89 protein-coding genes and 1 riboswitch (2 of these 90 only partly in view) are annotated in these 115,343 nt (G+C 63.1%); of the genes, 39 read left to right on the top strand and 50 right to left on the bottom strand.

Annotated features, from left to right (window positions below):
* Window positions 1–887: the final stretch of a molecular chaperone gene (locus E8E75_RS19745; RefSeq protein WP_153918114.1), read on the top strand. 940 nt of this gene lie to the left of the window's left edge; only the last 887 of its 1,827 coding nucleotides appear in the window; its start codon lies beyond the left edge, outside the window; its stop codon occupies window positions 885–887.
* 59 nt (window positions 888–946) lie between these two features.
* Window positions 947–3,016 (top strand): EAL domain-containing protein, encoded by a 2,070-nt coding sequence (locus E8E75_RS19740; protein ID WP_153918116.1) that lies wholly within the window; start codon window positions 947–949, stop codon window positions 3,014–3,016.
* Window positions 3,017–3,071: 55 nt separating this feature from the next.
* Here the strand turns inward: E8E75_RS19740 and serB are convergent, their stop codons facing one another.
* Window positions 3,072–4,286 (bottom strand): phosphoserine phosphatase SerB, encoded by a 1,215-nt coding sequence (gene serB / locus E8E75_RS19735; RefSeq protein ID WP_120654226.1) that lies wholly within the window; start codon window positions 4,284–4,286, stop codon window positions 3,072–3,074.
* A 136-nt stretch (window positions 4,287–4,422) separates the two neighbouring features.
* Here serB and E8E75_RS19730 point away from each other — a divergent pair, with 136 nt between their 5' ends.
* Window positions 4,423–5,943, top strand: coding sequence for an AhpA/YtjB family protein (locus E8E75_RS19730; protein ID WP_120654225.1), 1,521 nt, complete (start codon window positions 4,423–4,425; stop codon window positions 5,941–5,943).
* Window positions 5,944–5,964: 21 nt separating this feature from the next.
* Window positions 5,965–6,519, top strand: coding sequence for a metal-dependent hydrolase (locus E8E75_RS19725; RefSeq protein ID WP_153918118.1), 555 nt, complete (start codon window positions 5,965–5,967; stop codon window positions 6,517–6,519).
* Between the two features lie 38 nt (window positions 6,520–6,557).
* Here the strand turns inward: E8E75_RS19725 and E8E75_RS19720 are convergent, their stop codons facing one another.
* From E8E75_RS19720 to E8E75_RS19680, 9 genes are all read right to left on the bottom strand, one after another.
* Window positions 6,558–7,271 (bottom strand): ABC-type transport auxiliary lipoprotein family protein, encoded by a 714-nt coding sequence (locus E8E75_RS19720; protein WP_120655338.1) that lies wholly within the window; start codon window positions 7,269–7,271, stop codon window positions 6,558–6,560.
* Between the two features lie 140 nt (window positions 7,272–7,411).
* Complete coding sequence (parC, locus tag E8E75_RS19715; RefSeq protein ID WP_153918120.1) at window positions 7,412–9,670, bottom strand: DNA topoisomerase IV subunit A; 2,259 nt, start codon at window positions 9,668–9,670, stop codon at window positions 7,412–7,414.
* A gap of 7 nt (window positions 9,671–9,677) precedes the next feature.
* The gene (locus E8E75_RS19710; RefSeq protein ID WP_153918122.1) at window positions 9,678–10,202 is read right to left on the bottom strand and encodes a TIGR02281 family clan AA aspartic protease; all 525 of its coding nucleotides are present in this window, start codon (window positions 10,200–10,202) and stop codon (window positions 9,678–9,680) included.
* Window positions 10,199–11,182 carry an esterase-like activity of phytase family protein gene (locus E8E75_RS19705; RefSeq protein ID WP_280359652.1) on the bottom strand — a complete coding sequence of 328 codons (984 nt, stop codon included), beginning with the start codon at window positions 11,180–11,182 and terminating at the stop codon, window positions 10,199–10,201. The genes E8E75_RS19710 and E8E75_RS19705 overlap by 4 nt, the downstream gene beginning before the upstream one ends.
* Window positions 11,179–13,068 carry a DNA topoisomerase IV subunit B gene (gene parE, locus E8E75_RS19700; RefSeq protein ID WP_120654220.1) on the bottom strand — a complete coding sequence of 630 codons (1,890 nt, stop codon included), beginning with the start codon at window positions 13,066–13,068 and terminating at the stop codon, window positions 11,179–11,181. Before parE ends, E8E75_RS19705 begins: the two co-directional genes overlap by 4 nt.
* A gap of 14 nt (window positions 13,069–13,082) precedes the next feature.
* Window positions 13,083–13,700 (bottom strand): YqiA/YcfP family alpha/beta fold hydrolase, encoded by a 618-nt coding sequence (locus E8E75_RS19695; RefSeq protein ID WP_120654219.1) that lies wholly within the window; start codon window positions 13,698–13,700, stop codon window positions 13,083–13,085.
* 57 nt (window positions 13,701–13,757) lie between these two features.
* Window positions 13,758–14,573, bottom strand: a complete 816-nt coding sequence (gene cpdA / locus E8E75_RS19690) for a 3',5'-cyclic-AMP phosphodiesterase (RefSeq protein ID WP_153918124.1) — start codon at window positions 14,571–14,573, stop codon at window positions 13,758–13,760.
* Between the two features lie 185 nt (window positions 14,574–14,758).
* Complete coding sequence (locus tag E8E75_RS19685) at window positions 14,759–15,214, bottom strand: DUF1249 domain-containing protein (RefSeq protein ID WP_120654217.1); 456 nt, start codon at window positions 15,212–15,214, stop codon at window positions 14,759–14,761.
* The gene (locus tag E8E75_RS19680; protein WP_120654216.1) at window positions 15,205–15,822 is read right to left on the bottom strand and encodes an NUDIX domain-containing protein; all 618 of its coding nucleotides are present in this window, start codon (window positions 15,820–15,822) and stop codon (window positions 15,205–15,207) included. The genes E8E75_RS19685 and E8E75_RS19680 overlap by 10 nt, the downstream gene beginning before the upstream one ends.
* A 195-nt stretch (window positions 15,823–16,017) precedes the next feature.
* On the opposite strand from E8E75_RS19680, the gene E8E75_RS19675 reads away from it, so the two are divergent.
* A complete protein-coding gene (locus E8E75_RS19675; protein ID WP_120655337.1) occupies window positions 16,018–16,758 on the top strand; it encodes a DUF3298 and DUF4163 domain-containing protein in 741 nt (246 codons plus the stop codon).
* Here E8E75_RS19675 and cytX read toward each other — a convergent pair.
* Together cytX and thiC are read right to left on the bottom strand one after the other, a co-directional pair.
* The gene (gene cytX / locus E8E75_RS19670) at window positions 16,715–18,016 is read right to left on the bottom strand and encodes a putative hydroxymethylpyrimidine transporter CytX (RefSeq protein WP_280359651.1); all 1,302 of its coding nucleotides are present in this window, start codon (window positions 18,014–18,016) and stop codon (window positions 16,715–16,717) included. The genes E8E75_RS19675 and cytX overlap by 44 nt on opposite strands.
* A 124-nt stretch (window positions 18,017–18,140) precedes the next feature.
* Window positions 18,141–20,024, bottom strand: coding sequence for a phosphomethylpyrimidine synthase ThiC (gene thiC / locus E8E75_RS19665; protein ID WP_153918126.1), 1,884 nt, complete (start codon window positions 20,022–20,024; stop codon window positions 18,141–18,143).
* An 87-nt stretch (window positions 20,025–20,111) separates the two neighbouring features.
* Window positions 20,112–20,218: riboswitch (TPP riboswitch) on the bottom strand.
* Window positions 20,219–20,436: 218 nt separating this feature from the next.
* On the opposite strand from thiC, the gene E8E75_RS19660 reads away from it, so the two are divergent.
* The gene (locus E8E75_RS19660; protein ID WP_120654213.1) at window positions 20,437–21,876 is read left to right on the top strand and encodes a TolC family outer membrane protein; all 1,440 of its coding nucleotides are present in this window, start codon (window positions 20,437–20,439) and stop codon (window positions 21,874–21,876) included.
* Between the two features lie 138 nt (window positions 21,877–22,014).
* Here the strand turns inward: E8E75_RS19660 and E8E75_RS19655 are convergent, their stop codons facing one another.
* On the bottom strand, window positions 22,015–23,112 hold the full coding sequence (locus E8E75_RS19655; RefSeq protein ID WP_256660902.1) for an ABC transporter substrate-binding protein: 1,098 nt from the start codon (window positions 23,110–23,112) through the stop codon (window positions 22,015–22,017).
* A gap of 157 nt (window positions 23,113–23,269) precedes the next feature.
* Here E8E75_RS19655 and E8E75_RS19650 point away from each other — a divergent pair, with 157 nt between their 5' ends.
* Window positions 23,270–25,225: an FAD-dependent oxidoreductase gene (locus E8E75_RS19650; protein WP_153918128.1), complete on the top strand. Its 1,956-nt coding sequence runs from the start codon at window positions 23,270–23,272 to the stop codon at window positions 25,223–25,225.
* Between the two features lie 29 nt (window positions 25,226–25,254).
* A complete protein-coding gene (locus tag E8E75_RS19645) occupies window positions 25,255–25,875 on the top strand; it encodes a cupin domain-containing protein (protein ID WP_120655335.1) in 621 nt (206 codons plus the stop codon).
* Between the two features lie 86 nt (window positions 25,876–25,961).
* On the opposite strand, the gene waaA is transcribed toward E8E75_RS19645, so the two are convergent.
* Together waaA and E8E75_RS19635 are read right to left on the bottom strand one after the other, a co-directional pair.
* Window positions 25,962–27,227 (bottom strand): lipid IV(A) 3-deoxy-D-manno-octulosonic acid transferase, encoded by a 1,266-nt coding sequence (gene waaA / locus E8E75_RS19640; protein ID WP_120654211.1) that lies wholly within the window; start codon window positions 27,225–27,227, stop codon window positions 25,962–25,964.
* A 36-nt stretch (window positions 27,228–27,263) separates the two neighbouring features.
* Window positions 27,264–28,148, bottom strand: a complete 885-nt coding sequence (locus tag E8E75_RS19635; RefSeq protein ID WP_120655334.1) for a LysR family transcriptional regulator — start codon at window positions 28,146–28,148, stop codon at window positions 27,264–27,266.
* Window positions 28,149–28,239: 91 nt separating this feature from the next.
* Between E8E75_RS19635 and E8E75_RS19630 the strand changes: the two genes are divergently transcribed.
* The 4 genes from E8E75_RS19630 to E8E75_RS19615 all read left to right on the top strand — a co-directional run bounded on the left by E8E75_RS19630 (window position 28,240) and on the right by E8E75_RS19615 (window position 31,584).
* Complete coding sequence (locus E8E75_RS19630; RefSeq protein WP_120654210.1) at window positions 28,240–28,572, top strand: SMR family transporter; 333 nt, start codon at window positions 28,240–28,242, stop codon at window positions 28,570–28,572.
* A 74-nt stretch (window positions 28,573–28,646) separates the two neighbouring features.
* Window positions 28,647–29,822, top strand: a complete 1,176-nt coding sequence (locus E8E75_RS19625) for an FAD-dependent oxidoreductase (RefSeq protein ID WP_120654209.1) — start codon at window positions 28,647–28,649, stop codon at window positions 29,820–29,822.
* On the top strand, window positions 29,819–30,631 hold the full coding sequence (locus E8E75_RS19620) for an aldo/keto reductase (protein ID WP_120654208.1): 813 nt from the start codon (window positions 29,819–29,821) through the stop codon (window positions 30,629–30,631). Before E8E75_RS19625 ends, E8E75_RS19620 begins: the two co-directional genes overlap by 4 nt.
* A gap of 47 nt (window positions 30,632–30,678) precedes the next feature.
* Window positions 30,679–31,584 carry a metal ABC transporter ATPase gene (locus E8E75_RS19615; RefSeq protein WP_120654207.1) on the top strand — a complete coding sequence of 302 codons (906 nt, stop codon included), beginning with the start codon at window positions 30,679–30,681 and terminating at the stop codon, window positions 31,582–31,584.
* Between the two features lie 54 nt (window positions 31,585–31,638).
* Here the strand turns inward: E8E75_RS19615 and E8E75_RS19610 are convergent, their stop codons facing one another.
* The 4 genes from E8E75_RS19610 to msbA form a co-directional block, all read right to left on the bottom strand.
* Window positions 31,639–32,844, bottom strand: a complete 1,206-nt coding sequence (locus tag E8E75_RS19610; protein ID WP_120654206.1) for an acyl-CoA dehydrogenase family protein — start codon at window positions 32,842–32,844, stop codon at window positions 31,639–31,641.
* A gap of 10 nt (window positions 32,845–32,854) precedes the next feature.
* On the bottom strand, window positions 32,855–34,129 hold the full coding sequence (locus E8E75_RS19605; protein ID WP_153918130.1) for an acyl-CoA dehydrogenase family protein: 1,275 nt from the start codon (window positions 34,127–34,129) through the stop codon (window positions 32,855–32,857).
* Between the two features lie 111 nt (window positions 34,130–34,240).
* Window positions 34,241–35,662 carry a bifunctional D-glycero-beta-D-manno-heptose-7-phosphate kinase/D-glycero-beta-D-manno-heptose 1-phosphate adenylyltransferase HldE gene (hldE, locus tag E8E75_RS19600; protein WP_153918132.1) on the bottom strand — a complete coding sequence of 474 codons (1,422 nt, stop codon included), beginning with the start codon at window positions 35,660–35,662 and terminating at the stop codon, window positions 34,241–34,243.
* Between the two features lie 123 nt (window positions 35,663–35,785).
* A complete protein-coding gene (gene msbA / locus E8E75_RS19595; protein ID WP_153918134.1) occupies window positions 35,786–37,594 on the bottom strand; it encodes a lipid A export permease/ATP-binding protein MsbA in 1,809 nt (602 codons plus the stop codon).
* Window positions 37,595–37,670: 76 nt separating this feature from the next.
* Here msbA and E8E75_RS19590 point away from each other — a divergent pair, with 76 nt between their 5' ends.
* On the top strand, window positions 37,671–38,894 hold the full coding sequence (locus E8E75_RS19590; RefSeq protein ID WP_280359649.1) for an O-antigen ligase family protein: 1,224 nt from the start codon (window positions 37,671–37,673) through the stop codon (window positions 38,892–38,894).
* Complete coding sequence (locus E8E75_RS19585; RefSeq protein WP_256672861.1) at window positions 38,891–39,547, top strand: lipopolysaccharide kinase InaA family protein; 657 nt, start codon at window positions 38,891–38,893, stop codon at window positions 39,545–39,547. The genes E8E75_RS19590 and E8E75_RS19585 overlap by 4 nt, the downstream gene beginning before the upstream one ends.
* A 7-nt stretch (window positions 39,548–39,554) precedes the next feature.
* On the opposite strand, the gene E8E75_RS19580 is transcribed toward E8E75_RS19585, so the two are convergent.
* From E8E75_RS19580 to glnE, 13 genes are all read right to left on the bottom strand, one after another.
* The gene (locus tag E8E75_RS19580) at window positions 39,555–40,424 is read right to left on the bottom strand and encodes a glycosyltransferase (protein WP_120654202.1); all 870 of its coding nucleotides are present in this window, start codon (window positions 40,422–40,424) and stop codon (window positions 39,555–39,557) included.
* Window positions 40,417–41,559, bottom strand: a complete 1,143-nt coding sequence (locus E8E75_RS19575) for a glycosyltransferase (protein ID WP_120654201.1) — start codon at window positions 41,557–41,559, stop codon at window positions 40,417–40,419. Before E8E75_RS19575 ends, E8E75_RS19580 begins: the two co-directional genes overlap by 8 nt.
* Entirely contained in the window at window positions 41,556–42,473 is a 918-nt protein-coding gene (locus E8E75_RS19570) for a glycosyltransferase family 2 protein (RefSeq protein ID WP_153918240.1), read from the bottom strand. The genes E8E75_RS19575 and E8E75_RS19570 overlap by 4 nt, the downstream gene beginning before the upstream one ends.
* Window positions 42,463–44,220: a carbamoyltransferase gene (locus E8E75_RS19565; RefSeq protein ID WP_280359648.1), complete on the bottom strand. Its 1,758-nt coding sequence runs from the start codon at window positions 44,218–44,220 to the stop codon at window positions 42,463–42,465. Before E8E75_RS19565 ends, E8E75_RS19570 begins: the two co-directional genes overlap by 11 nt.
* 4 nt (window positions 44,221–44,224) lie before the next feature.
* The gene (locus E8E75_RS19560; RefSeq protein WP_153918136.1) at window positions 44,225–45,682 is read right to left on the bottom strand and encodes a lipopolysaccharide kinase InaA family protein; all 1,458 of its coding nucleotides are present in this window, start codon (window positions 45,680–45,682) and stop codon (window positions 44,225–44,227) included.
* Window positions 45,679–46,434, bottom strand: coding sequence for a lipopolysaccharide kinase InaA family protein (locus E8E75_RS19555; protein WP_153918138.1), 756 nt, complete (start codon window positions 46,432–46,434; stop codon window positions 45,679–45,681). The genes E8E75_RS19560 and E8E75_RS19555 overlap by 4 nt, the downstream gene beginning before the upstream one ends.
* Window positions 46,431–47,168, bottom strand: a complete 738-nt coding sequence (locus E8E75_RS19550) for a lipopolysaccharide kinase InaA family protein (protein ID WP_120654196.1) — start codon at window positions 47,166–47,168, stop codon at window positions 46,431–46,433. The genes E8E75_RS19555 and E8E75_RS19550 overlap by 4 nt, the downstream gene beginning before the upstream one ends.
* On the bottom strand, window positions 47,165–47,980 hold the full coding sequence (gene rfaP, locus E8E75_RS19545) for a lipopolysaccharide core heptose(I) kinase RfaP (protein WP_120654195.1): 816 nt from the start codon (window positions 47,978–47,980) through the stop codon (window positions 47,165–47,167). The genes E8E75_RS19550 and rfaP overlap by 4 nt, the downstream gene beginning before the upstream one ends.
* On the bottom strand, window positions 47,977–49,098 hold the full coding sequence (locus tag E8E75_RS19540; protein ID WP_153918140.1) for a glycosyltransferase family 4 protein: 1,122 nt from the start codon (window positions 49,096–49,098) through the stop codon (window positions 47,977–47,979). Before E8E75_RS19540 ends, rfaP begins: the two co-directional genes overlap by 4 nt.
* Window positions 49,098–50,159: a lipopolysaccharide heptosyltransferase I gene (gene waaC / locus E8E75_RS19535; protein ID WP_280359647.1), complete on the bottom strand. Its 1,062-nt coding sequence runs from the start codon at window positions 50,157–50,159 to the stop codon at window positions 49,098–49,100. The genes E8E75_RS19540 and waaC overlap by 1 nt, the downstream gene beginning before the upstream one ends.
* Complete coding sequence (waaF, locus tag E8E75_RS19530; protein WP_120654192.1) at window positions 50,160–51,203, bottom strand: lipopolysaccharide heptosyltransferase II; 1,044 nt, start codon at window positions 51,201–51,203, stop codon at window positions 50,160–50,162.
* A gap of 93 nt (window positions 51,204–51,296) precedes the next feature.
* A complete protein-coding gene (locus E8E75_RS19525) occupies window positions 51,297–52,220 on the bottom strand; it encodes a branched-chain amino acid transaminase (protein ID WP_120654191.1) in 924 nt (307 codons plus the stop codon).
* A 42-nt stretch (window positions 52,221–52,262) separates the two neighbouring features.
* The gene (gene glnE / locus E8E75_RS19520) at window positions 52,263–55,196 is read right to left on the bottom strand and encodes a bifunctional [glutamate--ammonia ligase]-adenylyl-L-tyrosine phosphorylase/[glutamate--ammonia-ligase] adenylyltransferase (RefSeq protein WP_120654190.1); all 2,934 of its coding nucleotides are present in this window, start codon (window positions 55,194–55,196) and stop codon (window positions 52,263–52,265) included.
* Window positions 55,197–55,476: 280 nt separating this feature from the next.
* On the opposite strand from glnE, the gene aceE reads away from it, so the two are divergent.
* The 5 genes from aceE (at window position 55,477) to E8E75_RS19495 (ending at window position 65,121) form a co-directional block, all read left to right on the top strand.
* The gene (gene aceE / locus E8E75_RS19515; protein WP_120654189.1) at window positions 55,477–58,122 is read left to right on the top strand and encodes a pyruvate dehydrogenase (acetyl-transferring), homodimeric type; all 2,646 of its coding nucleotides are present in this window, start codon (window positions 55,477–55,479) and stop codon (window positions 58,120–58,122) included.
* A gap of 11 nt (window positions 58,123–58,133) precedes the next feature.
* Window positions 58,134–60,128 (top strand): dihydrolipoyllysine-residue acetyltransferase, encoded by a 1,995-nt coding sequence (aceF, locus tag E8E75_RS19510; protein WP_280359646.1) that lies wholly within the window; start codon window positions 58,134–58,136, stop codon window positions 60,126–60,128.
* Between the two features lie 258 nt (window positions 60,129–60,386).
* Window positions 60,387–63,083 carry an EAL domain-containing protein gene (locus E8E75_RS19505; RefSeq protein ID WP_153918141.1) on the top strand — a complete coding sequence of 899 codons (2,697 nt, stop codon included), beginning with the start codon at window positions 60,387–60,389 and terminating at the stop codon, window positions 63,081–63,083.
* A gap of 69 nt (window positions 63,084–63,152) precedes the next feature.
* Window positions 63,153–63,800: a peptide-methionine (S)-S-oxide reductase MsrA gene (gene msrA, locus E8E75_RS19500; protein ID WP_153918143.1), complete on the top strand. Its 648-nt coding sequence runs from the start codon at window positions 63,153–63,155 to the stop codon at window positions 63,798–63,800.
* Window positions 63,801–63,840: 40 nt separating this feature from the next.
* A complete protein-coding gene (locus E8E75_RS19495) occupies window positions 63,841–65,121 on the top strand; it encodes an HD-GYP domain-containing protein (protein ID WP_256660899.1) in 1,281 nt (426 codons plus the stop codon).
* Between the two features lie 20 nt (window positions 65,122–65,141).
* Here the strand turns inward: E8E75_RS19495 and rlmJ are convergent, their stop codons facing one another.
* Window positions 65,142–65,981, bottom strand: coding sequence for a 23S rRNA (adenine(2030)-N(6))-methyltransferase RlmJ (gene rlmJ / locus E8E75_RS19490; RefSeq protein ID WP_153918146.1), 840 nt, complete (start codon window positions 65,979–65,981; stop codon window positions 65,142–65,144).
* A 136-nt stretch (window positions 65,982–66,117) separates the two neighbouring features.
* Here rlmJ and E8E75_RS19485 point away from each other — a divergent pair, with 136 nt between their 5' ends.
* The 4 genes from E8E75_RS19485 (at window position 66,118) to selO (ending at window position 74,989) form a co-directional block, all read left to right on the top strand.
* A complete protein-coding gene (locus E8E75_RS19485) occupies window positions 66,118–67,920 on the top strand; it encodes an acyl-CoA dehydrogenase (protein ID WP_120654184.1) in 1,803 nt (600 codons plus the stop codon).
* A 308-nt stretch (window positions 67,921–68,228) separates the two neighbouring features.
* Entirely contained in the window at window positions 68,229–69,971 is a 1,743-nt protein-coding gene (locus E8E75_RS19480; RefSeq protein WP_218569227.1) for a potassium/proton antiporter, read from the top strand.
* Window positions 69,972–70,133: 162 nt separating this feature from the next.
* A complete protein-coding gene (gene mscK, locus E8E75_RS19475; RefSeq protein WP_120654182.1) occupies window positions 70,134–73,475 on the top strand; it encodes a mechanosensitive channel MscK in 3,342 nt (1,113 codons plus the stop codon).
* A 53-nt stretch (window positions 73,476–73,528) separates the two neighbouring features.
* On the top strand, window positions 73,529–74,989 hold the full coding sequence (selO, locus tag E8E75_RS19470; RefSeq protein WP_153918148.1) for a protein adenylyltransferase SelO: 1,461 nt from the start codon (window positions 73,529–73,531) through the stop codon (window positions 74,987–74,989).
* Between the two features lie 71 nt (window positions 74,990–75,060).
* Here the strand turns inward: selO and E8E75_RS19465 are convergent, their stop codons facing one another.
* Complete coding sequence (locus E8E75_RS19465; protein ID WP_178123453.1) at window positions 75,061–75,762, bottom strand: aspartate/glutamate racemase family protein; 702 nt, start codon at window positions 75,760–75,762, stop codon at window positions 75,061–75,063.
* 250 nt (window positions 75,763–76,012) lie between these two features.
* Here E8E75_RS19465 and E8E75_RS19460 point away from each other — a divergent pair, with 250 nt between their 5' ends.
* The 5 genes from E8E75_RS19460 to E8E75_RS19440 all read left to right on the top strand — a co-directional run bounded on the left by E8E75_RS19460 (window position 76,013) and on the right by E8E75_RS19440 (window position 80,326).
* The gene (locus tag E8E75_RS19460; RefSeq protein WP_120654180.1) at window positions 76,013–76,987 is read left to right on the top strand and encodes a sulfite exporter TauE/SafE family protein; all 975 of its coding nucleotides are present in this window, start codon (window positions 76,013–76,015) and stop codon (window positions 76,985–76,987) included.
* Between the two features lie 129 nt (window positions 76,988–77,116).
* Window positions 77,117–78,394 (top strand): bifunctional O-acetylhomoserine aminocarboxypropyltransferase/cysteine synthase, encoded by a 1,278-nt coding sequence (locus E8E75_RS19455; RefSeq protein ID WP_120654179.1) that lies wholly within the window; start codon window positions 77,117–77,119, stop codon window positions 78,392–78,394.
* A gap of 67 nt (window positions 78,395–78,461) precedes the next feature.
* Window positions 78,462–78,896: a thioredoxin TrxC gene (trxC, locus tag E8E75_RS19450; RefSeq protein ID WP_153918150.1), complete on the top strand. Its 435-nt coding sequence runs from the start codon at window positions 78,462–78,464 to the stop codon at window positions 78,894–78,896.
* An 89-nt stretch (window positions 78,897–78,985) separates the two neighbouring features.
* Entirely contained in the window at window positions 78,986–79,429 is a 444-nt protein-coding gene (locus E8E75_RS19445; protein ID WP_153918152.1) for a YiiD C-terminal domain-containing protein, read from the top strand.
* Between the two features lie 72 nt (window positions 79,430–79,501).
* Window positions 79,502–80,326, top strand: coding sequence for a universal stress protein (locus E8E75_RS19440; protein WP_153918154.1), 825 nt, complete (start codon window positions 79,502–79,504; stop codon window positions 80,324–80,326).
* A 54-nt stretch (window positions 80,327–80,380) separates the two neighbouring features.
* Here the strand turns inward: E8E75_RS19440 and E8E75_RS19435 are convergent, their stop codons facing one another.
* A complete protein-coding gene (locus E8E75_RS19435; protein WP_120654175.1) occupies window positions 80,381–81,145 on the bottom strand; it encodes a ParA family protein in 765 nt (254 codons plus the stop codon).
* A 333-nt stretch (window positions 81,146–81,478) separates the two neighbouring features.
* Here E8E75_RS19435 and E8E75_RS19430 point away from each other — a divergent pair, with 333 nt between their 5' ends.
* The gene (locus E8E75_RS19430) at window positions 81,479–81,928 is read left to right on the top strand and encodes a hypothetical protein (RefSeq protein ID WP_178123455.1); all 450 of its coding nucleotides are present in this window, start codon (window positions 81,479–81,481) and stop codon (window positions 81,926–81,928) included.
* Here the strand turns inward: E8E75_RS19430 and hemE are convergent.
* The 11 genes from hemE to E8E75_RS19375 all read right to left on the bottom strand — a co-directional run bounded on the left by hemE (window position 81,841) and on the right by E8E75_RS19375 (window position 97,558).
* Window positions 81,841–82,908 carry a uroporphyrinogen decarboxylase gene (gene hemE, locus E8E75_RS19425; protein ID WP_120655331.1) on the bottom strand — a complete coding sequence of 356 codons (1,068 nt, stop codon included), beginning with the start codon at window positions 82,906–82,908 and terminating at the stop codon, window positions 81,841–81,843. The genes E8E75_RS19430 and hemE overlap by 88 nt on opposite strands.
* 133 nt (window positions 82,909–83,041) lie before the next feature.
* The gene (locus E8E75_RS19420; RefSeq protein WP_120654174.1) at window positions 83,042–84,460 is read right to left on the bottom strand and encodes an FAD-dependent oxidoreductase; all 1,419 of its coding nucleotides are present in this window, start codon (window positions 84,458–84,460) and stop codon (window positions 83,042–83,044) included.
* Window positions 84,461–84,496: 36 nt separating this feature from the next.
* Window positions 84,497–88,942 (bottom strand): glutamate synthase large subunit, encoded by a 4,446-nt coding sequence (gene gltB / locus E8E75_RS19415; RefSeq protein WP_120654173.1) that lies wholly within the window; start codon window positions 88,940–88,942, stop codon window positions 84,497–84,499.
* A gap of 253 nt (window positions 88,943–89,195) precedes the next feature.
* Complete coding sequence (locus tag E8E75_RS19410; RefSeq protein WP_120654172.1) at window positions 89,196–90,881, bottom strand: AAA family ATPase; 1,686 nt, start codon at window positions 90,879–90,881, stop codon at window positions 89,196–89,198.
* Window positions 90,882–90,890: 9 nt separating this feature from the next.
* Window positions 90,891–91,994, bottom strand: coding sequence for a 3-dehydroquinate synthase (gene aroB / locus E8E75_RS19405; protein WP_120654171.1), 1,104 nt, complete (start codon window positions 91,992–91,994; stop codon window positions 90,891–90,893).
* A 51-nt stretch (window positions 91,995–92,045) separates the two neighbouring features.
* Entirely contained in the window at window positions 92,046–92,564 is a 519-nt protein-coding gene (gene aroK / locus E8E75_RS19400; protein WP_077524753.1) for a shikimate kinase AroK, read from the bottom strand.
* Window positions 92,565–92,569: 5 nt separating this feature from the next.
* A complete protein-coding gene (gene pilQ, locus E8E75_RS19395; RefSeq protein WP_153918159.1) occupies window positions 92,570–94,672 on the bottom strand; it encodes a type IV pilus secretin PilQ in 2,103 nt (700 codons plus the stop codon).
* Between the two features lie 57 nt (window positions 94,673–94,729).
* On the bottom strand, window positions 94,730–95,263 hold the full coding sequence (pilP, locus tag E8E75_RS19390) for a type 4a pilus biogenesis lipoprotein PilP (RefSeq protein WP_120654169.1): 534 nt from the start codon (window positions 95,261–95,263) through the stop codon (window positions 94,730–94,732).
* Window positions 95,260–95,883 (bottom strand): type 4a pilus biogenesis protein PilO, encoded by a 624-nt coding sequence (gene pilO / locus E8E75_RS19385; protein WP_120654168.1) that lies wholly within the window; start codon window positions 95,881–95,883, stop codon window positions 95,260–95,262. The genes pilP and pilO overlap by 4 nt, the downstream gene beginning before the upstream one ends.
* The gene (gene pilN / locus E8E75_RS19380) at window positions 95,880–96,494 is read right to left on the bottom strand and encodes a type 4a pilus biogenesis protein PilN (RefSeq protein WP_153918161.1); all 615 of its coding nucleotides are present in this window, start codon (window positions 96,492–96,494) and stop codon (window positions 95,880–95,882) included. Before pilN ends, pilO begins: the two co-directional genes overlap by 4 nt.
* Window positions 96,494–97,558 carry a pilus assembly protein PilM gene (locus E8E75_RS19375; RefSeq protein WP_120654166.1) on the bottom strand — a complete coding sequence of 355 codons (1,065 nt, stop codon included), beginning with the start codon at window positions 97,556–97,558 and terminating at the stop codon, window positions 96,494–96,496. Before E8E75_RS19375 ends, pilN begins: the two co-directional genes overlap by 1 nt.
* Before the next feature lie 184 nt (window positions 97,559–97,742).
* Between E8E75_RS19375 and E8E75_RS19370 the strand changes: the two genes are divergently transcribed.
* Window positions 97,743–100,178 (top strand): penicillin-binding protein 1A, encoded by a 2,436-nt coding sequence (locus E8E75_RS19370; RefSeq protein ID WP_162945865.1) that lies wholly within the window; start codon window positions 97,743–97,745, stop codon window positions 100,176–100,178.
* A 56-nt stretch (window positions 100,179–100,234) separates the two neighbouring features.
* On the opposite strand, the gene E8E75_RS19365 is transcribed toward E8E75_RS19370, so the two are convergent.
* The 4 genes from E8E75_RS19365 to rpmE all read right to left on the bottom strand — a co-directional run bounded on the left by E8E75_RS19365 (window position 100,235) and on the right by rpmE (window position 104,093).
* The gene (locus E8E75_RS19365; RefSeq protein WP_120654164.1) at window positions 100,235–101,503 is read right to left on the bottom strand and encodes a malic enzyme-like NAD(P)-binding protein; all 1,269 of its coding nucleotides are present in this window, start codon (window positions 101,501–101,503) and stop codon (window positions 100,235–100,237) included.
* 99 nt (window positions 101,504–101,602) lie between these two features.
* A complete protein-coding gene (locus tag E8E75_RS19360) occupies window positions 101,603–103,057 on the bottom strand; it encodes a M48 family metalloprotease (protein WP_120654163.1) in 1,455 nt (484 codons plus the stop codon).
* Entirely contained in the window at window positions 103,054–103,854 is an 801-nt protein-coding gene (locus tag E8E75_RS19355; protein ID WP_153918163.1) for a thermonuclease family protein, read from the bottom strand. Before E8E75_RS19355 ends, E8E75_RS19360 begins: the two co-directional genes overlap by 4 nt.
* A gap of 26 nt (window positions 103,855–103,880) precedes the next feature.
* Complete coding sequence (gene rpmE, locus E8E75_RS19350; RefSeq protein WP_028629801.1) at window positions 103,881–104,093, bottom strand: 50S ribosomal protein L31; 213 nt, start codon at window positions 104,091–104,093, stop codon at window positions 103,881–103,883.
* Window positions 104,094–104,222: 129 nt separating this feature from the next.
* On the opposite strand from rpmE, the gene E8E75_RS19345 reads away from it, so the two are divergent.
* From E8E75_RS19345 to phaC (E8E75_RS19305), 9 genes are all read left to right on the top strand, one after another.
* A complete protein-coding gene (locus E8E75_RS19345; RefSeq protein WP_178123457.1) occupies window positions 104,223–106,481 on the top strand; it encodes a primosomal protein N' in 2,259 nt (752 codons plus the stop codon).
* Window positions 106,482–106,617: 136 nt separating this feature from the next.
* Window positions 106,618–108,357 (top strand): arginine--tRNA ligase, encoded by a 1,740-nt coding sequence (argS, locus tag E8E75_RS19340; RefSeq protein WP_153918166.1) that lies wholly within the window; start codon window positions 106,618–106,620, stop codon window positions 108,355–108,357.
* A gap of 6 nt (window positions 108,358–108,363) precedes the next feature.
* A complete protein-coding gene (locus E8E75_RS19335; RefSeq protein WP_120654159.1) occupies window positions 108,364–109,089 on the top strand; it encodes an SPOR domain-containing protein in 726 nt (241 codons plus the stop codon).
* A 240-nt stretch (window positions 109,090–109,329) separates the two neighbouring features.
* The gene (gene hslV, locus E8E75_RS19330; protein ID WP_069086003.1) at window positions 109,330–109,860 is read left to right on the top strand and encodes an ATP-dependent protease subunit HslV; all 531 of its coding nucleotides are present in this window, start codon (window positions 109,330–109,332) and stop codon (window positions 109,858–109,860) included.
* Window positions 109,861–109,889: 29 nt separating this feature from the next.
* Window positions 109,890–111,227, top strand: coding sequence for an HslU--HslV peptidase ATPase subunit (hslU, locus tag E8E75_RS19325; protein WP_153918167.1), 1,338 nt, complete (start codon window positions 109,890–109,892; stop codon window positions 111,225–111,227).
* Between the two features lie 58 nt (window positions 111,228–111,285).
* Window positions 111,286–111,660 carry a DUF971 domain-containing protein gene (locus E8E75_RS19320; RefSeq protein WP_153918169.1) on the top strand — a complete coding sequence of 125 codons (375 nt, stop codon included), beginning with the start codon at window positions 111,286–111,288 and terminating at the stop codon, window positions 111,658–111,660.
* A 276-nt stretch (window positions 111,661–111,936) separates the two neighbouring features.
* Window positions 111,937–113,616, top strand: coding sequence for a class II poly(R)-hydroxyalkanoic acid synthase (gene phaC, locus E8E75_RS19315; RefSeq protein ID WP_153918171.1), 1,680 nt, complete (start codon window positions 111,937–111,939; stop codon window positions 113,614–113,616).
* 153 nt (window positions 113,617–113,769) lie between these two features.
* The gene (phaZ, locus tag E8E75_RS19310) at window positions 113,770–114,627 is read left to right on the top strand and encodes a poly(3-hydroxyalkanoate) depolymerase (protein WP_120654155.1); all 858 of its coding nucleotides are present in this window, start codon (window positions 113,770–113,772) and stop codon (window positions 114,625–114,627) included.
* A 171-nt stretch (window positions 114,628–114,798) separates the two neighbouring features.
* Window positions 114,799–115,343 carry the beginning of a class II poly(R)-hydroxyalkanoic acid synthase gene (gene phaC / locus E8E75_RS19305; protein ID WP_153918174.1) on the top strand. The gene runs 1,138 nt beyond the window's last position, so only the first 545 of its 1,683 coding nucleotides appear in the window; its start codon is at window positions 114,799–114,801; its stop codon lies off the right edge, out of view.

Below are 115,343 nucleotides of genomic sequence, written 5' to 3'. Positions count from 1 at the left end.
AGCATGTGAGTTCGGCCTGGGGCGACATTTCCGAAAGAACCTTCCAGCGCAATCCCGGCCAGGGCAGCCTGACCCTGTGCATCGGCATGAGCGCCCTGCACTTCTTCCTCGCGGGTAGCCGCCCCTTCAACGAAGTGCTCAAGCTCACCCAGGAAATCAGCCAACCGGTGTTCGGCGATGCCGGCAACGCCATCGCGAAAGATGTCTGGGCCAACGCCTTCGATGCGCAGCCTACCCAGGGCTGGCAGCCGGGCATGTCACTGGAAGAAATCGAGTACACCAAGCCTGCTACCGAGAGCGGCGCCCCAGCGCCCCAGGCCAGTGCCGCGCCGGAAAGCTATCCAACATTCAATGTCGCCGTGGTCAACCACAGCCCGGGCGGCTACTGCCTGAGCTGGCCAAAGGAAGTACCCAGCCAGCTGCAGGCCGGCGAGCTGCTTGGCGTTCAGGACGCGCCTGGCCAGGGCTGGAGCATTGCCGTCGTGCGCTGGATTCGCCAGGTACGCGGTGGCGGTACGCAGATGGGCATCGAACTGGCGGCACCTCAGGCGCAATCCTGTGGCGTACTGCTGCTGCGTAAGGGCGAGCAGAACAGCCACTACCTGCGAGCCTTGCTGCTCCCAGCCATCGGTGCCATTTCCCGTCCCGCCACACTGATCACCCCGCGGCTACCCTTCCAGGAAGGCAACAAGGTGCAAATCAATCTGCATGGCAATGAGCACCGTGCCATCCTGACTCGGCGCCTCACCAGCACGGGCAGTTTCAACCAATTCGAGTACCGGACTTTCGAGCAGCCAACACCTCCACAAGGGAAACCGGCCGCAGGTTCGGGAAGCCAGCCACAGGGTGGCGAGGAAGATTTTGACTCACTATGGAAGTCACTGTAGATTCCCGGCTCACCACCATTCGTCGCCTATTCGCGCTCGTTCGGCGCTAAGCACAGGCCATGGCCATCGAAAAGAAAACGATCCGTCTGCTGATCCTGGAAGACTCGCAGAACGAAGCCGAGCGCCTGGTCAGCCTGTTCCGCAACTCCGGTCGCGCGACTCGCGTCCATCGCGTCCTTTCCGCCGACGATCTCAATGAGGTCCTGCAGCAGAGTTGGGACCTCCTGATAGCCGCGCCAAGTAGCGAACACCTGAGCCCCGGCGAAGCCCTCGGCAGCATTCGACGCCAGTCCAAGGACATCCCCTTCATCCAGCTGGTGCAGGACAACGACTCCGACCTCATAACCGAAGCACTGGCCCTGGGCGCCCAGGATGCCCTGCCCCAGGGCGAGGATGAGCGGCTGGTGCTGGTGGCCAACCGCGAGCTGGCTAACCTCGAACAACGCCGCGCTCGTCGAGCCGCCGAAGTCAGCCTGCGCGAAGCGGAGAAACGCTGCCAGTTGCTGCTGGACAGTTCGGTCGACGCCATTGCCTACGTGCACGACGGCATGCACATCTATGCCAACCGCGCCTACGTGGAGATGTTCGGCTACGACGATGGTGACGAACTCGAAGGCATGCCGATGATCGATCTGATCGCCGGCGCTGACCAGGCAGGATTCAAGGACTTCCTGAAGAACTACCGCGAAGGCGAAGGCAGCGGAGAGCTCACCTGCAACGGCTGCAAGGTCGATGGGCAGAGCTTCCAGGCACGCATGAACTTCTCTCCCGCCACCTACGATGGCGAGCCCTGTATCCAGGTGGTGATCCGCGCTGAAACCGACAGCAGCGAACTGGAAGAGAAGCTTCGTGAGATCAGTAGCCAGGACCTGGTCACCGGTCTGTTCAACCGCTCGCACTTCAATGAGATGCTCGATATCGCCGCCGAGCGGGCCGTCAAGACCAGTCAGCCATCGAGTCTCGCGTACATCCGAGTTGCTCGTTATTCCAGCCTGCTGGCTGAAATCGGCATCGCCGGAGTCGACCTGCTGCTCACTGACCTCGCCAACCTGCTACGTGCCCACTTCGCCGGCGATGCACAGCTCGCCCGCTACGGCGACGACGTTTTCAGTGTCCTGCAACACGGGATCACGCCCGAACAGGCCGTCGAAGGGCTGCAGGGCTTGCTGAAGAAGATCGACATCCACCTGTTCGACGTCAGCAGCCGAACCGTGCAGCTCAGCCTGTGCATTGGCGTTGCCGGTCTAAGCGAAACCACGCCCAGAGCCCAGGACGTGGTGGATCGCGCCCATCGCTGCGCCGACGAGATGGGCGACGAGAACGGCCTCAAGCTCTACAACCCGGCCGATGAACTCGCTGCGGCGGCCAACCGGGGCAGCCTGGTGGCAATGGTCCAGCAGGCTCTGGAGAACAACAGCTTCCGTCTACTGTTCCAGCCGATCATCAGCCTGCGCGGCGACAGCTTCGAACACTACGAAGTGCTGCTGCGCCTGCTCAGCCCGCAAGGTGAGGAAGTACCGCCGGCCGACTTCCTCGACGCTGCCAAGGACGCTGGTCTCGCCGAGAAGATCGACCGCTGGGTGATCCTCAACTCCATCAAGCTGCTTGCCGAACACCGCACCAAGGGCCACAACACTCGGCTCTTCGTCCACCTGTCAGGCGCCAGCCTGCAGGACCAGACCCTTCTGCCGTGGCTCAGCGTGGCGCTGAAGGCCGCGCGGCTGCCGTCCGACGCCCTGATTTTCCAGTTCAGCGAACCGGACGCCATTGCCTACCTCAAACAAGCCAAGGCGCTGACGCAGGGACTCGCCGAACTGCACTGCCAGGTAGCACTCAGTCAGTTCGGCTGCGCCCTCAACCCGTTCAATACTCTCAAGCACCTCGCCATCGACTTCGTGAAGGTGGACGGTTCCTTTACCCAGGACCTCAGCCGCGCGGAGAACCAGGAAGTCCTCAAGACCCTGCTGGCCAGCCTGCACGCCCAGGCCAAGCTGACCATCGTGCCCTTCGTCGAAACCGCCAGTGTGCTGGCGACCCTCTGGCAGGCCGGCGTCAACTACATCCAGGGCTATTACTTGCAGGGCCCCAGCCAGGCGATGGACTACGACTTCTCATCCGGCGACGAGTAAGCGCCAGTCACGAAGAAGCCGCCCGAAGGCGGCTTTTTCATTTCCAGCTCGACTGTCAGTCCTTGCCGTCGCGGTCGCGGAAGCCGAGCAGATAAAGGATGCCATCGAGGCCAAGGGTGGAGATGGCCTGCTTGGCCGACTGCTTGACCAGTGGTTTGGCACGGAAGGCCACGCCCAGCCCCGCCAGCCCCAGCATCGGCAGGTCGTTGGCACCATCGCCGACGGCAATGGTCTGTTCCAGCCGCAGGCCCTCTTTCTGCGCCAGCTCACGCAGCAGGTCGGCCTTGCGCTGCGCGTCGACGATTGGCTCGATGGCCACGCCGGTCAGCTTGCCATCGACGATCTGAAGTTCGTTGGCGAATACGTAGTCGATGCCCAGCTTTGCTTGCAATTGCTTGGCGAAGTAGCTGAAGCCGCCGGAGAGGATCGCAGTCTTGTAGCCCAGGCGCTTGAGCTCGGCGAAGAGGGTTTCCGCCCCTTCGGTCAACCGCAGGGAAGCGCCGATTTCTTCCAGTACATCCTCGGACAGCCCCTTGAGCAGCCCCAGGCGCTCCTTGAAGCTGGCGCGGAAGTCCAGTTCGCCACGCATCGCACGCTCGGTGATCTCGGCCACTTGATCACCCACACCGGCAGCCTTGGCCAGTTCGTCGATCACCTCGGCTTCGATCAGGGTCGAATCCATGTCGAACACTGCCAGGCGGCGGTTGCGACGGAACAACGAATCGCGCTGGAAAGCGATGTCGACATTCAGCTCCTGGGCCACGCTGAGGAACTCGGCGCGCAGGGCCACCGGGTCCGCCGGTTCACCGCGTACGGAGAACTCGATGCAGCCCTTGCCCTTATCGGCCGGTGTATCCAGCGGCATACGACCCGACAGACGGTCGATATGGTCGATGTTGAGCCCGTACTTGGCAGTTATCGAGCTCACCCGCTGCAGCTGCTCGGCGGTTACCTTGCGGGTCAACAAGGTGACGATGTAGCGGCTCTTGCCCTGGCCATCGACCCACTGCTGGTAATCCGCCTCGGGCACCGGAGTGAAACGCACCTGCTGGTCCAGCTTGTAGGCGGTGAACAGTACATCCTTGAGCACGGCGGAGGCTCCGGCATTGTCCGGAATCTCCACCAGGATTCCGAACGACAGGGTGTCGTGGATCACCGCCTGGCCGATATCCAGGATATTCACGCCGCCCTGGGCCAGAGCACCGGTAATGGCCGCGGTCAGGCCGGGGCGGTCCTCGCCAGTGATGTTGATCAGGACTATTTCGCGCAAGGCGCACCTCACTCAGCGCATGAAAAGGCGCACATTCTACCCACTTTCGCAGCACTCGCAGCATGCCCGGCGCTTTGCCCTGCAAGGGTCGCTCGCTATACTGCGCCACAATTTCGTCCGAGAAGAGCCGCGCTCTGTGAACCGGCCCACGCCTGTCAAACCCGACAACTTCTTCCTGCTGATCTTCCACGCCCTGCGCCAGCGCCGCGTGCCGATCGCCTTGCGCATCGCCAGCCATAGCCTGCTCCTGGTAGCGCTGGCGCTGGTGATCTACGCCTGGGTCATGGGCATGCAGTTCAAGCAGGCCATGCAGCAGCAGGCCGACGCACTGGGCCAGAGCCTGACGGCGCAAACCGCCGCATCTGCCACAGAGCTGTTGGTGTCCAACGACATCCTCAGCCTCAACGTGCTGCTCAGTAACCTGGTGAAGAATCCACTGGTTGCCCACGCGGCCATCTACAGCGTGGATAACCGCATCCTCGCCGAGGCCGGCTCGCGCCCCAAACAGGGCCTGCTGGGAGAAACCGAGGGCCTGTACTCCACGCCCATCACCTTCCAGGAAGTGATCGCCGGCCACCTGCGTCTGAGCCTGGACATGGAGCAGTTCCAGCAGCCCATGACCATCAGCCTGCAGAGCATGGGGCTGCTCAGCCTGATCCTGCTGGCGTTGACCCTGTCCCTGAGCCTGCGCCTCGGCCGCCATATCTCCACGCCGCTGCTGCAACTGCGCGTGTGGCTGCGCGACCCCGACGACCCTGCCCCAGGTGCCGGTCGCCAGGACGAGATCGGTGATCTCGCCCGCCAGTTGCAAGCCCGCCTAGTACCGGAGAAACCGGAGCCCGAGCCGGAGCTGGATCCAATCCCTGAAGAGGACTTCGCCGAAGCAGACGAAGACTATCCGGACGAAGAACAGAACGACGAGGATCAGTTCGAAGTCCGCGACCTACGTGATGACAGCTTCGATGGCGAGGACGAAACGCCGAGCAAGCTGTTCACCCCGGACGACGAGGATCCCTTCGCCGACCTGCGTGAGGAGTTGGCCGAACCGGCCCCGACTCCCGCCCCGGTCATCCAGCAGGAGCCTCAGCACAGTGCAGTCCTGGCCATCCAGCTGGGTGCCCAGGACCAACTGCGCCGCCTGCCGCGCTCGCGATTGATGGACCTGCTACAGCGCTATCGTGACTGCCTCGACCATGCGGCCCGCCTTTATCACGGTCAGTTGCTGACCCTGAACGATGGCAGCAGCCTGATGCTTTTCCACAGCCAGGACGGCGGCGAGGATTACCTCACCCATGCCCTCTGCTGCGGCGAGCTCATGCGTGCCCTGGGTCACGCCCTGCAAATCGAAGTCGCCGACAGCGGCATCACCCTGCAACTGCAACTCGGTCTAACCCTGGGTGATGACCTTTCCGGCCTCGGCCAAGGCGACCTTCTGCTCAACGACACTACCCAAAACGCCCTGGCGCTGAGCCAGCACAGCCGCAACCTGCTGCTGGTGGAGCGCGCCATCGCCGACGACGAACTGGTCCGTCAGCGTGCGCGCATCCGCTCCATCACCAGCCCGGAAGGCGCCTGCTGCGTCGAACGCCTGCTGGAACCCTATCCGTCGCTGCTGGAGCGCCAGTTGGCGCGCATGCACGAAACAGCACGGCACTGACGATCCGGCCAAGGACAGGCCATGACCACGCTGATTACTCATCCCCTGCCCGTGCTGGCCGTTGGCCTTGCCTTGGGCAGACGGATCATTCCGCCCCGGCTACTGATAGCCGGGCTGATCTTCGCCTGCGTCCCGGATGCTGACGTGCTGGCCTTCAAGTTGGGCATCGCCTACGCAGACGCCTTCGGACATCGCGGTTTCAGTCATTCCTTGCTGTTCGCTTCTCTTTGCGGGCTATTCGCCGCAGTCATTTTCCGTGGACTGCAATGCGGGCCAGCCAAGGCAGCACTGTTCATCTTCTTCGCCACCTTCAGCCACAGCCTGCTGGATGCATTGACCGATGGCGGGCTGGGCGTCGCCTGGCTCTGGCCGTGGGACCTGGAGCGTTACTTCCTGCCGTGGCGCCCCATCGAGGTTTCTCCCTTTATCGCTGGCTTCGTTTCCCGGCGAGGGCTCGATGTACTGCAATCCGAGGCTCTTTGGGTGTGGTTACCCTGCGGCGCTCTGGCTATCAGTGGTTTAGCGGTGCGCGGCCTGGTCACGAAATACGGCAAAAAAACTGGCGAACGCCCATGAAAAAGCCCGCATCAACGGGCTTTTTCATAATCCTGAAATCAGAAGCGGAAGACTTCCACGTCCGTGCGCACTGGCGCCGCCATGGGAATCTTCGGCGGCTGCGGTTCCTTGGCCTTGGCCGGGGCCGCTGGGGCTGCGGGCTTGCGCGGCGCCTCGACGACAACCGGCTGGCCTTCAAGGGGTTTCACCGCGGCAGCAAGCTGCTCTGCAAGTTGCTGCAGCAACTTGCTCTGCGCGCGCACCTGATCGGCAGCGGTACCGGCATGGGCCTCTTCGAGGCGCACCAGGCGGCTATCACGCAGTTGACCTGCACGATCCAGCAGGCGCCATTGGGCCTCCAGCACAGCCGGGCGTTGCGGGCCCGAGTCCAGGCGGCTGATGGTCAGCAGAACCTGCACTTCAGGCGTAAAGCCAGGATTGCCGGGCGCCAGCACCAGGCGCTGGCTATCCAGACGCCAGGACAGCTGACGTAGCAGCACCTGATCGATATCCGCTGCCAGGCTGCCGGCCCAGCGGCCATCCGGCGCCGCGGTCAGGCTGCCATCGGGCTGGCGCTGCAGAAGCGTTTCGCGCTGAAGGTAATCGGCCACGGTTACCGGGCCGAGCAGTACTTGCATCCCAGCCTTCTTTGAGGGCACCTCCGGGGTGCCCGCGTCCAGCTGAAACATCGGAATGGAGGGGCTATGCACACAACCAGCAAGGCCAAGGAGGCTCACCAGCATCAAAGCCAGGGGAAAACGCACGGTCATCAATCTCACCCACGGCCGCCTTGTGGGCAGCCTGCAGTCGAATTCATTCGTCCTCGCCACCACCACTGAATGGCGAGGGGACATATCATCCGTCAATGTGACGCAGGACTCCATAGCAACACGTCAATTCGCCGCCGTCAGCGTCAGGCCAGCGGTTCCACCTGCAGCGCATCGACTCGCTGGAAACCACGCGGCAGCTTGTTGCCACGACGTCCGCGCTCACCCTTGTAGTGCTCAAGGTCGTCAGCTTTGAGCGAAAGGGTGCGTTTGCCGGCCTGCAGGACCAGGGTCGCACCAGACGGCAGGACTGCCAGGTCGGTCAGGTACTCCTCGCGGCTGGCGACACGATCTCCCGGGATACCAATGATCTTGTTGCCCTTACCCTTGGCCAGTTGCGGCAGGTCGGCCACCTTGAACAGCAGCAGCCGACCTTCGGTAGTCACCGCTGCCAGCCAGTCATCCTCGACACTCTGTACTGGCCGCGGAGCCACCACCTTGGCGCCATTGGGCAGACTCAGAAGGGCCTTGCCGGCCTTGTTCTTGGCCTGCAGGTCCGCCCCTTTGACCACGAATCCGTAGCCGGCATCCGAGGCGATGACATAGGTGGCGTCGTCCTCTGGGAGCAACACGCAGTCGAAGCTGGCGCCCGGAGGCGGCGTCAGACGACCGGTGAGCGGCTCGCCCTGACCTCGGGCCGAAGGCAGTGAATGGGCCGCCAGCGAGTAGCTGCGCCCGGTGGAGTCGATAAACACCGCGTACTGGTTCGAGCGACCGGGCGCTGCCGCCTTGAAGCCATCACCCGCCTTGTAGGACAGGCCAGTTGCATCGATATCGTGGCCTTTGGCGCAGCGCACCCAGCCCTTTTCGGACAACACGACGGTTACCGGCTCGGTGGGCATCAGCTCGGTTTCAGACAAAGCACGGGCTTCGGCACGGGCGACTATCGGCGAACGACGGTCGTCGCCATAGGTTTCGGCATCCTTGATCAGCTCGTCACGCACCAGTTTCTTCAGCTTGGTATCACTGCCCAGCAGTGCCAGCAGCTTCTTCTGTTCCTTAAGCAGCTCGTCCTGCTCGCCACGGATCTTCATCTCCTCGAGGCGCGCTAGCTGACGCAGACGAGTGTCGAGGATGTAGTCCGCCTGGATTTCGCTGAGTTCGAAACGCGCCATCAGGACCGGCTTGGGCTGGTCCTCGGTACGGATGATGTGAATCACTTCGTCCAGGTTGAGGAAAGCGACCAGCAAGCCGTCCAACAGGTGCAGGCGCTTCTCTACCTTGTCCAGGCGGAACTGCAGGCGGCGACGAACGGTACCGATTCGGTAAGTCAGCCATTCGCTGAGCAGGGTGCGCAGGTCCTTGACCTGGGGCTTGCCGTCCAGACCGATGACGTTGGTGTTGACCCGGTAGCTGGACTCCAGGTCGGTGGTGGCAAACAGATGCTGCATCAGCTCGTCGGCATCCACGCGATTGGAGCGCGGGATGATGACGATGCGGGTGGGGTTCTCGTGATCCGATTCGTCACGCAGGTCGGCCACCATCGGCAGCTTCTTGGCCTGCATCTGGCCGGCGATCTGCTCCAGCACCTTGGAACCGGAGACCTGGTGCGGCAGAGCGGTGACGACGATGTCGCCGTCCTCAACACGGTATACGGCACGCATGCGCACCGAGCCGCGACCTGACTCGTAGATCTTCAGCAGTTCGGCGCGCGGGGTGATGACTTCGGCTTCGGTGGGGAAGTCCGGACCGAGGATGTGTTCGCAGAGCTGCTCCACGGTGGCGTTCGGCTCATCCAGCAGGCGCACGCAGGCAGCGGCCACTTCCCGCAGGTTGTGCGGCGGTACGTCGGTAGCCATGCCCACGGCGATGCCGGTGGTGCCGTTCAGCAGCAAGTTGGGCAGGCGCGCCGGCAGGGTCGCCGGCTCGTTCAGGGTACCGTCGAAGTTCGGTACCCAGTCCACAGTGCCCTGGCCCAGCTCGGTCAACAACACTTCCGAGTAGCGCGACAGGCGCGCCTCGGTGTAACGCATGGCAGCGAATGACTTGGGATCGTCCGGCGCACCCCAGTTGCCCTGGCCGTCGACCAGGGTGTAGCGGTAGCTGAAAGGCTGGGCCATCAGCACCATGGCCTCGTAGCAGGCGGAGTCGCCATGGGGGTGGAACTTGCCGAGCACGTCGCCGACGGTACGCGCCGACTTCTTGTGCTTGGAGTCGGCGTCCAGGCCCAACTCGCTCATGGCGTAGATGATGCGACGCTGTACGGGCTTCAGACCGTCGCCAATATGCGGCAGGGCGCGGTCCATGATCACGTACATGGAGTAGTTGAGGTAGGCCTGTTCGGTGAAGTCGGCCAAGGAGCGGCGCTCAACGCCTTCCAGGCTCAGATCGAGGGATTCGCTCATGCGTGCCTCACGGAGAAGTGACTTGGCGCAGCACCAGGGTGCCGTCGCGCTGGGTGAATTCGAGTTGTTTGAGGGCGCTCATACCAAGCAGCACCTCTTCGCCGTCCATGCCCGGAACTATGATCGCGGGCACCTGGGTCAGGCGGATGTCACCCAGGCGCAGGTCCTGCAGCTGGGTGCGGTGGCCGGTGACTCGGCCGTTGGCGGTGCTCAGGGTTACCGCCGCGCCAGGCTTCAGGCCAAGGCGCTCGGCCAGCCGGGCGGGTATTGCCACCTGGGTGGCGCCAGTATCGAGCAGGAAGGTCACGCCCTGGCCGTCGATACGGCCGTCGAGCAGATAGTGCCCCTGGCGGCTGCTGGCCAGGCGCACTTCCACGTAGCAGTCGCCATGCACCGATTCGGGCGCGCGATTGGGATTGTGCTGGCGGTCCTCCCAGACACCGAAATAACGCGTAGCCAGGATCAGGCCGATGCCCCAGGCGAGCACCAGCATTACCCTTCCTGCTCGTTTGCCCGGCGTCTGTGTGGTCATTTCGCGCTCCAGCCGCCCTTGGGCGCGGTGAAGCGCCAGACAATGGGGCGACGCTCGCCGTCGGCGCGGGCCTTGCCACCGTTGTCGAGGCCGACCCAGGCTCCTTCGGCATCTATCCACAGCCCCTCGGCCACTCCGAAAGGCACACCGTATCGACGGGTATCGGCCAGTGCTTCCTCGGCAAAGGACCAGCAACGCTCGACTTCGCCATTGTTCGGCTTGCGCCGGCAGATCTGATGCGCCAGGCGCTCCAGGGTGAAGAGTTTCTCTTCATGGAAGGCAACGTCGGAGAAATCCCGTGGCATCTGCTGCTCGCTGCCGATGGGCGCTGGCGGACGCTCAGTACCCGCCTCGCTGAAGATCACGCAACCGCCGGTGCAACGCCAGGTGGACTGCTGCTTGTGAACCACCATCAGCCCCCGCCGCTCGCGCTCGGCGGCAAGCCAGAGGCGCTCGCCCTTGGGATCGACGGCAATGCCTTCAAGCAGGGCATTGAAGTGCAGCAGCATGCCACTGGCGCGGGCCTGGCGGACCAGGTTGTCCGGCAACAGCAACCAATTGGGCTCACCAGCCACCGGCAGCTGCAGCACCGCCGCATTGGCCTCGCTCACCAGGTAGCGATTGCCGACGGCATCGCAGCTGATGCCTTCAAAATCCAGGTCGTTGCCCCGCAGCATGCTGATGGCCCAGGAACGCGCACGCACGCCCCAGGGCAGGCTGCTCGGCGGTGGCGGCGGCGCATGGAAGGTCTCGGCCTCGGCCTGGAGTACGCCACCTATGGGTTTGAGCCGGTACAGCTGGCTATCTACCCGGTCGGAAACCGCCACCAGGTCGTCACCGCAGCGGGCCAGCCCGGAGAGGTTGCCCTGGGGCATGCCTTCCACCGGGTACTCGAAGGCCAGCCTCAGTTGTTCCGGATCGCCGGCGGCCCAGAGCGGTGCACAGGACAACAGACCGAGGAGGAAAAGGACTCCCCTCACACCATGACCTCGGCCAGGTTACCCTTGGACTCGAGCCAGGACTTGCGATCACCAGCGCGTTTCTTCGCAAGCAGCATGTCCATGACCTCCACCGTGCCTTCCGCGTCTTCGAGGGTCAGCTGGACGAGGCGACGAGTGTTCGGGTCCATGGTGGTTTCGCGCAGCTGCGGCGGGTTCATCTCGCCCAGGCCCTTGAATCGGGTGACCTGCGGCTTGCCACGTTTCTTTTCGGCCACCAGGCGATCGAGAATGCCGTCGCGCTCGGCCTCGTCCAGGGCGTAATAGATTTCCTTGCCCAGGTCTATACGGAACAGCGGCGGCATCGCCACATAGACGTGTCCGGCTTCTACCAACTGGCGGAAGTGGCGCACGAACAGCGCGCACAGCAGCGTGGCGATGTGCAGGCCGTCGGAGTCGGCGTCGGCAAGGATGCAGACCTTGCCATAGCGCAGCTGGCTGAGGTCGGACGCGCCAGGATCGACGCCAATGGCGACTGCGATGTCATGCACTTCCTGGGAGGCCAGCACTTCGCCGCCGTCCACTTCCCAGGTATTCAGGATCTTCCCGCGCAACGGCATGATCGCCTGGAATTCCTTGTCCCGTGCCTGCTTCGCCGAACCGCCGGCTGAGTCACCTTCCACCAGGAAGAGCTCGGATCGCATCGGGTCCTGGCCAGCACAATCCGCCAGCTTGCCGGGTAGCGCCGGCCCCTGGGTGATTTTCTTGCGCTCGACTTTCTTGCCCGCCTTGAGTCGGCGGCCGGCATTGCTGATCGCCAGTTCCGCCAGCTGCATACCCAGATCCGGGTGCTCGTTGAGCCACAGGCTGAAGGCATCCTTGACCACGCCCGAGACGAAGGCTGCCGCCTCGCGGGAGGACAGGCGCTCCTTGGTCTGGCCGGAGAACTGCGGCTCCTGCATTTTCATCGAGAGGACGAAAGCGATGCGCTCCCAGACGTCCTCGGGTGCCAGCTTGACCCCGCGCGGCAGCAGATTGCGGAACTCGCAGAACTCGCGCATGGCGTCCAGCAGGCCCTGGCGCAGGCCGTTGACATGGGTACCGCCCTGGGCGGTCGGGATCAGGTTGACGTAGCTTTCCTGAACGCTGTCGCCACCCTCGGGCAGCCAGAGCAGCGCCCAATCCACGGCTTCCTTGTTACCGGCCAGGCTGCCGCAGAAAGGTTCGTTCGGCAGTCGCTCGAATTCGCTGACGGCATCCACCAGGTAAGAACGCAGGCCATCTTCGAAATGCCATTCCACGCGCTCGCCGCTGGCCTTGTCCTCGAAGGTGACAGACAGCCCCGGGCAAAGCACGGCCTTGGCCTTGAGCACATGCTTGAGGCGGCTGACGGAGAACTTGTGGGAGTCGAAATACTTGGCATCCGGCCAGAAATGGACGCTGGTGCCAGTATTGCGCTTGCCGACGCTGCCGATGACTTCCAACTCGCTGGCCTTGAAGCCATCGGCGAAGGTCATCATGTATTCGCTGCCCTCGCGCTTGACGCGCACTTCGACGCGCGTGGACAGGGCGTTCACCACCGAGATGCCCACGCCATGGAGGCCACCGGAGAACTGGTAGTTCTTGTTCGAGAACTTGCCGCCGGCGTGCAGCTTGGTGAGGATCAGTTCGACACCGGGCACCCCTTCTTCGGGGTGGATGTCCACCGGCATGCCGCGGCCGTCGTCGATGACCTGCAGCGAGTTGTCCTCATGGAGGATCACCTGCACGCTACGGGCGTGGCCTGCCAGGGCCTCGTCCACGCTGTTGTCGATGACTTCCTGGGCCAGGTGATTGGGTCGGGAGGTGTCGGTGTACATCCCTGGACGCTTGCGCACCGGATCGAGGCCGGAGAGGACTTCGATGGCATCCGCGTTGTAAGTAGCCATGGATTCCCTTTCAGTCAGAGGTCGGAAAAGTCGATGTCACGCCACAGCTGCGCGGGAAAGCCGGCAAAAGCCAGCAAGGCGGGCAGATGGGCAGGGAAGTTCTGGAAACCGTGGTCGCCGCCCGCTTCGATACGCAAGGCACAGGCGCGGTAGTAGCGCTCCGCCTGACGGTAGTCGAGGGTTTCGTCGGCCGTCTGCAACCACACCTGGTAACGAACCGGGTCCTGTGGTGGTGGCACTTCCAGTTCGGCCAGCGCCATCACATGCTCCAGCGTCAGCTCCCAGGTTTCGTCGCTGTAGTAGTTCTTCTGTGGGCCAAGCTGGCCGTCGAACAACCGGTGCGGGGCGACCGCGGGGTTGATCAGCACGGCCTTCAGGCCGTGGCGCTCGGCCAAGTGGGTCGCATAGTAGCCGCCCAGTGAGCTGCCGACCAGCACCGGGCGCCCCAGTTCGGCGATAGCGGCCTCAAGCTGGCCGAGGGCCAGTCGGGGATGATGATGCAGGGCCGGAACCCGCAGACGCTCGATCAGGCCGAGGCCCTGCATGAGCGAGCTGAGCTGGCGCGCCTTGAGTGACGACGGCGAGCTGTTGAAGCCGTGGATATAGAGAAGGCTGGGTTGCGAACTGGCCACACGGTTTCCTGGCGATCTAGGGAAAGTTGTACTTCTTGCCGTGCCACGGCGCGAAGGTCAATAACCCTTGATGCTGTAATCCACTTCGAACGTGATCCCGATGACCCGCGAAACGCCGGTTTCGATGCTGCCATCACGGATCAGGCGCAACCAGCGGTATCCCGGCGCCTCGCTGCCCACGCAGAAGTCCTCGCTGCCTGGCGCGAACTGCACACAAGTGGATGGCGACGCCAGCAAGCGCACACCATTGCGGATCTGGTCGAACTCCTGGTGGACATGGCCCCAGAGCAGCGCCCGCACCTGTGGATAACGATCCAGGACGGCGAACAGGCTGTCGGCGTTGCGCACACCGATCGGGTCCATCCAGGTGCAACCGATGGGTACCGGATGATGATGGAAGCTGACCAGGACATGGCGCTCGCCGGCACCTTCCAGGGCGCTTTCCAGGAACGCCAGTTGCTCGTCGGGGAAATGTCCGGGGACGGCACCGGCGATGGTGGAGTCCAGCAATACCAGGCGCCAGTGGGGGAAGTCGACGATGGGTTCCAGCTCGGCAGTACCGGCGCACACATCGCGCATAACCGGGACTTCATCGTGGTTGCCGGGGAACCAGCGGGCAGCCGCGGGAATACTTGCAGTCAGATCCCGAAATGCCTCGTAGGACTCGACCGAGCCGTCCTGGGAGAGGTCGCCCGTGGCCAGTACCAGGTCGATGCGTGGCTGCTCCTGCAGTACCTGGTCGATCACCCGCCGCAAGCTGTCACGGGTCTCCATGCCCAGCAGCTTGCCGTCCGCCTCGGCGAACAGGTGGCTGTCGGAGAGCTGCACCAGCAGCACCGACTCGTCAGCGGCAGGGGGGAATGGATTGGGCAAGGCCTTCTCCTCGGGCAAGGTGTTCCGATTATGGTTGTTGCGCGCGCAATGGGTAAACCCGCGAAGCGGGAATGGTTCACAGTTAGCGGCTGCGGATCAACCTGGCCGACCAGTCGCAGGCCTTCCGGACAAAAGCGGGACCTTGCAGGAAAGACTGTCGATCACAGGTGAGTCTCGTCCAGAGACTAGAGGACGACCGGTTCCAGTTCGTGACCACAGGCCAGGCAATGGCTCAACCACTCGCCGAGGAAGAGATTGAGCTGGCTCTTCTCGTCGGGCTGGTGCATGTCAGCGTTTGGATAGGAATACACGCTGCGGAATCGCCGTGCATTCTCGGCACCGACCACTTCCGCCATTCGCGCGTCATGGTAGACGCGCACTTCCAGTTGCGGCGACGGCAGCCAGGGTAGGCTGTGCTCCTGGCGCACCTGCAGCGTGGTGGTATAGGGACAGGCTTCGACCACTTCCAGAGCCAATACACCAAGCAGGCGCTCGCCCTGGCTCAGCGCGACGCGTCGGGAACCACGAACCTCGCGCATCTGCGGGAGCAGACGCATCAGGCGCGCGTAGTTCGCCTCGCAGGCTGCTTGCAGCCCAACGAGGTCGACCCGGTAGCGATCGCGCAACAGATTCACGTCCACAACCCCCTGACTTCGGTACGGTTCAGCGCCAGCCACTGCAGGGCCAGCATACTTGCGGCATTGTCCAGCCGCCCTTCACGCATCAGGGCCAGGGCGTCTTCCAGCGACAGTACATGCACGCGGATATCTTCGCCCTCCTCCGCCAGCCCGTGTACGCCTCCCGCGCCGCTGCTGTCGCAACGTCCGAGGTACAGATGCACGCGCTCGTTGGAGCCCCCTGGTGAAGGATAGTAGGTGGTGATCGGCCACAACGAAGTCAACTGCAGATCGGCTTCTTCGACGGCTTCCCGACGGGCGACCTCTTCCGGCTCCTCGTCCTTGTCGATCAGCCCCGCCACCAATTCCAGCAGCCAGGGGCTTTCGCTCTTGCCGAAGGCGCCGACGCGGAATTGCTCGATCAGCACCACGGCATCCCGTTGCGGATCATAGGGCAGTACACAGACAGCATCATGACGGACGAAGAGTTCCCGATGGATGACCGGCCCCATGTCGCCGGAGAACAGTCGGTGGCGCAGACTCAGGCGGTCCAGGCGGTAGAAACCCTGGAAACAGGTTTCTCGTTCGACCATCTCGACAGCGTCGGGGCCCGGTTTGAAGGTTTCGGTCATGGGACGGTCTCACTGCTTCGGAAGGCTTTGATTCGCGCATCCTACGCCTTGGTCGTACAGGCTGCAGCCTCTTTGCAGACGAGGCACAGACTGGGAAGATGCGCGGCGAAAGGCTGCCCGGGGATACGCGAACTCATGGCCCCAGCGGCAGTCGAAGCCTGCACTTTTCCGGAATTGCCCCTGAAGATGAAGCCGATGCCCCTCGCCAGACTCCTCGCCGCCGCCAGCCTCGGCGCCCTCCTCAGTGCCTGCCAGATGCTACCCGGTGGCAGCGACAAACTGGAACCGCAGCGCCACGCCTGGGAACACCTGAAACCCGGCTGCCAGGGCGAGACCTGCCCGCTGGTGAACATCGACACCATCAGTTTCGCCGATGAGCCGCAGCTCAATTCGCTGATCAACCAGCGCCTGCTGCAGATGACCCAGAACAGCCCCGGCGAGCCGCTTCCGGCTTCGCTCGAATCCTACGAGAAGGACTTCCTCGCCAGCGCCGAACCGGGCTGGAGCAGCTACCTGCAAGCCAAGGTACTGGAACAGCACGACAAACTCGTGTTGGTGGAACTGTCCAGCTACCTGTTCACCGGCGGCGCCCATGGCATGCCTGGCCGCGGTTTCATCAACTACGACCGCAAACTGGAGAAGCCGCTGAGCCTCGGCGACATGCTGCTTCCAGGCCAGGAAGACGCCTTTTGGAAGGTCGCCGAAGAGGCCCACCTCCGCTGGTTGGCGGCCAACAAGTTCGACCAGGATCCAGACTTCATCAAGACCTGGCCGTTCGAGCGCACCGCCAACGTCGGCCTCGGCTACGGCGCCATGCTGCTCAAGTACGACGTGTACAGCATCGCGCCTTACTCCAGCGGGCACCCGGAGATTCGCATCCCCTACCCGCAGCTCAACGGAATACTGAAGCCCCAGTATTTCCCCGGACGCGGCTGAAGCGTCCCAGCAGCATTTGCAACCCGCCAGCGGCCAACAGCGCCGGCAGGGTTGCACCCAGCTCCGGCCAACGATTGGCCAACAGGTGATAGATCACTACGCCGCAACCCCAGGCCAGCAGCGTGTCCCAGCGCAATGCAACGCGCGGCGCCAGCTCGGCGCGGCGGCGGCTCAGAATGAAGTGATCAACCAGCACCACACCGAACAGCGGCGCAAACACCGAGCCGATCAGCAGCAGGAAGTTCTGATACTCGGCCAGCGGCGCGAACCAGGCGATCAGCGTGCAGAGCAAGCCGATGGCAAGCGCCAGCTGCTCTACCTTAAGCGGCAGCAGGATGCCGCTGGACACCGCCGCCGAGTGGATATCGGCAAAGGCCTTTTCCGACTCATCCAGCAGAATCAGCAACAGCGGGATTCCCATGCCCGCGCCGGCCAGGGTCAGCAGCAGTGCATTGGCATCGCCACCCTCGGCGAACGCCAGGGTGTAGGCCACCCCCAGCCCCATCAGCCACAGGCAACCGATGAAGAAGCCCAGTGCCGAACCGACGAATACACCGCCACCACGACGGCCGAAGCGCGAGTAGTCGGCAATCAGTGGCAACCAGGACAGCGGCATGGCGATGGCGATATCGAAGCCCAGTGCGAAAGACATGGAGCCATCGCCGGCCCGCGCCATCAGGGCCGCGAAATCAGCACGCTTGATAAGGTCCCAGGTCAGCCAGATGCAGGCTCCCAGCAGCAACCAGATGCCCCAACGGCGCAGGATGCGACGTACGAAGGCGAGCGGGCCGGCTACCGCGAGCAGAGTGACCAAGGCGCCGAACACCAGGGTCCAGAGGGTCGGTGAAGCCCACAGGCTGTCCTCGCCCAGGCCCCGCATGATCAGCAGACTGGCCGCATCGCGCATCACGATGATCTCGAAGGCGCCCCAGCCCACGAGTTGCAGCAGGTTGAGGAAGGCCGGCAAGGTCGCGCCAGCCGAGCCGAGGCTGAGCTTCATCGACGCCATGGAGGCAAGGCCGGTGTCGCTGCCAATCATCGCTGCCGCCCCGAGCAGCAGTACGCCGACTCCAGTGCCGAGGAAAATGGCTAGCAACGCGTCGCTGGTACCGAGGCCGGGCGCCAGCAGGGCGCCGGTCTGCAGCACCATCAGGCCGAGGCCGAGGGAGAACCAGAGGGAAAACAGGTCGCGCGTGCCGAGAACGCGCTGGTCGAAGGCGACCGGGATGGACGGCGAGTAGCTGGTCGGGGTGTTCACGTTGGCAGTTGCCCTGATGGACTGTAGTTATGAATTGGCCACAAACCGGAAAGCCGGGCCCGAAGCCCGGCTTTCGCCGTGGGGATGACAGATCAATACCTGTTCATCGTTCCGGAGCTGACGCTCACACTTGCTTGTAGATCACCGAGCCTTCGTCCTTGAAACGCCCGGACTGCTCGGCGAAGCCGGCCTCGATGGCCTTCTGTTCGTCGGTCAGGCCGTTTTCCTTGGCGTAGTCGCGCACTTCCTGGGTGATCTTCATCGAGCAGAACTTCGGCCCGCACATGGAGCAGAAGTGCGCAACCTTGGCCGAATCCTTCGGCAGGGTCTCGTCGTGGAAGGCACGCGCGGTGTCCGGGTCCAGACCGAGGTTGAACTGGTCCTCCCAGCGGAACTCGAAGCGCGCCTTGGAGAGGGCGTTGTCGCGGATCTGCGCGCCGGGGTGGCCCTTGGCAAGGTCGGCCGCATGGGCCGCGATCTTGTAGGTGATGATGCCGGTCTTCACGTCATCCTTGTTCGGCAGGCCCAGGTGCTCCTTCGGAGTCACGTAGCAGAGCATGGCGCAGCCGAACCAGCCGATCATCGCGGCGCCGATGCCGGAGGTGATGTGGTCGTAGCCAGGGGCGATGTCGGTGGTCAGCGGGCCGAGGGTGTAGAACGGGGCCTCGTCGCAGCATTCCAGCTGCTTGTCCATGTTCTCCTTGATCAGGTGCATCGGCACGTGGCCAGGGCCCTCGATCATGGTCTGCACATCGTGCTTCCAGGCGATCTTGGTCAGCTCGCCGAGGGTTTCCAGCTCACCGAACTGCGCGGCGTCGTTGGCATCGGCGATGGAGCCCGGACGCAGGCCGTCGCCCAGCGAGAAGCTGACGTCGTAGGCCTTCATGATTTCGCAGATTTCCTCGAAGTGGGTGTAGAGGAAATTCTCCTTGTGGTGAGCCAGGCACCACTTGGCCATGATCGAACCGCCGCGCGAGACAATGCCGGTCACGCGCTTGGCGGTCAGCGGCACGTAGCGCAGGAGTACGCCGGCATGGATGGTGAAATAGTCCACGCCCTGTTCGGCCTGCTCGATCAGGGTGTCGCGGAACAGCTCCCAGTTCAGGTCTTCGGCGATGCCACCGACCTTCTCCAGGGCCTGGTAGACCGGTACGGTGCCGATGGGTACCGGCGAGTTGCGGATGATCCACTCGCGGGTTTCATGAATGTGCTTGCCGGTGGACAGGTCCATCACGGTGTCCGAACCCCAGCGGATACCCCAGGTCAGCTTGGCCACTTCTTCCTCGATGGAGGAACCCAGGGCCGAGTTGCCGATATTGCCGTTGATCTTCACCAGGAAGTTGCGGCCGATGATCATCGGCTCCAGCTCCACATGGTTGATGTTGGCCGGGATGATGGCGCGGCCGCGGGCGATTTCCTCGCGGACGAACTCCGGGGTGATTTCCTTCGGAATGCTAGCACCGAAGCTCTGGCCCGGATGCTGCTCCTTCAGCAGACCGGCGGCGCGCGCCTCGGCCAGTTTCATGTTCTCGCGGATGGCGACGTATTCCATCTCAGGCGTGATGATGCCCTGCTTCGCGTAGTGCATCTGCGTGACGTTGCGACCAGCCTTGGCACGGCGCGGGTTGCGCACATGGGCAAAGCGCATGGCCGACAGTTCGGCATCGGCCAGGCGACGCTGGCCGAACTCGGAGGTCAGGCCCGGCAGGCGCTCGGTGTCGTTGCGGTCTTCGATCCAGGGGGAACGCACGTCGGCCAGCCCCTTGCGCACATCGATGCTGACGCTTGGGTCGGTGTAGGGGCCGGACGTGTCATAGACAGTGACCGGGACATTGATCTCGCCGCCGAAAGCGGTGGGAGTCACATCCAGGCTGATTTCGCGCATGGGCACGCGGATGTCCGGGCGGGAGCCCTGCACATAGACTTTCTGCGAACGGGGGAAAGGCTGGATGGATTGCTGGTCGACCTGGGCGCTCTCGCTCAGGTTCTTTTGTTGTTTTGCGGTCATCGGCTGGCTCCTGGGGTGATGTCGGAGCGAACCTGAAAGAGAGTGCACCGGGACTGGTGCCGAGAGGGGCCTTCCGGAGTTCGGACTGGGAAGGCACATCTTGTTCCCTACGCAGGCTTTAACCTGATCAGGTTCAACGGGATCCGGAACTCTCCGATCTCAGCCTCCGATTCGAGGCACCCCGACAAGAACCCGCGCAGTCTAAACAAGCTTCCCCAAGAAAACCAACCCAGCGGTCAGAATAACGTGACCAGCGCGTCGAGAAATGACGCAAGTAACTCAACAGAAAGGGATTGTTGCAGGCAGGCAACATAGCTTGTCGCAAACTACACTGAGGCCGCCGCTGGGGCGTCTTGACCCGCTCCCAGCGGCCCCGTAGCCTTGCCCGACACCTCAGAATCCAGGATTGATCATGCTGCGCAGACTCTCGCTGGCCATCGCCGTGGCTTCCGCCTTTGCCGGAACTGCCTGGGCCGTAGATGCCCCCCTGTCAGCCAAGACGGACCTCGTGACCGTCTACAAGGACGCCGTCGACAACAACGCCGATCTCGCCGCCTCCCGCGCCAACTACGAGGCGCAGCGCGAGGCCGTACCCCAGGCTCGCTCCGGCCTGCTGCCGCAGATTAACGGCGGCGCCACGGCCAACGACACCCGGACCAAACTGGACGAACCATCCAGCACCTTTTCGCGCAGCGGCATCGCCTACCAGGCGACCTTGAGCCAACCGATTTTCCGTGCCGACCGCTGGTTCCAGCTGAAGGCAGCGGAGTCCACCACCGAGCAGGCCGCCCTGGACTTCTCCGCGACCCAGCAGAACCTGATCCTGCAGACTGCGGAAACCTACTTCGCCGTACTGCGTGCCCAGGACAACCTGGCTTCGACCAAGGCCGAGGAAGCGGCGTTCAAGCGCCAGCTCGACCAGGCCAACGAGCGCTTCGATGTGGGTCTGTCGGACAAGACCGATGTGCTGGAAGCCCAGGCCGGTTATGACACCTCCCGCGCCAACCGGCTCATCGCCGAGCGAAACGTCGACGACGCTTTCCAGGCCCTGGTGACCCTGACCAACCGCGAGTACCCCTCCATCGAGGGCATTCGTCATACCCTTCCGGTCGTGGTGCCCGCACCCAACGACGCAAAGGCGTGGGTCGACACCGCCGCGCAGCAGAACCTCAACCTGCAGGCCGCCAACTACGCCGTCGACGCTGCTGAAGAAACCCTGCGCCAGCGCAAGGCCGGCCACGCACCGACCCTGGACGCTGTAGCCAGCTACCAGAAGGGCGACAACGACAGCCTCGGTTTCAGCAACACCACCGGCAACACCCAGACCTTCGGCAGCGATGTGGAGCAACGCAGCATTGGCCTGCAGCTGAACATCCCGATCTACAGCGGTGGCCTGACCAGCTCGCAAGTACGCGAGTCCTACCAGCGTCTGAACCAGACCGAGCAGCAGCGTGAAAGTCTGCGCCGTAACGTGGTGCAGAACACCCGCAACTTCCACCGCGCGGTGAACACCGACGTGGAGCAGGTGAAGGCACGCAAGCAGTCGATCATCTCCAACCAGAGCGCCCTGGAAGCCACCGAGATCGGCTACCAGGTGGGTACTCGCAACATCGTCGACGTGCTCGACGCCCAGCGCCAGCTGTACAGCTCGGTGCGCGACTACAACAACGCGCGCTATGACTACATCCTCGACAACCTCCGCCTGAAACAAGCCGCCGGCACCCTGAGCCCGGGCGACCTGGAAGCCCTGGCCGCATTCCTCAAGCCCGACTACGATCCGGACAAGGACTTCCTCCCGCCGGATCTGGCCAAGGCAGCAGAAGCCAGCCTGAAAGGCGACCCGGAATACTGAGTTCCGCTGCAGACGCAAAAAGCCCGGCATTCATGCCGGGCTTTTTCGTTGGTTTGTGAAAAGGTTTGTGAGAGCGATTCAATTCGCGATGCCCTGATCCAAACAGGCCGTCGGCCTGCTTGGCGAATGAACTCGCTCCTACTTTGCCGCCCAAGCATTGAAGCGCTGCTCAAGATCCTCGCCGTGGTCAGTCCAGAACTCCACATTCATGGGCAGGGCCTGCGCCATGTTCTGTGGCGCACTGGGTAGCCAGCCGGTCAGTGCCGGATCCAGGCGATCGAAGGTCTGCTGGTTGACCGGGCCGTAGGGAATCCGTTTGACATAGTCGGCCTGGTTGTCGGCCTTGTTGATGAAGGCGATCAGCTGGTGGGCGCGCTCGACGTGTTTCGAGCCCTTGATGATCGCCCAGTAATCCATGCCATAGAGGCTATCCGGCCACACCACCGCGAAATTGTTGCCGTCCTGGTGTGCCGCGGCGATACGCCCGCTGTAGACCGAGGTCATGGTCACGTCGCCGGCAGCCAGCCATTGCACGGGCTGCGCGCCCGCTTCCCACCACTGGATGTAAGGTTTGAGCTGGTCCAGCTTGGCAAATGCCCTTTCCACGCCTGCCGGTGTTCCCAGCACCTTGTAGACATCCTCGCGCTTGACGCCATCGGCCAGCAGCGCGAACTCCAGGTTGTACACGGCACGCTTGCGCAGCCCGCGCTTGCCCGGGAAGCGTTGCACATCCCAGAAATCCGCCCAGGACTTCGGCGCTTCGGCCAGTTTGCCGGCGTCATAGGCGAGCGCCACGCTCCAGACCATAGTGGCCGAACCGCATTCCTGGGCCGCATCGGCGATCAACTGGTCGGCGCCACCTATGCGCTGCCAGTCCAGGCGCTCGAACATGCCTTCCTCGCATCCACGCACCAGATCAGGCGCCTCGATCTCCACCAGGTCCCAATCGGCACTGCCGGTATCGGCCATGACCTTGATGCGGGCCATCTCGCCGTTGTACTCGCTCTCCGTCAGCGGCGCTCCGCTGGCCTTGGCGAACGGTTTGAAGAAAGCGTCGCTCAGGGCCTTCTGCCCTGCTCCGCCGTAGCCCACCACCACCATGCTGTCATCCGCCTGGGCGTTCCCCAGGCTGCAAGCGAGCGCCAATCCGGCCAGCAGGCGGGCCGCATGACTGGAACCAGGAACGGAACAGGGGTGCGATTCGTTGCCCAGGTGAGGGACGAAAGACTGCCACATGGTGCTTCTCCTCTTGTTGTTGTCGTGAAGCCTGCCCGGCTCGGGCCGATTCGAAGCTAAGTCAGAGCAAAGTAAAAAAACAAGTTGATTTTTTACTTAAGGTAAATTTTCATGACTCCACAAGAACAAGCAGGGCCGCCAGGCCTCAGGAGCCTCCATGTCCAGCGCCACCTTCCCGCACCTGTTCGAGCCCCTGGAAATCCGCGGCAAACGCCTGAAGAACCGGATCATGTCCAGTGGGCACGACACCTCGATGCCCGCCGACAACCTGGTCAACGACCAGCTTTTCGCCTACCACCGCGCTCGCGCCAAGGGCGGGGTCGGTCTGATCGTCCTGCAGGTGGCCGGAGTACATGACAGCGCGCGCTACACCTCCCATGTGCTTATGGCCACCGACGACGCCTGCATCGCAGGCTATCGGCGCCTGGCCGACGCCTGCCATGCGGAAGGCACGGTGGTGCTCTCCCAAATCTTCCATCCGGGCCGGGAAATCATGGAGTCCAGCGATGGCCTGCTGACAGTGGCTTGGTCCGCCTCGGCCTCGCCCAACGAGCGTTTCCGAGTGATGCCACGAGCCCTGGGCCAGTCGATGATCGATGAAATAGTCGCCGGCTACGGCGCCGCCGCCCGTCGACTGTGTGCAGCCGGCCTGGACGGCGTAGAGATTGTCGCCAGTCACGGCTACCTGCCCGCACAGTTTCTCAATCCACGAGTGAACCGCCGGGAGGACGGTTACAACGGCGATCTGGACGCCCGCCTGCGCTTCGTCCGCGAAGTGATACAAGCCGTGCGCGCCAACTGCCCGGACGACTTCATCGTCGGGATGCGCATCTCCGCCGACGAACGCGACCCGGAAGGCCTGACCGAAGACGAATCCCTTTCCGCCGCGCTCGCCCTGCAAGGACAACTCGACTACCTGCACCTGGTGGCGGGCACGTCCGCCTCCATCGGCGGCGCCATCCATATCGTGCCACCCATGGCCATCGAAGCTGCGTACCTGGCCTCCACCGCCTGGACCTTCAAGACACGCCTGGACATCCCGCTCTTCGTCACCGGGCGGATCAACCAGCCCCAGGAAGCCGAAACCATCCTCGCCCGCGGCCAGGCCGATGTCTGTGGCATGACCCGCGCACTGATCTGCGATCCGCAGATGCCGAACAAGGCGGCCAACGGCCGCAGTGACGATGTGCGTGCCTGCATTGCCTGCAACCAGGCCTGCATCGGCCACTTCCACCGTGGCTATCCCATCTCCTGCATCCAGCACCCGGAAACCGGTCGTGAACTGACCTACGGAACACCGAGCCCTGCCACTGTGCGCAAGCGCGTGATGGTCGTGGGCGGTGGGCCGGCAGGCATGAAGGCCGCCGCCGTGGCTGCCCAGCGTGGCCATGAGGTGGCCCTCTTCGAGGCTGGCAACCAACTCGGCGGACAGGTGCTGCTGGCTCAGTTGCTGCCTCGACGCGCGGAATTCGGTGGTGCGGCCACCAACCTGCAACGGGAGATGGAACTGGCCGGCGTGCAGGTGCAACGCAACGTCCGCGTCGACCGTGCCCTGGTGGAACGCGAGCGTCCTGACCTGGTGGTGCTCGCCACCGGGGCAAAGCCCTACTGGCCTCCCTTCGAGCGAGGCGGCGAGTTGCAGGTGGTAGATGCCTGGCAGGTGCTGCGCGAAGAGGTACAACTTGGCCGTTCAGTGCTGGTCACCGATTGGCGCGGCGACTGGGTCGCACCCGGCATCGCCGAACGCCTGGCACGCAATGGCCATCAGGTGCGCCTGGCGGTGAGCGGCACCCACTGCGGCGAGAGTCTGCCCCTTTACGTGCGCGATCAGATGGCCGGAGAGCTTCACAAGATGGGCATTCCAATCACCCCCTATGCGCGCCTCTACGGCTGCGACGACAACACCGTGTACATGACGCATTCCGCCTGTGGCGAGCCAATGCTGTTCGAGGATGTCGACACCCTCGTGCTCTGCCAGGGCCACCAGCCGGTGGACGACCTGGGCAATGAGCTGGAAGGACTGGTGGAGTTTCACCGAATCGGCGACTGCCTGGCGCCACGCACGGCGGAAGAGGCTATTTACGAGGGGCTGAAGTTGGCTTGGAGCATCTGAGTGTCGCCGGTGATCGCGGCTGCAATACAATGCCGCGATTCTGTCCCATGGAGGGAACCATGAGCCCCAGCCTGCCATCGCCGAACGCCAACGCCGAGAGCCAGTTCCTCGGCACGCGCATCCGCGCGCTGCGCAAACGTCGGGGCCTGACCCTCAGTGAGCTGGCCGAACAGAGCAAGCTCACGGCCGGCTACATCAGCCAGTTGGAACGCAACCTGGCCTATCCCTCGATTCCAGCGCTGTTCAATATCGCTCGCAGCCTGGGCGTCACGATCCAATGGTTCTTCGCCAGCGAAGCGCCCACCTCAGAAGCCGATCGCGGGTACGTCGTGCGGCGCAACGCCCGAACCAGCCTTCACTACGAAGACGGCATCACCGACGAGCTGCTCAGCCCGCAGCCCCTGCGCCAATTGGAAATGCTCCATTCGCGCTTCCCGCCCGGCTCCTACAGCGAAGAGAGTTACAGCCACGAGGGTGAAGAAGCCGGCTATGTGCTCAGCGGCGAATTCGAGCTTTGGGTCGGCGAGCGGCACTTCCGTCTGCAGGAAGGCGACAGCTTCAGCTTCTCCAGCCAGGAACCGCACCGCTATGGCAATCCCGGCGAGAAGGATGCGCTGATCCTTTGGGTCATCACCCCGCCGACATTCTGAATAGCACCGCCAGTCAGGGGCTTTTCCTGTAGGGGCGAATTCATTCGCCAAGCAGGCCGAAGGTCTGCCCTTCAAGCCCTACGGGATCACAGCAGCCGCGCAATCCCACCCAACAGCCGCTCCAGCGCGCCCTGGTTGGCCTTGAGCACACCCAGTCCCGCTTCGCGCATGGCCCCGGCACGACTGGAATCGGCCCAGAGCCCCTCCACCTGCGCCGCCAACTGTTCGGCGTCAGCCACTTCGGCCAGTGCCCCGGCATCACGCAACTGCGCGGCGATTTCGAGGAAGTTGAACAGATGCGGGCCGCTGAGCACCGGCTTGCCTAAGGCTGCCGGCTCCAGCAGGTTGTGACCGCCATTGGGCACGAGGCTGCCACCAACGAAGGCGATATCGGCCAACGCATAAAGGAACAGCAACTCGCCCATGGTGTCGCCGACCAGCACGGCGTCTGTTGCGGCAACGGGTGCGCCGGTGGATCTGCGCACGCTTGCCAGCCCTTCGCGACGACTCAGCTCGAACACCGAACCGAAGCGCTCCGGATGGCGCGGTACCAGGATCAGCAGCGCGTCTGGCCGTTGCTTCAAGAGGGCCTTGTGAGCGGCCAGGACGATTTCGTCTTCCCCGGCATGGGTGCTCGCGGCAATCCAGACTGGCCGCGACTCGGCGCCCCACTGGCGGCGCAGTTCCGCGGCGCGCTGGAGCAGCGCCGGGTCGATGCGAAGGTCGAACTTGATCGAGCCGGTCACGCCCACACAATCGGGGCGCGCACCCAGAGTGCGGAAGCGCTCGGCTTCAGCCTCGGTCTGCACGGCAATCCAGCTCAACTCGGCCAACATGGGCGCTGTCAGTTTGGCGAATCGCGCATAGCCACGAGCCGAACGCTCAGACAGCCGCGCATTGGCCAGCACCACCGGGATGCCGCGACGGGCGCACTGGTGAATATGGTTCGGCCAGAGTTCGGTCTCCATGATCACCGCCAGCTTCGGCCGCACCTTGTCAAGGAAACGGGCAGCCGCCCAGGGCAAGTCATAAGGCAGGTAACAATGCTGCACTTTGTCGCCGAACAGCGCGCGAATGCGCTCGGAGCCGGTGGGCGTCATGCAGGTGATAGTGACGGGCAGGTCCGGGTGGCGCTCCAGCAGGGCGCGGACCATGGGGGCGGCGGCAATGCTCTCGCCCACCGACACGGCATGGACCCAGATGCCGCCTGGCTTGACCACAGGCAGACCGAAAGCGAAGCGTTCGCCGATGCGCCGCGCATAAGCCGGCGCACGCCAGGCGCGCCAGGCCAGGCGCACGGCTACCAGAGGCAGACCGAGATGGAACAGCAGGGTATAGAGGGTGCGATTCATGGGCGCGGAGCTTAGCGTGACTCGCCGACGATCGCACTAACCCATGGCTTGCAGGTGTTCCGCCAGGCTATCGGCCAGCCAGAGCGCCGCCGGCCCCAGTGCCTCGTCGCGACGGCAAACCAGCTCCACCACCAACGATGGCGGCGTCCAGTCACTGCGCAGCTCCACCAGTTGTCCCTGGTAGGCCGGATACTGGGCCACATGGCGCGGCAACCAGGCCCAGCCCAGCCCACGCATCAACAGTTCAGCCATCACGTAGAAGCTGTCAGCACGCCAGACCTGCGGGCCAATCTGCTCGCCGCCAGGATAGTGGCTGTCCTGCGGCGACATGAGGATCTGTCGGTGCCGCGCCAGTTCGCTGCGCTCGGCATAATTCCTGTTGGCCAGGGGGTGGCCGGCGCCGCAGACCGTGACCATCTCGATGGTGCCGAGCCGCTGGCGCTCCAGCGCATCGGGCATTTGCTCGTGGTGGAACAGCAGGCCGAGGTCGGCACGTCGCTCCAGCAGCTTGCGCGCCACTTCGCCTTGCGCACTGGCAGCCAGCTGCACCTCCAGCAGAGGGAACGCCGTGCCCAGCGCCTCCAGGCTGGCCAGGACAGGTTGATAGGGCATCGCCTCGTCCTGGGCCAATCGCAGGCGGGCTTCCTCACCCTTGGCCAACCCCTGCGCCTTGCCTTCCAGTCGCTGGCATTGGCGCAGCACTTCGCGTGCCTCCTCCAGCAAGGCAACGCCCGCCGCCGTCAAACGTGGCTGGCGGCCGCTGCTGCGTTCGAATAGCTGCACACCAAGATCATCCTCCAGCGCGGCGATACCGCTACTGACGGCAGACTGGGCGCGCCGCAGCTTTCGCGCTACGGCAGAAAAGGACTGGCCTTCGGCAACCCCGACGAACAGGCGGATCTGCTCAAGATTCCATTGCATGACCATCAACCTATCTTCCAACCAGATGGGTAATGACTTTATCCCATCATCCGGAAGTCTAGAATCCGCCCATCGCACAGGAGGTCCGACCATGACCGGCTACATCTATCTCGCTATCGCCATTGCCGCCGAAGTGATCGCCACTACCTCTATGAAGGCCATCGATGGCTTCAACAAACCACTGCCCCTGATCCTGGTGATCGGCGGCTATGCCATCGCCTTCTGGATGCTGACCCTGGTGGTGCGCAGTATTCCCGTGGGCATCGCCTACGCCATCTGGGCCGGTCTCGGCATCGTGCTGGTGAGCGTCGCCGCGCTGGTGCTCTATCAGCAGAAACTGGACACCCCAGCCGTGCTGGGCATGGGCCTGATCGTATCCGGCGTGGTGGTGATCCAGCTGTTCTCCAACAGCACGGGGCACTGAATCGCCTCTTCCCGCAGCTTCACGAACAGGGGCGCTATACTGCGCCCCTGTTTTTTTCGAGGCGCCTGCGACCCATGGCCGAATCCCTTTCCACTGATGTGCTAATCCTCGGCGGCGGCATCGCCGGCCTCTGGCTCAACGCCCGTCTGCGCCAGCAGGGCTTCGCCACGCTACTGGTAGAAAAGGCCAGCCTTGGCGGCGAACAGAGCGTCAAGTCCCAGGGAATCATCCACGGTGGCGCCAAGTACGCCCTGCACGGTGCTCTGACCGGTGCCTCCGAAGCCATCGCCGACATGCCCCGCCGCTGGCGCGAGGCCCTGGCCGGTAACGGCGAACTGGATCTGCGCAGCGTGCGTCTGCTCTCCGATGCCCACTACCTCTGGTCCCCCGGCACCCTGGCAGGCAACCTGACCAGCTTCTTCGCCAGCAAGGCGGTACGCGGCCGGGTCGATCAGGTGAAGGGCAGCGAACTCCCTCCTGCGTTGCAGCACCCCAAATTCAAGGGCAAAGTCTATCGCCTGGCCGAACTGGTGCTGGACGTGCCGAGCCTGATCAATCGCCTCGCGGAACTGGCCGGCGATGGCCTCCTGGCCGCCCGTGAGGTCGAGCCCCTGCTCGAAGACGGCCAACTCACCGGCCTGCGCCTCGATGGCCGTGAAGTCCGCGCGCAACGCATCGTGCTCAGCGCCGGCGCCGGCAATCAGGCGCTGCTCGAAACCCTGGGCCAGAGCCAGCCGGCCATGCAGCGCCGACCGCTGCACATGGTGATGGTCAAGGCCCCCAGCCTGAAGCCGCTCTATGCCCATTGCCTGGGTGGCGGACCGAAGCCGCGCATCACCGTCACCAGCCACCCGGCCGCCGACGGCCAATGGGTCTGGTACCTCGGCGGCGACCTCGCCGAGGCCGAAGGTGTTGCCCGCAACGAAGCCGAACAGATTGCCGCCGCCGAACAGGAACTGCGCCAGCTGCTGCCCTGGATCGACCTGTCCGCCGCCCAGTGGGCAACTCTGCGGGTGGATCGCGCCGAGCCGGCCCAGAGCGGCCTGGTACGTCCGGACAACGCGTTCCTCAGCGAACAGGGCCACCTGCTGGTGGGCTGGCCGACCAAACTGGCCCTGGCGCCCGACTTCGCCGACCGCGTACTGGCCGCCTTCGAGCGCGACGGCCTGCGCCCGGCCGCCAATCCAGCGCTGCCGGCCCTGCCCCGCCCACCTGTGGCGCAACCCGTTTGGGAGGAATTGCTGGGATGAGCAGCCTGCACAACCTCCATCGTCCCCTGGGCAGCACCGGCCTGATGGTTTCCCCCCTGGGGCTGGGCACCGTGAAGCTGGGCCGCGACCAGGGCGTGAAGTACCCCAACGGCTTCACCATCCCCGACGATGCCGAAGCTCGCCAGCTTCTGGCGCTGGCCCGCGACCTGGGCATCAACCTGATCGACACTGCCCCGGCCTACGGCCGCAGCGAGGAACGCCTCGGCCCACTGCTGCGCGGGCAGCGTCAGGATTGGGTGATCGTCAGCAAGGTAGGTGAAGAGTTCGAGGCTGGCGTTTCCCGTTTCGACTTCAGCCCCGAACACACGCGTTTTTCCGTCGAGCGCAGCCTGAAGCGCCTGGAAACTGACTTCATCGATCTGGTGCTGGTGCACTCGGACGGCAATGACGTGGCCATCCTGCGCGACAGCGGTGTGTACGAAACCCTCGCCGAGCTCAAGCAGGCCGGCAAGATCCGCGCCTTCGGCCTGTCCGGCAAGACTGTGGACGGCGGGCTCCTCGCCCTGGAGCGAGGCGATTGCGCCATGGTCACCTACAACCTGAACGAGCAGGGCGAGAAGCCGGTACTGGACTTCGCCCTGCAACAGAACAAGGGCATCCTGATCAAGAAGGGCCTCGCCAGCGGCCATGCCTGCCTCGACGCCGGGGTGGACCCAGTACGTGCCAGCTTCGAACTGATCTTCGGTCATTCCGGGGTGACCGGCGCGATAATCGGGACCATCAATCCGCTGCATCTGTCCCATAATGTCGCGACGGCCGCTGCCGTTATCGGAGCCCATCGCCACTAAACGAGCCCTGCCAAGCCACTAGCCGACCCCTGCCAGAAGGAGCCGACATGCCGCGAATCCTCGCACGCAAGGACCCCAGCGCGTTCAAGACCCTACCGCTGCATGTCGAAGCCAGCGCTGACGCCCTCAGCTATCAGAGTCTTGGCCGGCCATTGAACTTCACCCAGATGCTCGAGCGTCGTCGTCCGGTGAAGGTGAATGACAACCAGCGCTTCGCGGTGGAGCTGGCGAACCTTGGCGTTTCGGTGCGGCTCACCCTGAACCTGCAGGGCCGCGATTACTGGCTGCTGGTGCGTCAGCGCCGGCAGGATCGCGGCGACACCGTGCTGAAGCTGATTTCCGGGTATGTACCGGCCCATGAGCTGAACCTGCCGCTCCTCACCGCCATCCAGGAAGTGGCCGAGGAATGCCTGATCGAAACCCCGGAGGGATGGCTGGGGGGACGTTTCGCCGATACCTGGCTGCCAACGCCCTACCAGCGTGAACTGCGCTACCGCGATGCCAATCACTTCCGCCTCAGCCCACTTTCCGGCGCCGCCCGTCCGGTACGCAACGGCAAGCTGATCCTGCTGGAGCGGCCCGAAGCCTACGTGCACCTGCCAACGGCCTCGCTGCAGCTGGTCTACGACCTGCGCCTGGACCTGCCACGGGACAGCCACCAGATCAGCCTCTTCCATGTGGACGAAGTGCTGCAAGGTAGTCAACTGGTGGCGAGCCTCGAGCGGCGCCGGCCCGACATCTACTTGCTACCGCTGCACCAGGGTCTGCCGACCGGTGACTTGCTGACTCTGCGCAACGGTGAGTTCAAAGCCGCCAGTACCCGTGGCATCTGGTTGTCGGAGAGCTTTGCCGAACAGGATGGCTGGCTGGTGCACGAGGAGCGCGTGCGCTGGCGCGACTGGCTGGCGCGGGTCGGGACGGCCCGACCGCTGGGAAAGAAGATCGCCTGCTGACCACCGGGGCGCTCAAGGCACCCCGTCCACACTAGGCTCGCCCGCTTCGCGCCATCACTTCAGTTCGCTGGAGGTTTTGCCCAATAGCCGTCGGGCGACGATCAGCAACTGGATCTGCTGGGTGCCTTCGAAGATATCGAGGATCTTCGAATCCCTCGCCCATTTCTCCAGCAACTCGTCCTCGCCATACCCCAGGGCTCCGACCAGCTCCACGCACTTGAGCGTGACCTCATTGGCCACTCGCCCGGCCTTGGCCTTGGCGATGGAGGCCTCCTTGGAGTTCGGCAGCCGGTTGTCCGCCATCCAGGCAGCTTTCAGGGCCAGCAACCGCGCCGCCTCCCACTCGGCCTCCAGGCGATAGAGCGTGGCTTCTGCATGGCTGGCGGCGAGTAGCGGTTTTGTATAGTCGAACCGGCAACCGGCCTTGGCCAGCAACTCACGGGTTCGATCGAGCGCGGCCTTGGCAACGCCCACTGCCATTCCAGCCACCAGCGGACGTGTGTTATCGAAGGTCGCCATCACCCCAGCGAAGCCTTTCTGGACATCAATCTCGGCATTGCCGAGGAGATTGGCCGCGGGAACACGGCAGTCGTCGAAGCTGATGGAGGCAGTGTCGGAAGCCTTGATGCCGAGCTTTTTCTCCAGGCGCGTCACCTTCATACCGGGCGTGCCCTTCTCCACCACGAAGGACTTGATCGCCGCACGTCCCAGGTTGCGGTCCAGCGTGGCCCATACCACCACCGCATCGGCGCGCCCGCCGGAGGTGACGAAGATTTTCTCGCCGTTCAGCACGTAGTGGTCGCCGTCCTTTACCGCGGTGGTGCGAATGGCGGCCGAGTCCGAGCCGCAACCAGGCTCGGTAATGGCCATGGCCGCCCAGGCTCCCCGGAAGCGCTTAAGCTGTTCCTCATTGGCGACCGCAGCGATGGCGGCGTTTCCCAGCCCTTGGCGCGGCATGGCCAGAAGCAGGCCGACATCGCCCCAGCACAGCTCCATCACCCCCAGAAGCGCGGAGAAGTTGCCACTATTGCGCACCCCCTCCTGCGTTCCTGCGCCACGTTTGCTGGCAGAGCCTGCCCCGATGGCTTCCGGCGAACCGGCGTTCATGCCATCGAGCATTGCCGCCAGCAGATCCAGCTCGCGAGGATAGGCATGCTCAGCCTTGTCGTACTTGCGTGACAACGGGCGAAAGTACTGTGCCGCTACCTGATGGGCCTGAAGGCTCAGGCCACGGAATTTCTTCGGGATTTCCAGGTTCATGCTGCCTTCCTCACAAATGCAGGCCGCCGCTCATCACGGCGATGGCGCGCAGGTCGCGGTACCAGCGCTCGGCCGGGTGTTCCTGGGTGAAACCATGGCCACCGAGCAATTGCACGGCATCGGTGCCGATCTTCATGGCCTTTTCGGCGCATAGCAGGCGCGCCAGGTAGGATTCGCGCTGGAATGCTTCTACCCGATCGGCACGGGCGCAAGCGCGCCAGACCATCAGGCGCATGGCGTCCAGTTCGACGGCAATGTCCGCGACCATGAACGCCACGCCCTGGCGATGGCTAATGGGTTCACCGAAGGCCATCCGTTCGTTGCAATAGCCGATCACGTAGTCCAGCGCAGCCTGGGCAGTTCCCAGGGCAAGGGCACACCAGGCCAAGTGGCCAAGGTCGAGAAACGCCTGGTAGTCGAAGTCGACGGCAGCCAGACGACGCTCAAGCGGGACTTGCACGCCCTTCAAGCGAACGCGGGCAGTGCCGCAGCTCCTCAGACCCATTGCAGGTTCCGGCCGCAACTCCAGCCCCTTGCTGCCGGCATCAATTAGGAACAGCGCGGTCCCGTTGTCGGTGTTGGCGGCGACGATGATGCGACTGGCGTCCAGCCCGTCGAGCACCAGGCATTTCTCACCGTTCAGCAGGTAATGATCTCTCTTGCGCTGGGCGCGGGTGGACAGCTTGTGGGGGTCGAACAGGACCGTCGGTTCGTTTACGGCGATGGCCATGCGCGGCACAGACCGCCCATCGAGGAAAGCGGGTAACCAGGCCGCCTGCTGCTCAGGTGAAGCCCAGCGACGGATGCAATTGGCGGCTGACAGCGGTACCAGCAGAGCGGCCGCCAGGCTCAAGTCGCCCTTGGACAGCGCCTCAGCCATCAATGCATTGGTAAGGATGGCGCCCTCGCCTGCCATACCGCCCAGCTCCTCACCGACACCGTAATGCACCAACCCGAGCGCATGGGCCTGATTGAGTAGTCCGGCCGGCACCGCACCCCGGGCGTCCGCTTCGTGGGCCGCCGGACGCAGGGTTTCCTGGGCAAAGGCCTCCAGCATCTCCACCAGCATCCGCTGTTCGTCGGAGAGGGAGAGATCGAACAGCTCACCCGCGCGGACCGAGTGCGACTGCTGGCGGGATCGCCGGGCAGCGAGATTGAAGCCGGCACGGGCACCACCGTAGAGGAGCTTCTCCAGGGTCTTGCGCAGCTTGAGGCGGTCAGGCCAATGGGACTGGGCTACGCGATTGAGCAAAGCCAGCGCGCGGCCCTGTGCGTTGGGGAACATCGGCATCGCACTCCATGCAGGATGAGGATGCCGGGATGATGTTCGGCATCGACCCGGACGCCTATGACCGGGCCGACATCTGTGACTGGCAGAGTTGCCAGTCGGACGGGATCACTTGCTACGGATTTTCTCGACGATCGCTGTGGTGGAGCTGTTTTCCACCAAACCGAGCACCCTCACCTCTCCACCGTAGGCGCGCACGATATCGGCACCTACCACCTGGTCGATGCCGTAGTCGCCACCCTTCACCAGGACATCTGGCTTGACCTGGCCGAGCAGGCGCTCCGGGGTGTCCTCGGGGAAGCTGACGACCCAATCCACCGCGCCCAGGCCAGCCAGCACAGCCATGCGGCGCTCGACACTGTTGATCGGACGGCCCGGCCCCTTGAGGCGGCTGACCGACGCATCGTCATTGACCGCCAGCACCAGGCGATCGCCTTGCGCGCGGGCCTGTTCCAGGTAGGTCACGTGGCCGGCATGGAGGATGTCGAAGCAGCCGTTGGTGAAGACGATCTTCTCGCCGTGGGCGCGGGCATCCTCGATGGCCAGCAGCAACTGGTCCAGGCTCAGCACACCACGTTCGGAACCCTGCTCGCGCTGCACAGCACGGCGCAATTCCGGAGCACTGATGGCGGCGGTGCCCAGTTTGCCGACAACGATGCCTGCGGCGAGGTTGGCGAGCGCCACGGCCTGCGGCAGTTCTTCGCCCGCGGCCAGGGCGGCGGCCAGGGTGGATATCACGGTGTCGCCAGCGCCGGTGACATCGAACACTTCGCGGGCGCGGGCCGGCAGGTGCAACGCGGAATGACCAGGACGCAGCAGGGTCATGCCATGCTCGCCACGTGTGACCAGCAAGGCTCCCAGCTCCAGTTCCTGCATCAGCGCCGCGCCCTTGGCGACCAGCTCCGCCTCATCGGCACAGCCGCCGACGATGGCTTCGAACTCATTGAGATTCGGGGTGATCAGGCTCGCACCACGGTAAATGCTGAAGTCCTTTCCCTTCGGGTCCGCCAGTACCGGCACGCCGCGTTGGCGTGCGGCCTGGATCAGCACCTGGTGGTTCTTCAGTGCGCCCTTTCCATAGTCGGACAGCACCAGGACCCTGGCCTGGGGCAGCAAGCGCTCGACTTGTGCCGCCAGCGCCTCGGTGTCGGTACCGAAGGCTTCTTCGAAGTCCATGCGCAGCAGTTGCTGGTGACGGCTCATGACGCGCAGTTTGACGATGGTCGGCTGCTCGGCAAGGCGCTGGAAATGCACGTCCACGCCTGCAGCGTTGAGGCTGTCGCTCAGGCTGTCTGCCGCTTCGTCGGCGCCGGTGATACCCACCAGCATGGCAGGGGCGCCAAGTGCCGCGATGTTCAGCGCAACGTTCGCGGCGCCGCCGGGACGATCCTCGATCTGCTCTACCTTGACCACGGGAACCGGGGCCTCGGGGGAGATGCGCGAGGTGCCGCCATGCCAGTACCGGTCAAGCATGACGTCGCCCACCACCAGAACGGGGGCCTGATCGAATCGGGGCATGGACAGTTTCATGGAGTCTCCGGACGTCAAAATCGGCGCGGATCATACCATAGCAGGTCAGTTGGCCTGACCTACCCGGGAGCATCGGAACCGCTTGAGGGGCGCGGGGGGTGATGGCTATCCCCCGCTCGCGGCTCAGCTCGCTTCCGGCTGAGCCTCTTCGGCGAACTGATTGGCATGGAGCCGGGCATAGTAGCCGTTCATCGCCAGCAGTTCCGCGTGGTTGCCACGCTCGACGATGCGTCCCTGATCCATGACCAGGATCAGGTCCGCCTTTTCGATGGTGGACAACCGGTGGGCGATGACCAGCGTAGTGCGGCCGTCCATCACGCGGTCCAGGGCGGCCTGGATGTGCCGCTCGGACTCGGTGTCGAGGGCCGAGGTGGCTTCATCCAGCACCAGCACTGGAGCGTTCTTCAGCAGAGCCCGTGCAATCGCCAGACGCTGGCGCTGGCCACCGGACAACAGCACACCGTTTTCCCCGACTTCTGTGTCGAAGCCCTGGGGAAGCTTGTCGACGAACTCCTTGGCGTAGGCGGCCTCAGCGGCCCGCTCGACGTCCTCGCGCGGCGCGCCGGCAAGATCGCCATAGGCGATGTTGTTGGCCACCGAGTCGTTGAACAGCGTTACCTGCTGTGTCACCAGGGCGATATGTCGACGCAGATTGCGAAGGCGATATTCCTCGATGTCCACGCCATCCAACAGGATCTGCCCCTGCTCGTGGTGGTAGAAGCGCGGAATCAGGTTGGCCAGCGTGGACTTCCCGCTGCCGGAGCGCCCCACAAGAGCAACCATCTGGCCAGGCTCGGCCTTGAAGCTGATGTCCTGCAGCACCGGTTTGTCGGTGCCGGGGTACTGGAAGCTGAGATTGCGTACTTCCAGACGGCCGCTGACGCGCTCCCGTTCGACGGAGCCGCGGTCCACCTCAGTCTCTTCATCCAGTTGCTCGAAGATGCTTTCCGCACCGGCGACGCCGCGCTGCACAGTGGAGCTGACCTCGGAAAGCTGGCGGATCGGTTTCGGCAACAGGCCGGCAGCAGTGATGTAAGCCACCAGGTCACCAGCGCTGGCATCACCGCGCAGGAAGAGCACGAGGAACATGAGCGCAGCCATCGCGGTGTAGATCACCAGCTGCAGCATCGGGGTATAGACAGCCGAGGTCTTGGTCATTCTGAGCTGCTTGCGGGTATTGTCCTCGCTGGCGGTCCTGAACCGGCCGGACTCGTAAGCCTCGCCACCGAAACTGCGCACCACCCGGTAGCCCTGGATGGTTTCGGAAGCCACATGGGTGACATCCCCCATGGCCACTTGGATCTTCTTGCTCTGCTTGCGGAATTTCTTGCTGGCGCTGCTCACCATCAGGGCGATAAGCGGCAGGATGGCAACCATCACAAGCGTCAGCTTCCAGTTCATCCACAGCAGGTAACCGAACAGGAAGACCACGGTCAGGCCTTCGCGGATAACCACCTTGATCGCATCGGTGGCCGCGCCGGTGACCATGGTCACGTTGAAAGTGATGCGCGAGATCAGGTGCCCGGAGTTGTGGCTGTCGAAATAGCGGTTCGGCAAGGCCAGCAGGCTATTGAACAGGGCAAGACGCAGGTCATGCACCAGGCCGAGAGAAACTCTGGCAAGGAAGTAGTTGCCCAGGTACGAACCGAGCCCCTGCCAGGCGGCGATGAGGATGATCAGCAGCGGCACCGCCTGCAGCAGTTTCAGGTCGCGGAGGTAGGCAACGTCAGGGAACAGGACGGCATTCGGATTGCTCAGGCCATCCACGAAATACTTGAGGATGCCCGCCAGCATCGGCTGGGTCGAAGCGAAGATGATGTAGCCGATGATGCTGACCAGGAACATCCCGGTGTAAGGACGAACATAGCCCAGCAAACGGAGGTAAATCTTGAGGCTGGAGGGCCGGGAGGCTTCAGGGTGCTGATCGGACATGCGCTCACGCGTCGACTTTGTCGAAAGGTTGCAAAGCTTATCACAGAGGAACCCACCCCTATTCGCGGATGCTAAAATGCCGGCCTTTTGCCGTGAAGCATCGGTTCACACAGTGCAGTCCATTCCTATGTTCCCCAGGCTTTCAGCGCCTTCGATCTCTCACTTCATCATCAATCGCTGGCTCGTGCTGGGATACCTGGCACTGCTCACCGGGCTGTTCTGGTTGCCCAATGGCAGCCTCTACACCAAGGTGTTTTACGGCATGGTCGCCGTCCCTGCGCTGCTGGCTCTCATCCACCGCCCGCGCAAGCTGGGTACCCTGGCTCGTGAGCCGATGCTGATTGCCTTCCTGCTCTTTGCCGCTTGGCTCCTGCTAAGCCTGAGCTGGTCGGGAACTGACGTTGAGCGCGGCGGGCTTGGCAAACGCCCGCTGTACGTATTCATGCTCTTTGCAGGCTGCACGTTGATTGCCCTGGAAGATCAAGAGCTGCTTCTCAAGGCACTGAAAGTGGGGGCCACGGTTGCATCACTGGCCGCGCTAGTCAACTTGGTCATCTACGCCACGGCCCCACCACCGGACTGGCGTCTAATTGGCGTTGGAGCACTGCGCAATCCACTGCTGACGTCGCACGTATTCGGCATGTTCTGCGCCTACTGGATTGCCGTGTGGCTGACGCGGGACGTCCGTCGCGACTGGATCTCGGTACTTCTATGCCTGCCACTACTGGCGGCCCTGATGGCAACTGGCTCCCGCACACCGCTGATGGCGCTTGCCATAATGAGCATCTGGATGCTCATTATGGCACCGCGCCGAAGCGTCTATCTCATGGCTGCAGGAAGCGTCCTTGCCTTGGTGAGCTTCCTGACACTTCCAGATCTACTACTGCAGCGCGGGGTCTCCTTCCGCCCGCAGCTCTGGAGTAATGCGCTCGGTCAGGCAGCACAACATCTCTGGCTTGGCTACGGCTATGACAGTCGCTTCACCTTCCATGCCGAGGGCCTCGGCCTGAGCATGAGCGACCCGCACAATGTTGAGATCGCCGTAATCCTCGAACTGGGGCTTGTCGGGCTTCTATTCTGGGTGGTGATGTACGGCTGCGGCCTCTGGCGCTGCTTCAGCCAACGCCAGCACGGTGGTTTCAAGATTGCTTCGGCCCTGGTCATCTATGGACTCGCCGCCGGCCTTACCGAGGGCAGCAGCTTCCTCTCGCGTCCCAACGAGAGCTGGTTCCTGATCTGGATTCCGCTCTCGCTGGTCGCCGCCCTGTCCATCAGCCAACGAGCCCTGGAAAAGCAATGAAGATCCTGAGCGAAGCACAGCTCGACTCCCTGCTGCTCGGCGCCCATATCATTGAAGAAGATGGTCTTGGCCTGAAGGTGGCACGCCTCTCGAATGGCGATTTCCTCAAGCTCTACCGGCGCAAGCGCTTGCTCTCTTCTGCCCTCTGGTCGCCACCCGCCCGACGCTTCGCCCGCAATGCGGAGCGACTGCGAGAGCTCGGCATCGCCGCACCGATGATCGAGGAGCTGATGCTGATTCCTGGCCGCAAGCTCAATGCCGTCCAGTACCGACCACTACCGGGAGACACGCTGCGCAACCGCTGGCGCACGCTCGACGATTCAGCGCGGGAAAAGGATGTGGAGCAATTCGGCGCCTTTCTCGGCCAGCTCCACCAGCTGGGTGTCTACTTCCGGTCACTGCATCTGGGCAATGTGCTGAAGCTGCCGGAAGGTGAACTCGGTCTGATCGATCTCTCGGATATGAAGATCGAGAACCGCCCACTTGCCCCCTGGAAGCGGCGACGCAACCTGCAGCACATTCTGCGCTACAAGGAAGACAGCAAATGGCTGCTGCAACTGCATCGTGCGGCGTGGATAAGGGGCTACTCCACCACCTGCGGAAAAAGCGCTGCGGCCCGCTTCGACCGCGACCTTTCCCGCATCCAGCCCTGAACCTGCCCTAACCGAGCAGCAATCGCCCCAAGGCTCGCAGTGTCTTGGCGTTCCAGCGACGCAGCGGAAGCTGGCGCAGCAATTCGCGCGCAAGCGGCTTGTCGTCGCGCGCGCACTTGAGCAGCATCGAATTGATGAAGTTCGCACAGACCTCCGGGTAGGCAGGATGGTCGGCGAATCGCGCGTAGGTCTGCATGACCGTCTCGATCATGAAGCTCCGGTTCTTATACGTGTTGGCGCCATGTACGCGGTACTTGGCCAGTACGTCCGGAAGCACATCGATGAAATAGCCCGCGTGGGTTATGTTCAGCGCCACCAGCAAATCTTCCAGGCGAATACTGGTGTCGAAACCACCTACCGCCTCCAGCGCTTCACGCCTGAACAACAATGTGGGGGCGGGGGCACCATCCTTCGCGGACGTGAAGACATCATCGAAGTCGAGGCGGCGGAACGGCCGCTCCCGGTCCCGCTTGGACAAGGGATTTCCTTCAGCATCGATTTGCTGGATGTTGCCGGCGCAGATGCCTACTTCCGGCTTACCCTCCATGTAAGCGACCTGGATCGCCAAACGCTCCGGCAGCATGATGTCATCGGACCCGAAAGGTGCGATCAAGCTTCCCTTCGAGCGCGCGATGGTCTCGTTCAGAGTGCGGGCAAGCCCCTGATTCGCCTGCGCCACGAAATCGAAACCGTGAACCTCCTGCAACCGGCGAATGCGCTCGACGCTGCCATCACGGGAACCGTCGTCCACCACCAGCAGCTCTACATTTGGGTAGGTCTGGGCAAGGACGCTTTCGATGGCGGCCACGATGTAGTCGGCATGGTTGTAAGAGGAAATGATCACGCTGACCAGCGGCAGATCCTTCGATTCACTCATTGCGCTTACCTTCCAGTAACTCCACCAGTAGATCACGGTACTGGCGGCGGAAATCTTCGATTGAATGGGCTCGGCACAGATACCGGTAAGCGCGTTCGCCTTCAGCGGCGCGCTCTTGCGCGGACAACGCCAGCACGTCGCGCAAATGCCCGGCAAGTTCGACGTGCTGCCCGGCGGGAGCGATACGACCGCCACAGTCTTCCAGGATCGGCTTGAGACTGGGAATGTCCGAGCCGATAACCGGCAAGTGGCCGCTCATGCCTTCCAGCAGGGCCAGCGGCAATCCCTCGCTCAGGGAGGGCATGACGAAAGCATCGAAGGCTCGCACGTATTGCAGCGCGTCGTCCTTGGCTCCCAGCAGCAGTGCCCGGTCTTGCAGGCCGAGTTCGGCAACTGCGGCCTCCAGCTCAGGGCGCGCACGTCCCTCGCCGATGATCGCAAGCAGAGCATTGGGATATTCAGCCTTGATCTCGGCGAACGCTCGTAGCAGGTGGATGTGTCCCTTCACGGGCACCAGGCGGCCAATTGCACCGAACACGAAGGCATCTGCCGGCAGCCCAAGCATTTCGCGCGCCATTTCGCGCGGATGTTGCAGGCTCTCGGCTCGGGAAATGTCGATGGCATTATTGATCTGCCGGGTATTGGCAGGTGTGAATCCCGCGCCAGCATTAATCAGGTAATCGCGCACCGCACGAGAAACCCCGACGAGCCGCCAGGCTGGCGTCATCAGTTGGCGGGCCACCCAGCAGCGGAAGGAACGGTCGTACTCACCGAAACCATGGGCAACGCCGACGCACGCACGAATGCCCAGCCAGCGATTGAGCAACATCAGCATGTTCACCGGCTTGAAGCGATGAGTGATCACCGCGTCATAACCTTCGGATCGGCAATGCCGGTAGAGGGCCCAGAGGGCACGCAGGCGCAGGCCGCTGACAGCTGACTTGCTGTAGCCGAAGTAGATCGAGCGCTCAGCCTTGCTCACCGGCTCGCCCGGACCGGGACGGCCTCGCAAGAAAGCGGTAGTGACCTCGTAGCGGTCGCTCGGCAGGGCCTGGATGATCTGCTCGGCCAGATCGGAGGCATTGACGTTGTAGTAGTTCTGCAGTTGCAGAACCTTGATACGGCGCTGGCTCATACCGGGTTCTTCTTGGATTTCAGCCAGAGGCGCAGGGCCTTGCGGCTGTACGACAGTTTGAACAGCACACGCCAATCCGTGCGCAGCGCTTCGCGGTAGTACTCGCGCGCACCTTTCTGGTCGCCGGCAAGCAGGCAGGTCCGGAACAGCGAGAGGCAGCGCTGGGCGCGATAAGCGGGCTTGATCGACTGCAGACCGGTCGGGAGCTTGCGGAAGACTTCGTCCACCAGAGCCAGGCCGACCTTCCGAGCGGCTTCGGCGTTGTGGCGCAGGCTGCCGGGATGCTTGTGGATGCGAGCCAGCATTAGGTCGAGGACCTCCACTTGCCGTTGCGTCAGGCAATAGGCAAAGACCGGAATGTCCTCGCTGTGGCGCAAGTGTTCGGGATAGGGCCGTTCCAGCAGCAGCTCGCGGAGGAACACGCAGGAGCCGTGGCCGAGGGCGATCTTCTTATCCAGCAGGTAGTCCTTGAGTCGCTGCGCGGGCTCACCGGGAACGGTGTCGGCAGGGTGCTCCCGCTCGCGACCATCGGGCTGGACGGCAACATGGCCGGCCAGCCAGAGGCCGACGTCGGGTTCGCGGCGCAGACGCTCGCAAAGCCCCGGAAGGACACCGGGGGCCAATTCATCATCGGCGTCGAGGAGCAGGACGTAGCGTCCCTGGGCCAGTTGCACGCCGTTGTTGCGGGCTGTGGAAGGCCCCGCGTTGGCCTGGCGCACGCCCTGGAAGGCGGCGCCGTAGCGCAGGCTCAGGGCGGTGAAGACTGCCGGGGTGTCGTCGGTGGAGCCATCGTCCACGACCCAGAGTTCGACCTCCGGGGTGGCCTGGGCCAGCACCGACTCCACGGCACGCGGAAGCACGCCCGCGTAGTTGTAGGTAGGGATGACAACGCTAAGCAGCGGCTTAGCCGACATTGTCATACCAGTCCTTGCCTTCCTTGACGACGAGGATGTCTTCCATGATCAGGTACTGCAGGTCCGAACCGTAGAACATGTTCAGCGCATCGGTGGGCGAGCAGATCATCGGCTCGCCGCGACGGTTGAGCGAAGTGTTCAGGGACACGCCGTTTCCGGTAAGGACTTCCAGTTCCTTCATCAGGTCATACCAGCGGGGATTGTGGCGACGTTCCAGGACCTGGGCACGGGACGTGCCATCCTCATGCACCACTTCGGCCACGCGGGTCTTCCACTCTTCGTTGACTTCGAAGGTGAAGGTCATGAAGGGCGACGGGTGATCGACCTTGAGCATCTGCGGCGCAACGGTGTCCAGCATCGACGGGCAGAAGGGGCGCCAGCGCTCACGGAACTTGATCTGCTCGTTGATGCGGTCGGCCACGCCGACCGCACTCGGGCAACCGATGATGGAACGGCCGCCGAGGGCGCGCGGGCCGAACTCCATGCGGCCCTGGAACCAGGCGACAGGGTTGCCGTCGACCATGATCTTCGCGATGCGCTGCGGCGTGTTCTCGATGCGCTTGAACACTGGTTTCTGCGGATGCTTTGCGCAGGCGGCGATGACGTCTTCGTTGCTGAAGGATGGGCCGAGGTAGACGTGTTCCATCTTCTCGACCGGCACGCCGCGCTTGACCGAGACGTAGGCAGCGGCGCCCACCGAGGTACCGGCATCGCCGGACGCGGGCTGGACGAACAGCTCCTTCACCTCCGGACGGGCGATGATCTTCTGGTTCAGCTTGACGTTCAGCGCGCAACCACCGGCGAAGGCGATCTTGCCGGTCTCGCGGATGATGTCGCCGAGGTAGTGATCCATCATCTCCAGCGCCAGCTTCTCGAACAGTGCCTGCATGCTGGCGGCGTAGTGGATGTAGGGGTCATCGGCGATGTCGCCCTGGCGCTTCGGACCCAGCCACTCGATCAGCTTGGGCGAGAAGTAATAGCCCTTGCCGTTTTCCTTGTAGCGGCGGAAACCGATGACGTTGGCGTAGTCGGTGTTGATGATCAGCTCGCCATTCTCGAACTTGGCCAGACGCGAGAAGTCGTACTTGGCGGCGTCGCCATAGGGCGCCATGCCCATGACCTTGAATTCGCCATCGAGCATCTCGAAGCCGAGATACTCGGTGATTGCGCCATACAGGCCGCCCAGGGAATCCGGATCGAAGAATTCCTTGATCTTGTGGATCTTGCCGTTCTCACCCCAGCCGAAGAAGGTGGTGGCGTACTCACCCTTGCCATCGATGCCGAGGATTGCGGTCTTTTCCTTGAATCCCGAGCAGTGGTAGGCGCTTGAGGCGTGGGCCAGGTGATGCTCCACCGGCTCGATTTTCACCTTCTTCGCATCGAAGCCCAGTTGCTCCAGGCACCAGACGATCTTCTTGCGGTAGCGCTTGTAGCGGCGGTTGCCCATGAGGATGGCGTCCAGCGCACGATCCGGGGCGTACCAGTAACGCTTGGCGTAGTGCCAGCGGGCCTTGCCGAAAAGACTGATGGGCGCGAAGGGAATGGCCACGACGTCGACGTCGGAGGGCTTGATACCGGCCTGCTCCAGGCAGAACTTGGCCGACTCGTAGGGCATGCGATTCTTCGCGTGCTTGTCGCGCACGAAGCGCTCTTCTTCGGCGGCCGCGATCAGTTTGCCGTCGATGTAGAGCGCGGCGGATGGATCATGGCTGAGAGCGCCGGAAAGGCCGAGAATCGTCAATGCCACGGGGTTAGCCTCTTTCAGGGCAGGTGCCCGGCACCTGCGGTAAACGTTGATCCAGTAGCTGGTGCAGTGCCGACTCGGCCGGCCAGTTCCGCAGGAAGCGCGCGCGGTCGCGAGCATAGGCCCTGGCGAAGCTGCGCTCGCTACGATGCTGGTACACGGCATCGAGATCGATCAGGGTCCAGCGGCCGTCCTGCCAGAACAGGTTGTAGCCCTTGAAGTCGCCGTGACTGATGCGCTCGCGGATAAGCGCAGCGAACAGTCGGTCGAGAGCTTGCAGCTCGGCTTCCGGTGGAGCACCAGCCCCATCAGGATTGTCCAGATAGGGTCGAAAACGGGCGATTATATCTTGCCCGGAGAGATATTCGGTAATCAGGTAGGCCCGGCCGCGCAGCCAGAGAAAACGCCGCTCGAGCACAGCCAGCGGACGTGGCGTGGCGATGCCAAGGAACTCCAGACGGTTACCCTCGCGCCAGCTGTGCCAGGCGCGACTCGGGCGCCAGAAGCGCGTCAACCAGTGCAGCAGGCCCTTGATGTTGTAACGCTTGACCAGCAGTTTGCGTCCGTCGATCTGGACTTCCGCCACCGTGGCAGTAGCCCCTTGCTTCAGCGAGCGCCCTTGCTCAAGCGCGGCGTCCGGCGCCTGCAGCAGCCTTTCGAGCCCTGCTTCTGTCTCCCGACGAACCGCGCGCAGGCCGAATGCACCGCGAACGACACTGAACAGGCTGCAATCGCGAGCGATCTTCTTCATATAGTCGCCAAGACGCCATTGCCGCATCCGGGCAATTTCCTTTTCCAGCGCCTCCAGCGGCAAGGCATGTTCGCCATTGACCAGCAGGTACTGCACCAGCAACTCCTCCAGGAACGGGTCCAGCTCCGCCGGCAGCTGGGCGAAGAACACACCCAGGTTGGCCATGACCTTATCCCGTGGAAGCGGACTGCCGGGTGTTTCGGCGCGGATGCCGCCACCATCGATCACCTGCAGCTTTCCACCATGGCGCAACAGATTGTCGAGGTGCAGGTCTTCCTGGGCGAGCCCGGCCAGATGCAACCGGGCGATGGCGCCAAGTGCCTCGCCCAGCACGGCCTGCTGACCGTCGGACAGCGGCGCGTCACGCTCGACCTCGCGCCAGGCATCCCAAAGGCTCTCCGCCGACTCCAGGTACTCGAACAGCAGCCAGCCGCCCTGCCCCGCTTGATGCCCCTCGCTCAGAAGCTCCGGGGTATCGATGCCGTGCTCATGCAGCGCGCGGGCACCTGAGAGCTCACGATGGAAGTGCCGCTCGGCCTTGCCGCCGACCAGCAGCTTGGCCAGCACCCTGCGTCCTTGCCACACCGCCACGCCCACATAGCGCTGCCCGGGCAGCACCCGCAGCAGGCTCTGCAGCTCCAGGCCGCCAGCTACGTCGAGGCGAATGGGAAGTTTCGGGCTGCGTCCTGCCCGGGCCAGTTCCGCAAGAGTCATTGCTCGCGTTCCTTATTGCGACGGCGTCTGGCGAGACGAGCCAACCAATCGCTGACCTCGGCCGAATCCCGCGGACGTTCCAGATAGCCCGCCAGCAGCTCGCGCACCTCGGCCTCCCCCCAGGCGTCAGCCCGGCGAACCAGGGCTTCCAGGTCCTTGACGCGATCCCGACGACCCAGCAATAGCGGACGGGTCTTTTCCAGGTCGATCAGGCAGGCCTCGAACCCGTCCTGGGTTTCCCGCAGGAAGACATGCTTGGGATAGAAGCAGCCATGCACCTGGCCGGCGCTGTGTAGACGCCGCGCCAGAATGGCTACAGCGGCGAGGAGGGTCGCACGCTGAACGGCGGCCATCCCGCCCCACAGCTCGAGGTAACTGGCAAGCTCACGCCAGCCGTCCAGAGCGCGGGACACCAGGATCGCGCGGCGCTCGCCATCGATCTGGCGGGTACCGAAAAAGGCCGCCTGCAGAGCCGGAACGCCCAGGTCCTGGTAACGGCGGATATTGCGGAATTCGCGGGCGAAGGTGGGTTCGCCAAAAGGTCGCAGCACGCTTCGGCTGAGAAAGTTGCTCTGCCGCTTCAGATAGTAGGCGGCATCGCCGAGATCCAGGCGGAACACGCTGCTCCAACCTCCGCGGCCGGTGTTGGGCGCATCCACCGCCTCCAGGCGCAGCGCCCAGAGCGAGTCGAAGCTGTCCAGGCCATGGCGGGCGAGGATCTCGCGATCGGCCGCTGCGATGAAGTCGCTCATTCGCGTCCCTCGAAGAACTTGAGAATCTGCCGTATCCGGCGCTTGTCGTTGCGTTCCAGGCCCGGTCGATCCTGGTACTGCAGGTAGAAACGCAGGCGCTGGCTGCGGCTCAGGTGGTACTTGGCAACCTTGTCCAGACAAGCGAGGTCCTTGATGACCCGGTAGTGCAGGAAAGGCCCCCACCAGAAGGTGCCAGTCGGGCAGTCGATCAGGAAAAGTTCGCCTGTTTCATCGACCAACAGGTTGCGCCACTTCAGGTCGTTGTGGGCGAAGCCGTGGTCATGCAGGCAGCGAGTAGCCTTGGCCAGTTGCCGGCTGACACGGTCAACCCAGCGCGGATCGGCCAGGCGCGGATCGCCCTGCTTGGCCAGCTCCGCCATGTCGACCGTACCCTTGAGCTCCTGGGTGATCAGCGCACCACGGTGGAAAGCACCAGCGCGGCGCTCCTGTCCCCAGCCCACGACGGGAGCGGTCGGAATACCCCACTTGGCGAAGTACTTGAGGTTCTGCCACTCGGCCTTGACCCGCGGCCGGCCCAGCCAGCGACGCAGCCCCTTGCCCGCGGCCCAGTAGCGTTTGACGTAGTAGCGCACTCCACGGTGTTCCACCCGCAGCACTTCGGATAACGGGTCGCCCGTGATCCAGTCGCCTTCCAGAGCGAACACCTTGTCGAGGTCAGCGAACAGCTCGGCGACGTCGGCATCCAGCCCCTCAGCCAGTTTCCATTGGCTCACGCCTGTCCTCCCTCGGCGTACTTTCGTTCATAGCGCGAGAGCAGGCGCGCGGCCTTCTGCTCGAGCCAGGACAGCAGGACGGCTTCATCCTTCAGCACCTGGCGCAATGGCTGGCGAAAATAGGTCTTGAGGAAACGCAGCTTGTCGCGTCGGGTCAGGCCGATGTTCAGCGCCGAGAAATACAACCCGGCCAGGTCCTTGTTACGCCAGCGCCGGGGCGTTGCCACACGGGTCTGTGCGCGATGCAGGTCGATCAGCGACAGCTTGAATTCGTCGGCCGTGACCGGACGGGCGGTGTGCAGCAGGAAGTGGCAGATATAGCAGTCGCGGTGATTGACCCCGGCACGGTGCATGGTCCCGGTCATGCGCGCCACCTCGTCGATGAGCGCCCACTTCAGTCGCACGGGCGGCGGATTTCGCGGCCAGTCGACACAGTAGTCTTCAAGGCTGATGGTGGGCGCCAGCTCTTCGGTGACGATGAACGAGTGCTGGCGCGCCGGATTGCCACCACGCTCGCCGAACGCCACGGCGGTCATGGTCGGTACGCCGGCCTCATGCAGCCGCTGGATGGCCGCCCACTCCTGGCCGGCGCCGAGTACCGGGGCCTTCGCTGTGACCAGGTTCTTGATAATTTCGCCCCAGCCGATGCCACGGTGAATCTTGACGAAGAAGCCCTCGCCATTCACCTCGGTGCGCAGCGTGCGGCGGCCTTCCAGCTCGCGATAGACCTCGCCCTTGAGCGCTTCAACCTCGTCAAAGGCATCACGCCCGGCCCAGAGGCGCTCGAAGGGAGGTTTGAGGACAAGCTTCATGGGCGCTCCGCGAGGATAACGTCCGCTGCGCGCTGCGGCATGCTGTAGAGGTCGGCGCTGTCGGCGAAGGCCAGGCCGCTGGCGCTCCAGTGCGCACGGGCGGCCTGGTCGGCGAGCATATCGGCGAGCAACTGGTTGAGCGCCTCCTGATCGAAGGGGCCGGGCAGCACGCGGCCGCTGTCGGCCTCGGCAATGTAGTGGGCGTAGCCGCAGACGTCGGTAACCAGCACCGGCAGACCGGCGACCAGGGCTTCCAGCAGCACGGTGCCGGTGTTCTCGTTGTAGGCCGGATGGATCAGCAGGTCGGCGCCCAGCAGGAAACGCGGGATATCGCTGCGCCCCTTGAGGATGTCCACCTGGTCGGAAATTCCCAGGGTCTTCATCTGCAGCAGGAAGGGCTTGGGATCATCCTGGCCGATGACGATCAGGCGAGTACGCTTCTTCAGCTCGCGTGGCAGCGCGGCTACGGCCTTGAGACTGCGATCCAGGCCCTTGGTCTTGAAGCCCGAACCGATCTGCACCAGTAGCAGGTCGTTGTCGCCCAGTTTGAACTCACGACGGAACTCGGCGCGGATTTCCGCGGCGTTGGCCGGAGCACGGCGGTCAGCGGCGATGCCCGGCGGGAGCAGATGGAAACGCCCGGCCGGAGTGGCGTAATGCTTGACGAACAGCGGTTGCTGTACCTCGGAGATCATCAGCACTTCAGTCTTCGATTCGGGGGCGAACACCGCGCGCTCGTAGTCGGAGAAATGCTTGTAGCGGCCCCAGCGGCGGTAGAGGCCATTGCGCAGGTTCTGCGCCTTGTCCTCGAAACAGGGGTCGGCGGCATAGTAGACGTCCAGCCCAGGCATCTTGTTGAAGCCGATCACCCGGTCCACCGGACGCCGAGCCAGATCAGCCTCGACCCAGGCGGTGAATTTCTCATTGCGCTTGTGGTTGAACAACGCCTTGACCGGCGCGATCAGAACCTCGAAACCTTCCGGGATATCGCCTTCCCAGATCATCGTATAGACGCGAACGGCATGCCCACGGCGCTGGCACTCCAGGGCGATGCGCATGAAGTCGCGCTGCAGGCCACCGAAGGGGAAGTACTTGTAGAGCACGAATGCCAATTGCATCAGTGGATATCCTCGGTCAGCAGCAGGGCTTCCAGCTGGGTCGCCACACGCTGCGGATTCAGCCGGGTAAAACATAGCGGCTGTTCGCGCTTCAGGTCGAACAGGCGAATATCCTCCGCCGTCGGCTTGTAGACACAGGTCTTCTTCAGGCAGGGCGCACAAGGGAAGTCGCTGCCCAAGTGGATCTGCGACCGGCCATAGGCGCCGGTGAAGCCGGGATTAGTCGGACCGTAGAGCGACAGGGTCGGCACATCCAGCGCAGCGGCAAGGTGCCCGAGACCAGTGTCCACCGCCACACATGCGCGGGCCCCGGCTACCACCTTGGCCATTCCCGCCAGGGATAATCTGGGGAGCACTGCGGCCTTTTCCAAGCCTTCGGCGATGCGTTCGGCGCGGGCCTTTTCCGCCTGGTTACCCCACGGAAGGCGCACATGCCAGCCATGATCGCAGGTGCGCTCGGCGAGCTCGCGCCAGTACTTCTCTGGCCAGTGCTTGGTTTCCCAGGTGGTGCCATGGAGGAACAGCAGATAGGGCGAACCATCTGGAGCGTCAGCGAGCTGCGAACGGTTCAAGCCGTAATTGCCCACACCTTCCGGTACGCGGTAGTCCAGGGCCTGCGCGAACAGCTGGCGCACGCGCTCGACGGCGTGCTGCCCCCAGGCCACAGGATAGCGACAGTCATAGAAGTGGCTGGCCAGCGGCTCACGGGCAGAATCGCGATCCAAGCCAACCACAGGGGCTTTGGTATAGCGCGTCAGCAAGGCACTTTTCAGCAGGCCCTGAGCATCGATCACCAGGTCGTAGCGGGTTTCCCGCAGGCGGCGCTTGAAGCGACGCCACTCGCCGCTCCTGAGCGTCTGCCAGATGTTCTTTCGCCAGCGCCGGACGGCCACCGGGATGACGTGGGCCACGGCCGGGTGCCAGGCCGGGATCTCGGCAAAACCTTCCTCGACAACCCAATCGAACTGGATGCCGGGAATAGCACGAGCAGCATCGGTCAGTGCCGGCAGGGTGTGGATGACATCGCCCAGTGAAGAAGTCTTGATCAGTAGTACCCGCACTCAGCGACTCTCCACCAGTTCGAGCGGGTCCGGCACCAGGCGGTCCAGGGCTTCGATCACCGGACGCGGCTTGAGCTCGCGCAGGCAGTTGTAGTGGCCGAAGCGGCAGGTTCGTTCGAAGCAGGGACTGCATTCCAGACCAAGTCGGACGATCTCCACCTGCTCGGCCAGAGGCGGTGTGAACTGCGGCGAGGTCGAGCCGTAAACCGCCACCAACGGACGCGCGAGTGCAGCAGCCACGTGCATCAGCCCGGAGTCATTGGACACCACGGCGCTGGCGCAGGAGAGCAGGTCGATGGCTTCCGCCAGACTGGTTTCACCAGAGAGATTCACCGCCTCCTCACGCAGACCTGGGATCAGGCGCATGCGGATGTCTTCGCCGCCCGGGTGGTCGTTCTTCGATCCGAACAGCCAGACTTGCCATCCGGCGCGGATCTTCAGCTCAGCCACCTTGGCGTAGTGCTCGGCGGGCCATCGCTTCGCTTCGCCGAACTCCGCCCCCGGGCAGAGCGCCAGCACCGGGCGATCCAGGCCAAGGCCGAACTTGGCCAGTGCCGCGTCGCGGCTGACCGGATCGATCCGCAGCGAAGGGCGCGGATAGGGCTTGGGCAGCTCGACGTCGGGCTCGAAGGCCAGGGCCATGAAACGCTCGATCATCAGCGGGTAGCGAGACTTGTCGAGCGTACGAATGTCGTTCAGCAGGCCGTAGCGCATCTCGCCCTTCCAGCCAGTGCGCTTGGGAATGTCGGCGAACCAGGGCACCAGGGCCGACTTCAGCGAGTTTGGCAGGAGGATCGCCTGGTCATACTGCCCCACCAGGGATTTGCCGATCTTGCGCCGGCTGGCGATATCCAGCACACCGTGGCCAATCGGGAAGCTCAGGGCCTGGCGCACTTCAGGCATGCGCTCGAGGATGGGCCGGCTCCACTCAGGGGCCAACACGTCGATCTGACAGTCGGGATGGCGGGCTTTCAGGCACTGGAAGAGTGTCTGCGCCATCACCATGTCGCCGACCCAGGAGGGTCCTACGATGAGAATCTTCATAAAGGCAGCTTCAAGCCTCAAGCGACAAGCCGCAAGCTCCAAGCGGCGGTCACCACTTGCAGCTTGCGGCTTGCCGCGTGCAGCTTAGTCGGATTACTTGACCAGGGTGCGCCACTCGCCGTGGGCGGAGGTCTTGCCGGTCACCAGGTCGAAGTAGGCTTTCTGCAGCTTCTCGGTCACCGGACCGCGACGGCCGATGCCAATCTTGCGACCGTCCACTTCGCGGATCGGGGTGACTTCAGCGGCGGTACCGGTGAAGAAGGCCTCATCGGCGATGTACACCTCGTCACGGGTGATGCGCTTCTCGACCACCTTGATGCCCAGCTCGCCGGCCAGGGTCAGGATGGTTCCACGGGTGATGCCATTGAGGCAGGAAGTCACTTCCGGGGTGTACACCACACCATCCTTGACCAGGAAGATGTTCTCGCCCGAACCCTCTGCCACGTAGCCTTCCGGGTCCAGCAGCATGGCCTCGTCGGCGCCGCCGGAGATGGCTTCCTGCAGGGCCAGCATCGAGTTGATGTAGTTGCCGTTGGCCTTGGCGCGCGTCATCGAGATGTTGACGTGGTGGCGAGTGTAGGAGCTGGTGCGCACCTTGATGCCGTTGACCAGCGCTTCTTCGCCCATGTAGGCGCCCCAATGCCAGGCGGCGACGATTACATGGACCTTCAGGCCGGTAGCGCGCAGCCCCATGCCTTCGCTGCCGAAGAACACCATTGGGCGCAGGTAGGCGCTTTCCAGGCCGTTTTCACGAACGGCGGCGCGCTGCGCTTCGTTGATTTCTTCCTTGGAAAAGGGAATCTCCATGTTGAAGATGTGGGCGGAGTCGAACAGACGGTCGGTGTGCGCCTGCAGGCGGAAAATGGCGGTGCCGTCCGGGGTGTTGTAGGCGCGCACGCCTTCGAACACGCCCATGCCGTAATGCAGGGTGTGGGTCAGGACGTGAGTGGTTGCTTCGCGCCACGGCACCAGTTCGCCGTCATACCAGATCACGCCATCACGATCGGCCATCGACATATTGCCAGCTCCTCAAGAATTCGATTGGTTCAGCCATTCGAGTCAGTTCAACCCCAACTCGCGCCAGATCCGCGTCACGCCTTGGCGCTCCGCGTGGAACTGGTCCCCGCGCACCACCCCCGGCTGCTTTTGCAGGGCCTGGCGGTGAGCCGCTGAACGGTAGGCTTTGTAGGCCTCCTGCAGTAGACGAACCTCGTCGCCTGCCAGCAGTTTTGCCTGTTCCAGGCCATCCAGGATGCGGATGTTATCGGTGTAACGAACCAGCTCGGGATGCTGTCGTGACCAGGCCAGGGCCGCATATTGCACCATAAATTCGATATCGACGATACCGCCGGCATCCTGCTTCAGATCGAAGGCCGCCGCGGCCTCGAAGGCATTCTGCCCCGTGCCGGCGCCGGTTTCGCGAGTACCGAGGTTGTCACGCATCTTGGTCCGCATCTCGCTGACCTCGACACGCAGCGTGGCCAGGTCGCGCTCACGACCGAGCACCGCCAGGCGAACCTGTTCGAACGCAGTGGCGACGCGCGGGGAGCCCACAAGCACCCGCGCGCGCACCAGCGCCTGGTGTTCCCAGGTCCAGGCCTCATTCTCCTGGTAGCGCTGGAACGCACCGAGGGAACTGACAAGCAGGCCCGCCGCACCCGACGGGCGCAGGCGCATGTCCACCTCATACAGGGCGCCGGAAGTGGTCTGGGTCGTCAGCAAGTGAATGATTCGCTGGCCCAGGCGGGTAAAGAACTGCGCCCCGTCGATGGGCTTGGCGCCATCGGTTTCGGCCTGCGGGTCGCCGTCATGGATGAATACCAGGTCCAGGTCCGAGCCGTGGCCGAACTCCAGGCCACCCACCTTGCCGTAACCGACGATGATGAAATCCGGGTCGCAGAGGCTGCCATCAGCGCGCTTGGGCGTACCGTGCTTGGCTACGGTATGGCGCCACGACAGCGCCAGAACCTGGTCAAGGATGGCCTCGGCAAGCCAGGTCAGGTAATCGCTGACCTTCATGAGCGGCAGCGTGCCGGCGATTTCCGAAGCGGCCACGCGAAGGCTGTGGGCCAGCTTGAAATGCCGCAAGGCTTCCATCTGCTGTTCCAGGTCGTCTTCGGGAATGCGCGTCAGGCGCTCGCGCAGCTCGGCAGCCAGCTCGGGAGCCAGCGGCGGACGATAGAGACGCCCTTCATTGAGCAGCTCATCCAGCAGTAACGGGAAGCGAGTGATCTGCTCGGCGATCCAGGGGCTGGCAGCGCAGAGCTCGATCAGCCTCTGAAGTGCACCTGGGTTCTCGGTCAGTAGAACCAGATAGGCGGAACGCCTTGCCACCTTCTCCACCAGGGGCAGTACCCGCTCCAGCACCAGGTCGGGCTTTTCATGCTCAACGGTCAGGTTCAGCAGGCGCGGAATGAAGGCATCCAGCCGCTCACGACCAAGACGCTGCATCGCTCGCACCTGAGGGCCGTTGCGCAGGTCCGTGAGTCGACGCCAGGCGGCGCCAGGCTCGGCAAAGCCAGCCTCACCCAACTGTCGGCAAGCGCTCTCTTCATCCAGCGCCTCTTCCCAGAGCGGCAGCCATTCCCCACCGATGCAGCTTTCGCCGTCGCCGCCCTCTTCTTCATCCGGGTCGGCGATCACCTGCTGGAAGTGCCATTCGACACGCCCGCGCCAGTGCATCAGGCGCTCGTGAAAGGCTGCCCAACCATCGAATCCCATGATGAAGGCCACGCGCGCGCGATCGAGGTCGTTGTCCGGCAGCATCTGGGTCTGGCGGTCGGCAATAGCCTGCAGGGCATGCTCGGTATAACGGAGGAATTCGTAGCCCTCCTTCAGCTCCGCCACCACTGGCGACGGAAGATAACCCTGGCCTTCCAGCGTATTCAGGACCGTCAACAGCGGCCGCTGTTGCAGGCTGAGGTCGCGACCACCGTGGATAAGCTGAAACGCCTGGGCGATGAACTCCACCTCGCGAATGCCGCCGGAGCCTAGCTTGACGTTCTCGGTCATGCCCTTGCGGCGCACTTCCTGCTGGATGAGTTGCTTCATCGAGCGCAGCGCCTCGATGGCGGAAAAGTCCAGGTAACGGCGATAGACGAAGGGGCGCAGCATTTGCAGGAGTTGGGCACCAGCAGCCTGGTCACCGCCCACGGTCCGCGCCTTGATCATGGCGTAGCGTTCCCAGTCACGCCCCTGGTCCTGGTAGTACTGCTCGAGCGCATTGAAGCTGAACACCAGCGGACCGGAGGAACCATAAGGACGCAGACGCATGTCCACACGGAAAACGAAACCGTCCACGGTTATCGCATCCAGCGCCTTGATCAGTCGCTGGCCGAGGCGGGTGAAGAACTCCTGATTATCCAGGGCGCGCTTGGCACCCTCAGTCTCGCCACCTTCCGGGTAGCCGAAGATCAGGTCGATATCGGAAGACAGGTTCAGCTCGAAGGCACCCAACTTGCCCATACCCAGCACTACAAGATGCTGCGGCTGGCCAGAGCGCCGGCCGATCGGCGTTCCGAACTGAGCGCAATGTCGGCTGTAGAGCCAGTGGTAGGCCAGATCGATGCACGCGTCAGCGAGGTCGGAGAGGTCACGGCAGGTTTCCGCCAGATCGGCCTGCCGGGTCAGATCGCGCCAGATAATGCGCAGTTGCTGGCGATTGCGATAGCGGCGCAGGCGTCGGCCGAGATCATCCTCTTCCGTGCAGTCCTCCAGCAGCTCCGCGACCTGGTCGCGCAGCTCGCCAGGTGCCAGCGGCCGTTCCAGCTCACCGGTAGCCGCCAGAGCCAGCAGCATTGCCGGATCACGCTGTGCCTGATCGGAGACGAAGTCACTGGCCGCAGCGACGCGGGCGAATGCCTGCTGCCGCTCGTCGGGCCAACTATCGAAGTCCGGCGTTCGCTCGGCGAGGGCAACACGGACGGCAGACAACGCCCGATCGGCGCTGGGCTGGAGGTTGGCCGACAGGTCGGCCAGCGGCGGCAGGCTCATGGTCTATCCTTTCTGGGCTGCGGGCCGAGGCTGGACCCGTGGCTGGCGCAGCGGTGGCGGAACAGCTCTAACTCGGGGCCTTCAGACGACTGCGCCTCGCAGTCTGTAGTTTTACTACGAAAGATTGTATCCAGAGGGCTGAAACCTTCGTCGATTTGTAGTAAAACTACACGAGCCCGGTTCTACCCCCGGTAACAAGAATTTCGCCGCGACCGCCCCACAAGGCCGGCCGTGACCACTGGCATCCGATTCTGGAAGCCTTTCCGCCCTGGAGCAAGCCATGCAAGACCTCGATCCCGTCGAAACCCAGGAATGGCTGGATTCCCTGGAGTCCGTACTCGACAAAGAAGGCGAAGACCGCGCGCACTACCTGCTGACCCGCATGGGTGAGCTGGCGACCCGCAGCGGCACCCAACTGCCCTACGCCATCACTACGCCGTACCGCAACAGCATCCCGGTAACCCACGAAGCACGCATGCCCGGCGACCTGTTCATGGAACGCCGCATTCGCTCCATGGTGCGCTGGAATGCCCTGGCAATGGTGATGCGCACCAACCTGAACGACCCGGACCTGGGCGGTCACATTTCCAGCTTCGCTTCCTCGGCAACTCTCTACGACATCGGCTTCAACTACTTCTTCCAGGCTCCCACCGAAGAGCATGGCGGCGACCTGATCTTCTATCAGGGCCACGCCTCCCCCGGCATCTATGCCCGCGCCTTCATGGAAGGGCGTATCAGCGAAGACCAGATGGTCAACTTCCGTCAGGAAGTGGACGGCAAGGGCCTGTCCTCCTATCCGCACCCCTGGCTGATGCCGGACTTCTGGCAATTCCCCACCGTATCCATGGGCCTCGGTCCGATCCAGGCGATCTACCAGGCACGCTTCATGAAGTACCTGGAAAGCCGCGGCTTCATCCCCGCCGGCAAGCAGAAAGTCTGGTGCTTCATGGGCGACGGCGAGTGCGACGAGCCGGAATCCCTCGGCGCCATCTCCATGGCCGGCCGCGAGAAGCTGGACAACCTGATCTTCGTCATCAACTGCAACCTGCAGCGCCTCGATGGCCCGGTTCGCGGCAACGGCAAGATCATCCAGGAACTGGAAGGCGTCTTCCGCGGAGCCCAGTGGAACGTCAACAAGGTGGTCTGGGGTCGCTTCTGGGACCCGCTGTTCGCCAAGGACACCAACGGCACCCTGCAACGTCGCATGGACGAAGTGGTCGACGGCGAATACCAGAACTACAAGGCCAAGGACGGTGCTTACGTCCGCGAAAACTTCTTCAACACCCCGGAACTCAAGGAAATGGTGCAGGACCTTTCCGATGACGAGATCTGGAAGCTCAACCGTGGCGGCCACGACCCCTACAAGGTCTATGCGGCCTACCACCAGGCGGTCAACCACAAGGGCCAGCCCACTGTCATCCTGGCCAAGACCATCAAGGGTTACGGCACCGGTGCGGGCGAAGCGAAGAACACCGCTCACAACACCAAGAAGGTCGATGTCGAGAGCCTGAAGCAGTTCCGCGACCGCTTCGACATTCCGGTCAACGACGCCGACCTGGAAAAGCTACCCTTCTTCCGTCCGCAGGAAGGCAGTGCAGAATACAAGTACCTGCATGAGCGCCGCGCCGCCCTGGGTGGCTATGTGCCGCAGCGTCGTGTCAACAGCTTCAGCATCCCGACTCCGCCACTGGAAACCCTCAAGGCCATCCTCGACGGCTCGGGTGATCGTGAAATCTCCACCACCATGGCCTTCGTGCGCATCCTGGCGCAGCTGGTCAAGGACAAGGAACTGGGCCAGCGCATCGTCCCGATCATCCCGGACGAAGCCCGTACCTTCGGCATGGAAGGCATGTTCCGCCAGCTGGGTATCTACTCCTCGGTCGGCCAGCTCTACGAGCCCGTCGACAAGGACCAGGTGATGTTCTACCGCGAGGACAAGAAGGGCCAGATCCTCGAGGAAGGCATCAACGAAGCAGGCGCCATGTCCTCCTTCATTGCCGCCGGTACCTCCTACAGCAACCACAACCAGCCGATGCTGCCGTTCTACATCTTCTATTCGATGTTCGGCTTCCAGCGTATCGGTGACCTGGCCTGGGCAGCCGGCGACAGCCGCGCCCGTGGTTTCCTGATCGGCGGCACCGCCGGCCGTACCACCCTGAACGGTGAAGGCCTGCAGCACGAGGACGGCCACAGCCACCTCATGGCGGCCACCATCCCGAACTGCCGCACATACGACCCCACCTTCGGCTACGAGCTGGCGGTGATCGTGCGTGAGGGCATCCGCCAGATGGCCGAAGAACAGCAGAACATCTTCTACTACATCACCGTGATGAACGAGGCCTACACCCAGCCGGCGCTGCCGGCAGGTGCCGAGGAAGGCATCATCAAGGGCATGTACCTCCTCGAAGAGGACAAGAAGGAAGCCGCGCATCACGTGCAACTGCTGGGTTCGGGCACCATCCTGCGCGAAGTCCAGGAGGCGGCGAAGATCCTCCGCGAGCAGTTCAACGTCGGCGCCGATGTCTGGAGCGTCACCAGCTTCAACGAGCTGCGCCGCGATGGCCTGGCAGTCGAGCGCCAGAACCGCCTGCACCCGGAACAGAAGCCGAAGCAGACCTATGTCGAGCAGTGCCTGAGCGGCCGCAAAGGCCCGGTCGTGGCCTCTACCGACTACATGAAGCTGTTTGCCGACCAGATCCGCCAGTGGGTCCCGAGCAAGGAGTACAAGGTTCTCGGTACCGACGGTTTCGGCCGCAGCGACACCCGCAAGAAACTGCGCCACTTCTTCGAAGTGGACCGTTACTGGGTGGTCCTGGCAGCCCTGGAGGCCCTGGCAGACCGCGGCGAGATCGAACCCAAGGTTGTGGCCGAGGCCATCGCCAAGTTCGGCATCGATCCTGAAAAACGTAACCCGCTGGACTGCTGAGGAGACGCATTGTGAGTGAATTGATTCGCGTACCCGACATCGGCAGCGGCGAAGGTGAAGTGATCGAGCTGTTCGTCAAGGTTGGCGACCGCATCGAAGCCGATCAGAGCCTGCTGACCCTGGAGTCCGACAAGGCCAGCATGGAAATCCCGGCCCCCAAGGCCGGCGTGATCAAGAGCCTGAAGGTCAAGCTGGGCGATCGCCTGAAAGAAGGCGATGAGCTTCTGGAGCTGGAAGTCGAGGGTGCCGCTGCTGCGGCGCCCGCACCGGCTCCGACTACTGCACCCGCTGCCGAAGCGAAAGCCGCCGCCCCTGCCCCGGCTGCCGCACCTGCGGCAGCCAGCTCCAGCGTGCAGGACATCAAGGTTCCAGACATCGGCTCGGGCGGTACCGCCAAGGTCATTGAAGTTCTGGTGAAGGCCGGCGACACCGTCGAAGCCGAGCAGTCGCTGATCACCCTGGAATCCGACAAGGCCAGCATGGAGATTCCCTCTCCTGTAGCCGGTGTAGTGGAGAGTGTCGAAGTCAAGTTGGATGCCGACGTCGGCACCGGCGACCTGATCCTCAAACTGCGCGTTGCAGGTGCAGCTCCGGCTGCTGCGGCGCCTGCCCAGGCTGCTGCACCCGCTGCCGCACCGGCACCTGCCGCCGCTCCGGCCGCAGCCCCTGCGCCGGCAGCCACCGCCTCGGTGCAGGACGTCAAGGTTCCGGATATCGGCTCGGCCGGCAAGGCCAAGGTCATCGAAGTTCTGGTGAAGGCCGGCGACACCATCGAAGCCGAGCAGTCGCTGATCACCCTGGAATCCGACAAGGCCAGCATGGAGATCCCCTCTCCCGCCGCAGGCGTGGTGGAGAGCGTCGAGGTCCAGCTGGACGCTGAAGTCGGCACCGGCGACCTGATTCTCAAGCTCAAGGTTGCGGGCGCTGCTGCTCCGGCTCCGGCCGCCGCACCTGCTGCCCAACAACCTGCGCACCGCGTACCTGAGGGTGCCCACCCGGTGGCTGCCGCCGAAGTCGCTGCCATCGCGGCCCTGGCTGCCGCTGCGGCGAACACCACCGGCGTACCGGCGCGCTCCAGCGGTGCCAAGGTCCACGCAGGTCCGGCGGTTCGCCAGCTCGCCCGCGAGTTCGGCGTCGAACTGAATGCAGTACCGGCCACCGGCCCCCATGGCCGCGTGCTCAAGGAAGACGTACAGGCGTACGTCAAAGCCATGATGCAGAAGGCCAAGGAAGCTCCGGCCGCGGCCTCCGCCGGTGCAGCCGGTGGCGCTGGCATCCCGCCGATCCCGGCGGTGGACTTCAGCAAGTTCGGCGAAATCGAAGAAGTGGCCATGACTCGCCTGATGCAAGTCGGTGCCGCTAACCTGCATCGCAGCTGGCTCAACGTGCCGCACGTGACGCAGTTTGACTCGGCCGACATCACCGAGCTGGAAGCCTTCCGCGTGGCCCAGAAAGCAGTAGCAGAGAAGGCCGGCGTCAAGCTGACCGTCCTGCCGCTGCTGCTCAAGGCCTGCGCCTACCTGCTCAAGGAACTGCCGGACTTCAACAGCTCCCTGGCTCCCAGTGGCAAGGCGCTGATCCGCAAGAAGTACGTGCACATCGGCTTTGCCGTGGACACCCCGGACGGCCTGCTGGTACCGGTGATCCGCGACGTCGACCAGAAGAGCCTGCTGCAACTGGCCGCCGAGGCCGCCGAACTGGCGGAGAAAGCCCGCACCAAGAAGCTGTCCGCCGATGCCATGCAGGGTGCCTGCTTCACCATCTCCAGCCTCGGCCACATTGGCGGCACCGGCTTCACGCCGATCGTCAACGCGCCGGAGGTGGCGATCCTCGGTGTGTCCAAGGCCGCGATGCAGCCGGTCTGGGATGGCAAGGCCTTCCAGCCGCGCCTGATGCTGCCGCTGTCGCTTTCCTACGATCACCGCGTGATCAACGGTGCCGCCGCCGCGCGCTTTACCAAGCGTCTCGGTGACGTGCTGGGAGATATTCGCACCATGCTGCTGTAACTCGTTGTAATTCGCGAGCACGCCACGCTCGTACCTCAACCCCGCCCCCCTGAGGCGGGGTTTTTTTTGACCACTCGAAGCCCCCTGTGCGCAAGCCGACTGTGCGACCGCGCACAATTTCCATCCGCCGTTTTCCACTCGCGAACTGCACCGTGCGGCATGCTTGCCAGTGCCATCATCATGATGCACCCTTGCCCGATGCTTTGAAGAAGTAGGCCGGCCCCTCTACCGGTCAGAGAAGTGGAAGCCCAGCGCCCGATGAAGAGCCATCCCGATGCCGCCAGCCGTACGGTGGCCGAGATAGTGACGCAGTTGCCCGTCCCCTCGCGACTGGGCCTGATGCGTTTCGAGCGGCTCAACGAGGCCAGCTGGGCGATGCTTTTCCTCGACCCGACTTGCGAGCGCGCCTTCGGCCTTCCGGCCAGCGAACTCTGTGCCCTGATCGACGCACCCTATGCCAGCCTGATGGAGCCGGAAAGTCGCTATCGGCTGCATGACGAGGTGCAACTGCAACTGGCCGAGCACCCCCATTACTCCATCCAGTACACCCTGCATTCGCCCAACGGCCCCTTGCGCCTGCAGGAAGTTGGCGAGTCGTTCCAGCAGCACGGACGTCAACTGCTGCGTGGCTACCTGCTGGTGGCAGGCGAAGCACCCGAACAAAAAGAGCGGCTGAAGAACCTTGATCTGGAAGCCCAGAACAGCCGACTACGCACTTCTCTGGAGCTCTATCAGCGTTCCCAGGACGACCACCTGCAACACCTGATCCGCTCCCGCGCCCAGCAGAGCCTGATCGTACGCCTGGCGCGCCATCGCTACAGTTCCAGCAACCCGGCTCAGGAAGCTGCACAGCTGATTACCCAGGCTGCCTGCGAGGCCTACGATGTGGCCCGTGTCGGCATCTGGCTGTTCGACGGCATCCAATTGAGCGCGGTCAGCCTGTTCCGTCGCGACCAGGATCACCACGAGCACCCGAGCGCGATGGAAATGAGCCAATTCCCGCGCTACCTCGAAGCGCTGCACAGTGGCCGTGCCATCGATGCCCACAATGCCCAGAGCGACCCGCGCACCAGCGAGCTGGCCAGGAGCTACCTCAAGCCGCAGGGCATTACCGCAATGCTTGACGCCAGCATCCGTATCGGGGGCGAGGTTGTCGGCGTGCTCTGCCTGGAACACATCGGTGCTCCAAGGGTCTGGCAGACCGATGAGATTGCCTTCGCCGGTGAGCTGGCCGACCAATTCGCGCAAGTGCTCGTGAACCAGCAGCGACGCCACGCCACCAGCGCCCTGCACCTCTTCCAACGCGCCGTGGAACAGAGCGCCAGCGCCTTCCTGCTGGTGGATCGCGACGGCCTGGTGGAGTACGTCAACCCGAGCTTCACCGCCATCACCCAGTACAGCGCCGATGAAGTACACGGCCGTCGCCTTTCGGACCTGCCAGCCCTGGAAAACCTCAGCGAGCTGCTGTTCGACACCAGTTCGGGCCTGGCCGCCTGCAACAGCTGGCAGGGCGAGTTCCGCAGCCGGCGCAAGAACCTCGAGCCTTACTGGGGCCAGCTGTCCATTTCCAAGGTGTTCGGTGAAGACGGTGAGCTCACTCACTACATCGGGATCTACGAGGACGTCACCCAGAGCAAGCTAGCCCAGCAGCGCATCGAAAAGCTGGCCTACACGGACAACCTCACCGGCCTCGGCAACCGCCCCTATTTCATCCGTACCGTCGAAGAGCGCTTCAACAGTGACCGCGATACGCCCCTCTGCCTGCTCCTGGTGGATATCGACAACTTCAAGCGGATCAACGACAGCCTCGGCCACCAGACCGGTGACAAGCTACTGGTGAGCCTGGCGCGGCGCCTGCGCAACAGCCTGAGCCCGAGTGGCATCCTCGCGCGTTTCGCCAGTAACGAGTTCGCCGTGCTGCTCGACGGGGCCGACCTGGAAAACGGCCAGAAGATTGCCGCCCAGGTGTTGCAGACCCTCGACAAACCACTGTTCGTCGACAACCAGCTGATCAGCGTCACCGGATCCCTTGGCCTTGCCTGCGCACCACTTCACGGGCGCGACCCGCAGACTCTGATGAAGCACGCAGGCCTCGCCCTGCACAAGGCCAAGGCCAACGGCAAGCACCAACTGCAGCTGTTCACCGAAGCGCTGAATGCAGAAGCCAGTTACAAGCTGTTCGTCGAGAACAACCTGCGCCGCGCCCTGGCACAGAACGAGCTGGAAGTCTTCTACCAACCCAAGCTATGCCTCAAAAGCGGTCAGCTGCTAGGCATGGAGGCATTGCTGCGCTGGCATCACCCGGAGAAGGGCATGATCAGCCCGGACCAGTTCATCAGCGTGGCGGAAGAAACCGGCATGATCATCCCCATCGGCAAATGGGTGATCCGCGAAGCCTGCCGCATGTGCAAGCGCCTCGCCGCCGCAGGACTGGGCGATCTGCAGGTGGCGATCAACCTGTCGCCCAAGCAATTCAGCGACCCCGACCTGGTAGGCTCCATCGCCGCCATCCTCCACGAAGAACAGTTGCCGCCGAAGCACCTGGAGCTAGAACTCACCGAAGGCCTACTGCTGGAAGCCACCGACGATACTCGGCATCAACTCAATGACCTGAAGAGCCTGGGCCTGACCCTGGCCATGGATGACTTCGGTACCGGCTACTCCTCACTGAGCTACCTGAAGAAATTCCCCATCGACGTGATCAAGATCGATCGCAGCTTCATCAAGGACATCCCTGAGAACCAGGACGACAAGGAGATCACCTCCGCCGTCATCGCCATGGCCCACAAGCTCAAGCTCAAAGTGGTCGCCGAAGGCATCGAGACCGCCGCCCAGCTGGGTTTCCTCCGCCGCCAGCATTGCGATGTGGGTCAGGGTTATCTGTTCGACAAGCCGATTTCCGGCAAGCACCTGTTCGAAAACCTCGGTCGTTACCCCTGCCGCAAGGGCACTTGAACAGCCGTTGAAAAACGACTGTGCAATCGGAGTAACATCGGGATTCATTGAATCCCGAGGAGACGGCTGATGGTCCTGCGTTCGCAAATACTCGCCCACAAACTCGAGCTGCCCAGCGCCGCTCAGGCCCTGCCAGGCCGCGAGACGCCAATGCCGGTGCCCGACAGTCACTACGTCAATGGCCGCCCGCTGCAAGGCCCCTTCCCCGCCGGCTTGCAAATGGTGCAGTTCGCCCTGGGTTGCTTCTGGGGCGCTGAAAGGCGCTTCTGGCAACAGCCGGGGGTCTGGTCGACGGCCGTTGGGTATGCAGGCGGCCTCACCCCGAACCCCACCTACGACGAAGTCTGTTCCGGCCTGACCGGGCACACGGAAGTGGTACTGGTGGTATTCGATCCGCAAAAAACCAGTTTCGACGAACTGCTGAAAGTCTTCTGGGAATCGCACAACCCGACCCAGGGCATGCGCCAGGGCAACGACGTCGGCACCCAGTACCGCTCCGCCATCTTTTGCTATGACGAAGACCAACTGACCGCTGCCAGTGCGAGCCAGGAGCGCTTCCAGGCGGAACTGGAGCATTCCGGATTTGGCACCATCACTACCGAAGTCCGCGAGGCGCCCACCTTCTATTACGCCGAGGCCTATCACCAGCAATACCTGGCGAAGAATCCCGGCGGCTATTGCGGCCTGGGTGGCACCGGCGTGTGCATGCCAGCCTGAAGAAGGGCAGACGGGGCGGTTACCGAAGGATTAGACTCGAGTGGCCAGTCGCCACCAGTTACTCGGTATGCCGTCCCGACATCACTACATCCAACCCGAACAACTCTGCATCGGCCTGTACATCCAGTTGGAGCTGGGCTGGTGGGAGCACGACTTCGCGTTCAGCAACTTCAAGATCAAGGACGACGCACAGGTTCGGGCCCTGCAGGCCCTCGGCCTGAACCGGCTGCGCTACGACCCGACGCGTAGCGACTGCGAGCCCTTGCCGCCACACGCCGAGCAGGAATCACCGCCCCCGGCGACAGTCGCTGACGACCCGGAAGCCCAGGCGCGTCAGGTTCGCAGTGAAAAGCTCCGCCAGTTACGCCAGCGGGTGGCCGAGGTGGACCGTCGATTCATCCAGGCCAGCCAGCAGGTCAAGACGCTCAACCAGACGTTGCGCAGCCGGCCGGAAGAGGCCGTGAAGCAGGCCGGGGCAATCGTCGTCGACCTGGTCGACACCCTGCTCGGCGGCCCCGGCGCGGTGCTCCACAGCATCACCGGCAAAGCTGCCGAAGACAGCTACTTCCACGCGCTCAACGTCACGGTACTTGCCCTGTTGCTGGGCCGTCAGCTCGGCCTGGATGCCGAGGCCTGCCACAGCCTGGGCCTCGGCGGGCTTCTGCATGACATTGGCAAGATGGAGGTTCCGAGCAAGGTACTGCTGAAAAGCGAGCCTTTGACCAAGGCAGAGCAACAGTTCCTGCAACTGCACACCGACTTCGGCCTGCGCATGGGGCAACGGCTGATGCTGGACGACGAGGTACTGCGCATCATCCACGAGCACCATGAGCGTTGCGACGGCAGCGGCTATCCACGCGGCCTGAAGGAAGCGGGCATTGGCCGGCTGAGCAAGCTGGTGGCCATCGCCAACCAGTTCGACAACCTGTGCAACCCGCTCGACCCGCGCAGCGCCCTGAGCCCCCATGAGGCCTTGGCGCTGATGTTCAAGCAGCAGCGTGCGCATTTCGACGAAGTAGCGCTGAAGGCTTTCATTCGCGCCATGGGCGTCTATCCACCGGGCAGCCTGGTGCAATTGGATGACGACCGCCTGGCATTGGTATTGGGCGTGAATCCGTCTCAGCCGCTGAAACCGACGCTGGTCGTCCACGATCCGGATATCCCGAAGCAGGAGGCGCTGATCCTGGACCTGGAGCAGGAACCTCGCCTGGCCATCGCCCGCAGCCTGCGCCCGTCACAACTACCGCTGGATGTGCTGGAGTACCTCAGCCCACGCCGGCAGCTGACCTACTACATCGAACCTCAACCAGGCCGCGGCTGATCAGCGGCGGCCCGACACATTCACTCTTCGATCAACCAATCCAGCTGCCAGCCGCCCTTGCTCTGCGCCAGGTGTTCCGCGAGCCACGGCAAGGTCTGGCGCAGCTCGTCCTCGATGCCCCACGGCGGGTTGGCGATGGCCAGCCCGGAACCATTCAATCCGGAGTCTGCAGTGTCGGCTGCGTGCACCCGCAGCTCCACGCGCAGCAGCTTGGGCGCGCCGCTGGCCTGCAGCCCCTGATAGAAGCGCCGGAGCTGGCGCTGGTCCTTGATCGGATACCAGATGGCAACCACGGTCTGACGCATGCGGCCAATGGCTTCCTTGAGCGCCGTGACGCAGCGTTCCAGCTCATCCGCCTGTTCGAACGGCGGATCGATCAGCATCAGCGCGCGCTTTTCCGGCACCGGCAGCAGTGCCCGCGCCAGGTGCCAGCCCTCGCCCAGGTGCACGGCGACCCGACGGTCGCCTGCCATGTTGTCCTTCAGCAGCTGGCCGTCTACCGGATGTTTCTCGTTCAGTTGCAGGCGGTCCTGGGGTCGGGTCAGGCGCCGCGCTAGCTCCGGAGAGCCCGGGTAGTAGCGCAGACTACCGTCCGGGTTCAGCTCATGGATCACCCGCAGGTAATCAGCCATGGGCGCGGGCAGGTCGGGCAAATCCCAGATACGACCGATGCCTTCGCGCCATTCATCGGTGCGACTGGCCTGGTCGCCCAGGAGGTCATAGAGACCAACGCCGGCGTGGCTATCGAGGACGGCGAAGGGAGCCTCCTTGCGCGACAGCAGCGCGATCAGACGGGCCAGGGTGAAGTGTTTGAGCACGTCGGCATGGTTGCCGGCGTGAAAGGCATGACGGTAGTTCATGGGGAATCCTCGCAAGGCGCGCATTCTACCAGCCAGCGCCCAATCACGGCTTCACCCCCTTTATCACGCTCATGGATGTTGCTAGGCGCCTTTCATTCACCGACCTAGACTCGGCTGATTCCACCGGAGAGCCACCATGTCCGAGACCCTGCTCAGTTCCCGCAACCTGGCCTTCGAACTCTACGAAGTCCTGGACGCCGAAGCCCTGACTCAACGCGAACGGTTCGCCGATCACAATCGCGAAACCTTCGACGCCGCCCTGGGCACCGCTCGCAGCATCGCCGAGAAATTCTTCGCCCCGCACAACCGCAAGGGCGACGAACAGGAGCCGGAGTACGTCGACGGCGCCGCCACTCTCATCCCGGAAGTAAAACCTGCGGTAGACGCCTTCCTCGAGGCCGGCTTCCTCAACGCCACGCGTAGCTTCGAACAGGGCGGCATGCAGCTGCCCACACTGCTGTCCCAGGCCTGCTTCGCCCATTTCCAGGCGGCCAACGTCGGCAGCTCGGCCTACCCCTTCCTGACGATGGGGGCGGCCAATCTGATCGAAAGCTTCGGCAGCGATGAGCAGAAGCAGCGCTTCCTGCAGCCAATGATCGACGGCCGCTTCTTCGGCACCATGGCCCTGACCGAACCGCACGCCGGCTCGTCGCTGTCGGATATCCGCACTCGCGCGGAGCCTGCCGCAGATGGCACCTACCGCATCAAGGGCAACAAGATATTCATCTCGGGCGGCGACCACCCGCTGTCGGAAAACATCGTCCACATGGTGCTGGCCAAGCTGCCGGACGCACCGCCCGGCGTGAAGGGCATCTCGCTGTTCATCGTGCCCAAGTTCCTGGTCAACGATGATGGCTCCCTTGGCAAGCGCAACGATGTGATCCTGGCCGGCCTGTTCCACAAGATGGGCTATCGTGGCACCACATCAACTGCATTGAACTTCGGCGATAACGGCGATTGTGTCGGCTACCTGGTAGGCAAACCCCACGCCGGCCTGTCCTACATGTTCCAGATGATGAACGAAGCACGCATTGGCGTCGGCATGGGCGCGGTGATGCTCGGCTACGCCGGCTACCTCTACTCCCTGGAGTACGCCCGCGAACGTCCCCAGGGTCGCCTGCCGGACGGCAAGGACCCGACCTCGCCCCAGGTGTCGATCATCCAGCACGCCGATGTGCGCCGCATGCTGCTGACCCAGAAGGCCTACGTGGAAGGCGCCTTCGATCTCGGCCTGTACTCCGCGCGCCTGTTCGACGACACCCAGACCCTGGCCACCGAAGAGGAACGCCAGCAGGCTCACGAGCTGCTCGACCTGCTCACTCCGATCGTCAAGTCCTGGCCTTCGGAGTTCTGCCTCAAGGCCAACGAACTGGCTATCCAGATCCTCGGCGGCCACGGCTACACCCGCGAGTATCCCGTTGAGCAGTACTACCGCGACAACCGCCTGAACCCGATCCACGAAGGCACCCACGGCATCCAGTCCCTCGACCTGCTGGGCCGCAAACTGGCACAGAACAAAGGCGCCGGCCTCAAGCAACTGACCCGAATGATCCAGGGCTGCTGCGAACGTGCCGCCGAATACGAGTCGTTGAACGCCCTGCGCCAGCCGCTGGAACACCTGCTGGCGCGCCTGTCCAACGTCACCCTGGCGCTGCTTGGCGACCTGATGCAGGGCAAGGTCAACCAGGCGCTGGCCAACTCGGCGCTGTACCTGAAGGTCTTCGGTCACACCGTGATTGGCTGGCGCTGGCTCGAACAGGCGATCCGCGCCGAACAGGGCCTGGCCCGAGGCAACGCGGCAGACATCGACTTCTACCAGGGCAAGCTGCAAGCCGCGCGCTACTTCCTCACTTGGGAAGTACCCAGCTGCCATCATGAACTGGCCCTGCTGGAAGCCCGCGACGACACTTGCCTGGCGATGCAGGACAACTGGTTCTAGCCCTTTTTCCAGGGTTCTTCATGCCCCGCGCACATGCGGGGCTTTTTTATTGCGCGTAGCAAAACATCGCAAACGGCCGTGCAAGACGGATCGGAATTCCTGCCGTCGCAACTCCGCTAACGCACTCTTCTCGGACGCTTGCCTCGCTTCCGGGGAACCTCGACCCACTTCTCCTGCCCAAGGGCTTCCCGACGCTGGCAAGAACCCTGCATGAAATCTTGCAGGGCCTTGCCACCGGCAGGTTAGAATTCCCCGGCATGCGCCCCTGCATGCCGTTTTTCCATCCCCCCATTTGCAAGGAGCCGCCAGTGGATGCCACCACCGTCAATAGCCTGTTCCTGATCGGCGCGGTGCTGGTAGGCATGAGCATTCTGGTCAGCGCCTTCGGATCTCGCTTCGGCGTCCCCATCCTGGTGGTGTTCCTCGTGGTTGGCATGCTCGCCGGCAGCGACGGCCCCGGCGGTATCGTCTTCAACAACTATTCCCAGGCCTATCTGGTCGGCAACCTGGCGTTGGCGATCATCCTGCTCGACGGCGGCATGCGGACCCGCGCGGCCACCTTCCGGGTGGCACTCTGGCCCTCGCTGTCCCTGGCCACGGTCGGTGTGCTGGTAACCGCCGGGCTGACCGGCGTCGCGGCCGCCTGGCTGTTCAACCTGAGTACCCTGGAAGGTCTGCTGATCGGCGCCATCGTCGGCTCTACTGACGCCGCGGCGGTCTTCAGCCTGCTCGGTGGGCGCGGCCTCAACGAGCGCGTCAGTGCCACCCTGGAAATCGAGTCCGGCAGCAACGACCCCATGGCCGTGTTCCTCACGGTAACCATGATCGAGATGCTCGCAACCGGCCAGAGTGGCTTCAGCTGGACCTTCGTCGTTCACATCATCCAGCAGTTCGGTGTCGGCACCGTGATGGGCTTCGCCGGCGGCTGGTTGATGCTGCAAATGATCAACCGCCTGACCCTGGCCAACGGCCTCTACCCCCTGCTGGTGGTTGCGGGCGGCCTGCTGGTGTTCGCCCTGACCAACGCCGTGCATGGCAGCGGCATCCTCGCGGTGTACCTGTTCGGCCTGTTCCTCGGCAACCGGCCCATCCGTTCGCGCCACGGCATCCTGCATATTCTCGATGGCCTGACCTGGCTGGCACAAATCGGCATGTTCCTTGTGCTGGGCCTGCTGGTGACACCCCACGAACTCTTCCCGATCATCCTGCCGGCCCTGGGCCTGGCCCTGTGGATGATCGTGATCGCCCGGCCGCTGTCGATCTTCCTTGGTCTGGCGCCGTTCCGCGCCTTCCATGACCGCGAGAAGGCCTTCATCGCCTGGGTCGGCCTGCGTGGCGCGGTGCCCATCATTCTGGCGGTATTCCCGCTGATGGCCGGGCTTCCCAATGCCCAGCTCTTCTTCAACGTTGCCTTCTTCATCGTGCTGGTCTCGCTGGTGCTGCAAGGCACCAGCCTGCCCTGGGCGGCCAAACTCCTGCGCGTGACCGTGCCGCCTGAGCCTGCGCCCATTTCCCGGGCCGGCCTGGAAGTACACCCCACCAGTGAGTGGGAGCTGTTCGTCTACCGTCTGGGAGCCGAGAAGTGGTGCATTGGCGCCGCCCTGCGCGAACTGAAGATGCCTGAAGGCACACGCATCGCTGCACTCTTCCGCGGCAAGGAACTGCTGCACCCCTCGGGCAGTACCACCCTGGAAGCCGGCGACATCCTCTGCGTAGTCGGCCATGAGCATGACCTTTCAGCGCTGGGCAAGCTGTTCAGCCAGGCACCACAGCGGGGTCTGGACCTGCGTTTCTTCGGCGACTTCGTCCTGGAAGGCGACGCACAGCTATCCGCAGTGGCTTCGCTCTACGGCCTCAAGCTCGGCGAACAGGACGGCCAGCAGCCTCTTGGTCGTTTCATCGCCCATGAAATCGGCGGCGAGCCGGTGGTTGGCGACCAGGTGGAGTGGAACGGCCTGACCTGGACCGTTGCTCTGATGGAAGGGAACAAGGTGCGCAAAGTAGGCGTCAAATTCCCCGAAGGTCAGAGCCGACCGGGGCTATTCCTCTAGGGAAACCCTCAAGGACGGCACTTTCAGGTCTAGGCCCCCGCCATGGAAACCATGGGGTTCGCCAATACGCGCCCCGGATCACAACCGCTCGTGCCCGGCAGCCCCGCAAAGGCCGTCGTGGCATATCATTAGCCGCATTCGAACCCGAGCTGCCCGATCGCGATGATTGCTTCCTTGCGCACCTTTTTCGCTGCCGCCCTGCTGGGCGTCTGCCTGACGCCGGCCTACCTGCAAGCCGCCACCCCTGCCACCCCCGGCTTGCCCAAGCCGGCCGCCGCGCCTGCCGAGAGCAAGACCGCTGGCGCCGAAACCGTGGCCAAGCCCTCGATCGAGGAGCAGACCCAGTCCTTCATCTCCAGCAAGCAGGAGAGCGAGCAGGCCCTCGCTGCCCTCAAGCGCCAACTGGAGAGCGCTCCCCGTCTTGTCGGCGAATCCCAACGTGAACTCGCACGCCTGAAGACCAGTCCGCCGGTACCGGTGAAGGAGCGCTACGGCAAGTCCGAACTCGGGCAGCTGGAAAAGCTGCTGGACAGTCGCAGCAGCGAGCTCGCCGAGCTGCAGAAATCGCTGACCGAAGCCAACAGCCTGATCATCACCTCCCAAACCCGCCCGGAGCGGGCCCAGGCCGAGATCAGCAGCAACCAGTCGCGCACCCAGCAGATCAACGCCACGCTCAAGTCCGGCAAGGAGGCGGGCAAGACCATCAGCGAAGAACAGCGCAGCCTGCTCAATGCCGAGCTTGCCGCCCTGGCCGCTCAGACCGAACTGCGCCGCGAGGAGCTCGCCGGTAACAGCCTGCTGCAGGATCTCGGCAACAGCCGCCGCGACCTGCTCATGGAGCGTATCCGCCGACTGGAACAGGAAACCCAGGATCTGCAGTCGGTGATCAACGAGATGCGCCGGGAAAGCTCGGAGCAGACGGTGGCGGAACTCGCCCGCGACGCCGACAAGGCCACGCCGGACAGCGTGGTGGCGAAGGAAAGCGCCATCAACCTGAAGATGTCCGACTACCTGCTGCGCTCCACCGACCGCCTGAATGAACTGACCCAGCAGAACCTGCAGACCCGCCAGCAACTGGACAACCTCAGCCAGGCCGATCAGGCCCTGGAGGAGCAGATCAGCGTGCTCAAGGGCAGCCTGCTGCTGGCCAAGATTCTCTACCAGCAGAAGCAGGCCCTGCCCCATCTGCACCTGGACACCAACCTGGCCGATGAGATCGCCGACATCCGCCTCTACCAGTTCGAGCTGAATCAGCAGCGCGACAAGCTGGGCAATCCCCAGGCCTACGTCGACAGCCTGCTCGCCGATCAGCCGCCGGAGCAGGTCACGCCGGAATTGCGCACCACCCTGACCGACCTGGTTTCCACCCGCAGTGAGCTGCTCGATCGTCTGAGCCGCGAGCTGAACAACCTGCTGAACGAATCCATCACCCTGCAGCTCAACCAGAAGCAGTTGCAGGAAACGTCCCAGGCCCTGCGCAACACCCTCGACGAGCAGATGTTCTGGATTCCCAGCAACAAGCCGCTGGACCTCAACTGGCTCAAGTCCGCCCCCCACCTGCTGGAGCGCCAGCTGGTCGATATGCCCTGGGGCGCGGGCGTGCGCGAACTGGGCGAAGGCCTGGTGGACCGCCCCTGGCTGTTCTTGCCCCTGTTGCTGGTAATCGGCGGCCTGCTGTGGAAGCGCCGCTACCTCTACGCCAAGCTCAACGAAATCAACCAGGACGTCGGCCACTTCAAGCGTGACAGCCAGCTGCACACGCCCATGGCACTGCTTCTCACGGTGCTGTTGGCCCTGCCGGTCAGCCTGTTCTTCGTCCTTTGTGGCTTCGCCCTGCAGATCGACGCCCGCGGCCAGAACGCCACCCTGGGGGCGGCCCTGATGGAGATGGGTCAGGCCTGGATGGTGTTCTACACCCTCTACCGCATCCTCGCCCCGGGCGGAGTCGCCGAGTTGCACTTCCACTGGGACCGCCCGCAGGTCGCGTTCCTGCGCAGCCAGATCCGTCGCCTCGGCGGCGTGGTCATGGCGCTGGTAGCCATAGTCACGGTGGCCGAACACCAGCCGGCCGCCCTCGCCGACGACATCATCGGCGTACTCGTGGTCCTCAGCTGCTATGCCCTGATGACCCTGGTACTGAGCAACCTGCTGCTCGCCGAACCGATGCGCGAGCAGACCTCGCCCTTCCGCCTGCTGATCGGCGTCGCCTTCACCCTGCTGCCGCTGGCGCTCATCGTCGCGGTGGGCTTCGGCTACTACTACACCTCGCTCAAGCTCACCGACCGCCTGATCACCACCCTTTACCTGCTGATCCTCCTGCTGCTGGTCGAGGCCACCTTCGTTCGCGGCCTCGCCGTGGCGGCGCGGCGCCTGGCTTACCAGCGCGTGCTCGCCAAGCGCCAGGCGCAAACCAAGGAAAACGCCGAGGGCGAGGAAGTGGTGGTGGAAGAGCCGGCCCTCGACATCGAGAAGGTCAACCAGCAATCGCTACGCCTGATCCGCCTGGCACTGCTGGGCGTGTTCATTACCGGCCTGTACCTGGTCTGGGCCGACCTCATCAGTGTGTTCGCCTACCTTGATCAGGTCACCCTATACCAGTACTCCAGCGGTACCGGCGACGCCGCCACCCTGGTACCGATCAGCCTGCTCGACGTTCTGGGCGCACTGATCATCGCCGGCATCACCACGGCGCTCGCGCGAAACCTGCCGGGCCTGCTGGAAGTGCTGGTGCTGTCGCGACTCAAGCTGGCCCAGGGCAGCGCCTACGCCACCACTACGCTGCTGTCCTACGCCATCGCCGGCATCGGATTCGTCAGTGCGCTGTCCACCCTCGGGGTCAGCTGGGACAAGCTGCAGTGGCTGGTGGCCGCGCTTTCCGTCGGTATCGGCTTCGGCATGCAGGCAATCTTCGCCAACTTCATTTCCGGCCTGATCCTGCTGTTCGAGCGCCCGGTGCGAATCGGCGACCTGGTGACTATCGGCACCGTCACCGGCACGGTGAACCGAATCCGCATTCGCGCCACGCACATCACCGACAGCGACCGCAAGGAAGTGATAGTGCCTAACCAGATCTTCCTCACCAGCCAGTTGATCAACTGGACCCTCACCGACACCGTCACCCGGATCGTGCTCGAGTACAGCGTCAACCGCAGTAGCGACCTCGACCTTGAGCTCGTGCGCAAACTGCTGCTGCAAGCCACCCAGGAGAACACGCGGGTGCTGCGCGACCCGGCGCCCACTGTGCAGCTGAAGACCTACGGCACGTCCACCCTGGACCACGAGCTGAAGATCTACGTTCGTGAACTCAGCGACCGTGGCCTGGCCACCGATGAACTGAACCGACGCATCGACGAGCTGTTCAAGGAACATGACATCAACACGTCCAGTACGCCGAAGATGGACATCACCCTCTCTCGCCGGAGCAAGAAGCAGGTCGAGGAGGCAGAGGAAGCAGTCGACGAGGTGACGATCAAGGGCAAGACCCCGGTTCCGGAGGCCAGGTGATCCGCTTTGCCTGCGTACTTCCAGCCTGCACTGCGGCATGACAAGCTGAACCCATGAAAAAACTCGACGAGCTGAACTTCGACAACCGCTTCGCCCGCTTGGGTGACGCCTTCTCCACAGAGGTGCTGCCTGAACCCCTCGCCGAGCCGCGCCTGGTGGTTGCCAGCCCGGCGGCAATGGCCTTGCTCGACCTGGACCCGACCGTAGCCGAAGATCCGGTGTTCGCCGAAGTCTTTACCGGGCATAAGGTCTGGGCGGATGCCGAGCCACGGGCGATGGTCTATTCCGGCCATCAGTTCGGCGTCTACAACCCGCGCCTTGGCGACGGTCGCGGCCTGCTGCTGGGCGAGGTCCTGAACGAGGCGGGCGAACACTGGGACCTGCACCTCAAAGGCGCCGGGCAGACGCCCTATTCGCGCATGGGCGACGGTCGCGCAGTGCTGCGCAGCTCCATACGTGAATTTCTCGCTAGTGAGTACCTCAATGCCCTGGGCATTCCCACCACCCGCGCGCTGTGCGTGACCGGTTCCTCAACGCCTGTATACCGGGAGACCCGCGAAAGCGGCGCAATGCTGCTGCGCCTGTCGCCCAGCCATGTGCGCTTCGGCCACTTCGAGTACTTCTACTACACGCGGCAACACGAGCAGCTTGAAGCCTTGGGCCGGCACGTCCTCGAATGCCACTTCCCCCACTGCCTGGAACAGGAGCAGCCCTGGGCCGCCTTCTTCCGCGAAGTGCTGGAGCGCAATGCCGAGATGATCGCCCTCTGGCAGGCCTATGGCTTCTGCCACGGCGTGATGAACACCGACAACATGTCGATCCTGGGCATCACCTTCGACTACGGCCCCTACGCCTTCCTCGACGACTTCGACGCCAACCATATCTGTAACCACTCCGACGACGGTGGTCGCTACAGCTTCAGCAACCAGGTGCCCATCGCCCACTGGAACCTGGCCGCACTGGCCCAGGCGCTGACGCCCTACATCGAAGTTGAACAGCTGCGGGAAACCCTCAACCTGTTCCTGCCGCTCTACCAGGCGCACTACCAGGACCTGATGCGCCGCCGCCTGGGCTTCACCTCCGCCGCCGAAACGGACGACGCACTGGTGCAGCGTCTGCTGCAACTGATGCAGGGCAGCGCGGTGGACTACAGCCAGTTCTTCCGCCGCCTGGGAGATGAAGCGCCCGAACAGGCGCTGAAAAGGTTGCGGGAAGACTTCGTCGACCTCGCCGGCTTCGATGCCTGGGCCGCCGAGTACCAGGCTCGCTCGGCGCAGGATGGTGACGACCAGCAAGCGCGCCGTACACGAATGCATGCAGTGAACCCCAAGTACGTGCTACGCAACTACCTGGCCCAACGTGCCATCGAGGCCGCCCAGCAGGGCGATTACGCCGAAGTGCGCCAACTGCATGCCGTGCTTTCGCGCCCCTTCGACGAACAACCAGGCATGGAACGCTTTGCTGAGCGCCCGCCGGAATGGGGCAAGCACCTGGAGATCAGCTGTTCGTCCTGAGCCGCGATCCCTGTAGGAGCTAGCTTGCTAGCGAACGGCGGTTTTTTCGCCAGCAAGCTGGCTCCTACAAATCATGGCTGGCGACCCAACATCCACTCCAGGCCCATCGCCACATGTCGCTCGGCGCTGTCCACCAGCGGCAGTGGCGAGGCGCAGCCGTCCAGCAACAGACCGATTTCGGTACAACCGAGGATGGCGGCCTGCGCGCCCCGCGCCTTCAACTGGGCCAATTGGTCGAGGTAGAAGCTTCGGGCAACAGGCAGGAACTGACCCACGCAGAGCTCCTGGAAGATCACCCGGTCGATTTCCACCATCGCCTCAGCGTCGGGCACCAACACCTGGATGCCGAAGTTACGATCCAGGCGCTCGCGATAGAAATCTTCCTGCATGGTGAAGCGGGTGCCCAGCAGGGCCGCGCGCTCGACGCCCCCCTCACGCAGCGCCCCGCCAACGGCATCGCCAATGTGCAGCAGCGGGATATTCACAGCCTGCTCGACGGCCGCAGCGACCTTGTGCATGGTGTTGGTGGCCAGCAGCAGGGCCGTCGCACCGGCCCCTTCCAGCCCCCTTGCGGCTTGCGCCAGCACCTCGCCAGCGGCATCCCACTCTCCCGCCTTCTGCTGCGCGGCGATCTGCGCGAAATCCACCGAATGCAGCAGCAACGGCGCAGAATGCAGTCCGCCCAAGCGATCACGAACACCGCGATTGAGCAGTTGGTAGTAGGTCACCGTGGACTCCCAGCTCATTCCGCCCAGCACACCCAGCATGCGCATGAAACCCACTCCCCTGACAAGAAAGCTCCAGACTAGTCCAGGCTCGTCGCAAGTCGGGAATACAGTTGCCAGGAAACGGGGAGATACAGACCGGGCAATTCCGACGCGGCATGATCGCAGCGCCTGCTTCTTACAAAATGGAATATAAACCTGCACAAATCTTCTTAGACTCTCTAAGCAAAGCCAATTATCTTCAGCCCCCTGCTTATTCCAGCCTGTTCTACCACCCACTGTCAGGCGCTGTGCCCGCATGAAGATTCGCGACCTCGATCTCAGCCAGAGTTCGATCAACACCGAACACGAAGCGCTGGGAATCCCGCCAGTCGAAGATTTCGTTTCCCACCCCGACGACCACCCGGTCCTGCGGGCTGCAATGTGGGCGGCGATCCTCATCCTGGCGGGCCTGCTCGGTTTCCTCGCCTGGCGTCTGTTCTTCGACAATGGCGGCAATAGCGGCTTCGAAATCATCGAGAACGCCCTGACCAGCAGGGGCTTCTGGAGCGCGGTGGCCGTAGGCTTCTTCGCCCAGGTCATCGATGGTGCCCTGGGTATGGCCTACGGCATCACCGCCACCACCTTCCTGCTCAGCACTGGCGTCTCTCCCGCCGCGGCCAGCGCCAGCGTGCACATCGCCGAAGTCTTCACCACCGGCCTGTCCGGCATTTCCCATGTGAAGCTGGGCAACGTCAACAAATCCTTGTTCCTGCGCCTGCTGCTGCCAGGCATCATCGGCGCCGTACTTGGCGCAGTGCTGATCACCCAGTTCGATGGCGCTGCACTCAAACCCTTCATCTCCGCCTATCTGCTGCTGATGGGCCTGTACATCCTGAGCAAGGCCTACCGCCATGTAGCCAAGCGCAAAGCGCCCAAGCACGTGGCCAAGCTTGCCCTGTTCGGTGGCTTCGTCGATGCCGCTGGTGGTGGTGGCTGGGGCCCGGTGGTCACCAGCAGCCTGATCGGCTCGGGCACCGACCCGCGCACCACGATCGGTTCGGTGAACTTCGCGGAGTTCTTCCTGACCATCTCCAGCGCGACTTCCTTCATCCTCCTGGCCGGCGAACCGGATACCTGGAAGATGGTCGCCGGCCTGGTCTTCGGCGGTCTCTTCGCAGCCCCCCTCGCCGCCCTGCTGTGCAAGAAACTGTCGCCGCGCACCCTACTGATCATCGTCGGCTGCCTGATCACCCTGATCAGCGCCTTCAATATCTACAAATCGCTGTCCTGATCGCGACAACGATCCAAGTACAGAAGCAAATGTTCTAGCTCCGGCCCCTGTCAGTCCTTTCGACGGATTGACCGGGGCCGGCGTGTTTTCACATGCTGCGTGCCTCTAACTGCCGAAGGAACGCACTGCATGAAACCGGAAACCCTCGCCGTCCACGCCGGCTACAGCCCCGACCCGACCACCAAGGCCGTGGCAGTACCGATCTACCAGACCACCTCCTACGCTTTCGATGACACCCAGCACGGGGCAGATCTGTTCGACCTCAAGGTGGCCGGCAACATCTACAGCCGGATCATGAATCCCACAAACGACGTGCTGGAAAAACGTGTGGCGGCGCTGGAGGGCGGCGTTGGCGCCCTGGCAGTCGCCTCGGGCATGGCGGCCATCACCTATGCCATCCAGACCCTGGCCGAGGCCGGCGACAATGTCGTCTCGGTGGCCAAGCTCTACGGCGGCACCTACAACCTCTTCGCGCACACCCTGCCACGCTCAGGCATCCAGGTGCGCTTCGCCGCCCATGACGACATTGCTGCCCTGGAGGCGCTTATCGATGAGCGCACCAAGGCGGTGTTCTGCGAATCCATCGGCAACCCGGCGGGCAACATCGTCGACCTTGCAGCCCTGGCCGAGGCGGCCCATCGCCACGGCGTGCCGCTGATCGTCGACAACACCGTAGCCACGCCAATCCTCTGCCGCCCCTTCGAGCATGGTGCGGACATCGTGGTGCACTCGCTAACCAAGTACATCGGTGGCCATGGCACCAGCATTGGCGGCATCGTCGTCGACTCTGGACAGTTCCCCTGGGCCCGGCACAAGGAGCGTTTTCCGCTCCTCAACACGCCAGACCCGTCCTACCATGGAGTCACCTACACAGAAGCCTTCGGTCCCGCTGCCTTCATCGGCCGCTGCCGCGTTGTGCCGCTGCGCAACATGGGCGCGGCCTTGTCGCCGTTCAACGCTTTCCTGATCCTCCAGGGCCTGGAGACTCTGGCCCTGCGCATGGAGCGTCACACCAGCAACGCGCTCGAAGTCGCCAAGTTCCTGCAAGCGCACCCGCAGGTGGCCTGGGTGAAGTACGCCGGTCTGCCGGATCACCCTGAACACGCCCTGGCGCAGCGTTATACCGGCGGCAAACCGGCCTCCATCCTCAGTTTTGGCATCCTCGGCGGCATTGAGGCCGGTACACGCTTCATCGATGCCCTGAACCTGGTGGTGCGCCTGGTGAACATCGGCGACGCCAAGTCCCTGGCCTGCCACCCGGCCTCCACTACTCACCGCCAGCTCAACGAAGAAGAACTGGCGCGGGCGGGAGTGAGCCGTGACATGGTGCGCCTGTCCATCGGTATCGAACATATCGACGACATCCTCGCCGACCTGACTCAGGCCCTGGACGCCTCCCGCAGCTAACCGCCCAGGACTTGATTTCTGCCGGTCCCGGCTCCAGATCAGAGGCAATCCCGATCTGGAGTCGACCATGACCGATCCCCTGCTCATTCCCTGCGCCCAATGCGCCGGGCTGAACCGCATCCCCGCCGCCCGCCTGGGCGATTCCCCACGCTGCGGGCACTGCAAGAGTGCCGTACTTCCCGCCACCCCCTTCGACCTGAACGAAGCCGACTTTGCCAAACAGCTGCGTGGCGACCTGCCCCTGCTGGTGGATGTCTGGGCCGACTGGTGCAGCCCCTGCAAGTCCTTCGCCCCCATCTACCAGCAGGCCGCCAGCCAGCTCCAGGGCCGCTGCCGCCTGGGCAAGCTGGACAGCGAAGCCAATCGCAATCTGGCCGGCCAATTGAACATCCGCTCCATCCCGACACTGATCCTGTTCAAGGACGGCAAGGAAGTCGCCCGGCAGAGCGGCGCTTTACCTCTGGCACAGCTGCTCGGCTGGCTCAGCGCACAAGGCGTCTGATCACTCCGGTCAATGCGTCTGGCCGTCCCGGTCATTGCCGGGACGGTCAAGGTCGCTAGGCTCTGTGAGTCCCCACGTCGGAGCCCGCCATGTCCATGCCCATCGAACTGGTTCGCCAGTTGACCGAGGAACAGATCGCTTTCGTCAAACGCAGTGGCCTCAAAGCCGAGCTCCTGGAGCCCGGCCACGTGCGCTTGCGCATGCCATTCGAGGGCAATCAGAACCACATCGGCACCCTCTACGCAGGTGCGCTTTTCACACTGGCCGAAGTGCCCGGTGGAACCCTGTTTCTCACCAGTTTCGACAGTCGTCGCTTCTACCCCATCGTGAAAGAAATGAACCTGCGCTTCCGCCGCCCGGCCAAGGGGGACATCACGGTGGACGCCCGAATCGACCAAGCGGAAATCGAACGTGTCCAGCGGGATGCCGAGGCAAACGGCAAGGCGGAGTACTGGCTGGAGCTGCAATTGCTGGACGCCGGTGGTGAAGTCGTCGCCGAGAGCCGCGGGCTCTACCAGATGCGGGCCTATTGACAGCCTTGCGCTGGATCAAATGCTGTCACGGCGAAAGACCGCAGAGTGTGGGCTTCACAGGAGGCCCACACCATGTTCCAGCACATCCTGGTCGCCCACGACCTCAGCCACGAAGCTGACATCGCCCTGCACCGCGCCATCCAGCTCGCCCGCCAACACGGTGCACGCCTCACCTTGCTGCATGTGCTCGAGGACCATCTGCCCAACGCGGTGCAGGGCAACCTGCGCGACGCCGCCCAGCACTACTTCAACGAGCATCTGGCGCGACTTGGAGCCGAAGACTGCCAATTGCTTCTGCGCAAGGGCCGCCCAGCCCAGCAGATCCTCGAGGAAATGGGCGACATCGGCGCCGACCTGCTGGTGATCGGCCGGCACCATCACAACGCACCGGAACTGTTCATCGGCACAACGCTGGAGCGCGTCGCCCGTCATCTGGCCGCGCCTTTGCTGCTGGTAGTGGGAGAACGACCGGAGCGGCCCTATCAGAACGCCGCAGTGGCCCTGGATTTTTCCCTGTGCGCCTGCGACGCCCTGCGTATGGGGTGCACCCTGGTACCTCGCGACGCCCAGCTCGTCGCGATCAACGTGATGGAACTGGGCAACCGTCTTCTGTCGAAAAGCAACAGTTCAGCCGACTTCCTCGCCACCCAGCGAGAACTGCTGGAGAATGTTCTGGAAGACGAGCTCTCCGGACTCTCGGACGAGGTGCCAGCCGTGGCGCTTGAAGTAGTGAGCGGAGCCCTGCCCCGAGCGCTTGACGAAGCTATTTCAGCGCATTCCCCGCAATTGCTGGCTCTCGGCAGCCATGGGCGCAGCCTCATATCGCAGGCGCTTCTGGGCAGCCTTGCCCTGCGCTACCTGCAAAACCCGCCTTGCGACCTGTTGCTGGTCAAATAACGCATTCGCCCCGGCAAGCCGGGGCGAATGAGATGACCTGCGCTTCCACCTGCTTCAACTTTCCAGCAGATCGTGCAGTTCGACGAACTGCTGGGTCAGCTTGTGCCGTGGTTCGAGGAAGATCAGTGGTTTGCACGCCTGATGCGATTCGCGCATTTTCACCGACATCATCAGGTTCACCGGAAGTACCGGCAGCCCTTCCTCCAGCAGCTCATCCAGCAGTTGTTGGGGCAGCGACGCACGCGGCTGGAACTGGTTGACCACGATGCCTTCCACCTCCAGCCCCTCGTTGTGGTCGTCTCTGAGCTCTTCGATTTCTGCTAGCAGCCCGTAGAGCGCGTTACGGGAGAAACTGTCGCAATCAAAGGGAATCAGGCAGCGATCAGCGGCGATCAAGGCGGAAACCGTATAGAAGTTCAAGGCTGGCGGGGTATCCAGATAGATCCGGTCGTACTCCCCATCCAGGTCCTCCAGCAACTTCCGCAGCTTATTGATCTTGTGCTTGGCCTCCAGCTTGGGCTGCAGGTCGGCCAGTTCCGCCGTGGCGGTGATCACATGGAGGTTGTCGTAGGGCGTCTCGTAGATATCCACCTTGCCCTTGCGAAAGGCAGTAGCCGACAGCGTCTGCTTGAAGAAGTCGGCAATACCCATGGGGATGTCGTCGCCGGTCAGGCCGGTCAGGTAGTGCGTGGAGTTGGCCTGGGCATCCAGGTCGATCAGCAGGGTGCGATACCCCTGTGAAGCGCTCACCGCTGCCAGGTTGCAAGCAATGCTGGACTTACCCACTCCGCCCTTCTGATTGAAAACCACGCGCCGCATTGCACACCTCCCGGAACCAGATAAGTACCGGATTCTATGCAATGCCCATGACAAGGGCGAGGGCCGGCGCGAAAAGCACCAAATCCACGCGGCAACTCCGCGTCCGGCAACGGCGGAAAGCGCACGCCAAAACTACAAGGAGCTAATCTCGCGTATCTCTGAAAATAATCTGTGCCCCGCAGCAGTACCGTCCGCCACCCTACTCTCCGGCTGCGCCAGCATCGTCGGTGACAGCAGTTACCCGTCGCCGTTTCCAGCACCCCAGGTGGTGCTAGCTTCGAGGTCAAGGACAGCACGGGCAAGGTGGTGCATTCCGGCACGACGCCCGCCACCGTGACCCTGAAATCGGGCGCCGGCTATATCGATGGCGCCGAATACACCATCGCCTTCAAGAAGGACGGCTACGAAACCCGGCAGATTACGCTGTACTCGTCCCTGAGCGGCTGGCACTGGGAAAACATCCTGTTTGGTGGCGTGATCGGCCTGCTGATTGTCGATCCGTTGACCGGTGCGATGTACAAGCTTCCCGAAGAAGCCACGTTGAACGTGGGTGATAACGTTGTGGGACAAGCCGCTGGTAAGCGGCCTCACGCTGCTGACCATCTATCAAGTGCCCGAGGCCCAGCGGGACGAACTGATCAGGATCAACTGAAAAGAAAAGGCCGCGAAAGCGGCCTTTTCTTTTTGCCTCGGGGTCAGGCGTGGTACTGCGCCGAAAGCTCGTGCACCGCCTCGAAGAAGGCGCCGGCGTGGGCCGGGTCGACTTCCGGAGTGATGCCGTGACCGAGGTTGAATACGTGGCCAGAGCCCTTGCCATAGGCTGCGAGGATGCGGCCCACCTCGGCGCGGATGGCAGCCGGGTTGGCGTAGAGCACGGACGGGTCCATGTTGCCCTGAAGGGCGACCTTGTCGCCGACACGGGCGCGGGCGCTGCCGATGTCGCAGGTCCAGTCCAGGCCCAGGACTTCGGCTCCGCTGTTGGCCATGGATTCCAGCCAGAGCCCGCCGCCCTTGGTGAAGAGGATTACCGGTACACGACGGCCATCGTGTTCGCGGATCAACCCGTCGACGATCTTCTTCATGTAGGCCAGGGAGAATTCCTGGTAGGCCGCCGCCGAGAGGCTACCGCCCCAGGAGTCGAAGATCTGCACTGCCTGGGCACCGGCCTTGATCTGGCCGTTCAGGTAGACGGTCACCGATTGGGCCAGTTTGTCCAGCAGGGCGTGCATGGCTTGGGGATTGTCGTAGAGCATCGCCTTGGACTTGCGGAAGTCACGGCTGGAGCCGCCTTCGACCATGTAGGTGGCAAGTGTCCAGGGGCTGCCGGAGAAGCCGATCAGCGGCACGCGGCCGTTCAGTTCTCGGCGGATGTTGCGGACGGCATCCATCACGTAGCCCAGGTCCTGCTCCGGGTCCGGGATCGGCAGGGCTTCGATGTCGGCCAGGCTGCTCACGACTTTCTTGAAGCGCGGACCTTCGCCGGTCTCGAAGAACAACCCCTGGCCCATAGCGTCGGGGATGGTGAGGATGTCGGAGAAGAGGATCGCCGCGTCCAGCTGGGGATAACGATCCAGCGGCTGAACGGTGACTTCGCACGCCAGCTCGGGGTTCTTCATCAGGCTGACGAAGTCACCGGCCTTGGCGCGGGTGGCACGGTATTCCGGCAGGTAACGACCGGCCTGGCGCATCATCCAGACGGGAGTGACATCAACGGGCTGCTTGAGCAGGGCGCGGAGGAAACGGTCGTTCTTCAAGACGGTCATGGCAGTGTCCAACGAAAAAGTGCGGGCATTTTCGCAGAGCCCAATGCAAAAGGCACGGCGGGTGCCGTGCCTTTTGTCCATCGCGACGAATTGACGCGCCATCCGGTATTTCCAAGCGTCGCGAGCGCGCGGCTTAGACGCCGAGGTAGTCGAGGATGCCCTCGGCGGCGGTACGTCCTTCGAAGATCGCCGTCACCACCAGGTCGGAACCACGGACCATGTCGCCACCGGCGAAGATCTTCGGGTTGCTGGTCTGGTGCTTGAATTGCGACTGCGCAGGGGCTACCACGCGACCTTGGCTGTCCAGGCTGATGTCGAACTGCTCGAACCAGGGAGCCGGGCTCGGACGGAAACCAAAAGCGATCAGCACGGCTTCGGCCGGGATGATCTCCTCGGAGCCCGGGATCGGCTCGGGGCTGCGACGGCCACGGGCGTCCGGCTCGCCAAGACGGGTCTCGACCACCTTCACGCCTTCCACCTTGTCTTCACCGACAATCGCGATGGGCTGGCGGTTGAAGAGGAACTTCACGCCCTCTTCCTTGGCGTTCTTCACCTCTTTGCGCGAACCCGGCATGTTCTCTTCGTCACGGCGGTAGGCACAAGTAACGGCCTTGGCGCCCTGGCGAATGGAAGTGCGGTTGCAGTCCATCGCGGTGTCGCCACCACCCAGGACCACCACGCGCTTGCCCTTCATGTCGACGAAGTCCGCGGGGGACTTCTCGAAGCCGAGGTTGCGGTTGACGTTGGCGATCAGGAAGTCCAGCGCGTCGTGCACACCCGGCAGGTCCTCGCCCGGGAAGCCGCCCTTCATGTAGGTGTAGGTGCCCATGCCCATGAACACTGCATCGAACTCTTCGAGCAGCTGGTCCATGGTCACGTCCTTGCCCACTTCAGTGTTCAGGCGGAACTCGATTCCCATGCCGGTGAAGACTTCGCGGCGACGGCTCAGTACCTGCTTCTCGAGCTTGAACTCGGGGATACCGAAGGTCAGCAGACCACCGATCTCCGGGTTCTTGTCGAAGACCACCGGGGTCACGCCGTTGCGCACCAGGACATCGGCGCAGCCCAGGCCAGCCGGGCCCGCACCGATGACGGCAACGCGCTTGCCGGTGGGCTTGACCTTGGACATGTCCGGACGCCAGCCCATGGCGAAGGCGGTGTCGGTGATGTACTTCTCCACCGAGCCGATGGTCACCGCACCGAAGCCGTCGTTCAGGGTGCAGGCGCCTTCACAGAGGCGGTCCTGCGGGCACACCCGGCCACAGACTTCCGGCAGGGTGTTGGTCTGGTGCGACAGCTCGGCGGCGGCCAGGATGTTGCCTTCCGATACCAGCTTCAGCCAGTTCGGAATGAAGTTGTGCACCGGGCACTTCCACTCGCAATACGGGTTGCCGCAGCCGAGGCAGCGATGAGCCTGGTCAGCCGCTTGCTGCGGCTTGAACAGATCATAGATCTCGACGAATTCCTTCTTGCGCTGGCGCAGAAGCTTCTTCTTCGGATCCTTGCGCCCGACCTCGATGAACTGGAAGTCGTTGTTCAGACGTTCAGTCATTAAAAAAACCTCATCAAACCACTTCAGGCGCTGTTGTTATTGCGGGTTGGCACGGGTGCTGGAGAGCAGCGAAGCGAGGCTCGCGGCTTTCGGCTTGACCAGCCAGAACTTGCGCAGGTAATCGTCCAGGTTTTCCAGCAGATGGGCACCCCAATCGCTGGAAGTTTCCTTCACGTACTCGACCAGCACGCCGTGCAGGTGGCTACGGTAGGCCTCCATGGACTCGTTGCTGATACGCTGGATCTCCACCAGTTCGTGGTTGACGCGGTCGACGAAGCTGTTGTCCTGGTCGAGCACATAGGCAAAGCCGCCGGTCATACCGGAGCCGAAGTTGTAGCCGGTCTTGCCGAGGACGCAGACGAAGCCGCCGGTCATGTACTCGCAGCAGTGGTCGCCAGTGCCTTCCACCACGGTGTGGGCACCGGAGTTACGCACTGCGAAACGCTCGCCTGCGGTACCCGCAGCGAATAGTTTGCCGCCGGTGGCGCCGTAGAGGCAGGTGTTGCCGACGATAGCCGAATCCTGGCTCTTGAACGGGCTACCTTTGGGCGGAGTGATCACGACCTTGCCGCCGGTCATGCCCTTGCCCACATAGTCGTTGGCATCGCCTTCGAGGTAGAGGTTCAGACCGCCGGCGTTCCACACGCCGAAGCTCTGGCCTGCGGTACCACGGAAGCGGAAGGTCACCGGGGCGTCTTTCATGCCCTGGTTGCCGTGACGACGGGCGATCTCGCCGGAAATCCGCGCGCCAATGGAGCGGTCGCAGTTGCAGATGTCCAGATCGTAGACGCCGCCAGTCTTGCCTTCGACGGCCGCTTTGGAAATGTCCCACATCTTCTCGGCCAACAGGCCCGGGTCGAAGGGCGGGTTCTTCTCCACTTCGCAGAACTGTGGCTTGTCGGCCGGCACATGGTCGCTGCCCAGCAGCGGGCTGAGATCCAGGTGGCCCTGCTTCTCGGTATCACCCGGCAGCAATTCCAGCAGGTCGGTACGACCGATCAGTTCGCTCAAGCTGCGCACGCCCAGCTTGGCCAGCCATTCACGGGTTTCTTCGGCAATGTAGGTGAAGAAGTTCATCACCATTTCGACGGTGCCGATGAAGTGGTCCTTGCGCAGCTTGTCGTTCTGGGTGGCGACGCCAGTGGCGCAGTTGTTCAGGTGGCAGATACGCAGGTACTTGCAACCCAGGGCAATCATCGGGGCGGTACCGAAGCCGAAGCTTTCGGCGCCGAGGATGGCGGCCTTGATCACGTCGAGGCCTGTTTTCAGGCCGCCGTCGGTCTGTACACGTACCTTGCCACGCAGGTCGTTGCCGCGCAGGGTCTGGTGGGTTTCCGCCAGACCCAATTCCCACGGGCTGCCGGCGTACTTGATCGAGGTCAGCGGGGATGCGCCGGTGCCGCCGTCGTAACCGGAGATAGTGATCAGGTCGGCATAGGCCTTGGCCACGCCAGCGGCGATGGTGCCGACGCCAGCTTCAGCCACGAGCTTCACCGAGACCAGCGCCTGCGGGTTGACCTGCTTGAGGTCATAGATCAGCTGGGCCAGGTCTTCGATGGAGTAGATGTCGTGGTGCGGCGGCGGCGAGATCAGGGTGACGCCAGGCACTGCATAGCGCAGACGGGCAATCAGACCGTTGACCTTGCCACCGGGCAGCTGGCCGCCCTCACCGGGCTTGGCGCCTTGGGCAACCTTGATCTGCAGCACTTCGGCGTTGACCAGGTATTCCGGGGTGACGCCGAAGCGGCCGGTCGCCACCTGCTTGATCTTGGAGCTCTTCACCGTGCCGTAGCGCGCCGGGTCTTCACCACCCTCACCGGAGTTGGAGCGGCCGCCCAGGCGGTTCATGGCTTCGGCCAGGGCCTCGTGGGCCTCGGGGGAAAGTGCGCCCAGGGAAATGCCCGCCGCATCGAAGCGCTTGAAGATGGACTCCAGCGGCTCGATTTCGTCCAACGACAGCGGCTGGTCGATGGTCTTGACCTTGAGCAGGTCGCGCAGCATCGATACCGGACGGCTGTCCACCAGTGCGGTGTATTCCTTGAACTTCTCGTAGTTGCCCTGCTGCACGGCTGCTTGCAGGGTGTTCACCACGTCCGGGTTGTACGCGTGGTACTCACCGCCGTAGACGAACTTCAGCAGGCCGCCTTGCTGGATGGCCTTGCGGTTGTTCCAGGCTTCGAAGGCCAGCAGCTTCTGCTCGGACTCGATGTCGACGAAGCGCGCACCTTTGATGCGGCTGGCAACGCCACGGAAGCTGAGGTCCACCACTTCTTCCGAGAGACCCACAGCTTCGAACAGCTGTGCGCCACGGTAGGAAGCGATGGTGGAGATGCCCATCTTCGACAGGATCTTCAGCAAGCCCTTGGAGATGCCTTTGCGGTAGTGCTTGAAGACCTCGTACAGATCGCCCAGCACTTCACCGGTGCGGATCAGGTCAGCCAGCACTTCATAGGCGAGGAACGGATAGACCGCGGACGCACCGAAGCCAACCAGCACTGCGAAATGGTGCGGGTCCCGGGCAGTGGCGGTCTCGACCAGGATGTTGCAGTCGCACCGCAGGCCTTTCTCCACCAGGCGATGATGCACGGCGCCAACAGCCAGGGAGGCGTGAGCCGGCAGCTTGCCAGGGGCGATGTGGCGGTCGGTCAACACCAGCAGGGACTTGCCGGAACGCACAGCCTCTTCGGCCTGGTCGGCGAAGTTGCGTACGGCGGCTTCGAGGCCGAGACTCTCTTCGTAGTTCAGGTCGATGATCTGCCGCTCGAAGCCCGGACGGTCCAGGCTCATCAGCGCGCTCCACTTGGCCGGGGAGATCACCGGGCTGCTGAGGATCACGCGGGTGGCATGGTCAGGCGACTCGCTGAAGATGTTGCGCTCGGCGCCGAGGCAGATCTCCAGGGACATCACGATGGCTTCGCGCAACGGGTCGATCGGGGGGTTGGTGACCTGAGCGAACTGCTGGCGGAAGTAGTCGAACGGCGAACGCACGCGCTGGGACAGCACGGCCATGGGCGTATCGTCGCCCATGGATCCGACCGCTTCCTGCCCTTGCTCGGCCAGCGGGCGCAGTACCTGATCACGTTCTTCGAAGGTGACCTGGAACATCTTCATGTACTGCTTGAGCTGGTCGCTGTCGTAGCTGGCCACACCGTGGTCGTCATCCAGCTTGGCCTGGATGCGCACAGCGCTCTGGCGAAGCCACTGCTTGTACGGGTGACGCGACTTCAGGCGGCTGTCGATGTCTTCGGTGTTGAGGATCTGACCGGTCTCGGTGTCCACCGCAAGAATCTGGCCCGGGCCGACACGCCCCTTGGCGAGCACATCTTCCGGCTTGTAGTCCCACACGCCGATTTCCGAGGCGAGGGTGATATAGCCGTTCTTGGTGGTCACCCAACGGGCCGGACGCAGGCCGTTGCGGTCCAGCAAGCAGACGGCATAACGGCCATCGGTGAGCACGACACCGGCGGGGCCGTCCCAGGGCTCCATGTGCATGGAGTTGTATTCATAGAAGGCGCGCAGGTCGGCATCCATGGTTTCCATGTTCTGCCAGGCCGGCGGGATGATCATGCGCACGCCACGGAACAGGTCGATGCCGCCGGTGACCATCAGCTCGAGCATGTTGTCCATGCTGGAGGAGTCGGAGCCCACGCGGTTGACCAGCGGGCCCAGCTCGTCGATGTCGGGTAGCTGCTCGTTGGCGAACTTGGTGCGACGGGCAACCGCCCAGTTGCGGTTACCGGTGATGGTGTTGATTTCGCCGTTGTGGGCGAGGAAGCGGAAGGGCTGCGCCAGCGGCCACTTCGGCAGAGTGTTGGTGGAGAAGCGCTGATGGAAGACGCAGATAGCGGTCTGCAGGCGTTCGTCACCCAGGTCCGGGTAGAACTGCTGCAGGTCGGCCGGCATCATCAGGCCTTTGTAGATGATGGTCTTGTGGGAGAAGCTGCAGATGTAGTGGTCGGCGTCCGCGGCATTGGCCACGGAGGAGCGACGACGGGCGCTGAACAGCTTGACTGCCATTTCCTGGTCGCCCAGGCCTTCACCACCGATGAACACCTGCTCGATCTGCGGCAGGCGCTCCAGGGCCAGGCGGCCGAGGACGCTAGTGTCCACTGGCACCTTGCGCCAGCCAATCAGTTGCAGGCCGGCAGCAAGGATTTCGCGATTCATGTTTTCGCGAGCCGCTTCGGCGCGAGCCGGGTCCTGGTTGAAGAAGACCATGCCGACCGCGTACTGGGCAGGCAGCTCGACCGAGAAAGTTTCCTTGGCAATCGCGCGCAGGAAAAGGTCGGGCTTCTGGATCAACAGACCACAACCGTCGCCGGTCTTGCCGTCGGCATTGATGCCGCCGCGGTGGGTCATGCAGGTCAGGGCTTCAATGGCGGTTTTAAGAAGATGGTGGCTCGCCTCGCCCTGCATATGGGCGATCAAGCCGAAACCGCAGTTATCCTTGAATTCATCAGGATGGTACAGACCTGCTTTCATAGGGGAACTCTCACCAGGGTTGCCTTCAGAAAAAGGCAGAATTGCTTTGTAATTCAACTCCTTACCATACGCGCAGGACTTGACGCCAGCTTTTGCGTAGGGCAAAGGGAGGTCATTGTACATAGCCCATTGGTCGATCACAAATCTTCGCGACCAATCAATGAAAGCCAATGTCGCAAAAATGAATGAATGAACCGGGAGGTCGTGCTAGCGACCGCCCAGTCAAAAGGCGGGGGATCAGGCTCGCAGAATACTAGCGAGCCATTTCCTGCTTGATGCTGGCGAAAGTCTTCGGCCAGGGTTTACCAGCCTGAACCTTGGCCGGCAAAGATTTGATCGCAGCCTGTGCTGCGGTTCGGCTTGGGAAGCTGCCGTAGGTTACGACGTAAAGCGTCTTGCCCTGGTGTTGCTTCTTGAAATAGCGGTACTGCCCCCCATTCTGCTGAACGAAGGCCTTGGCGCTATTTTCCGAACTGGTACCGAGCACCTGCAGAGCGAAATGGCTGCCCGTCTGGCCACTGTACCAGCCATTGCCCGCAGCACCGCCGGTCGATGCAGCCGCCGTTGGCGCAGGCGCAGGCTTCTCAGCCGGCTTGGCAGCAGCCTGAGCAGGAACAACAGCTGGTTTGGCAGCAGCGGCAGGCTTAGTTGCGGCGGCCGGCGCGGTAGCCGATGCCGATGCAGGGGCAGCCGGTTTGGGCGCAGCTACCGGAGCGGCAGGGACCGCAGCAATGGGCTGGGCCGGCGTGGGCAATGGCTGCGCCGACGCGATGGGCTCCACAGGCGCAGTCGGTGCCGGGCCAGCGGTCGCGCCCTGCGGCGGCGCAGTGGTGGTGACCGTAGGCGGTAGGCTGGCACCCCCTTCAGGCGCCGGGCTGTCTTCCGGCTCACCCTGACCAGCAGCCTGGGCCAACGGCTCACGAATCACCGGCTGGGCCTCGCCCACCAACGGCAACGGCAGCGGCTGCGAGGAACCCGCGAACTCTACGGCTGGCGAGCCGGCATCCCCACCACTGGCCGCCTGACCGGCAGGCGCCTGCCCCAAGGGCAATTGGGCAGTGGCGGATGCAGTCTCAGCGGTACTTTCGTTGCGACCCTGCATCATCCAGGCAGCAATCACACCGACCCCGACCACGGCCAGGGCGAGCAGGTGCTTCTTCGGCAGACTGAAGCCACCAGTGGATTTCCGCGAAGCTCCGCGCTCTGCGAGCATGGTTTCGATCATGAGATCGCGCGCAACCTGGTTGATCGAACCCGGCCAGCCGCCGGACTGCAGATGAATTTCTTCCACCTGCTCATCGCTGAGCAACTCGATCCCGCGTCCCGCACCTTCCAGGCGCTGGGCGAGGTACTCGCGAGTTTCTTCCGGGCCATAGGGCTGCAGCTCGATTACATGGAATCGCTCCTCGCCCTCAACCAGCGCATCCAGGCGCGCAAGCAGGGAGTCCTCGCCGAACAGGAAAACGTGAGTGCGCGCTTCGACATTGCCCTCGGCAAGGGACAGCAGGTTTTCCAGGGAGGCGTCGTCCAGTTCCTCCGCGTCGTCCACGAGGAGGTAGACCTCCTGACCGGTCAGGGCAAGCTGGCCGACCTGGGCAAGAATGGAGCGTACATCAGCCTGCGCAACGCTCAGTCCCTGAGCGATCTGGCGCAGCATTCCGCCAGCCTCGACCGAATTACGCGCCGAAACCACCAGACTCTGAACCGCTTGCTTATTGGTGCTCGCCACGAGGGCCTGACGCAGCAGAGTCTTGCCACTGCCATGGGGGCCGCTCACCACCAGCATCAACTGGCTGTAGCGCGCCAGGTGGTGCAGTTGACCCAGCACCGGCTTGCGCTGGGCCGGAAAGAACTTGAAGCCAGGCACCCGCGCCGCGAACGGGTCATGGGTGAACTGGTAGTGACCTAGGTAGGCCTCGTCGGCGTGCAGGCTGCTCATGGGAATCCTTTACTCTCCAAGCTTGTCGGCCAGGGCGCGATAGTCGGCGGCCAGGGTGGCCTCGAGCACGTCACGCGAATAATCGGCAGTCACGACGGCATCACCAATCCGGCGCAACAGCACCAGGCGCAATTGGCCATCGAGTACCTTCTTGTCTACGGCCATGTGCTGGAGGAAATGTTCCGGCGTCATGTCCATTGGCGGTACGACCGGCAAGCCGGCACTGCGCAGCAAGCGAATCGCCGCGTCGCGCTCGTCGGTGGAAATCCAGCCCAGACGGCTGGACATCTCCAGGGCCATGACGGTACCCGCGGATACCGCCTCGCCATGCAGCCAGGCACCATAACCCATATGGGTCTCGATGGCGTGACCAAAGGTGTGGCCCAGGTTGAGGATGGCGCGCAGCCCGGACTCACGCTCATCCACGCCCACCACCCGCGCTTTGGCGGCACAGGAGCGCTCGATGGCCTCGGTCAAACTGCCGGCGTCGAGACCGCGCAGGGCAGTCATCTTCCCTTCCAGCCACGGCAGGAAAGGTTCGTCGCAGATCAGGCCGTACTTGATCACTTCGGCCAGTCCGGCAGACAACTCGCGCTCCGGCAGCGTGCGCAGGCTGTCCGTATCGATGATCACCGCCTTGGGCTGGTAGAACGCACCCACCATGTTCTTGCCCAGCGGATGGTTGATCCCGGTCTTGCCGCCAACCGAGGAGTCCACCTGAGACAGCAGCGTCGTAGGCACCTGGATGAAGTCCACGCCACGCTGGTAGCACGCGGCGGCAAAGCCGGCCATGTCGCCAATAACCCCGCCCCCCAGGGCGATCACAGTAGTGCGGCGATCATGGCGATCACCCAGCAGAGCGTCGAAGATCAGCTGCAAGGTTTCCCAGTTCTTGTGCGCCTCGCCGTCGGGCAATACCACCGGCAGGACCGAGTAGCCCTGCAAGGTCTGGGTCAGCTTTTCAAGATAGAGGGGCGCCACGGTCTCGTTGGTGACGATGGCCACCTTGCGACCGGCGATGTGCGGCGTGAAAAGCTCCGGACGCGATAGCAGCCCGGAACCAATATGGATGGGATAGCTACGCTCGCCAAGATCGACCTGAAGTGTCCGCATGGGGCCCCCGATATAAAAAGGGCTAAAGGATAGCGCAGTTCCGCCCGCGCTTTAACGGGGCGGGAGTGCCTGTAGGCGCGCCAGTATTTCTTGAACCACCATGCGCGGCGGCCGCTCATCGGTTTCGATGATGATGTCAGCGATCTCCCGGTAGAGCGGATCGCGAATGGCCATCAGGTCGCGCAGCACCTTGCCCGGATCGGCTGACCGCAACAACGGTCGATTACGATCACGCGAGGTGCGCTCGATCTGCTGCTCCACCGAGGTGTGCAGATAGACGACCCGACCACCGCCACGCAGAGCCTGGCGATTGGCCGGACGCAGAACCGCGCCACCGCCAGTCGCCAAAACGACGCCGTCATGACCGCAGAGCTCCTCGATCATCGACTGTTCGCGATCGCGAAAACCCTGCTCGCCTTCGACGTCGAATATCCATGGGATATCCGCTCCAGTGCGCTGTTCGATTTCCTTATCGGAGTCCTTGAAGGGAAGTCGCAGTTCTTTAGCAAGCAAACGCCCGATGGTGCTTTTTCCTGCTCCCATCGGGCCAATCAGAATCAAATTTCGCACCGATATCAGCGACTCACCGCAATGGCCTGGTTATTCATAATGCGGGGAGTGAGGAATACCAGGAGCTCGGATTTCTTGTCCTGAACCACGTCGCGACGGAACATGCGGCCGAGGAAGGGCAGGTCGCCGAGGAAGGGCACCTTGTCCACCGCCTTGGTTTGGGTGTTGGAGAATACCCCACCTATCACGATGGTTTCACCATCATTGACCAGTACCTTGGCGTTTACCTCGTTCTTGTTGATCGGCGGTACACCGTTCAGGGCGTTGGCGAAGTCCGGAGCGTCCTTGGTGACCTTGACCTCCATGATGATGCGGTTGTCCGGGGTGATCTGCGGAGTCACTTCCAGGGAAAGGGCCGCTTCCTTGAAGGAGGTGCTGGTGGCGCCGCTGGAGCTGGCTTCCTGATAAGGCACTTCCTGGCCTTTGAGGATCTTCGCGGTTTCCTTGTCGGAGGTGACCACCTTCGGCTGCGATACGATTTCGCCGTTACCGGTCTTCTCCATCGCCGACAGCTCAAGGTCGAGGATCGTGTTGTCGGTAATAAAGCCGATGCCGATGCTCGAGGTTGCGTCAGTAGCGCCCAGATCGACGAAGGGCGCGCTCGCCAGGTTCACGTTGCCAGCCTGGTTGGCAGCCGGACGGCCGGCACCACCACCACCGATGACGAAGTTGTTGTCGCCAATGCTCGCACCACGCCAGTTGACGCCAAGCGCCTTGTCGTAGTCGACGTTGGCTTCGACGATGCGCGCTTCGATCATTACCTGGCGAACCGGGATATCCAGCTGGGTCACGATACGACGCAGCTCTTCCAGTTTGTCCTGGGTCTGATAGGCGATGATGCTGTTGGTGCGGTCATCCACAGTAATGGAGCCGCGCTCATCAGCGCCGGCAGCACTCGGGTCACCGCTGGTGACGGACTGGAACAGCTTGGCAATGTCCGCGGCCTTGGCGTAGTTCACCTGGATCAGCTCACGACGCAGTGGAGCCAGTTCAGCGATCTGTTTCTGCGATTCCAGTTCCTGGCGTTCGCGGGCAGCGATCTCGTCTGCAGGCGCGACCAGCAACACGTTACCCACTTTGCGCTTGTCCAGGCCCTTGGTCTTCAGGACCAGATCCAGCGCCTGATCCCAAGGCACGTTCTGCAGCCGCAGGGTGATGTTCCCCTGAACGGTATCCGACGCCACCAGGTTGAGGTCGGTGAAGTCGGCGATCAGTTGGAGTACGGAACGAACGTCGATGTCCTGGAAATTCAGAGACAGCTTCTCGCCGGAGTAGGCGAAACGCTCAGTCTTGCGTTTTTCCACGTCATCCTGAGTCAGCGGCTTGATACTGACGGTCAGTTTGTTGTCGGTCTGGTAGGCGAGGTAGTCGTAGTACCCGGTGGGTTCGATACTGATACTGGCGTTACTGCCGGAGCCGGAAGCGCTGACGAACTGCACCGGAGTGGCAAAATCCTTCACGTCGAGACGGACGCGCAGCGGCTCAGGGATCTGAGTCTTGGAGAAGTCCAGGCGAATCTTTCCGCCCTGTTCCTGGATATCCGGGCTGACACTGGGGTCTGACAGGGTGATGACCACATTACCCTCACCCTGCTCGCCGCGCTGGAAGTCGATATTCTCGATGGCACGCCCAGTACTGGCGTAGCTCTTGGCCGACTGGGAAGCAGTCAGGGGCGCGGCCACGGGAGCCGGGGCGGATGCCACGGGGCGAGGCGCTGTAGACGAAGTCGCGGAATCGCCCACCAGCACATAGAGATTGCGGCCATCAACACGGGTGCTATAGGGCACCAGGGTCGACAGGTTGATGATCAGGCGAGTGCGATCCTTGGCTTCCACCACGGTCACGCTACGAGCGTTCCCTACACCCAATTCCCGGTTCTTGGAACCCAGCTTGTTGGACACACCTGGCAAATCCAGGGCGATACGCGCAGGCTGCTCGATGGTATAGCCACGCGGAGCCGTCACGGGCTCGTCGAATGCCAGTTTGAGTTCAACCCTGTCGCCTGGGAGAGCCGCGACATCCAATGCCTGCAGGTTCGCAGCCAATAGCGCTGGCGACAGCAGGGCGGCCAATAGCGTGATACCAAGGCGCGATAGCGAGCTTTTCATCATCTGGTTCCGTTGTGCAGACCGGTAGTTATTCTTCATCGGTGATTCACCTCGCCCTCAAGAGCGCTCCCTGAGCGCGAGACTACGTGGACGCTCCAGCCATCCGCCTTCCCCGTCCGGGACGATCTCGATCACGTCGACCTTAGCTTCGTCGATATCGACGACACGGCCATGGTTGCGCCCCAGATAATCCCCAACCTTGACCCGGTGCACCCCTCCAGCGCCACTGACCAAGGCAAAGGTCCCCGAGCCGTTGGACAACGTGCCCACCATCTCGAAGGATTCGATATTGAAGCCTTCGAGGAACTGCTTGACCCTAGTTTCATCCGGGTGAATGTCCTTCGAACCCTTCTGCTGCTTTGCCAGGTCGATCTTGATCGGCGGCTGGAAGGGGCTGCGCAAGGCGGCAGCGCTATAGGTAAACGCCTCGTAAGGCTGGAACTTCGGCAAGGGTTCTATGGAGCCCTTGGGTCGGGCGCGCACTTCATCCATGTAGGCCTGTAGATCGCCAAAGTCGTTGCCGACGCCACAGCCGGAAAGGCCGGCCAGCATCAGGGCACAGAGCACCAGTCGGGCGCGAGGACTACTCATTTCTGCAGCCCCTTGTCGTTGTAACGGTAGGTCTTGGCCAGGATCGACATGCGCAGCTTGGAACCGCTGTCGTCGGAAACCGGCTTGATCTCAAAATCATGCAAAGTCACGATTCGCGGCAGGCTGGCCACGCCACTGACGAAGGTAGCCAGGTCGTGATAGCCGCCTACTACGGAAATCTGAATCGGCAGCTCGATATAAAACTGCTGGGCCGCTTCCGGAAGCAGCTTGATTTCCTCGAACTCGAGACCACTGCCCAGGCCGGTACGGGTAATGTCTTCCAGCAAACCCGGCACCTCGGTGTCGCTCGGCAGCTGGCGCAGCAAGGCACCGAAGGAGGTTTCCATCTCCTTCATCTGCTCCTTGTAGGCTTCCAGGTTGGCAGCCTGGAACGCCTTGGTAGCGAACTGTTCCTTCAAGGTTGCTTCTTCTGCGCGCTTCGAGTCCCACTGGAGCTCGAGATCCTTGAGGTGGAAGTTGTAACCCAGCACGAGCACGAGAATCAGCAGCAAGATGCAGGCAATGACCTTGACCGCGATGGGCCAGGAGCCGAGGTTGTTGACGTCGAGATCGGCGAGATCGATCTTGCGCAGACTTTCCAGGGAGTCGGAGAAACTCATTTCGCGGCTCCTTTATTGGCGGTGTTCGCGTTCGCAGCACCAGGCTTGCCGTTTTCTTCCTCTGCGCCCGGCTGGGTCTGCTGCACAGTCAACTGGAATACGTTGGCCTGATCCACCGCACCAGCGGTAACCGCCTTGACGCCGGTGAGGTTGGGTGCGGTCAGCCACTCGGAGGCATCCAGGTTGCGCATCAGGTTGGAAACCCGATTGTTCGACTCAGCCGCACCAACGATGGCGATGCTCTTGCCTGTCATCTTCACGCCCGTGAAGAAGACGCCATCAGGCAGCGTCCGAACCAACTGATCGAATACGCGACCGATGATCGGCCGGTTGCCCTGAAGGTCCTGGATGATCTTCATCCGCTCGAGAAGCTGCTGACGACGAGTCTTCAGCTCACTGATTTCCTTGATCCTGGCGTCCAGGACAGCGATTTCCTTGCGCACGAAGTCGTTGCGCGCCTGCTGGTTCTCGATTGCGCTGTTCAGGTATTGGTCGCCGAGGAACACTGCGCCAGCGCCCAGGGCCAGAATGGCCCCGAGCGCGACCAGGAATCGCTGTTTGCGTTCCTCGCGTAGCTGCTCACGCCAAGGGAGTAGGTTGATGCGCGCCATCAGTCGAAACTCCTCATCGCCAAGCCGCAAGCAATCATCAGCGCAGGCGCATCGCTGGCCAGGGCACCCGCATTGACCTTGCTACTCAGCGCCATGTCGGCGAAGGGGTTGGCAACCAGGGTCGGCGTACCGATCTTCTGCTGGATCAGGCGATCCAGATCAGGAATCGAGGCCGTACCGCCGGCCAGGAGGATGTAGTCCACGTCGTTGTACTGGCCCGCGGCGAAGAAGAACTGCAGCGATCGGGATACCTGCTGGACGACGGCATCCTTGAACGGTTGAAGGACCTCGCTGTCGTAGTCATCCGGAAGACCGCCTTGCTTCTTGGCAAGACCAGCTTCCTCGACCGAAAGCCCATAGCGACGCTGAATCTCCTCGGTCAACTGGCGACCACCGAAAAGCTGCTCCCGCGTATAAATGGTACGACCGTTGTGCAGCACGCTGAGGGTCGTCATGGTGGCGCCGATGTCAACAACCGCCACGGTAAGTTCGTCGTGGGAATCACCGAGCTGGGCCGAAAGCAGTGAATAGGCGCGTTCCAACGCGTAAGCCTCGACATCGACGACCTTGGCCGTAAGTCCTGCCAGGGCAAGCGCTGCCTCACGTACTTCGACGTTTTCCTTCCGGCAAGCAGCCAGAAGTACGTCGACCCGCTCCGGATTGCGAGCCGAGGCGCCTTGCACCTCGAAGTCGATGGCGACTTCTTCCAACGGATAGGGAATGTATTGGTCGGCCTCGATTTTCAGCTGATTCTCCAGATCATCATCGGAGAGACCGGCTTCCATCTCGATGGTCTTGGTAATCACGGCCGAGCCTGCCACGGCGACCGCAGCGGCCTTGACCCCGGTTCGCGCCTTGGTGACAACGCGGGAAAGCGCCTGCCCAACGCCCTCCAGTTCCGCGATGTTCTTTTCGACAACCGCATTTGGAGGGAGTGGCTCGACGGCATAGGACTCCACTTTGAAGCGGCTTCCCGAGCGACTCAATTCAAGGAGCTTGACTGAGGTCGAGCTGATGTCGATCCCCAACAGCGAATTCGCTTTCTTATTGAAGAGCCCTAGCACGACCGATTTCCTATCAGCGTCCGAGACTTACGGACGATTTATGTTTTTCCACATTAAATAGCAGTCTTGACAGAAGCGCAAATGGCTCCCCCGGAAAAAAAACGCTTATAATGTGATCGGCTTTTGCCTTTTATCATCGCCTTTCGCTTAACTCATTCTTTTGTCTGGAAATCCACAAGCCTTGATGCGCCTGCTGAAGTTTTTCTGGTGGTCTTTCGTTGCCGTTTTCTGTGGCCTATTGCTCAGTTTCAGCGGCGCCTACCTCTATCTTAGCCCCAGCCTTCCGTCCGTCGACTCGCTGCGCCGAATTCAGCTCCAGATCCCGCTGCGCGTATATAGCAGCGACGGCAAGCTGATCGCCGAATTCGGCGAGATGCGCCGTTCTCCGGTGCGTTTCGCCGACATTCCGCCTGATTTCATCCAGGCGCTGCTAGCCGCCGAAGACGACAATTTCGCGAACCATTATGGCGTCGACCTCACCAGCCTGATGCGCGCTGCCACGCAATTATTGAAGACCGGCCACATCCAGACGGGCGGCAGCACCATCACCATGCAGGTAGCGAAGAACTACTTCCTAACCAGCGAAAGAAGTTTCTCCCGCAAGATCAATGAAATATTGCTGGCCCTTCAAATTGAACGGGAACTCAGCAAAGACGAAATTCTTGAACTTTATGTGAACAAGATCTACCTCGGTAACCGTGCATACGGTATCGAGGCCGCCGCACAGGTCTATTACGGCAAGTCCATTCGCGAAATCAGCCTGGCGCAGATGGCCATGATCGCCGGCTTACCCAAGGCACCCTCCCGCTTCAACCCGCTGGTCAATCCGACCCGCAGCAAAGAGCGTCGCGACTGGATTCTTGGCCGCATGTACAAGCTCGGACGAATCGACGAGGCCCGCTACCAGCAGGCCCTCAACGAGCCGATCGACGCCAGCTACCATGTTCCGACCCCGGAGCTCGCTGCTCCCTATATCGCAGAGATGGCCCGAGCCGAAATGGTAGGTCGCTATGGCAGCGACGCCTATACCGAAGGTTTCCGGGTCACCACCACGGTTCCCAGCGACCTTCAGCAGGCCGCCAACTCCGCCCTGCGCGAGGGCCTGATCGACTATGACCAGCGCCACGGCTATCGCGGCCCCGAAACCCGCCTGCCAGGCATGACCAAGGAGACCTGGCTGCAGGAACTGGCCAAGCAGAAATCCCTGGGCGGCCTGGAACCGGCCATCGTTACCCAGGTAGAGAAGAGCGGCATCCTGGTCCTGACTCGCAGCGGCCAGGAAGAAGCAGTGGGCTGGGACAGCATGAAATGGGCCCGCCCCTTCCTCAACACCAACAGCCTCGGCCCTCGCCCTCAGCAGCCCGCGGACGTAACCCAAGTTGGCGATCTGGTCCGCGTTCAGCGCCAGACCGATGGCAGTCTGCGTTTCGTCCAGTTGCCCGCGGCGCAAAGCGCACTGGTTTCCCTGGACCCGAACGACGGCGCCATTCGTTCGCTGGTCGGCGGTTTCTCGTTCGAACAGAGCAACTACAACCGCGCCGCCCAGGCCAAGCGCCAACCGGGCTCCAGCTTCAAGCCCTTCCTTTATGCCGCCGCCCTCGACAACGGCTTCACTGCCGCGAGCCTGGTGAACGACGCCCCGATCGTCTTCCAGGAGGCGGGCATGGAAGAAGCCTGGCGTCCGAAGAACGACAACAACACCTTCCTCGGCCCGATCCGTCTGCGCGAAGCGCTGTACAAGTCGCGCAACCTGGTATCAATCCGTGTTCTGCAGGCAGTCGGGATCGACTACGCACTGAACTATGTCAGTCGTTTCGGCTTCAACAAGGATGACCTGCCGCGCAACCTGTCCCTTGCCCTGGGCACCGCCAACCTCACGCCGCTGGAAATCGCCGGCGGCTGGAGCACTTTCGCCAACGGCGGTTACAAGGTTCAGCCCTATCTGATCGAGCGCATCGAGAGTCGGGATGGCAAGACCCTGTTCGTCGCCAACCCGCCACGGGTTCCGGAGGGGGAAGTGCAAGCTAGCGAGGTCGCACAATCCACCGCAGCGCCAGACACCCTGCTCGCTTCCGCCGATGCGGCCGCACCTCAGAGCCCGGCTCCGGCCTTGGCCGAGCGCATCATCGACCCCCGCACCACATTCATCCTCAACAGCATGCTGCAGGATGTGATCAAGCGCGGCACCGGTCGCCGAGCCCTGTCCATGGGGCGTAGCGATATCGCCGGCAAGACCGGGACCACCAACGAATCGAAGGACAGCTGGTTCTCCGGCTACAACGCCGATTACGTGACCACCGTCTGGGTCGGCTTCGACCAGCCGGAAAGCCTGGGTCGACATGAGTACGGCGGCACCGTCGCACTTCCGATCTGGATGGACTACATGAGCGCCGCACTGAAAGACAAGCCAGCCCATGTCCAGCCTGAGCCCGCCGGCCTGCTGACGCTGCGCATCGACCCACTCAGCGGCCGCGCAGCCAGCCCCGGAACGCCGGATGCCTTCTTCGAGCTGTTCAAGAGCGAGGACACCCCACCGCCTATGAGCGAACTCGAGCCCGGTCTGGCCATTCCCGGCAGCCCGCTGCCGGCCGACGAAGCCGCGCCTATCGACCTGTTCTGAGAAACAGGCACGCATAAAAAAGCCCCGCATTGGCGGGGCTTTTTTTGCGTCTCGGCTTAGCCGTTGAACACTTCATCCACCGACTTCAGCGGATAGTGTTTCGGATAAGGCAGGGTCGCCACACCGGACTCGATGGCAGCCTTGGCCACAGCGTCGGAAACGACGGTGATCAGACGCTTGTCCATGGGTTTCGGAATGATGTACTCGCGACCGAACTCCAGAGAGCTCACGTTGTAGGCGTCGCAGACGTCCTTGGGCACCGGCAGTTTGGCCAGATCGCGCAGGGCCAGGGCAGCGGCGATCTTCATCTCTTCGTTGATGCGAGTGGCGCGCACGTCCAGGGCACCGCGGAAGATGAAGGGGAAGCCCAGAACGTTGTTGACCTGGTTGGGGTAGTCGGAACGACCGGTGGCCATGATCACGTCGTTGCGGGTCTCGTGAGCCAGTTCCGGCTTGATTTCCGGGTCCGGGTTGGAGCAGGCGAAGACGATCGGGTTGGCCGCCATGCGCTTCAGGTCTTCCGGGCTCAGCAGGTTGGCGCCAGAAAGGCCAACGAACACGTCAGCACCATCCAGAGCTTCGGACAGGGTGCGCTTGTCGGTTTCGTGGGCGAAGACGGCCTTGTACTGGTTCAGATCGTCGCGACCGGCGTGAACCACGCCCTTGCGGTCGATCATGAAGATGTTCTCGACCTTGGCGCCCATGCTCACCAGCAGTTTCATGCAGGAGATGGCGGCCGCACCGGCACCGAGGCAGACGATCTTGGCTTCAGCCAGGTTCTTGCCAGCAATTTCCAGGGCGTTGAGCATGCCGGCAGCAGTCACGATGGCGGTGCCATGCTGGTCGTCGTGGAAGACCGGGATGTCGCACTGCTCGATCAGTGTGCGTTCGATCTCGAAGCACTCGGGTGCCTTGATGTCTTCGAGGTTGATGCCACCGAAGGTGATGGAAATGCGCTTGACGGTGTCGATGAAGGCTTGAGGGCTTTCAGCGTCCACTTCGATGTCGAATACGTCGATGCCAGCGAAGCGCTTGAACAGGACGCCCTTGCCTTCCATTACCGGCTTGGAAGCCAGCGGACCGAGGTTACCCAGGCCGAGAATTGCAGTGCCATCGGAAATGACCGCTACCAGGTTACCCTTGCCGGTGTACTTGTAGGCCAGTTCGGGATCACGCGCGATCTCGCGTACCGGCTCGGCGACGCCCGGGCTGTAGGCCAGCGAAAGGTCGCGGGCGGTGGCGGTCGGCTTGGTCAGCTCGACGCTGAGTTTCCCGGGGCGGGGTTGGGCATGGTATTCGAGAGCGGCCGTTTTCAGATCAGACATTTTGGCATTTCCGCTTTTGCTTGTGACAGACGTGACGGGCGAGCATACGCAAGATGCTGGGGGCTAACAAGACCGTTCAGTCACTCCACGTCAACCCCTCTAACGTACGACTTTTAGCCAGTCTCCGGGCTTTGGCTCGCCAATTGGATACAAATTATTAAGCAATCGGATACGATTTTCCAGATCCGCTTGAGGTCCCGGCAATTTGCTTTCCCGAGCCAGGCTGGCGACGGTCTGGCCGGACTTCACCTGGATCAGATGAAGGCGCAACGGCTGGGCCAGAGCCAATTCTTCCTTCTTCATCGGACGGAAGCTATGGATCACCGAGAGGAACTTGTCATCCTCACTTTCCAGGGACGCCTTGTTGCGGATCGCCCCAACGAAAAGATAGGCCTTGTCGTCCTTGTAGATCACCGCCACGCGTCGCGCGGGATTGCCCGGCAGCACTGCCGTGGCGCCCTGGAGACCGTCCTGCTGCAGCGACTCTTCCATGGACAGACGCTGACTGCCGGCCTTCTGCCGGAGGTAGTCCGCGGGGGGCAAACTGGGCTTGCTACCGTCAAGGGTCATGGCGATGAAGGCCTGCTGGTCGGCGCTATGACTGATCACCGCATCCGGACGATTGACCAGCCCCCAGCCATCGGGGAAATGGAAGGTGAAGCCCAGCTCTGCGTGATAGAAATCCTGCCCGCGACGTACGCCGGTTTCAGCCGAATCACCGAAAGGCAGCCCCTCCAGGTGCTTGAGAAAGACCTCCCGGTTCACCACCTGGTTACCGCCAGCCAGTGACCTGGCCGGCCCCACCACCTGCTGCAACCGGGTGTCATTGTCCGGATGGGTATCGAACAAGCCGTGATAACCCGACGGAGGCGCCTCCTGGCCCTTGCGTCGGGCCTGGTCACGAGCAAATTCCTCCTGGTTCTTCAGCACTTTCACCACTTCGATCATGGCTTGAGGGTCGTATCCGCTGCGCGCCAGATACTGGGCGCCGAGGCCGTCAGCCTCCAGCTCCATGTCACGACCATATCCGCGTACGAAGGCAGTCCCCAGTACATTGGTCAGATCGCCGGCCGCACCGACGCCAGTGCCGATTGCAACCGCCTGCCCGAGGATGTTCCAAGCGGTGGACTGACTCTGCTGCTGCACGCTGTGCCGCGCCGTGACGTGCCCCACCTCATGCCCGAGTACCGCGGCGAGTTCCGCTTCCGAGTTCAGGTAAGCAAGCAGGCCACGATTGATATAGATGTAGCCGCCCGGAAGGGCGAAAGCGTTGATATCCGGCGAATCGACCAGGGTGAAGTGGTAGGGGATGCTGCTGCGATGGCTGTGACTGGCGACGCGCCGTCCTACTTCCTGCACATAGGCCTGCAGCTTTGCATCGGCATAGGGCGGGTTCTGCTTGACGATTTCCTGGTTGTAACGACGACCGAGATCCAGCTCCTGCTGTTCGCTCATCATCACGAAATTGGTCTTGCCGGTGGCAGGGTTGACTGCACAGCCAGCAAGCAGGGAAAAAGCGAGAAGCAGCGCCATGGCGAGCGCAGGGGATCTCATCGAATCACCTCAAGCATTCCATTGTGGGTAAGGGGGAGCATCCAGCGGGAAACCTTCGTATTTACGCCGCCGTTGCGCGCACGGTCAATGACCCAGCCCCGTGCCTCTACGCGCCGCCCCACCAGCTGTTGCAGCGCGGCGGCGTCGAACTGGCGCAGATGCTTGAGATCGACCCGCAGCACCAGCGGCCCTTCCAGCTCCAGCCAGATTCCGCCCCGGTTGCGCTCAACCCTGGCGACTCGTCCTTGCACCAGCGCAAATCCGCCGCGCCTCAGCTGCCAGGGTGTTTGCTGAGGCGCGTGACGCCAAAGCCCACGACCAGCCCGACGAGCCGATCGCTCAGCTGCCGCATGACAATTATTCAGGGCTGCATTGGGGGCAATGGCGATACGAAACGCCAACCCGTCAGCGAGGAGGAGCTCTTCGAGATTGCGCCCGCGATTGTCATAGAGATGCGCCAGAGTGCGGCCGTAACGGTCCTTCGACTCGCGCCCCAACCGAAGCGCTACTCGTCCGCCACTGGCTTGCACCAAACCTGCGAGTCGCTGGCGTGCCGTTGTGGCGTAAGGCTCAGCCGACCGTCCCTTGCGAGCCAACTCTGGCGCATTCAGACCGATCAGACGAACACTTCGTCCGTCGACCAGGCGCAGGGTGTCTCCATCGACGACTTTCCGGACCTGGTAGGTAGGAAGGTTCCTAGGAACCGGGCAGGCGGCGTGAAGGGAGAAACTCAGGATCAGAAAAAAGAAAAAGGCGCCTGTCAGAGGCGCCTTTTTCGTCAGCGGGGACATGGCCATCGGGCCTTCCCGGGCTATTTCGGCACTTACTTGGTGCCGAATACGCCGAAACGCTGCTTGAAGCGATCGATACGGCCGCCGGTGTCCAGGACCTTCTGCTTGCCGGTGTAGAACGGGTGGCACTCGGAGCATACGTCGAGGCTGATGTTCTTACCGAGGGTGGAGCGGGTCTTGATGACGTTGCCGCAGCTGCAAGTAGCTTCGATCGCTACGTACTCGGGATGGATTTCCGGTTTCATTGCTTGATCCTCAGGTCTGGCGTGCCGCCACCCGACCCTATGTCGAGTACCGCACGGAAACAGGCGGCGGATGATACCAGAGTGGGTGTGCGTTGCAACCTGCCTGCGCGCCGGCTGTCGTGCGGCACCATGCTAAGATCGCGCCTTTTCCGACAGGATCCCCGCTTGCCTGACGCTCCCATCTTGCGCCTCGCGCTGCCCTCCCCGCTGCGCCGCCTGTTCGACTATCGGGCACCCGCCGGCGTACCCCGCGCTGCCTTGCAACCGGGCGTGCGCTTGCGGGTACCCTTCGGCCGCCGCGAGATAATCGGCGTCCTGGTGGAGCTGGCCGACAAGAGCGAGGTTCCTGCCGATAAGCTCAAGCCTGCATTGGAGCTACTCGACAATCGCCCGCCGCTGCCGCCGGCGTTGTTCAAGTTGTGCCTATGGACCGCCCAGTACTACCAGCACAGCCTTGGCGACACCCTCAGTTGGGCACTCCCGGTTCTGCTGCGCCAGGGCGAGCCGGCAGAGGCCCGTCAGGAGCGTTTCTGGCACGCGACGCCCGGCGCCAGCCTCGAAGATCCACGCCTGGCCCGCGCGCCACGCCAGCGCCAGGCCCTCGCCACCCTCGCCCAGCATCCCCACGGCGTTGCCCACCAACTGCTCGGGCAACTGCAGTTGAACAAGGACAGCCTGGAAATCCTGCTTGAGAAGGGCCTCGCCCGGGTGGAAGTGCGCCGCCATGCCCCCTGCGAACGCCACGGGCCGTTACTGGCACAACCGGAGCTGCCCCTCAACCCAGAGCAACGCGCCGCCTTCGACGCAGTGCATGCATCGTTCGGCAGCTTCAATGCCCTGCTTCTGGCCGGCGTCACTGGTAGCGGCAAGACCGAGGTCTACCTGCAACTGATCCGCCAGACCCTTGAGGCCGGCAAACAGGCTCTGGTGCTGATTCCAGAAATCAACCTCGGTCCGCAGACTCTCGAACGTTTTTCTCGCCGCTTCAATGCACGAATCGCCCTGCTGCACTCGGCAGTGAACGACCGCGAACGCCTGGACGCCTGGCTGGCCGCCCGTGATGGAGAGGCCGATATCATCATCGGTACGCGCTCGGCGCTGTTCACGCCAATGAAGAATCCGGGACTGATCATCATCGACGAGGAACACGACGCTTCCTATAAACAGCAGGAGGGACTGCGCTATCACGCTCGTGACCTGGCACTTGTGCGCGCCCGCCAGGAGAACATCCCGATCCTGCTGGGCTCGGCCACGCCCTCGCTGGAAAGCCTGCAGAACGCCCACGCCGGCCGCTACGGCCTGCTGCGCCTGACCCAGCGTGCCGGCGGTGCCAAGCAGCCACGTTTCCTTCGCCTGGACGTGAAGAGCCTGCCGCTGGACTCCGGCATCTCCATGCCCCTGCAACAGGCAATCGCCCAGACCCTGGCGGCAGGCCAGCAGGTGCTGGTATTCCTCAACCGTCGCGGATTCGCGCCCACCCTGCTGTGCCATGACTGTGGCTGGATCAGCCAGTGCCCGCGCTGCGACGCGCGCATGACCCTGCACCAGAGGTTCAACGAACTGCGCTGTCATCATTGCGGCCACACTCAGCGCCAGCCAGCTTGCTGCCCCGATTGTGGCCGGGTCGACCTGCGCCCGGTTGGCGCTGGCACCGAGCGCGCCGAAGAACGCCTGGCGATCCTCTTCCCGAAGACGCAGGTATTGCGTATCGACCGCGACAGCACGTCGCGCAAGGACGCCATGGACAAGCTGTTCACCACCATCCAGCGCGGCGAACCCTGCATCCTCGTCGGCACCCAGATGCTCGCCAAGGGACACCACTTCCCGCGCGTGACGCTGGTGGCAATCCTCGATGCCGACGGCGGCCTGTTCTCCGCGGACTTCCGCGCCAGCGAGCGCATGGCCCAGCTCATCGTCCAAGTCGCCGGACGTGCTGGACGCGCCGAGGAGCCGGGCAAAGTGATCATCCAGACCCACTTGGCCGAGCACCCGCTACTGGTGCAGCTTACCGAGCAAGGTTATTTCGCCTTTGCCGACCAGGCCCTTTCCGAACGCCGCGCCGCTGGCCTGCCGCCCTTCGCGCACCTCGCCCTGCTGCGCGCTGAGGCGCACAAGCCGGGCCAGGCGGAAGAATTCCTCGACAGCGCCTGCGTGGAAGCTGAGCAGCAGCTTGCCGAGATGGGCCTCAATGGCGTCGAGCTTCTCGGCCCTGTTCCCGCCCCCATGGAACGACGTGCCGGGCGCTATCGGGCGCAATTGCTGCTGCAGGCCAACGCCCGGGCACCCCTGCACCGGCTGCTAACTCCGTGGAGCCATGCCTTGGAGCAGTTGCCCGGCGGCCGTGCAGTGCGTTGGTCGCTGGATGTGGACCCCATCGATCTCTTCTAGAACGACCACCTAGCCGATATTGCCGACTGGTCCTTGCAGCCCGCAGCTTAAAACTTGAAGCTGCGGCCGCAGCCCGCCGATAATGCACAGTTTTCAACCAGCGCCAGCCCTCCATGGGCGGCCGGAAGAGCAGAAGATGAAAGACACCATTCGCCAGCTGATCCAGCAAGCCCTGACCCGTCTCGCCAGCGAGGGCGTGCTGCCCGAAGGCCTCAGCCCGGCTATCCAGGTGGAGAACACCAAGGACAAGAGCCACGGCGACTTCGCCAGCAACATCGCCATGATGCTGGCCAAACCCGCCGGCATGAAGCCGCGCGACCTGGCAGAAAAACTGATCAACGCCCTTCCCCAGGACGATCAGGTGGCCAAGGTCGAGATCGCCGGCCCCGGCTTCCTCAACTTCTTCCAGAACACCCAGGCGCTGGCCCAGCGCCTGGAAGCCGCACTGGCCGACGACCGTCTCGGCGTGCGCAAGAATGGTCCGCAACAGCGCGTAGTCATCGACCTGTCTGCGCCGAACCTCGCCAAGGAAATGCACGTCGGCCACCTGCGTTCCACCATCATCGGTGACGGCGTCGCACGCGTCCTGGAGTTCCTCGGCGATACCGTGATCCGCCAGAACCACGTGGGCGACTGGGGCACCCAGTTCGGCATGTTGCTGGCCTACATGCAGGAACAGCCGGTCGGCAGCGACGCCGAACTGTCCGATCTGGAGTCGTTCTACCGGGCGGCCAAGAAGCGCTTCGACGAGTCCGCCGAGTTCGCCGACCGTGCCCGCGAACTGGTGGTCAAGCTCCAGGCCGGCGATCCCGAATGCCTGAAGCTCTGGACCCGCTTCAACGATATTTCCCTGAGCCACTGCCAGGCCGTCTACGACCGCCTGGGCGTGAAACTCACCATGGCCGACGTGAAGGGCGAAAGCGCCTACAACGACGATCTGGCAAACGTAGTCGCCGACCTGCGCGCCAAGGGCCTGCTCACCGAGAGCGACGGCGCGCTGTGCGTGTTCATGGACGAATTCAAGAATGCCGAAGGCAACCCGCTGCCGCTGATCGTGCAGAAGGCCGGCGGTGGTTACCTCTACGCCACCACCGACCTGGCAGCGACCCGCTACCGCAGCGGTGTGCTCAAGGCCGACCGCGCGCTCTACTTCGTTGACCAGCGCCAGGCCCTGCACTTCCAGATGGTCTTCGCCTGCGCCCGCCTGGCCGGTTTCGTGCCCGCCAGCTTCGAGATGGAGCACATGGGGTTCGGCACCATGAACGGTGCTGACGGCCGTCCGTTCAAGACTCGCGACGGCGGTACCGTCAAGCTCATCGACCTGCTGGACGAAGCCGAGCAGCGCGCCTATGAACTGGTGAAGGGCAAGAACCCTGACCTGGAAGAAGCCGAACTGCGCCAGATCGCCCGGGCAGTGGGTATCGGTGCTGTGAAGTACGCGGATCTGTCCAAGCACCGCACCAGCGACTACAGCTTCAACTTCGAGCTGATGCTGAGCTTCGAGGGCAACACCGCTCCCTACCTGCTCTACGCATACACCCGTGTCGCCAGCGTGTTCCGCAAGCTGGGCAAGGACTTCTCCGAGATCGACGGCCAGATCATCCTCGCCGCCGAGCAGGAGCAGGCCCTGGCCGCCAAGCTGGCGCAGTTCGCCGACACCCTGGGCAACGTTGCCGAGAAAGGCGTACCGCACATCCTCTGCGCCTACCTCTACGACCTGGCCGGCCTGTTCTCCAGCTTCTACGAGAACTGCCCGATCCTCAGTGCCGAAGAGCAGGCCACCCAACAGAGCCGCCTGCGCCTTGCTGCGCTGACCGGTCGTACCCTCAAGCAAGGCCTGGAGCTGCTCGGCCTGCAAACCCTGGAACGCATGTAACGGACTATGGCGAAGAAAAAAGCTGCACCCAAGCGCGGGGCCAGCCGCTACCAGGCGCCGGCCAAGAAGCCGGTGCCCGGCTGGGTCTGGCTGGCCATCGGCCTGGTCATCGGTGGTTTCGTGGTATTCCTGAACCAGCTCGAGCCGGGCCGCGACGAAGTGCGCCGGACCAAGCCCGAACAGGCCGCGACCGGTGCCGCCAGCGGCAAGACCGCCAGCGATGTCGGCAAGGCCCAGGTCCAGGGCAAGCCGACAACGCCGCCCCCCCAGGAGCCGGCGAAGCCAAAGTACGACTTCTACACGCTGTTGCCGGAATCAGAAGTGATAGTGCCGCCGGAAGCTGTGCCCAAGGAGACACCAGCCACGCCGCCGGAGCAGAAGCCGGTTACCCCGGAAGAAGCCGCGAAGATCGACGCTGCGCGTGCCCAGGCCGCTCTCAACGGCGAGACCCCGCCACCCGCGCCGCCGGTGGTAGCCAAGGCGCCGGTCACCAATCAGTTCTTCCTCCAGGCCGGCTCGTTCCGCAAGCGCGACGACGCCGACCGGGTGCGAGCGCAGATCATCCTTCTCGGACAGAATGTCCAGGTGGAATCCGGCACCGTTCGCGAGGAAACCTGGTACCGCGTCCTCGTCGGGCCCTACGCCAATCGCGAACAACTCGCCTCGGCGCAGAAGCAACTGGCCGGCAGCGGATTCAGCAATTTGCTGTTACAGCAGCGCCAAAGCCGTTGAGCTGCCGACGGCTCGTTGAAAAACGTCGGCGATGCAGTCGATGCGAGGCAGAAACAGGCGAGAAAGCGGAGTTTACGCGTTGTAAATGAGCATTTTCAGCCTGTTTCAAAGCGAGCACAGGCAACGCAGGTAGTTCTTCAACAGTCTGCCAATCGTCCGTGCCCGGTTGAAAACCCGGGCACGGCCCCCCATCTGAGTTTCCATTCGGGCATTTCGCCCCGCTGCGTGGAGACTCTCCCCTTGACCACCATCGTTTCAGTCCGCCGCAACGGCAAAGTCGTCATGGGCGGCGACGGCCAGGTTTCCCTCGGCAACACCGTCATGAAAAGCAATGCCCGCAAGGTCCGCCGTCTTTACCACGGCCAGGTCCTGGCCGGCTTCGCCGGTGCCACCGCTGACGCCTTCACCCTGTTCGAGCGCTTCGAAGGCCAGCTGGAAAAACATCAGGGCCACCTCGTCCGGGCCGCCGTCGAGCTGGCCAAGGACTGGCGCACCGATCGCTCCCTGAGTCGCCTGGAAGCCATGCTCGCCGTGGCCAACAAGGATGCCTCGCTGATCATCACCGGCAACGGTGACGTGGTCGAACCCGAACAGGGCCTGATCGCCATGGGCTCCGGCGGCGGATTCGCCCAGGCCGCTGCCCTGGCGCTGCTGCAACACACCGAACTGTCCGCCCGCGAAGTGACCGAGACCGCCCTGAACATCGCCGGCTCCATTTGCGTGTTCACCAACCAGAACCTGACCATCGAGGAGCTGGACAGCGCCGAGTAAGGCCGCCGTCCCGCAATGGAGCCACTTTCATGTCCATGACGCCCCGCGAAATCGTCCACGAACTCAACCGCCACATCGTGGGCCAGGACGACGCCAAGCGCGCAGTCGCCATCGCCTTGCGCAACCGCTGGCGCCGCATGCAGCTGCCGGCCGAGCTGCGCGCCGAAGTAACGCCGAAGAACATCCTGATGATCGGCCCGACCGGCGTCGGCAAGACCGAGATCGCTCGCCGCCTGGCGAAGCTCGCCAACGCGCCCTTCATCAAGGTCGAAGCGACCAAGTTCACCGAGGTGGGCTACGTCGGCCGCGACGTCGAGTCGATCATTCGCGACCTGGCCGACGCCGCCGTGAAGATGATGCGCGAGCAGGAAATGCATCGCGTGCGCTATCGCGCCGAAGACGCCGCCGAAGATCGCATCCTCGACGCCCTGCTGCCCCCGGCACGCACCGGTTTCGGCGACGAGCAGCCCCGTGAGGATTCCAACACCCGCCAGCTGTTCCGCAAGCGCCTGCGCGAAGGCCAACTCGATGACAAGGAAATCGACATCGAAGTTGCCGAGTCCCCGGCCGGCGTCGAAATCATGGCCCCGCCCGGCATGGAGGAAATGACCAACCAGCTGCAGAGCCTCTTCTCCAACCTCGGCAAGGGCAAGCGCAAGGCCCGCAAGCTGAAGGTCAAGGAAGCCATGAAGCTGGTGCGCGACGAAGAAGCAGCGCGCCTGGTCAACGAGGACGAGCTGAAAGCCGCCGCGCTGGAAGCCGTGGAACAGAACGGCATCGTCTTCATCGATGAGATCGACAAGGTGGCCAAGCGCGGCAATGTCGGCGGCGCCGATGTCTCCCGCGAGGGCGTGCAGCGCGATCTGCTGCCGTTGATCGAAGGCTGCACCGTGAACACCAAGCTGGGCATGGTGAAGACCGACCACATCCTGTTCATCGCCTCCGGCGCGTTCCACCTGTCCAAGCCCAGCGACCTGGTGCCGGAACTGCAGGGCCGCCTGCCGATCCGCGTCGAGCTCAAGGCACTGTCGCCGGAAGACTTCGAACGCATCCTCACCGAGCCCCATGCATCGCTGACCGAACAGTACAGCGCGTTGCTGAAGACCGAAGGCCTGAACATCGAGTTCGCCCCGGACGGCATCAAACGTCTTGCCGAGATTGCCTGGCAGGTCAACGAGAAGACCGAGAACATCGGCGCCCGTCGCCTGCACACCCTGCTCGAGCGCCTGCTGGAAGAGGTTTCCTTCAGCGCTGGCGACCTCGCCGCGCAACACGACGAGACGCCGATCCACATTGATGCTGCCTACGTGAACGGCCATCTCGGCGAGCTTGCCCAGGACGAAGACCTGTCGCGCTACATTCTCTGACAGGTGCACACTGAAGATAGCCGGCACGCGCCGGCTATCTTCGTTTGGAGACCCCGACATGCGCATCCCCAGCGGTATCGAACTGCACAAGGCCTCCAGGACCTTGACGCTGAAGTACGGGCCGGATGAAAGCTACACGCTGAGCGCAGAGTTCCTGCGCGTGCATTCCCCCTCAGCGGAAGTACAGGGCCACGGCAAGCCCATCCTCCAGTACGGCAAGCTGAACGTCGGCCTGACCAAGCTTGAGCCGGCTGGCAACTATGCCCTGAAATTGACCTTCGACGACGGTCACGACAGCGGTCTCTTCACCTGGGACTACCTCTACGAACTCGCCACCCGCCAGCAAGAACTGTGGAGCGATTATCTGCAGGAGCTTGCAGCTGCCGGCCGCTCCCGCGACCCGGATGAGTCCGTCGTCAAGCTCATGCTCTGAAGCGGTGCAGGCCGCGCCCCAATCCAGCCCTGACCGCCCAAGGTTAGGGCGCTTTTTCTAAACGCTCGCGACATACTCCCGCTGCAGCGAACTCTCTGCGGTCTGCTTGCGCAAACTGACAAACTCGGGTAACCAAGTTCTGGCAAGTTCCATGCATTTGGCATCGCCAGATACAGAGAAATTCGCGAAGTTCGCTTCGCCTTCCCGGTAACCCGAGCGTGTCAGCGCGCTGTTCCGCCAGGGCGCTGTTCGACTCAGGACAATGGAGCGTCGTAGATGAGCAACAAGAACAATGAAGATTTGCAGCGCCAGGCCTCGGATAACACCCTGAACCTCAATCCGGTTATAGGGATCCGCGGCAAGGACTTGCTGTCTTCAGCGCGGATGGTGCTGTTGCAGGCCATCAAGCAGCCTTTCCACAGTGCAAGACACGTCGCCCATTTCGGCCTGGAACTGAAGAACGTGCTGCTCGGCCAATCCGGGCTGCAACCAGAAGCCGATGACCGCCGTTTCAATGACCCGGCCTGGAGCCAGAACCCGCTCTACAGGCGCTACCTGCAGACTTACCTGGCCTGGCGCAAGGAGCTGCATAGCTGGATCGAGGAAAGCAACCTGTCGAGCCAGGACACCAGCCGCGGACACTTCGTCATCAATCTGATGACCGAAGCCATGGCGCCCACCAACAGCATGGCCAACCCGGCCGCGGTCAAGCGCTTCTTCGAGACGGGCGGCAAGAGCCTGCTCGATGGCCTCTCCCATCTGGCCAAGGACCTGGTGAACAACGGCGGCATGCCCAGCCAGGTGAACATGGATGCCTTCGAGGTCGGCCAGAACGTCGCCACCACCGAAGGTGCCGTGGTCTATCGCAACGATGTCCTCGAACTGATCCAGTACAAACCCATCACCGAAAGCGTGCATGAACGCCCGTTGCTGGTAGTACCGCCGCAGATCAACAAGTTCTACGTCTTCGACCTATCACCGGAAAAAAGCCTGGCGCGCTTCTGCCTGCGCAACGGCCTGCAGACTTTCATCATCAGCTGGCGCAACCCGACCAAGGCACAGCGCGAATGGGGTCTGTCCACCTACATCCAGGCCCTCAAGGACACGATCGACGTAGTCTTGAAGATCACTGGCAGCAAGGACCTCAACATGCTTGGGGCCTGCTCCGGCGGCATCACCACCGTCGCCCTGCTCGGCCACTACCAGGCCATTGGCGAGAACAAGGTCAACGCCTTTACCCAGATGGTCAGCGTGCTCGACTTCAACCTCGACACCCAGGTCGCCCTGTTCGCCGATGAACAAACCCTGGAAGCCGCCAAGCGCCGCTCGTACCAGGCCGGTGTGCTGGAAGGCAAGGATATGGCCAAGGTCTTCGCCTGGATGCGCCCCAACGACCTGATCTGGAACTACTGGGTCAACAACTACTTGCTCGGCAACGAGCCGCCGGCATTCGACATCCTCTACTGGAACAACGACACCACGCGCCTGCCCGCCGCCTTCCACGGCGAGCTGGTGGAGATGTTCAAGACCAACCCGTTGACCCGCCCCAACGCCCTGGAAGTCTGCGGCACACCCATCGATCTCAAGCAGGTCACCTGCGACTTCTACTGCCTGGCCGGCACCTCGGACCACATCACGCCCTGGGAAGCCTGCTATCGCTCGGCGCGACTGCTCGGCGGCAAGTGCGAGTTCGTGCTGTCCAACAGCGGCCACATCCAGAGCATCCTGAACCCACCGGGCAATCCCAAGGCACGCTTCTCCACCAGCAGCGAAATGCCGGCCGATCCCAAACTCTGGCTGGAGAATGCCACCAAGCACGCCGACTCCTGGTGGCTGCACTGGCAGCAATGGATCGGCGAGCGCTCCGGCAAAACCAAGAAAGCCAACTTCACCCTGGGCAACAAGGCCTTCCCGGCCGGTGAAGCTTCGCCCGGTACCTATGTGCACGAGCGATGACAGACTGCGCCCTGCGCACTACTGCCCATGGCACCGGGAAGTGCCCTACGCGCTGCTGGCATCCGCCAGTGGCGCAGGTCAGGCACAGCCTGGCGGATTCGGGGGGAGCCTGCGAAGGCTTCCCTCGGTTTTCTAATCAATAGGGCTTTGCGCATGCCGCTACCTTTCGTATTTCGCACCATCGAGCTGGATGGCCAGACCATCCGCACCGCCGTACGCCCCGGGCAGTCGCACATGACGCCGCTGCTGATCTTCAATGGCATCGGCGCCAACCTCGAGTTGGTGTTCCCCTTCGTCCAGGCCCTGGACCCGGACCTGGAAGTAATCGCCTTCGACGTACCCGGTGTCGGCGGTTCATCCACCCCGCGCACGCCCTACCGTTTCTCCGGCCTGGCAAAGCTCGCCGCGCGCATGCTGGACTATCTGGATTACGGCCAGGTCAGCGCCATCGGTGTGTCCTGGGGCGGCGCACTGGCACAGCAGTTCGCCTACGACTACCCGGAGCGCTGCAAGAAACTGATTCTCGCCGCCACCTCGGCCGGCGCCGTGATGGTGCCCGGCAAGCCCAAGGTGCTCTGGCGCATGGCGAGCCCGCGACGCTACATACAGCCTTCTTACGGCGTACACATCGCGCCGGACATCTATGGCGGCGCGTTCCGCCGCGACCCTGGTCTGGCCATGGCCCACGCCAGCAAGGTGCGCTCGTCCGGTAAGATGGGCTACTACTGGCAGCTGTTCGCAGGCCTCGGCTGGACCAGCATTCACTGGCTGCACCGCATCCGCCAACCCACCCTGGTCCTGGCAGGCGACGACGATCCGATCATTCCCCTGGTGAACATGCGCCTGCTGGCCTGGCGAATTCCCAATGCGGAACTTCACGTCATCGACGACGGTCACCTGTTCCTCGTGACGCGTGCCGAAACGGTGGCTCCGATCATCATGAAGTTCCTTGCCGAGGAGCGTCACCGCGCGGTGATCCACCCACAAGCACAGCCGCTACGTAGTGGCTGAAACGCTACCGCTCCCTTGTGGGGCGGCAGCCAGGCGCCCGAACCAGAGCGGTGCGCGCTGTCATCAACTTGAATTCTGCCCGCGATAGTCTGGAATGCACTTCGGGCTCGTGATGGTACAACCCTTGCTGTAGACCTCCTGAACCACGGACCGAATACGGAGCGCTGCCCCATGCGAGAAAAACAAGTCCCGGGCACCTTGCCGGCACCAGCCGCATTCATGAACGCACAGAACGCCATTGTCGGCCTGCGCGGCAAGGATCTGTTTTCCACCGTACGCAACCTGGCGCTGCAAGGACTGCGGCATCCGGTGCACAGCGCACGACACATGCTCGCCTTCGGTGGCCAGGTCGGTCGCGTACTGCTCGGCGATACCCTGCACCAGCCCAATCCGCAGGACAGCCGCTTCGCCGACCCGTCCTGGCAGCACAACCCCTTTTACCGCCGAGGCCTGCAGGTTTACCTCGCCTGGCAGAAGCAACTCAGCACCTGGATCGACGAGAGCGACCTCAGCGACGACGACCGCGCCCGGGCTCGCTTCGTGATGGCCCAGCTCAGCGATGCCCTGTCGCCTACCAACAGCCTGCTCAACCCGCTAGCAGTGAAGGAGCTGTTCAACACCGGCGGCCTCAGCCTGATCAAGGGTATCGGCCATCTGGTGGACGACCTGCTGCACAACGACGGCATGCCCAGTCAGGTCAGCAAACATGCCTTCGA

It is taken from the genome of Pseudomonas sp. BN606 (assembly GCF_029873115.1).
In the GTDB taxonomy this organism is placed as follows: Bacteria; Pseudomonadota; Gammaproteobacteria; order Pseudomonadales; family Pseudomonadaceae; genus Metapseudomonas.
This window is presented reverse-complemented; position numbering and strand designations above follow the sequence as displayed.

Coding starts and splice junctions, on each gene's coding strand:
- E8E75_RS19740 (WP_153918116.1), top strand. CDS start 947: ATGGCCATCGAAAAGAAAACGATCCGTCTGCTGATCCTGGAAGACTCG.
- E8E75_RS19725 (WP_153918118.1), top strand. CDS start 5,965: ATGACCACGCTGATTACTCATCCCCTGCCCGTGCTGGCCGTTGGCCTT.
- parC (WP_153918120.1), bottom strand. CDS start 9,670: ATGAGCGAATCCCTCGATCTGAGCCTGGAAGGCGTTGAGCGCCGCTCC.
- E8E75_RS19710 (WP_153918122.1), bottom strand. CDS start 10,202: ATGACCACACAGACGCCGGGCAAACGAGCAGGAAGGGTAATGCTGGTG.
- parE (WP_120654220.1), bottom strand. CDS start 13,068: ATGGCTACTTACAACGCGGATGCCATCGAAGTCCTCTCCGGCCTCGAT.
- E8E75_RS19680 (WP_120654216.1), bottom strand. CDS start 15,822: ATGACCGAAACCTTCAAACCGGGCCCCGACGCTGTCGAGATGGTCGAA.
- E8E75_RS19675 (WP_120655337.1), top strand. CDS start 16,018: ATGCCCCTCGCCAGACTCCTCGCCGCCGCCAGCCTCGGCGCCCTCCTC.
- thiC (WP_153918126.1), bottom strand. CDS start 20,024: ATGACCGCAAAACAACAAAAGAACCTGAGCGAGAGCGCCCAGGTCGAC.
- E8E75_RS19660 (WP_120654213.1), top strand. CDS start 20,437: ATGCTGCGCAGACTCTCGCTGGCCATCGCCGTGGCTTCCGCCTTTGCC.
- E8E75_RS19655 (WP_256660902.1), bottom strand. CDS start 23,112: ATGTGGCAGTCTTTCGTCCCTCACCTGGGCAACGAATCGCACCCCTGT.
- E8E75_RS19650 (WP_153918128.1), top strand. CDS start 23,270: ATGTCCAGCGCCACCTTCCCGCACCTGTTCGAGCCCCTGGAAATCCGC.
- E8E75_RS19645 (WP_120655335.1), top strand. CDS start 25,255: ATGCCGCGATTCTGTCCCATGGAGGGAACCATGAGCCCCAGCCTGCCA.
- waaA (WP_120654211.1), bottom strand. CDS start 27,227: ATGAATCGCACCCTCTATACCCTGCTGTTCCATCTCGGTCTGCCTCTG.
- E8E75_RS19635 (WP_120655334.1), bottom strand. CDS start 28,148: ATGCAATGGAATCTTGAGCAGATCCGCCTGTTCGTCGGGGTTGCCGAA.
- E8E75_RS19630 (WP_120654210.1), top strand. CDS start 28,240: ATGACCGGCTACATCTATCTCGCTATCGCCATTGCCGCCGAAGTGATC.
- E8E75_RS19625 (WP_120654209.1), top strand. CDS start 28,647: ATGGCCGAATCCCTTTCCACTGATGTGCTAATCCTCGGCGGCGGCATC.
- E8E75_RS19620 (WP_120654208.1), top strand. CDS start 29,819: ATGAGCAGCCTGCACAACCTCCATCGTCCCCTGGGCAGCACCGGCCTG.
- E8E75_RS19615 (WP_120654207.1), top strand. CDS start 30,679: ATGCCGCGAATCCTCGCACGCAAGGACCCCAGCGCGTTCAAGACCCTA.
- E8E75_RS19610 (WP_120654206.1), bottom strand. CDS start 32,844: ATGAACCTGGAAATCCCGAAGAAATTCCGTGGCCTGAGCCTTCAGGCC.
- E8E75_RS19605 (WP_153918130.1), bottom strand. CDS start 34,129: ATGTTCCCCAACGCACAGGGCCGCGCGCTGGCTTTGCTCAATCGCGTA.
- hldE (WP_153918132.1), bottom strand. CDS start 35,662: ATGAAACTGTCCATGCCCCGATTCGATCAGGCCCCCGTTCTGGTGGTG.
- msbA (WP_153918134.1), bottom strand. CDS start 37,594: ATGTCCGATCAGCACCCTGAAGCCTCCCGGCCCTCCAGCCTCAAGATT.
- E8E75_RS19590 (WP_280359649.1), top strand. CDS start 37,671: ATGCCGGCCTTTTGCCGTGAAGCATCGGTTCACACAGTGCAGTCCATT.
- E8E75_RS19585 (WP_256672861.1), top strand. CDS start 38,891: ATGAAGATCCTGAGCGAAGCACAGCTCGACTCCCTGCTGCTCGGCGCC.
- E8E75_RS19580 (WP_120654202.1), bottom strand. CDS start 40,424: ATGAGTGAATCGAAGGATCTGCCGCTGGTCAGCGTGATCATTTCCTCT.
- E8E75_RS19575 (WP_120654201.1), bottom strand. CDS start 41,559: ATGAGCCAGCGCCGTATCAAGGTTCTGCAACTGCAGAACTACTACAAC.
- E8E75_RS19570 (WP_153918240.1), bottom strand. CDS start 42,473: ATGTCGGCTAAGCCGCTGCTTAGCGTTGTCATCCCTACCTACAACTAC.
- E8E75_RS19560 (WP_153918136.1), bottom strand. CDS start 45,682: ATGACTCTTGCGGAACTGGCCCGGGCAGGACGCAGCCCGAAACTTCCC.
- E8E75_RS19555 (WP_153918138.1), bottom strand. CDS start 46,434: ATGAGCGACTTCATCGCAGCGGCCGATCGCGAGATCCTCGCCCGCCAT.
- rfaP (WP_120654195.1), bottom strand. CDS start 47,980: ATGAAGCTTGTCCTCAAACCTCCCTTCGAGCGCCTCTGGGCCGGGCGT.
- E8E75_RS19540 (WP_153918140.1), bottom strand. CDS start 49,098: ATGCAATTGGCATTCGTGCTCTACAAGTACTTCCCCTTCGGTGGCCTG.
- waaF (WP_120654192.1), bottom strand. CDS start 51,203: ATGAAGATTCTCATCGTAGGACCCTCCTGGGTCGGCGACATGGTGATG.
- E8E75_RS19525 (WP_120654191.1), bottom strand. CDS start 52,220: ATGTCGATGGCCGATCGTGATGGCGTGATCTGGTATGACGGCGAACTG.
- glnE (WP_120654190.1), bottom strand. CDS start 55,196: ATGAGCCTGCCGCCGCTGGCCGACCTGTCGGCCAACCTCCAGCCCAGC.
- aceE (WP_120654189.1), top strand. CDS start 55,477: ATGCAAGACCTCGATCCCGTCGAAACCCAGGAATGGCTGGATTCCCTG.
- E8E75_RS19505 (WP_153918141.1), top strand. CDS start 60,387: ATGAAGAGCCATCCCGATGCCGCCAGCCGTACGGTGGCCGAGATAGTG.
- msrA (WP_153918143.1), top strand. CDS start 63,153: ATGGTCCTGCGTTCGCAAATACTCGCCCACAAACTCGAGCTGCCCAGC.
- rlmJ (WP_153918146.1), bottom strand. CDS start 65,981: ATGAACTACCGTCATGCCTTTCACGCCGGCAACCATGCCGACGTGCTC.
- E8E75_RS19485 (WP_120654184.1), top strand. CDS start 66,118: ATGTCCGAGACCCTGCTCAGTTCCCGCAACCTGGCCTTCGAACTCTAC.
- mscK (WP_120654182.1), top strand. CDS start 70,134: ATGATTGCTTCCTTGCGCACCTTTTTCGCTGCCGCCCTGCTGGGCGTC.
- selO (WP_153918148.1), top strand. CDS start 73,529: ATGAAAAAACTCGACGAGCTGAACTTCGACAACCGCTTCGCCCGCTTG.
- E8E75_RS19465 (WP_178123453.1), bottom strand. CDS start 75,762: ATGCGCATGCTGGGTGTGCTGGGCGGAATGAGCTGGGAGTCCACGGTG.
- E8E75_RS19460 (WP_120654180.1), top strand. CDS start 76,013: ATGAAGATTCGCGACCTCGATCTCAGCCAGAGTTCGATCAACACCGAA.
- E8E75_RS19455 (WP_120654179.1), top strand. CDS start 77,117: ATGAAACCGGAAACCCTCGCCGTCCACGCCGGCTACAGCCCCGACCCG.
- trxC (WP_153918150.1), top strand. CDS start 78,462: ATGACCGATCCCCTGCTCATTCCCTGCGCCCAATGCGCCGGGCTGAAC.
- E8E75_RS19445 (WP_153918152.1), top strand. CDS start 78,986: ATGTCCATGCCCATCGAACTGGTTCGCCAGTTGACCGAGGAACAGATC.
- E8E75_RS19440 (WP_153918154.1), top strand. CDS start 79,502: ATGTTCCAGCACATCCTGGTCGCCCACGACCTCAGCCACGAAGCTGAC.
- E8E75_RS19435 (WP_120654175.1), bottom strand. CDS start 81,145: ATGCGGCGCGTGGTTTTCAATCAGAAGGGCGGAGTGGGTAAGTCCAGC.
- hemE (WP_120655331.1), bottom strand. CDS start 82,908: ATGACCGTCTTGAAGAACGACCGTTTCCTCCGCGCCCTGCTCAAGCAG.
- E8E75_RS19420 (WP_120654174.1), bottom strand. CDS start 84,460: ATGACTGAACGTCTGAACAACGACTTCCAGTTCATCGAGGTCGGGCGC.
- gltB (WP_120654173.1), bottom strand. CDS start 88,942: ATGAAAGCAGGTCTGTACCATCCTGATGAATTCAAGGATAACTGCGGT.
- E8E75_RS19410 (WP_120654172.1), bottom strand. CDS start 90,881: ATGAGCAGCCTGCACGCCGACGAGGCCTACCTAGGTCACTACCAGTTC.
- aroB (WP_120654171.1), bottom strand. CDS start 91,994: ATGCGGACACTTCAGGTCGATCTTGGCGAGCGTAGCTATCCCATCCAT.
- pilQ (WP_153918159.1), bottom strand. CDS start 94,672: ATGAAAAGCTCGCTATCGCGCCTTGGTATCACGCTATTGGCCGCCCTG.
- pilP (WP_120654169.1), bottom strand. CDS start 95,263: ATGAGTAGTCCTCGCGCCCGACTGGTGCTCTGTGCCCTGATGCTGGCC.
- pilO (WP_120654168.1), bottom strand. CDS start 95,883: ATGAGTTTCTCCGACTCCCTGGAAAGTCTGCGCAAGATCGATCTCGCC.
- pilN (WP_153918161.1), bottom strand. CDS start 96,494: ATGGCGCGCATCAACCTACTCCCTTGGCGTGAGCAGCTACGCGAGGAA.
- E8E75_RS19370 (WP_162945865.1), top strand. CDS start 97,743: ATGCGCCTGCTGAAGTTTTTCTGGTGGTCTTTCGTTGCCGTTTTCTGT.
- E8E75_RS19365 (WP_120654164.1), bottom strand. CDS start 101,503: ATGTCTGATCTGAAAACGGCCGCTCTCGAATACCATGCCCAACCCCGC.
- E8E75_RS19360 (WP_120654163.1), bottom strand. CDS start 103,057: ATGAGATCCCCTGCGCTCGCCATGGCGCTGCTTCTCGCTTTTTCCCTG.
- E8E75_RS19355 (WP_153918163.1), bottom strand. CDS start 103,854: ATGGCCATGTCCCCGCTGACGAAAAAGGCGCCTCTGACAGGCGCCTTT.
- rpmE (WP_028629801.1), bottom strand. CDS start 104,093: ATGAAACCGGAAATCCATCCCGAGTACGTAGCGATCGAAGCTACTTGC.
- E8E75_RS19345 (WP_178123457.1), top strand. CDS start 104,223: ATGCTAAGATCGCGCCTTTTCCGACAGGATCCCCGCTTGCCTGACGCT.
- argS (WP_153918166.1), top strand. CDS start 106,618: ATGAAAGACACCATTCGCCAGCTGATCCAGCAAGCCCTGACCCGTCTC.
- E8E75_RS19335 (WP_120654159.1), top strand. CDS start 108,364: ATGGCGAAGAAAAAAGCTGCACCCAAGCGCGGGGCCAGCCGCTACCAG.
- hslU (WP_153918167.1), top strand. CDS start 109,890: ATGTCCATGACGCCCCGCGAAATCGTCCACGAACTCAACCGCCACATC.
- E8E75_RS19320 (WP_153918169.1), top strand. CDS start 111,286: ATGCGCATCCCCAGCGGTATCGAACTGCACAAGGCCTCCAGGACCTTG.
- phaC (WP_153918171.1), top strand. CDS start 111,937: ATGAGCAACAAGAACAATGAAGATTTGCAGCGCCAGGCCTCGGATAAC.
- phaZ (WP_120654155.1), top strand. CDS start 113,770: ATGCCGCTACCTTTCGTATTTCGCACCATCGAGCTGGATGGCCAGACC.